We start from the raw sequence: 108,992 nt of genomic DNA, 5'->3' as shown, positions 1-108,992 counted from the left end.
GACCAGATCCTCGCATCGGTCAAGCGTTTCTGCCAGAAGACAATGAACCGAACTTCAGATTCAGGTGACTAGGGTCTGGACTCAATCAGCTTAACGGTGGGCACGGCGTCCGACCCAGTGCGGGCGCCGTAAGGGTGCAATTCCGGGCTATCGACGAGAGCGAATCTCCTTGGCGGCACTGCCGAATATTTCGTCCAGGAGTTCGATCATGGGCCGTGTGCCCTTCTCCTGGGTGAAGATGTCTGCTGCAACTCGTAGAGCGCCGACCGAGATCATCGCGACGGTGCGCAATGTTGTTGATCGTTCGGGCTCCGGCCACCGCTCTTTGAGTGCTGCGTAGATTTCACCTTCCTGCTGTACGTAGAATGCCTGCTTGCGCGCCTGCACGCTCGGGCTCGTCCGCATCAGTCGGTCCAGCTCAATCATGTCGTTGGCTGGAATAGCGTCACAAACGCTGACGACTGCATCCCATACTGCGTCTATTGGCGTGGAGCCCGCGGGAGCGCTTCGCACCGCATCTGTCAGTAGCTCACCAATCCCACTTAGGACGGACAGCAGAATCTCGTCCTTTGACGTGAAATAGTAGAAGAAGGTTCTGCGCGAGATTCCGGCTGCAGCGGCGATTTCGTCGAGTGTTGTCTGATCGATGCCACGCTTGAGGAAAAGAGCGATTGCCTTCTCCGTGATGCGCTTCTTCGTCTCGCGCTTTTTCCGCTCCCGCAGGCCACTGCCCTCTGTACGCCCGGATTTGTCCAACTCGGCCCTCTTGCAAAATTACACTCGGTGCGATATTGATCTTACACCAAGTGCGAAAATTATGAAAGGACGCAAGATGGCAAAGTGGAACGCCGGTGACATCCCCGACCAGCATGGACGAACCGCGATCGTAACTGGAACTGGTGGGTTAGGATTGGAGACGGCCCTCGCGCTCGCCCGAGCAGGATGTGACGTGACCATCGCGGGCCGCGACCCTCAAAAGGGCGCCGACGCGGTGTCCCACATCGAACGCGCGGTGCCGGGTGCGACTGTGCATTTCGGGAAGCTCGATCTGGCTGATCTGTCCTCGGTTGCCGCATTCGCAAAGCAGATGGAGAATGAGAAGCGGAGCCTGGACCTTCTGGTGAACAACGCCGGCGTCATGCTCCCGCCGCAACGGCAAGAGACCAGAGACGGTTTCGAACTGCAGTTCGGTACGAACTACCTCGGCCACTTCGCCTTGACGGCTCGTCTGAAGTCGCTCCTCTCGAAAGGCAAGGACGCCCGCGTCGTCGCGCTTTCAAGTCTCGCTGCAAATGGTGGACGGATCGGTTTTGACGACATCAATCTCCAAAAGAACTATCGCCCAATGGCTGGTTACAGCCAATCGAAGCTCGCATGCTTGATGTTCGCCCTTGAGCTTGATAGCCGCAGCCGCACTGCTGGATGGGGCTTTTCGGGCATGGCAGCCCATCCCGGCGTCTCGCGGACCGATCTCGTGCACAACACGCTTGGTCGGCGAAGCCTTGCGGGGTTGGCGCGGTCACTTTTGTGGTTCCTGCTCCAGCCCGCATCACAAGGCGCGCTGCCCTCTCTATACGCGGCTACGTCCGTCCAGGCGGAGGGAGGTGGCTACTACGGTCCCGACCGGTTTCGTGAAACTCGTGGGCATCCGCATCCTGCACGTATTCCCCCGCAGGCACTAGATCCGGTGGTCAGACGAAGATTGTGGGAAATTTCTGAAAGAATGACCGAGGTGGCGCTGAGATGACGTTCAGTCCGAGTGGTCGGAGGGCGCCTTCGACATCCTGTTCTCGCGTTTCGGGGTGATGTTCTTCGACGATCCGACGGGGGCGTTCGCCCATATGCCCTCCAGCCGGGCGGGCGGGTCGCTTTCGTCTGCTGGCGTGGCGTGGCCGGCTTCACCAATATCGCTATCGCGCCCTTCGATGTTTACGCACTCTACCCGATCAGCGCCAACATCCTCACCGATGTCTGCGAGGCCCTGGGCATGGCGCCGGGAACGCGCGACCAGGCCTTTTCGAGCAAGCAGAAATACGTTGCGACCAGGCTTTTGAAACTGTCGCGGGAAGACGTGCTCGTCATCGCCCAGCGTGTGCTCGAGGAGTATCCTACGGACGACCTGGCGCGGGCGGTGGGGCGGGCAACTCTGAGCCAGCCGGCCGACATGATAGTGTCTGACAGTCTTGCCGCGTTCGATCAGAGCGGCGTTCACGCCATCTGGCAACGCGCCATCGGCCGCAGAGAGACCGATCCGGAAGGAGCCATCACCTTGGCGCGCACCTTGCTCGAGGAAGTCTGCAAGCAAATCATCGACGGGTCGGGCGCGTCCTACAACGAGAAGGACGAGCTCCCGCGGCTTTACCGCACGGCGGCTGAAAGCCTGAATCTTGCGCCGGACCAGCACATCGAAGAAATCTTCAAACGCATTCTTGTCGGCTGTCAGACGATCGTCGAGGGATTAGGTGCCGTGCGTAACAAACTGAGCGATGCCCATGACAAGGGACCCAAGCCGGCCCGGCCGACCGGGCGACATGCCGCGCTGGCTGTCAACCTCGCGGGCGCCAAGGCATTGTTCCTAGTCGAGACGTGGCGCGAGCGCTCCGGCTAGCGAATCTTCGCCTGAAAAGCTGCGGGAAGGCACCCGGATGCGCTCGGATCATCGGCCCGGATCAGACGAAAAGATGCTATCGGCATTTCTCAGCGCTGACGATCGCTCGCCGTTTAATTGGCCACAATGTCAGTATGGATAACCCGCCGGGAGTACGCCGCCATGGACGCAAATCAGACACAGAGCAAGCGTGACCCAACTGGCAGCTTTGCGCCCTAACTGCGGTCGCTCTGTTTGAATTCGCCGTTACCCCAGAGCGGACGTTATCAGCGGGAAGCTGTTGGTCGCTGTAGCGCCAAATGCAGTCGACGCGAACGGCTTGGAAATGACTGCTATAGGATCCAATACGCGCCTTTGCGACTAACTCGTTGGCTACGGCATAGCCGGTTAGGTCACCAGCCACGGGCGTTTGGCGACATCAACTTGGACAATCGCTAACGTCGCCTTTGACGGGAAGGAAGAAGCGAAGCCGTTCGCACGCGGTCAGTTCGCGTGGAACAGTTTGCTTCGCGAAATCGATGAGATCTTGGGGTGTCTGAAAAACCCGGATGACGCGAACGTCTTCTTCATAGGACACGATCACGACCCTCGTTCCATCTGAATTGAAGGCCGCGCGTGTCGGTGCCGGCCGCTTGTTCTCCTCCTTCGGACTGGCAAGCACTGCCATCTCGCGCCCCGTCCGCGCGGCCCAGAGCCGGGCCGCTCCGTCCTGAGTTGAGGCTGTCAGGACATAGAGACCGTTAGGACTGAATTGCGCGCTGGTCACTGCGCCGGTGTGCCCCCTGAGAACGACCCTTTCCGTTCCGTCTGGGACGCTCCAGATTCGTACGGTGCCGTCGCGTGAGGCAGTCAGTAGTGACTGACCGTCCGGGCTGAACGCGACTTCGGTGAGCTGATCGCCATGACCTCTTAGGATCGCGACGGTGCTTCCGTCCTTGACCGACCAGATCCGCGCGGTGTGGTCGAGTGCGGCTGTAGCGACCAGTTTGCCGTCCGGACTGAATGCCGCCCCGGTGATTCGGCCCTCATGCCCGACCAGTTTCTTCAGTTCGGTCCCGTTCGTTTCCAACAGGTGCGCGGCGTTGTCGCTGGTCGCGGCGAGGACGAGATCGCCGTCCGGGTTGAAAACAATCTGCCTCCCACTTGTCTGGATAGTGGCGACTTCGATACCAGTTGCTGCGTTCCACAACCGGGCCGTGCCGTCAGTCGAACTCGACGCCAGGAGATCTCCTTTCGGACTGAACTGAACTTGAAGGAGCCCGAGAGGATATTGGAGGCGCGCGATCTCGCGTCTGCCCGCAACGTCCCAGATGAGAACTCGGCCCGAAAGGGATGCGGTTGCAACCCGACTTCCGTCAGGGCTGAACGTCGCATCGTTGACAATCTCGCCTGTGTCGAACTCGGCTATTTCACGGCCGGCTACATCCCACAGGTGCCCTTTGGCGTCCCCGCCTCCAGTCAGAAGATGCACATTGTCAGGACTGAACACCGCGAAGGTCGGCGGATACTTGTTCATCAGATCGGTCGTCAGAATCCCGTCGACGTCCCAAAGGCGGGCGGTGCCATCGTGTGAAGCCGTGAGAAGAATATTGCTGTCGACTGGATTGAACTCGAGGTGCTCGATCAAGGCACGATGGCCGGTGATCGTGCTGAACAGCGACGCTCGACCGACGTCCCAGATGCGTATTGGACCGTTCATGGAAGCGGTGGCCAAAAGGCGATCGTTGGGGCTGAACGCGCTGTTCATTTCGACATCACGGTCGTCCCGATCGATGTCTTTCAGTTTCAAGTTGGGGGACTCTTGACCGAGAACGTCAAGCAAGAATCCCGACTTTCCGTCCCAGATTCGTGCGCTGCCATCGAGCGAGACCGTTGCAATCCGGCGGCCGTCGTGACTGAACGTTGCGCCTTGTAATTGGGTGTCGCTCTTGTGGCCAAGGAGCCTTGCGATTTCGGTTCCGTTCGATGGGTCCCAAAGCGCAGGGAAGTTGCCGTATGAAATATCCCCCCACGAGCCTACCAACAGCCGACTTCCGTCCGGGCTGAATGTGAGTGTGGATGCGTAGGTGTAAACGCGGCATTCACGGATCAGCGCGCCATCCGCGGCATTCCAGACGAAGACCTTCCGTTCTTGTGAGGTCACAAAGCTGCGACCATCCGGATTGAAGCCAGCCAATCCGTCTCCAGTGCTGGCTACGCTCAGGAGTTTCGTTCCCGTCCGGGCATCCCAGAGTGACGCGTGACTGTTCTGCCCCGCAGTCAACACCCGGTCGCCGTTCGAATCGAACACAGCCGTTGGATAATCGCCGACCGGCGCAAGCACAGCACGCTGCGCTCCAGAGTCGGCATCCCAGATGCGCGCTGTGCCGTCCCTTGCGGCCGTAATGACCCGGCGTCCGTCCGGACTGAATCCGGCTCTCTCCACGGGTCCCTGATGGCCCTTCAAGATTGCAATCTCGCTACCCTTCGCGACGTCCCAAATGCGTGCGGTCTTATCGTAGGACGCGGTGACAATGCGATCACCCGTCTGATTGAAGGCTGCCTGCGTCACCCCGGCGTCGTGCTTGAAGACCGCTGTTTGGTGGTGCACCAACAGAGCGTTGAAAAGTGCGGCCTCGGCTTCAAAGAGATATGGCCGAGCGGGCCCCGATCCACTCTTCGGCAGCGCTTCCAGCGCCAACAGGATCGCGGCCTCCGTATCGCCGCTCGCCGCGGTCTGCTGCGAAAGAAACGAAAGCGAAAGAGACTGATTGCGGAGCGCCTGATCGCGCGCCTCGAGGGCCTCCTTTTCGGCCGACCTCGCCTTGTCTGCGCTCTGCTCCGCCAACTCCGCTTGCCGCGTTGCTTCCTGTTGGGCTCTGAACCCGAAGAACGCGCCCGCGCCGGCCATGAGAGCCAACGCCGTCGCAACGAGGGCCGCATAGCGCGTGCGCTGTGCGAGCCGGCTCGCCGCCGCGGCCGCAAGACTGCGGCGTTCGGCCTCACGCTCGAGGCGCTCGCGTCTTGCAGCTTCGGCCGCCTCAATCAATGCCCGCTCTGCTTGTCGGTCCTTCTCCTCCCTCTCTTTCTGGGCACGAGAAGACGCCTCGATGTATTCGATGACTTGATCGTCGACTTCTTCCCGTCTCGACTGCAGCAGTTCCTCGCCTTCGGCGAGACGCTTGCCGGATGGTAAGAGAAGTTCCTGGTTCCTGTTATCCGAATGCCAGCGATGGGCGTCAGCCATGAGCCGGGCCCGGGTCTCGAGGAAGCTTCTGTTTGAATTGACAATGTCGCTAGCGCGCGGCCAGCGGCCTAACAAAGCTTCGTGTGCCACGCGAACGAAGACGTGGCCTGCGGCATCCTCATCACTGACGAGGAGGCGAGCGGCGACCAACGCCTGAACGAGAGCCAATCGTTGAGGCGTGCCCGTGACTTCGGCGCGCAAGGCCGGACGTGCCGCAACTGTTTCATCGCCTGGGCGCACCGTGGTGAGGGCACGCAACACTATTGGCAGCTCCTCCTGGATGTCCGGCGGGAGAGCGTCTACGACTTCGTCGGCGCGGCGCGCGATCGCCCCATCGAGGCCGCCAAGTGCCTGATATGCAGCAAAGGTGAGGATCCGGCGCTCCCGCCCCGTCTCGTACAGAGCGTCGAGCACAAATTCGAGAAGCGGCAAAGATCTGGGATCAGCAGCTGCCGCATCCTGCAGCACATCGTCGAGCCGTCCTCGATCAGGACTCTCCTCGAAGCGGAGCCCCGCGGCGCGGGGCGGCTCGCGGATAATCTGGGCGATCTCAGGGCCGGATGGCGGCAAGAGCTCGTAGCTGGCGAGCCCATCCTTCAGCCCCGAGAAGCCCGGGACTTCGCCGCAACGGTGAAAGAAATCCGATCGGATCGTCGCGATCACCCAAGCCAGTCCACTGCCGGCGAGTGCCGCGAGGAGCCGCACCAGCACTTCGCGCGATGCCGGCTCCTCCTCCGTCGTGAACAACTCCTCCATCTGATCGACGGCAACTATCAGTCGCAGTTGCGTAGGGACCGAACCTGCGGACGCCGCGGCTTTGGCGTGGGCTTGTCGTATCAGCGCCAGAGCTCGATCAGGTGAACTCCAACAGAGTTGAGCCAGCGCTGCCGGTTCGCAAGCCAGCTCAGGGAGGGCGCCTTGGTGAAGCAGCCCCGCGGCCAGTGATGTGACCGGATCAGGACCCTCCGATGGGCGGACCAGACAGCGGCGCCAAAAATTGATGCCAGCCACTGCGCCAGGCCGAGTGATGGAAGGCAGCAGCCCTGCTCGCAGGAGAGAGGACTTGCCCGAGCCGCTCATACCATAGATGAGCAGGAATGCCTTGCCATTGGCAGCTTGCTGCTCCAGGCGTTCTATGCAGGCGGCAGTCGCCCGAGCTCGTCCGAAGAAGAGGTCAGCGTCTTCGAACTCGAAGGGGTTGAGACCTCGAAAAGGCGACGTGACCTGCTCCTCCGAAGGGAGAGGCACGCGGTAAGCGTGCACAGGCCGGGCGATGTTCTTCACCCTGTGCTCGCCAAGATCGACGAATTCGAGCGAGAGCCGATCGCGGGCCTGTGCGTAGACCGCTTCCGAAATGCACATTCCACCCGGATGTGACAGCGCTTCCAGACGGGCGGCGACGTTCACACCGTCGCCCATGAGATTGTCACCCTCGACGACAACATCGCCGAGATTGATGCCGATGCGAAAGCGTAGCCGGCTCGCCTCGGAGAGTTCGGCATTTTGTTTGTCGACTTCGAATTGGATTTCGGTGGCGCACCGAACCGCTTCGACTGGGCTCGCGAACTCGGCGACGACGCTGTCCCCAGCGCTCCCGAACACTCGTCCCTCATGTTGCTCGATCACCCGGTCAATGACCTGACGATGCGCCCGCAGTGTCGCAATCGCCCCTTCCTCGCCTCTGCCAGTCAGACGGCTGTAGCCAACTGCGTCGGCGGCGAGGACAGTGGCCAATCTGCGGTGAACGCGATCCAAGGCGCTACCCTCCCGCGATTGCGGAACATAGTAAAGGAAATGGCGCCTAGTGGGGAGAGGCACCGAATTGACCGCAAGGGGTCCGCTTCTGGCGTGCAACCTGACATTCCGCTTGTGTGGCGGCAATGACCGAGTTGGGTCAGGAGCGCTGGTTGCGCTCAAAGTCGGGTTTCGGGAAGGAGAAACGGCCCAGGAAGGCCCCTCGAGCCGCGCGTCGGCGCGGCAAGAGAAGTCTTTTCACGCGGCAGACGCGCGTGGCTGGATGGCCGGGGCAAGCCCGGCCATCAGGGGCGCCACTGATGCATTCCGATTGTGAAAATGCACCAGAACCGCGAACTATCGATTGCCAATGACCGCTGGCCCAAAGCGACGTCGTGGCATAGTTCTCGACAAGCCTGTTCTCTGCCGCCATAGCAGCAGGCGGGTCGATCTCGGTGGCGGTCGCTCACTCCTCACAACTGGCCAAGGCGCCGAACGATATGTCCCACGATCGTGCGGGATTCATCGATGCTCGACAGGATCGTCCCCGATTTGCGGGTAGAGGCGAAGTCGAGGCCTGCAAAATAGACCCCGCTCGCGGCTCCTATCCCGTCCACGTGCGACGGCTGTTGATCCGCCCCGAGGGCGAATGGAACTTTGACCCAGCTGAAATCGCCGTCGAAGCCAGTACACCAGACCATGGTGCTGATGCCACTCGTCTCGAGGTCGAGCGACGTGATCGGCGGGAACGGAATCTTCGGTGGCACCACTTCAGCCGGATCGTCGGTAGCGGGCGGCGCCACGATGCTATTTCGCGCGATGTAGTCGTCGATCTTGCGGCGCAACGTCGCCGAGTTCTCGTCGGCAAACCGGACGTTCTCGGCGACATCACCCGCGAAGGTCAGCACCTTGCCGTCGACGCTCGCTACCCTGCCGAGCAGTACCACGCCCTGGGCGCTAAGCGACTGCAGGCTGATGGTTTCGAGTGCGCCTTGCAGAGGGCGGCCGGGGATTGCACCGGATGGCAGGACGAATTCTTCCCGCCGGATGTCCATCAGGCCGCAGTCAACCAGCCACAGGACGACGTCCCGGCCCCGATAGCGCCGCTGGATACGCCCGATCTTGCTGGTGGCGAAGAAGACTTGGCGGCCGGCGTCGGAAAGGTCTTTGGCGATCTGGCCGCCAGACTGGCCGCTGCCCACCACCAGTATGGCCCCTGGCTCGAGGGCCGTGGCGGAACGGTAATCAGATGCATCTATCTGGCGGACAAATGCGGGTATCCGCTGCGATACCGCCGGCCGCCTTGGTCGGTTGAGGCTGCCGCTGGCGACAACCACGTTTCGAGCATTCAGCATCCGGCTCTGCGTCCGTACGTGGTAGCCGTTCGCGCCATCGGGCGTTACCTCGGTCACCGACTCTCCGATTTGCACAGGCAGGCTGTTTCGCGACACGTAGCCCTCCAGCATGCCGACAAACTCATCGCGGGTCATCGCCCCTTCTGGATCGCTGCCGTCATAGTGATCACCGGGCATTACCGTCAGTACGCGGGGAATGTTGAAGTGAAAGGAGTCCCAGCGCTGCGACCGCCAGGTTTCGCCTATTCGTCCACGTTCCAGAACGACATGGGAAACACCGGAGCGCCTGAGTCCGTGACTTATGCCGAGCCCGGCCCAGCCAGCCCCTATGACCACCACGTCGAGGACGCCGCTCATTCGCTCCCCCCAAGCCCGGAGCAGCATTTGTAGCAGCCCCGGGGCACCTGCGCGAGACGCGGTGTTCTACTCGACGGGCAACTCGCCGCAGCACCTCGATGCGGAATGGCTGCCAAAGTCTGGCGCGGTTCGGCGCCAGTAGCCGCCCGACTAAATCAACGATCTCGGCCGGAAGCGCACGCTCGCCAGGAAGAGCGCCTGGCTGCAGACAATAGTTGACACAACCTCAGTATGGATAACCCGCCGGGAGTACGCCGCCATGGACGCAAATCAGACACAGAGCAAGCGTGACCCAACTGGCAGCTTTGCGCCCAGTTGCGGTCATTCGAAGCTATTTCGCTCTTACCGAAAGCGGACATCGGCCGCGTGGAGACATTCGGCGAAGAAGGCCGTTAGTGGTCGTGATCCTGATCATTATGCGACGATAGAGCCGCTGCATCGAGGGTGACTGGCTGGCCATGTGGCGTGTTCAGGTAGGCACGCCGCCACGCTTCGACCCGGTCGAGGAGCAATCCTCTCGTGTCGGGCGACTTCTCCCCGACCAGCTGTTCCAGGGCACCTAGCACCGCTCGGTAGTAAGTCTCCTCATTGTCAGGTTCTCCCACATCCCCCAGCCGTCGGACTTCGGCGCCGAGAGTTTCCGCCCATTCAACGGCGGAGAACATTCCATTTTGCATCAGAGCATTGGCGATGCCTAGGACCTCCGCGTGCCATGGTACGCTGAATACCGGCGCGTCCGGCGACGGTTCACGCGGCATTAGCGCTGACTCAGGCGCCCTCAAGATAGCTCTCCCAGAGCTCGAGATAGACCCGGTCCTTGCGGCCCGCCGCTTCAGGCCAAAGTTCCGCGGTGAGAAATGACACCGTGTAGAGCGGCTCGGCAGGTCCGTCGCCAGCCATGTTGGTGTCGGGAAGAATATGACAGCCGTGGAACATCTCGATTGCCCCGTCGCGGCCGCGCGCATATTGCGGCAGCCGAGTGTGGCCCAGGGAGCCGGACGCGATAGTCCGCACCCGGTCGCCACGGGCGAACGCTGGACGCCTGTCCAACACTCGGTCGTAGCGGCTCATGGCCCTCTTGGCCGCCGCCACCTGTTCGGGCGGCATGGGAGCAGGCATCCCGGGAATGGGCCGTGCCGACTTGCCCGTCGCGAGTTCCTCGACGGTCGCGGCACCGGCGTCGACCAGCATCGTGGCGTGGGCCTCGAGCCACTGGTCATAGTAGCGACGGGTCAGATAGTCGGCGGGATCGATGCACTCTCGGGCATGGCGGAACAAGTCGATACTGAACGTCGCCGGCCGGGTGTAGGCGCGGACGATACCGAAGAGGCGCGCCTCCCAAGCAGAATGAAACGGGTGGGGCGGCTCGTTGACGTCGATAGGCCCATGGCCCTGCCTACCGCCAAGGTCGTGGATGCCGTCCATCATCCTGCCCCGAGGCGTCGCCCGAGGTCACGCTCGGTGCCAATCATGGAGTCACGAGTGACGAGGTCGGCGAGACGAGCGATGTCCCAGTCCTCGGTGCCAGCGGGCCGCTCGGGCAGTACGAGGTAGCGGACTTCGGCCGTCGAGTCCCAGACACGAACCTCCAGGTCGTCGGAAATGACCTCCCCGAACTCGGCGATCACACCGCGCGGGTCGCGCACCGCGCGCGAACGGTAGGCAGCAGTCTTATACCAGTTGGGCGGAATGCCGAGGACAGCGAGCGGATAACACGAGCACAGCGTGCAGACGACGAGGTTGTGAACTGCCGGAGTGTTTTCAACGACCCTGAGGTGGCCGCCGGCCAAGCCCTCGAAGCCGATCTCGGTAATCACTGCGGTTCCATCGGCGAGGAGCCTGTCGTGGAAGGCCGGATCGGTCCAGGCTCGTGCGACAAGCTCTGCGCCACGCTTGGGGCCGATCTCCTCGGTGTAGACCTCGATCCAGGCATCGACGGTCCCGGGATCAAGCAGTCCTTTCTCAACGAGGAGGCTTTCGAGCGCCTTCACCCGCAGCGCAGGCTCAGATGGGAGATGGCTGTGCAACTCTCGATGAATCGCACCGAGCCTGTTGGTATGATCCTCCGACATCACGACCTCCGTCGATGTTCGGTGACAGGTAGTGTTTGACCGAAAGTGAAATGGCGTCAATCCCCGCCGACCCGATGGCCCCTTCACACTGGGGATGCCCAGGCGGTGAGCGACCCAGGCTGGACATTGGGGAGAGGGATCTCGACCGTCCGCTTTGGGGCACTCACGGCATAGTACATTGGAAGTCGAATGTCCGCTATCGTTCTTCTTCCACCACAAGCGGTCCCACTGCTTCCGTGATGAGTTTCGGGCGCCTGCCGGCGCCCGAAACTCATCACGGAAACTGACTGTCCCCTCTCGAGATGATTGGGCTAGAAAGTAGACCTTTTCATCTAGCGGAGCGCGGACCGCTTCACGCCAATTATTGCCATTCGGTTGCTGCCGGCGGAATGACCGCTTTCCTCCCGCTGCGGCGCTTTCGAGATCGGTCGATGGCTGAGATGCTTTGTGCCGGATGTTCGACGGGTCGTATCGTCCGAAGTGACCAGAGTGCGCCCAACACTAGCTTGGCCGACCGAGCCACCGCACGATTTCATAGGCAGGCATCGGGCGGAGAAAGCCCTTCAGCGTCACTTCGCCGAGGGGAATCGCTTCGACCAATGGTTCGACGGCGCCAAGAACGCGCTGGCTAACGAGAATCTGGCGAGACTTGGCTCCCTCGCACAGTCGGGCCGCATGATTCGGCACGGTGCCGATAACCGCATAGTCTGACCGCTGGTCGAAGCCGATCCTTCCGATGGTCGCGTGCCCCCGGGCAATTCCGATTCCGAAGCCGAGCCGGTAGTCGCGCTTGCGCCATCGCTCCGAGTGCTCGTCGATCGTGTCGCGCATCGCTACGGCCATCGACACCGCTTTCTCGGTATGATCGGCGCAGGGCAGCGGGTCGTTGAAGACAATGACGATGCCGTCGCCGACGAACCGCTCCAAAGTTCCGCCGTGGCGAACGATCTGATCGCCGAGGCAAGCGTGATACTCGCTGAGAACCGACATCACTTCTTCGGGCTCGGCGGTCTCGGCGAAGGCCGTGAAGCCGCGCAGGTCGCAGAAGACGACGGTCACCTCGCGACGGTGACTCTGCAACAGCGTCTCGCCATTGCCCGCCGCAACGATGAGGTCGGCGACCTGCTCGGGTAGGAAGCGCCGGAGCCGGGCCATTCGCTCGATCTCCGTCACCTGCTCCGCCACTGTCCGCTCCAGCGAGCGGTTCCAATCGGCCAGCTGTGCTGCTTGTTCCTGAAGGCGTCGCGTCTGGCTTGCCACCGTATCGTTCAGAGCCTTCTGGCGAAGCATCGAGCGCACGCGTGCCAGCAGCGCCCGATGCTCGAACGGCTTGGTGAGGTAGTCATCGCCGCCGGCATCCAGTCCCTCGACGACATCGCGTGTGTCTGCCTTTGCCGTGACGAGAATAACCGGGGTCGATCGCAGCGCATCATCCTGCTTGACCATGCGCACCACGCTGATGCCGTCGAGCTTGGGCATCATGATGTCGAGCAGGATCAGGTCCGGTTCGAGCTGACGGGCCTTCGCCAGACCCTCTTCGCCGTCCGCCGCGGTCACCACCTCGTATCCATTCGCCTCGAGCCGCATACGCAGGATCTCAAGGTTTTCCGGCGTATCGTCGACCGCGAGAATGCGAGGCGGATTGTGCACGGCAAAATCCCCTCAGACAAGGAGCTCACGGATTTTCGCCAGCAGCTGGCGCGGGCTGAACGGCTTGGCGATGTAGCCGTCGCACCCCGCGGCGAGAGCCTTCGCCTCGTCGCCGGATAGTGCATAGGAGGTGACGGCGATGATCGGAATGTGCTGCAGCGCCGGGTCGGCCTTGATGCGGCGCGCGGCTTCGTAGCCGTCCATGACGGGAAGCTGAATATCCATGAGGATGAGGTCGGGCCTGTGCTCTGCGGCGGCAGTGACGCCGGCCGCGCCGTCCGCCGCCTCGATCAGCTCATAGTCCGTGGTCGCGATAAGATCGCGGATGATCTGGCGATTGTCTTCGGTGTCCTCCACCATCAAGATCCGTTTGCTCATGCGGCCATCACATCCTCTTCCACACGGATCGGTAGCTTCATGCGGAACGTCGAGCCCGACCCGAGCACGGACTCGACGTCGATGGTTCCGCCATGCATTTCCACGATGCGCTTGGAGATCGCCAGGCCAAGGCCCGTGCCGCCCTTCTGCCTCGTGCTGCTGCTGTCGACCTGCTGGAACTCCTCGAAGATGAGCCGCTGGTCTTTAGGGGCAATGCCCGGACCGGTGTCCCGTACCGCTATCTCGAAACGCCCGTCGATCGCATCGGCAAGAATGTCGACCGCACCCGTCTCCGTGAACTTGACCGCATTGCCTGCAAGGTTGAGCAGGACCTGCGTTAACCGGCGCTCATCTCCGCGGCCGATCGGAAGGTTATCGGCAACGATCGTTGAAAGCACGAGGCCTTTCGATTGCGCCAGCGGCTCGACGGCGGCGACGGTCGTTCGAACAATCTGTCCGACCGAGTAATCCTCGATCGCCAGCGTCAGCTGGCCAGCTTCGATCTTGGAAAGGTCGAGCACGTCGTTGATGAGCCCGAGAAGGTGGCGGCCATTGGCCTGCACGCGCGCAATGGTCGTCTTTGCCTTTTCCGGAAGCTCGCCGTAGATCCCGTCGACCAGGAGCTCGGTGAAGCCCAGCACCGAATTGAGCGGCGTCCTGAGCTCATGGCTCATGTTCGCCAGGAACTGCGACTTGTGGCGGCTGGCGGCCTCCAGCTCCTGGCCTTTCTCCTCTATCTCGCGGAACAGTTTTGCGTTCTGAATCGCGAGCACCGATTGGGCAGCGAACGTCTCCATGAGGTGGACGACCTGCTCATCAAACGCACCCGGCTCGTGGCGCCTGACGACAAGCGCGCCGACGATCTTGCTTGGCCTGAGCAGCGGAACGATCAGGATACCGCGATACCCGGCATCGACGATCGTCTTTCTCACCGGGTAGGAGGAAGTCTGCTCCCTCAGGTCGGGAAACTGCACTGGCGTGCAGCGCCCGGGCGCGTCGCCGATGCCCATGTCGGCCAGCCCGATCGTCTGGTGCGAGATTGCCGCGATCAGCTCGTCGTTCATGCCGTAGTTGGCACGCGGGCGGAATTGCTGCCGCGTGTTGCTGAAAACGTAGATCGTGCCCGCATCCGTTTCCGACAGCTGAACCGCCTTGGCCACGATCGTCTTTAGCACGGTGTCGAGATCGAGCGTCGAGTTGACCGCCTTGCTGACTTCGCCGAGCGCCTCCAGCTCGCCGACCGAGCGGGCGAGTTCGGCCGTGCGCGACTGGACCTCCCGATAGAGCCGTCCCAGCTGCTCCGACGTCTGGTTGACGTTGCCTGCAAGGGCACCGAGCTCATCGCGGTTGGCGACCTCGACCTTTTGCGCAAAATCGCCGGCTGCAATCTGGTTGAGGCGCGCCTCGATCTTCGTCACCGGCTCGATCAGCGACCAGGAGATAATGTAGCCGAGCCCCAGCGCCAGCAGGATGCTGCCGACGGCAAAGGACAGCACGATCAGCCGGGAGGTCGCATACGCCCCTTCGGTTGTCTCGATCGCGGTCACCATGTCGGCTTCGGCGATGTTGACCAGCTGATTGGTCAGCCGCTCGAGGCGATCGGCCGACGTCATGATCCCATCCTGCTGGACTTTGCGCGCCTCCTCCACTCGACCGGCGCGGACGAGCTCTGCGACGTGCGTGACCGCGGTCGTGAGCCGGCCGTATTCCTCTCGGACCTGGCCGAGCACCTCGGCCTCGCTCGCGGCCACAAACTCCATGCGGTCGAGGTCGTAGCCGAACTGGTTGAGTTGGCGCAGCGCCGCATCCAGCAGCCGGTCGTCCTGCAGCAACAGCGCGGTCGAGATGCCGTAGAGCTGGTTGGTCGTATCGTGCTGGACCTGACGATACGCTGCGATCTTGCGCTGCAATTTGATCAGCTCGTTCGTCTGATCATTGACGCCGCTCAGCACCTGCAACCCGACAGCGCCGAGCACGATCAGCAGGCCGACAATCGACAGGAAGGCGATCAAAAGCTTGGTCTGGACGCGCGCAGGAAACCTCGCCACCCAGCCCACCAATCGGCTGGTGACGTTACCTGGCCTCGTCCACGAGGCTGAGAAGGTCACCCCGGAACTCCTCTAGGTCGAACCCAGCACCAAGATATTGTACGCGCAAGTTGCCCGCCGGGTCTATGAGAGACGTCAGCAACGTATGGTCGACGTCGCCGTTGGCTTTCTTAATTGCAATGACACCGTATTGGCGACCGACCTCGTGTACGGCCGCAGGATCGCCGGTCAGGAACCACCACCCCTCCAAATCTGCGTCGAAGGCCTGAGCATACTCCTTCAACACTTTCGGCGTGTCGCGCTCCGGGTCGACCGTGATTGAAACGAAGGCGACCTTGGTTCCGAACGTACCGCCGAGCTTCTCGCGCACACGGGCCATGTTGTCGGTCAGCATCGGGCAGACATCGGTGCAGGCGGCAAAGATGAAGGCAACGGCGACCACCCTGCCGCGGAGGTCATGCAACGAGACGAGCGTGCGATCCTGCGACATCAGGGTAAAGTCCGGCGCAGTCCCTATCACCGGCAGGCGCTCGTCGTGCTCCGCGTCATGCGTGTGTGCCGGACCTGCGATCAACGCCGCCAGCAGCGACAGCCGGGCCAGCCACCTGCTCACGTTTTCAGCTCGCGCTTGATCTCGTTGAGAAACTGCCAGTTCGTGCCATGGGCTATGATATCGATTGGGTTGGCCTTGCTCATGCCGACTTCCCGCATCCGCAGCGTATAGAACCGGATCGCATCGTCTGTGTCGAAGTCCCGCCACCGGTCGTAGCCGATCCCGGTCAACGACTGGGCAAGCAGTTCGTAGTTGTCGGCGAGACCGCGATCGACCAGCTGCCGCGCCACCGCCTGCGGTGCTGAGCCGCACAGGTCGATCGATTTGAGGATGGCGCGAAGCACACGCTTGGTCGCGACCGGATACTTGCTGGCATAGTCGCCGCTGGCGGCCAGGGTGCAGCAGTAGAAGTGCGACCACGGACGGTCGATCTTGGTGTCGAGGATCGAGTGCCCAATCTTCCGGGCGCGGAGCATCTGCGGCTGCGGCGTAGTGCCAAGAAAAGCGTCGATCTTGCCGTTGGCGAAGAGCTTTAGCGATCCAGCCTCGAGGCCGAGTTCCTTGCTTTCCACCCATTCGAAGTCGCTGTTGGGATCCAATCCAACATAGGCGGTCATCAGGGACAGGAACACGCGCGCAGCCCAATGCCATGAATCCACCCCCACCCGCTTGCCCTTCAGGTCGGTGATTTTGCTGATGCCCTCGTGCGCCATCAGTTCGAGGCAACCCGAGTGCAAGCCGACCAGGATCTTGACCGGAATGCCGGCTTCGATCATCGCGATGGTTACCGGCACGAATTGCCAGTCGAAATCGATCTCGCCGCGCGTCATCCACACCGAGGTGTCCTGCAGCATATCCTTGTCCCAATCCGGTACCACGTACCGGACATCAGTGAAGCCTTCGGCCCGCAGTAGGTCCTGAGCAACGAATTGTGGCGCCCAACAAGAACCCGCCAATCCATTCGCCAGGCGGACCGTCGTCGTTTCCGGCGGCGGCTCGGCGCGGGATCCTGTCGTGCTGCCCAAGAACCCGGCCGCACCGGCGGCTGCGGCGCCGACCAGGAAATGACGGCGAGTCTGGATGATCTTCGTTGAAGATCCTCCTTCTCGGAAGATGCGTGGGCGGGTCCGCCTCATGTCCTCAACTCGCGCTTCAACTCGTCGAGGAAACGCCAGTCGGTGCCCTGGGCTAGGAGCTGCTGGGGGGTGCTCTTGAGCATCCCGACCTCGTGGAGGCGCAGGGCGTAGAAGCGCAGGGTGTCTTCAGCGCTATACTCACGCCAACCGTAGGGGATCGCCTTTATCGCCTGGAGGGCATGATCATAGCGCTTGGTGTAGCCCTGTTCCACCAAGAGCTGCGCGGACAGCTCGGGCTCGCTGGCGCAGAAATCCGCCGCTTTCAGGATGGCGCGCAGCGCGCGTTTGGTGGCCACCGGATACTTGCGGACGAACTCCCGGTTTGCAGCCAGCATGCAGCAGAAATATTGCGACCAGGGCCTGTCGACGGTGCTGCTGATCACCACATGGCCGATCCGCTGCTCCCGCATCTCCTGCGGTTCGGGGGGAAAGCCCAGGTAGGCATCGATCTTCCCCTCACTCAGGAGCCGGATGGACTCGGGTCCCGGATGCGTGACGAAATTTATGTCGTTGTGGAGGTCGAGGCCCACATACGCCGTCATAGCGGCGAGAAAGACGTATCGGCTGGAATCACGCGACGGCACGGCCACGGTCTTGCCCTTGAGGTCACGGATCGATTGGACGCGATCGTTCCCGAACAGCTCAAAGCAGCCGACGTGGAGTCCTCCCAGGATGACGATGGGATCCCCCGCCTCCAGGCGGAGAAGGAGCGGGGCGGCGAAATGATTGTTGACGTCGGCTTCACCGGACGCGAGGGCCGGCGCGATGTCCGCGGTCCCCTCCCTTTGGATGTACTGCACGTCGGTGAACCCTTCGCTGCGCAGCAGTTCCTCGGCTACGTACTGGGGGGCCTGACAGATGCTGGGAATCCGGACGAGCCGGATCCGCGTCGTCTCAGGCGGCGGCTCGGCAGCGGCCCGGCTGGGGTGGGGCCAGCCCAGGAGCCCGGCTGTCCCCGCCATCGTCATCCCATGCAAGAAGCTGCGTCGGCTGAACCGTCCAAGGTATAGGGTATGCATGGAGACCTCCCTTCCAAATGCTGGCCAGTGTGACACCGAGAACACCGACCAGTGGATGCTGTGTTGTGCACAAGCCCGAGCGTCGGCCATGCCAGCATTATGAGCTCCCGGGCCAAATACTTACCAGTTGCTCACGTCTTCAGCTCACGCTTCAATTCATTGAGGAAGCGCCAGTCCGTTCCATCTGCGATGATCTTCTGGGGACCCGACCTGATCATGCCAGCCTCCTGAAGCCGCAGCGCATAAAACCGTATCGTGTCTTCCGGATCGTATTCGCGCCATTTGTTGTAAGGCACGTCGGTCATCGTCTGCAGGGCATAGTCGTATCGGGCCGTGAACCCGACATCGACGATCTGTTGCGCGACGCGCTTCGGTTCAGTGACACACAGGTCCGCCGCCTTGAGAATAGCGCGCAAGATGCGCTTGGTCGCGATCGGATGCTTGTCGACGAACTCCCTCCTGCCAGCCAACAAGCAGCAGAAGTACTGCGACCATGGGCGGTCCACAGCGCTATTGACGATGACGTGACCGATTTTGCTGGAGGTTGCTCGGCCTGCGCCTCCGTGGTCGTACCAAGGAATCCTGCCGCGCCGACCGACCCAACGCCGGCCAAGAAGTGCCGGCGGCTCTGGATGATTTGCATGTCTACGTCCTCCATCGAGACAATAGGATCAGGTTTTCAACTCGCGCTTCAGTTCATTGAGGAAGCGCCAGTCCGTGCCGCTTGCGATGATCTCCTGCGGGCTCGACCTGATCATGCCCGTCTCCTGCATACGCAGGGCGTAGAACCGCAGCGAGTCTTCAGGATCGAAATCGCGCCAGCGGTCGTACCGGATATCCTTCAGCGTCTGGAGCGCGTAGTCATACGATGGCACGAAATCGCGATCGACCATTTGCCGCGCCACCCACTGCGCATCCGAGGTGCACAGGTCAGCAGCCTTGAGGATGGCTCGCAGGACCCGCTTGGTCGCCACCGGGTAGCTGTTCACGTAGTCGGTCGTCGCCGAGATCATGCAGCAGAAATACTGTGACCACGGCCGGTCCACCGCATTGTTGAGGATCGTGTGGCCGATCCCTTTGGCGCGCAGCTCCTGCGGCTGGGGCGGCGTCCCGAGAAATGCGTCGATCTTCCCCTGAACGAAGAGTTCCGTCGGCTTGGCGTCCTCGGTCAGAACCCAATGGATGTCATTTGCGGGATCGAGCCCGACATAGCTGGCCATGAGGGTGAGCCACACGTGTCGCGAGTTGTTGAAGCCGTCCACGCCCACCCGCTTGCCCCGCAGATCAGCGACGCTGTGGATACTCTCCTTGGCGATCAGTTCGAGGCACCCCGAATGCAACCCGGTCAGTACCTTTGTCGGCACTCCGGCGTCGATCGACGCGATCTGCTTTGGTGGGAAGTTGACCGAGAAATCCGTCTCGCCGCGTGCGATCCACTCCGATTGGTCCAGGCTCCTGTCGCCCTCTATGTAGCGAACGTCGGTGAAGCCGTCTGCGCGCATCAGTTCCCCGGCGATGTATGCGCCCGCCCAGCAATAGGAACCGCCGACCCAGCGGGGCAGCCGGACCGAAGTTGTTTCCAGCGGTGCCTCGGCCCTGGCCTCTGCGGTGCCGATCAGGCTTGCGGCGCCGGCTGCCGCAGCGCCGGCGATGAACGCGCGGCGGCTCTGGATGGTCTGCATTTTGGTCTCCTCCCGTGCAGCATCCCGCCACGCGTTATGTCTTCAGCTCCTGCTTGAGCTCATCGAGAAAGCGCCAGTCGGTGCCGTTGGCGATGATCGTCTGCGGATCGGAAGTGATCATCCCCGTCTCCTGCAGGCGTAGCGCATAGAAGCGGATTGAATCTTCGGGGTCGTATTCGCGCCATTTGTCGTAGAGCACCTCTGCGCCGAAAGCCTGGCGAATGTAGTCGTCGCGGCTGCCGAGGCCATTCGCGACAACAGCCTTGGCGGCCGCTGCCGGATCGGAAAGGCAGAAGTCGACGGCCTTGAGAAGCGCACGCAAGACACGTTTGGCCGCCACCGGATAGCGCTGCACGAACTCGTTGGTGCCAGCCAGCATGCAGCAATAGTAATGCGCCCAGGGTCGGTCTACGGATGTCTTGAGGATCACGTGACCGAGATTGCGCTCGCGCATGATCTGCGGAACAGGGGCTGTACCGAGAAAGGCATCGATCTTCCCCTCCGCGAAAGCCTCGACCGGGTCCGGTGTCGTAATCCACTCGATGTCGTTGGCCGGATCGAGCCCGACATAGGCTGCGATCATCATCAGGAGCAGATACGTATTGCCGTTCACGTCATCGACGCCGGCGCGCTTGCCCCTGAGGTCAGGGATGGTCCGTACGCGATCGTTTGCGATCAGCTCGAGGCAACCGACGTGCAGACCGGAGAGCACGGTGATCGGAACCCCTTTGGCGATAGACCTGATGTGTGCCGGAGGGTAGTTCCAGTCGAAGTCCACCTCGCCGTGTTCGATCCAGTCCGATGAGTCCGGACCTGTCCCTTTCGTCACTAGGGTGATGTCTGCAAACCCCTCGGCGCGCAGCAGGTCCTGAGAAATATATATAGGCGTCATGCAATCCGCGATCTTGGGAAACGCCGGAAGTCGGACCGCCGTCGTCTCGGGCGGCGCCTCGGCAAATGCCTGCTTCGGACTGCCGAAGAGGCTCGCCGCGCCGGCTGCGGCAGCGCCGGCCAGGAAGCCGCGGCGGTTCTGGATGATGTGCACGGCATCGCTCCCCTCTCGTGAACTGCAGGTGCAATTCCATTCGGGACCGATCAAAAGAGGTTCCGATAGAGGCAGATCGTCTCGTGAGCGCATGAGCGGTTGTCGATGGAGCGCGCCCAGTCCAATGCGGGAGTCTTGCGCTCCCAGTCGCGGAGCTAGTGTATTAGCCACCGACGATATACCACCATACGCCCGTTCTGCATCACTGGCGAGTGCGAAAACTCACACCGACGAAGGCGGGGCGGAGAGCACGGCCCTTCTTACGCTGCGCGCTCGCGGTACGGACGACGGAATGGACTACACCATCATCGGCGGTGCCGTGAATTTGGCATCTAAGCCGCTTCCAGTCAGACCTCCGTCGCCTCGGCTAGCTCGAGGGCGTCTTCTACGTCGACGCCGAGATACCGGACCGTGTTTTCGATTTTAGTATGGCCCAACAGAATCTGAACAGCGCGAAGGTTACCAGTTGCCTTGTAGATGATTGACGCTTTGGTACGCCTCAGCGAATGCGTTCCGTATTCCTGAGGTCGAAGTCCGATCGCCACAACCCATTCGTCCACGAGGCGGGCATACTGCCTCGTGCTCATGTGACGCTTTGGGTCGATCCTGCTCGGGAACGCATAATCGTCGACCGTGCCGCCGCGCCGTTCTAGCCATACGAGAAGACTGGAGCGTGCATCGCTCATCAACTCGAACTGAACCGGTTGGCCTGTCTTCTGTTGCACGACCATCGCGCGGGTGCGAATTTCCGGCCCGAGAACCAAGGTGCCGATCTTGATCCTCACTAGGTCGCAGCCGCGCAACTTGCTGTCGATTGCTAGATCGAAGAGGGCTCGATCGCGCAATCGCCGCTCTCGGTCGAGAAAGAACCGGATCGCCCATATCTGTCGAGGTTTCAACGGGCGTTTCGTTCCGACCTTCTTGCCCGCGTTCCACGCGCGGCGATCGGGAGCGGTGGGGTCATAGTGAGAATGTCCCATTTCGTTTCTCCTTCGGCCATGATTGGCCACGGGAGGAACGCCTAGCGCTGGGTCGGTTGGGGGGGCCGAAAGCAGATAGTTCGCTTGTGGTGCAGGGAAGAACGATAGCGGACGTTAAATCTCAGGATCCGATGTCTGAGTTGACCCAATCGAGCCATTCTCGCAGGCAAGCTCGACTGTCTCGAATGTGGCAAATACGGCATTGGTGACACCTCGCCGTATGAGCCGTCGATGAAACACGCGGAAAGAGGGGATTTGCTACCTAGTGCTGGTGGGGTCGGTTTCCTTTCAGAGCAACCGATAGTATGATCCGCCGGGGTCAGGCCAACGATGGACCGCAAGCTTTCCGCGATTCTTGCCGCAGATGTAGTGGGCTATTCGTCTCTGATGGAGCGCGACGAGGCCGGTACGTTCGAGCGCCTTCGTGCCGGACGCAAAGAACTGTTCGAACCCGAAATTGCTCGCCACCACGGCCATATCTTCAAGCTGATGGGCGATGGGATGCTGGCCGAATTCGGCAGTGTCGTCGATGCCGTCGAATGTGCAGTGTCGCTGCAGCGCGGCCTGTCCGAGCGCAACGCCTCGCTTCCCGAGGCGGAACAGATCCTGGTGCGGATCGGTATCAACCTCGGCGAGGTGATCGTTGACGGCAACGACCGGTATGGCGATGGGGTCAACATCGCGGCCAGACTTCAGCAGTTAGCGGAACCGGGCGGCATCTGCGTCTCGGGAAAAGTGGCCAAGGAGGTCGAGAGGAAGCTGGCGTTCACATTTGAGTCAATGGGCGAACAGAGGGTTAAGAACATCACCGAACCGGTTCGGGCGTATCGCGTACTGCTTGACCCAGCGGCAGCGGGCAAGACCCTCCATGCTCGTCGCCAGCCGCGCGCCTGGCGTTTTCCAGTCGCAGCGGGTGTTCTCATCCTGGCTCTCGGCCTTGCAGCAGCATGGTGGCAGCCGTGGGAGAGACCTGCACAGGCTGTCGTTCCGACCGTCAGCGTGGCAGCCGACATCCGGCCCTCGCTAGTCGTCCTGCCTTTCGACAATCTCAGCGACGACAAGGAACAAGAATATCTCGCCAACGGCTTCACCGAGGATCTGACGACCGCACTGGCGCGTGTGCCGGGTCTTTTCGTCTTCTCCCCCAACGCGGCCTCCGTTTACAAGGACAAGGACCCGAAGCCGGAGGAGATTGCGGCGGCATTGGGCGTCCGGTACCTGCTGAAAGGCTCGATTCGCCGCGTCGGCGACGACATGCGCATCAATGCGCAGTTGATCGATGGCTCGACATCCAGGCATCTCTGGGCGGAGCGTTTCGACGGCCAGTGGGCGGACGTATTCGCGCTGCAGGACAGGGTTGTCAGCAGCATCGCGGGCGCGCTCCAGCTCCGCCTGGTGGGCGGCGCGCCGTCCGCCCGGGCGGGAGGCACAAGTAATCCCGAGGCCTATGAGGCCTATCTCAAGGGGATGGACATCTACAACCGTATCAACACGCCCGAGGAGTTTGCGCAGGCTGTGAAGCATTTCCAGCAAGCGCTGCAACTCGACCCCGATTTCGGCGCGGCGTACGCCCAGCTCGCCTGGGCCTATTGGGATGCGGATGTCACTCGGGCCGTAGTAATGGGGCTTACGGAGGACGAGGCCCATGACAAGATCTATGAAACCCTGAAAGCGGCGGCCAGGTATCCTTCGCCGGGCTACTATCAGCTCGTCGCTGAGTTGATGGTCCGCGAGCACGACTCGGACGACGCAGTCACCGTTCTTCTGAAGTCGGTGGCGCTCGATCCCAGCGATACTTGGAACTATCTCTCGCTGGCCAATGCCCTGAATTTCAACGGCAGGCCGAAGGAAGTGCAGAGCTATCTCGATGCGGCTGCGCGCGTCGACCCAAACTCGTGGATGGACTACAGGCGCTACCAAGCCGGACTGGCCGAGTTCGGCCAGGAGAAGTTTGAGGACTCGGTTCGCTCTATCGAGAAGATGGACCTTAAATCACCCGATTCACGGGCGAATTTTTACGCCCTGCAGGTCCTCATTTCGGCTTATGGGCATCTTGGGCGCACAGACCAGGCCGCGGCCGCTTTGGAAACGCTTAGGAAGGTTGTTGCGCGGAGAATGGAATGGGAGCTGAGCCAGTTGATCACCCAGGATTACATGGTGTTCAAGAATACGGCCGATATCGAACGCCTTTTGGCCGGGCTGACCAAGGCAGGTGTGCCCGAGCTGCCGGCATTGGCAAAGGCAGGCATGAATCCGAAGAACCGGCTCACAGGGGCGGAAATAAGGTCTCTCATGTTCGGCCACGAAACGCGCGGAAAATTGGTAAACCCCACGTTCCTGCCGATGCAGCGCACAACCTCGGTCGACGGCGCCGTCAGCGAAACCGTTGGCCAGAGAACCCGCACAGGAACCTCGTGGGTGCAAGGCAATTTCTTGTGCAACGCCTTCCCCAGAGAACAGACAAGCTGTGGGGCGATTTTTCGCAATTCATTCAGAACGCCTAGGCGTCAGGACGAATACAAGAGCGTATACCGTTGGGAACAGTTTGAATTTTCGGTCGTCGAGTGAGCTCCCAAAATGCTGCAAGGGCTGAAAGTCGGCTTGCGCATATGCATGCGACCTTGTTCGCCATAACCGCAGACGACCGGAATTGGCCCAAAAGCTGCATGGGTCCAGTGCATTGGCGATGTCCGCTTTTGGTGAATCGACGGGACCGTAGGAATGACTGCCAAGAGGCGCGTTTCTGACTGGCAGGTTGGGGGCCGTCAGCAAGCGGTCCGCTTTCGGGAAGATGGGCAGAAAAAGCCGACCTTTTGCTCTAACTTAGACTAGCCCAGTGAGGACCGATTCGCGCTACAATCGGACGCCGCGTTATCAGGCAAGTTTGAGCAACTGTTGATACCGCGGATGATTGCGGACGGGATCGAGATCTGAATCATTTTCGACCCAGAGTTTCATATCACTTCCAAACTGCTGCAAGCAAATTTCCAGCAGCTCGATGGCCCGATCAATCTCGCCAAGCTGCGAATAGGTGCAGGCGGCATTGTAGCGGCAGAGGTTATCGTCCGGATCAATCGCCAAAGCACGCGCCAGCCATTCTTCTGCCCGATCACGTTCTCCCAGGACTGCCAGTGCGACGGCTCCTTGCTGCGCAGGCTTTGAGTTTTCCGGATGCTGCCTAAGCGCCTCTTCGGCTCGTCGCACTCCAAGGCGCGCATATTTTGCCGCTTCCTCCAGACGTCCGAGGGACCGAAGGACACCAACCAGGAAAAGCGGCGCCTGATAGTCATCAGGCTGAATCTCCATTGCACGAAGGTAGTGGTGCGCGGCCTGCTCGAAATCGCCCTTTGTAAAGAAAAATTCGGCATACAACTGATGGGCTTCGTAGCAATTAGGATCTAACGCCAGGGCCTTTTCGAAAGCGACAGCCGGCTCCTCGGCGTGGCTGTCGATCATCAAAGCGTATGCGCGTGCTGCATGGGCCTCCGCCAGACTGGGCTCGAGCGCCAAGGCCTTGCCGGTGGTTGCCAGAAGATCGTCGGCCGGAACCTTCTCCCCGTGCCTGGAAATGAGGCGCGAATCACAATTGGCGATACCCGCGTAAGCGCGCGCGAATCGTGGATCCAGGTCCGTGGCTCTCGCAAACATCCGCCGAGCCAATATCAGGGAGGATCTCGTCATCTCATGAAGTAGCTGGCGACCCCTTAGATAGTGCGTGTAGGCTTCGACATTGTCGGTAGGCGCTTGCTCGATCGCCTTCTTCTCGTCCGGCAAAAGCTTGACCCTGAGCTGGTCAACAATCGTTTTGGTGATCTCATCCTGAATCGCAAAAATATCGCTGAGTTCACGGTCGTAACGAGCGGCCCATACATGGCCGCTGGTGGCACCTTCGATCAATTGGGCATTGATCCTTACGCGATCCCCGGCGCGGCGAACGCTACCCTCGACCACATAGGCGACACCAAGCTCCTTCGCTGCCTGCTCCAAGTTCACCGCCTTACCTTTGTAGGTGAAGACCGTATTGCGCCCGAGCACGAATAACCCTGAAACATTCGAAAGGTCGGTGATGATGTCCTCGGTGATGCCGTCGCTGAAAAATTCCTGTTCGGGATCGTTGCTCATGTTCGCAAAGGGCAGAATCGCCACTGACGGCTTGTCGGAGCGGTCATTTACTCGGTCATTTACTTGACCACCCCCAGTTGCTGCCTGAGCGACCACGCTTTCGGGCGATCTCAGATTGATAAAGTAGACACGCAACGGCTGGATAATATTCTTGACGGTCTTCTCGCCTTGGTCGAGGAAGTCAAGTTCCAGTTTGTTGCCGACGTGGTCGCGCACAGCCGCTGAACACGCAATGCCACCTGGCCAAGCAAGGCCCTCGAGCCGCGCCGCTATGTTCACACCGTCACCGTAGAAGTCCTCGCCGTCGACGATGATGTCGCCGACATTGATGCCGATGCGGAACTTTATGTGCCGGTCCTCGGGAATTCCCGCGTTGCGCCCCGGCATGCCGCGCTGGATTTGAACGGCGCAGCGCGCCGCGTTGAGAACGCTGCCGAACTCGACCAAAAAGCCGTCCCCCATCACCTTGAAGATACGGCCACCATGCTTGGCTACGGTAGGATCGAAGAACTCGTGACGATGCTGGCGCAGTGCACTCAGCGTGCGCTCCTCATTGGCCTCCATGAGGCGGCTGTAGCCCACCACGTCCGCGGCCAAGATAGCCGCCAGACGTCGCTCAACCTGCTCCTCGGCCAATGCCTCGTCCCTTTCAATCGGCAACTATCCTATTCGATCCGCAAGCTAATGTGCAGCGCCCATCGCCGAAGGAGGTCGAAAGGTCTGGAACAGACACGACAGCAGTATGCTCAGCAGCGGCTGGATATGAAGCGCGCCCGGAGGGCAGCGCGTCGCGCCGAGGAGCGACTGCCGTGGGCGAGGCGCTTTCAATTGTTGGCCGAAGTATCGCAAGCGCCCTCCCCTTGGCCCTACAAGGCAATAGAAGTGTTGGCTATAGAGATATGATTTCGGAGGGCAGATGAAGGTACCGGTAGAGTTCGAGAACATTATCGCTGATGTCGAAAAACGACAGGAGCCGCTTCCGTCTCATTACTTTCAAACAGAGTTGATGAAAGCTCGCACGACGCTCGGGAGCGATCTCGACGCCGACCTAAACGCCGGTGCATTTGCCGAACTCGTCGCATGGACTCTGACGACCGAAGCGTGGGGCCTTGAGCCTTGGCATTCTTATTTCGGCCCATTCGGCTCATGGATCAGCATCGACGGGAAGAAGGCATTCGCGCCGGCCGTCGACCAGGTCGACGAAGCCATCTTCCGGCATTGGGCCAGCCGTGTCGGTCAGTTCAGGCACCCAGGACTGCAGGCTCGCTATGCGGACCTATGCTGGGAGCTTGCGAGGACGGTCGGCAATGCTAAGCCGGATTTTCGCCATGCCGTCGCTGCCGTTGATGCGTATCTCGGGGGCGTGTCTAGCGGCCTCGTAACCGAGTTTCATGAGCAGATCGCGTCAGTGAGCCGGGCACTCGATATCGCTCGCCAGATCCGGGACAACGACCGCTCCGAGGCAGCCATCGTCACGCTCATGCAGCTTCATGACAAAGCCGTGGCGGGAGAGGGGTGGTGGTGGAAGACCTACGACCGCCTCATCGCGGATAAAGCATTGACCGACTACAGGCGTGCCTATCTCGCCCAGAGCCTAGAGGGGCTGGCGGCTGACTACGCAGACACTGCGAGCGCTGAAAAGTTCGACCCCTTCCAGCTTGAGAGCGTCTCTGAACGGCTGCAGGCCTACTACAATCGCGTCGGCCGCCGCCCCGACGTGGTCCGGCTTCAGGAGACAGTGGGTAGGGCCTTCGAGCACACCGCCGGTCTTGGTGACAACCTACGCGCGTCTTCGATGCTACAGAGCGCCGAAAACGCCTATCTCGACGCCGGCAACCAAGAGGATGCGAAGCGAGCGAGGATCGCGCGAATAAAAGCGATCGAAGCGTCTCGAGAGGAAATGCAGTCGTTTGAGACCACTCAGACGATTACGAAGGAGGAAATGGAGGCGTTCGTCTCCACGGTGGTCACCGACCGCCCGCTGCACACCTTCGCCAGGATTGCGAACCAGTTCGTGCCTGAGGTCGCGCAGATAGAGGCGCGGATCAAAAAAGGCGGGGAGGATGGCGAGGGTTCGATCATGGACTTCATTCCGATCGCGATAATGGCGAAAGATCATCAAGCCGCGATGCTTGGAGGGGTAGAAGACGATCTCGACGGACGTGTCATCCATCGTGCCCAGCAGAATGTGCAGTGGACTTCACCATACCTGCACCGCACGCTGCAGGCAGCGATCGAGAAACACGAACTCAACCCGTATGCGGTTACCGGGTTTGCCGAGCGCTCGGGTCTATTCGAAGATTCCAGCTTCCTACTCGAAGGCGTGGGCGCGTGGTTTGCTCTCGATCACATGAAAGCAATCCATGTGCTGGTCCCCCAGGTAGAGCGTGCACTCCGTACCATCACCGGTAAACTGGGTGAACCCGTCGCTAGAAAGCACCCAACTATGCCGGACCGCGAGATCGCTATCGGCATGGGTGAAATATTCGGAAACAAGGTGGTTAAGGACACCCTCGGCGCTGATCTGACGCTCTATTTCAAGCTCATTTATTCCGATCCTCGGGGACTAAACCTGCGGAATTCGATTGCACATGGCACTCTTGAGCGCGGTATGATCAACGCAGTGATCAGTGATCTCCTGATCCATTCTCTGCTTGTACTTGGCCTGTGGGATCAACTAGCCGACCACCGGAAGAAGAAGGCGGCTGGGGGCTGAGGGAGGATGGAACCTACTCTAACTGTCGTGCGCGTTATCGTCGAAACTCGATTACCAGTGGAAGGCGACCTTCCCAGCGTGATTTCCCCGAACCCGCCAGTCCGCTTCCCACCCAATCCGCCGCTCGCGTCTTCAGGCCTACTGCAGCTAGAAAATGATTTCCCACAGCAGATAAAAGGCCGGAAGTGGCCCGACTGGTTTCGGGATGATGCTGCCGACAAGCCGCCGTTCGGTTGACGGGCCAACATGTTTCCCCGCCCGCTTCAGCCTGACGGTCGAAACTGGTCGTCGGCCAATGTAGAGCCCGCCCGCATAACGATTAGAGGCACAACACTGGTCGGCTGGCATAGAAGGGTGAAACCCCTAGCTCAACGACCAGTCATGGTACAGCCGCTCGTCGCTTCGGTTATTTCTTCCGCAGCTCTTTGACAACATCGAGAAAGGCCCGCAGTGCGGGCGGTACGGCTCGATGTCCAGAGTAGTAGACCGCAACTTCTTCTGGAGCCGGCACCCACGCGGTCAGAATTTTGCGCAAACTGCCCTCGGACAAGGCCGCCTCGACGGCCCAATCAGCCACGTAGGCGACACCTAGACCCTCTATTGCAGCTTCGACCATCAGCTCTTCGTCGTCGAGAACGATGGTGCCGTTTGCCTCGAGTGCGAGTTCCTGACCCGCGCGCTCGAACTCCCATCGATAGAGCTTGCCGCTGGGCATGCGGTGACCGATGCAATGGTGGCGCCGCAATTCGTCGGGGGTTCCCGGCTCGCCGAGGCGATCGAGATAGGCGGGCGAGGCGACACAGATGAACGTCAGCGGGCGCGCAAGCAACACGGTGATCATGTCCTTGGGGACTGATCCAAGGGGGCGCACGCCGGCATCGAAGCCGCTGGACACGATGTCTATGAGTCGCCCATCGACGACAATATCCACAGTCACGTCAGGATGCAGCTCCGCCATCCGGGGAAGAGCCGCGCGAACGAGAAGGCCAGCCACCAGCCGCGGTGCGTTAATGCGGACTGTTCCCGCAACTTTGCCCCGAAAACCCGCAACGCTGTCGAGCGCCTCGTCCAGTGAGGCAAGCGCCGGTTGAAGGCGCCCAAGCAATTGGTAACCTGCTTCCGTCGGCGAAACACTGCGTGTGGTGCGGTTCAGCAGGCGCACGCCCATACGTTCCTCGAGCGCTCGCATCGCATGGCTCAACGTCGAAGGCGCCGTGCCGATCTCGTCAGCTGCGCGTCGGAAGTTGCGGTGCGTGGCAACGGCCACGAAAGCCGTAAGGTCATTGAGCGAAGGGCGAGCCATTGATGGGGATTCTGCATCATCCCATGTCGAATTCAACGGCTAACACAGGCAATCCGATTGCCTTATCTCTCACTCGTATCAAAACCGAGGCGGCTCAGCTCCGACCCGCTGTCGCACCGCACCAGACTGAAAGGAACCCGAAATGCCTGCACGTAACGCCGTTTATCCGGCCAAACGCCACGCGTTATACGATATTCATAAATACTCCGCCGCCATTCGCTCGGGCGACCTTCTCTTCGTATCGGGTCAGGTCGGGAGCCGCAACGACGGCTCGCCCGAGCCCTTGTTCGAGGATCAGGTTAGGCAGGCCTTTGCCAATCTGCGCGAGGTCTTGGCCGCCGCCGGATGTAGCTTCGACGACGTCGTCGACGTCACCACCTTCCACACCAAACCGGACGAACAGATCGAAACGGTGCTGGCCGTCCGGGCCGAAGAGATCGGCCAACCTCCCTATCCGAACTGGACGGCAGTTGGCGTCAACTGGCTTGCCGGCTTTGATTTCGAGATCAAGGTTGTCGCCCGCATCCCGACGCCGGTCGGCTGACAAATGCTGATCGGTCGCAAGCAATGTACTGGTGCGAACGACCGTTTGGGAACGCGGTAGTAAGCTGGACTCGTGTGGGCGCGACCGACAACGTCGATGTCGGCGATTTCTTCTATTGGGCAGCGGGCACGCAAACCCCCGGCTTGCGTGGGCGCAAGCCGCCATGTCGTCATGGGGGCCGCAAGCGGACGGTCCGGCTTTTGGGGCGGTGCTAGAAAGCCGACCTTGCATTCAGGGAGCACTGCCCGCCCTTGCGCTTAGTAGTCACCTTGCCGGCTTGGCTGCCGGTGCCGAAACGGCTGTTAGGGAATTGTCAGGTTGAATTCGCGATGCCGCCTAGTGACCGTTGACTCGATCTTTTCATTCAGTGGGAGACGGCACCAGATCAAGCCGCGGAACGAATTCCTCCAACTCGTCGTCGAGTAGCGGCGGTTCTTCCTCAGCCTCCTGCTTGGGCTCGACCATCAGAAGACCAACGACGATCAGCGCCAGGGAAGCCCAAGTGAGGGCCGGTATCGCTTCTCCCAGCAACAGCATGCTCCAGCCTATGCCGGCTGCGGTCACCGCGTAGGCGTTCTGGCTTGCGAACACAGCGCCTGTGCTGGAGATCAGCGCGATGAAAAGGAGCATCGCCAAATTGCCGGCAACGGCCATCACAACGACGATCACGCCAAGCCGTCCGGTCAATAACCCGAAAGGCACGAAATCCCGATAGAAAGCCGCCAGCGGAATTAGCATCAAAACCGAAGCAATAAGGGTGATGCCGAATAGAGCGACGCTATCGATAGCAGCAGGCTTGAACTCCGAGAGGTAAATATCCTCGGTCGCGTAAGTCATCGGGATGACGAGCGCAATGACAAGCCACAACCAACTGGTAGCCATTTCCGCCGGCTCTCCATAGAGCAGTATGATGAAGATGCCGACGAGGCCCAGCCCAAGTCCCAAAAACCGCTTCAGGTTGGGCGCTTCTGTCCGCATCAAGGCGGCGAACAGGAATACGGCGAATCCCTCCAGGACGATGACAATGGAGACGATGAAGGCGGGAAGCTTGCTTGCCAGCCAATAGACCAGCACCTGATTGACCACCGCGCTGACGAACGCAAGGGTGATGATGAACTTCCAATCCGAGCGCGTAAGGTCAGCAAGGCGCGGCATTGTCCTGCGCTTCATGCTTATCCCGACGCAGAACACTGCCCCAATGACGTCAATAAGGAGCGCCAGCCCTATCGGATGGGCTTCAATGAGTGAAGCCATCTTCGAGAGCGGCACGACAAGGCCCCACAGTCCTCCGCAGGCCAACAGCAGCAATGCGCCACGGAATGTGCGGATATTCTGCCGCATCTTTCGCTCGCGCTCATAGACCTTCTGGGCCATCGTAGCGAAAACCGTGGCGAGCTTGCCCAGACCATCCGGGCGGCCTGCCACATCGCGGATGCCGAGCTTTGAAGGGTTGAACCTCCCGCTTTCCAAGGTCGCGGCCGCCTTAGTCAGCTTGGCCACCTGTCGCAGATATTCCTTCTCGATATCGCGCAGTCTCTTCTTCTCGATGCAGGTGGAAACCCGTGCTTTAAGAAGAGCGAGTTCAAAATCCTTGGGCAGGAAATCCTCGGCGCCCAATTCGATCGCCTTGACGACGCTGCTCATCTCATCATCGAGCGCGGAAATCACGATAACCGGCACATCCCGCGTTCTGGACGACGCCTTGAGACTCTTCAGCACCTCGAAGCCGTCCATCACCGGCATCATGATATCGAGAAGGATGAGATCGAAATTTTCGGTGGCGAGCAGATCGAGCGCCGCGCGGCCGCTCTCCACCGCCTCGGCTTCGTGCCCGAGAGCCTCGACCGATTTCTTGAGCTTGATCCTTATCGTCCGGGAGTCGTCAACGATGAGGATCCTGCCAGGGCTGCTCACGCTATTCTCCCAGATTGAAGATTTTTCGAAGCTCCGTGACGGCGGCGTCGAAGGCGCGCTGCGCGTTATCGATTTCCGCCAAATCCGCCGGCTCGCCAGCTGCGCATCGCGCCTCTACTCGAGCGCAGATTTGGCTAAGTTCGGCCGCCCCCATATCCCGCGCGTTGGATTTCAGGGAATGGGCAGCCCGCCGGGTGGCCGCTAGGTCGGAAGCCCGACCCGACGACCACATGTCCTGCATGACGGATGGCCCCTCTTCGAGAAAGGACGCCACGAGCTCTACAAGGTCAGCCTCTTCGCCACCGACAAGCTCGCGCAGCTTGTCCAGTGCCCTTCTGTCGATCGCCACGCCACCCCCCGATGTCCGTTTCTTCTAGTTATAACCACTGACCGCGAATTTCTCCCGGTGCTCGTGAAGTAAGACCGAAATCGAACCCCTCTTGGATTTGTCAGAGCTCTATCGCGCTCAAAATGCAGACTATCGCAGACATGCTAAATTAGATAGCGCGCAACTCCCAATCAATGCCGCCACCGCGCTGGTGGCAATTGCGCCAAGGCCCGCCATTTGCATTCAGAGCCTTGGCACGCTGGGTTCGTCGAAATCGCTCGCTGCGCCGGCAAATCTCTGCGCGCCAACCAGCACCGACTTGTTCAGCGACGCGATGAGGTCTTCTACGCGTAGCGGCTTGCTGAGATAGTCGTCCATGCCCGCATGCAGATACCTCTCGCGATCACCGGCCATGGCGTTGGCGGTGAGAGCCACGATGAACGGCTGACGCGCATGCTGGCGGCCGGACGCGCGGATCAATCTTGTCGCTTCGAGACCGTCCATATCAGGCATTTCGATATCCATCAGGATAACGTCGTGGCTGCCCCGGGTGTATGCAGCGACCGCCGACTGCCCGTCGACAGCCAGTTCCGGCTTGTAGCCCAGGCGCTCGAGCACCTTGCAGCCAAGCTTTCGGTTGGTGGCATTGTCATCGACCAGGAGGATGTGAAGCGGAAACTTCTGCGCCATCGTACTGTCGAGAGCCGGCCCCTTCGGCTGGTCGGATCGGATGGAACGGGTCGGAGATCCGACAAAGATCGACAGCAAGGTGTTGAGCAATGGCGATGGCTTGATCGGCTTGGAAAGCGTGGCCGCGAACTTGATGATTTCCATCTCCTTCTTCTTGTCTTCAGGCATGGGCACCATTGAACTGAGTAGCACCAGCGGAACGCTGCCCTTGCCGTCGAGCGCGCGTATCTGTCTCGCCAGTTCGATGCCATCCATGTCAGGCATGTTCAGGTCGAGAACGATGACATCGAAGACCTCGCCTCGCGCGAGCCTTAGAAGCGCTTCCGCGGGATGTTCGCTTTCAGCTGCAGCCATGTTCCAGGACTGGGCCTGCAGGGACATGATGCGCCGGTTTGTTGCGTTGTCGTCGACGACCAACATCCGCTTGCCCGCCAGTTCGTCCCTTGCTTGCAGTGAGTGAGCTGGTTTTCGGCTCGATGCGACAGGAGCGCGGATGGTGAAGAAGAACGTCGTACCTTTGCCTTCAACGCTCTCTACCCAGACCTCACCTCCCATCAATTCCACCAAACGCCTGCTTATCGCCAGACCAAGCCCGGTTCCGCCATAGCGTCTCGTCGTGGAGGCGTCGACTTGGCTGAATGATTTGAAGAGGCGATCCATCCGGTCCTTGGCTATGCCGATGCCGGTGTCACGCACCGAGAACTGCAGCGTACACATTTTCCGCCCGCCTTCCTGTTGGCTGCTGTCCGCGGCTTTGGACGGCACCTCCATCACGGAAAGTACGACCTCTCCTCGCTCAGTGAATTTGACGGCATTGTTGAGCAGGTTGATCAGAACCTGGCGTAGACGGTTGCTGTCGGCGACAATCGTTTCCGGCGTGCCGGGCTCGACGACGTAGCCGAGGTCCAGTCCCTTCTCTGCCGTCCTTGGCGCGATTAGGTCTATCGCGCTTTCGAGACATTCGCGCAGTTCGAACTGCCGAGGATCAAGGTCGAGCCTGCCCGCCTCCACCTTCGAGAAGTCGAGTATGTCGTTGATGATGGTCAGCAGCGCTTCTGCGCTGTTGTTGATCGTCTCGCCGATTTCCCGCTGCTCATCGTCAAGCTGCGTGGCGAGCATCAAATTGGCCATACCGATGACACCGTTCATCGGCGTGCGGATTTCATGGCTCATGGTGGCCAGGAACGTGCTTTTGGCTTCGTTGGCCGCCTCGGCCGCTTCCTTGGCATCCTTCAAGGCGCGCGATAGCTCCTTAAGCTCCGTGAACAGTTGTGCGTTGTGAAGTGCGGCTCCCGCATTGGCGGCAATGGTCGAGAGCAGTCGCAGCGAATTTTCGTTGAACATACCCTCCCGTGTCGTGCTCTGCACGCTGATCACGCCGACATTGCCTTGAGCCGTCTTGATTGGAACGCCAAGGTAGGACAACGCATCCTTGCCAACCGGAGTTGCTCCGATTTCCGCGCCGCGTTCCGCGACATCCTGATTGATGAGCAACGGCTCGCCGGTTTCTATGATCTTGCTTGTGAGGCCTTCGCCGAGCTTAAGTGTGGTGAAGGCTTCGCCGAACTGATAAGGAAAATGGATCAGCTTTGTCTCCGGATCGAGCAGAGCGACGTAGACTATGTCGGCGTTGAAAATCTCCTGCATCTGATCGCCGATCAGCTGGATAGTATTGCCAAGTTCAGCCTCGCCTATGAGTGCCTGACTGACCTTGCCGATCGCGCCCAGTTCAGCGGCACGGTGCTCCGTTTCCTTTAGAAGCCTTTGAGTCTCATCAAAGAAGCGGGCGTTGGCGATTGCGACTCCCATATTGGAGGCTATCGTCTGCAACAAACGTACGTGGTTCTCGTCGAATGCGTTCTGTTCGTAACTTTGAACACTCACCACGCCGAGCGTTCTCTCGCCCGAATTGATCGGCACGCCAATGTATGAAGAGGTCCTGTCATCTTCGTCCGGGAAATAGGCACCGCGCCTCTTTCCTTCCTCCATGGTGCTGAAAACCAACGGTTTTCCCGTGGAGATAATTTCCGATGTAAGCCCTATCCCTATCGGAAACGGCTCGATAGTCTTGTAACCCCTATAGTAAGCGTAAGGAACTCGAACTACGCCGGATTGGCGGTCGTGCAACAGAATCTCGCTGACCTCCGTGCCGAATGCGTCCCTGACCTTATCGCCCACGAGCCGAATAATTGTGTCGACATTCAGTGACTTCGTCATCGCTTCGCCGACGCTATTGAGAATGGCCAATTCCTTGGCCCGGTCTTGCGCCACTTTCAGCAGCCGCTGGGTTTCGTCGAAAAGGCGAGCGTTGGCGATGGCGACGCCCATGCTGGAGGAGAGCCCCTGCAAAAGGCGAATATCATCTTCATTGAAGGCGTTCTTCTCGTAACTCTGCACGCTGACAACGCCCAGAGTTCTGCCTCCGGCAATGATCGGCACGCCGATATAGGATTCGGCTCGCTCCGCTTCAGTGAGTGCAATGACACCGAACTCAAGGGACTTTTCGAAAGTCGCGAAAATTAACGGCTTTCCGGAGAGGATAACCTTGGAGGTCAATCCTTCGCCCAAAGCAAACGGTTCGACATCCTGATAGCCGCGATAAAATGAGTACGGGACTGTGATCAGGTCGGACGCCTCGTCGCGCAAGAGGATTTCCGTGATGTCGGCCCCGAATATCTCGCGCACCTTATCGCCGACGATGCGGGTCACTGTCTTCACATTCAGCGTCTTCGCCATCGCTTCGCCGACGCTATTAAGAATGGCGAGTTCCTTTGTGCGTACCTCGGCAAATTGGCTCAAACGCTTGTTTTCGACAGAAAGACGGTCAAGTTCGATTGCTGCAGTTGCCTCGGCGTTTTCCAGCTCGGCAATACGCCGGTTGGCGGATTCCAGGCGGCTGGCAAGGTCGCTTTCGACTGAGCCCTGCATATCGGCTTCTCCCAAAAGGAACATTCCGCCAAGGTCGAGAGGAATGCTTTCCCTCACCCATATATTAGCTAGTAGTGTTACACACTAGGCGGCCGATCGACAGTACCGGCGAGTCGTGGCCTGAAGGGGACAAGCTAGACTCTCCGCGCAGTCTCCAACCATGTCTGCTTCCAGGCCGTGTCAAGCTTGCCTCCAGCGGCCGAGATTGGGCGCTCAGCAGTCGTTCGACACGTGTGGCGGGAACGCCGGATTGGACGTAGGCCAACGGTCAATCAACGGGCCTACCTTGCCCTCTGACTACCTCCAAAACCAAACGCCAAGGCAGTTGGGCCGTACCTCGGGAAAACATTTCCTGAAACTGGCCAACCGCCGTCAGTGCTTGTCCGCTTTTCCGGCAGCCCCTACCCGTCCCCCACTCAGGAGCAATTCCTTTGCCTCAGGCGACCAGCGGCTTCTTGTCAGGGTCAGTTGGAAGCTGCGGTTGTGGTCGACGATCGTCTGCGGCCCAAGATTGGCGGCCGCATCGAGGAGTTCCGCGAACCTCTCCTGCGCATCGGCGACCGGCCAGGCGTTCGATTCGGTACTCGCAGGCTTTGAGCCTCTCTTTTTTTCGGGACTTTTGCCCAAGCTGAATCCTTTCTACGCACAGGGCGACTATGCTTAACGATTTGCCGGTGCCTCTCGCCTACGTTCGCGCCGCACAATCACACTGACACAATAACAGGATGCCAGCAGTGAGCCCACTCCCGAGAATTTATGTCCTTGACACGAACGTAGTAAGCGAACTCATCAAAAAAAGACCACATCCCAGCGTTGTCCGCTGGATAGCGGAAACGGACACCTCGCTCGCGATCCCGTTTGGCTGCGTGATCGAAATTCAGCGAGGCATTACGATGCTTCAAGCACGGAACGTTGCCAGATCCCTTGAACTGCAGTCCTGGCTCGACCGCCTTCTGGTGTCGGACATGGCGTTCCTCCCCATGGATGCCGACACCTCGAAGCTCTACGCCCGAATGACGCTCGTCCCCAGTCTAAAAGACCTGTGGACGAAATCGCCACAAGCCAAGGACGCAAGAATGCACCAAGACCTCGCGATCGCGGCATCCGCCATCGTGCATCGTGGCGTCGTCGCCACGATGAACACCAAGGACTTTTTGCGGATCGACCGTCATTTCCCGCTGCCAGGACTTTTCGATCCCGCATCACTCGAGTGGAGCATCCTTCCGAAAGGCGGGCACCGTCGGCCACAACCGGTGCATCGTTTTGCGGCAACTGCACGCCCCCGCCATAGGGCGAGCGCTTCGCTTTCACTCTGTCGAGATGCCTTTTGAGGGCTTTGCGCCGACGGCGAATTCGATCGCCGGCACGACGTCCTTGGCAAGCCAAGCGCCCAGGTCGTTGGCGTCGGGCCATTCCTCGCGCCCGCCAAGCTTGAAGAGAACCCGAGAAACCGCCTCCCACGGGCTTCCGTGCGGGAAGATCGCAGGATGCACTCTCCAGGTTTCGCTGCTTCGGGAGTTCGGCTCGACAAACAGCGCGAGGTTCTCCAGTTCGCTGCGCGCCCGGCGCGCCGGATGCTCCAATTTCGCGACCAGCGCGCCCTTGGCGACATTCTTCCCTTCGAAGTGCGGCTGGAGGGCAGCCTGGATATCGCCAAGCATCCCCTTGAGCCTCTCCACAAGGATCGGCACCCCGTTCTGGGCCTTCGCCCGCGCCAGCGCTCTCAGCCCATCGACTCCGGCAATGTCGGCGGGGTCTGTTTGCGCAGTCTGAGTATCACCGGAAACCAGACCCCTGATTTCGCGAACGGTCGGCCGCTTGCCCGCCTTGAGGTCTGCTACTACGGAAGCGACGGTTTCGGCCGCCGCTGCCGCCAGCGCGTACATAGCGGCCGCAGGCACGCTGCAGTCGACCAGGACCTTCCGATGGGCACGCAGGTTGTTGTGAACGGCGATGTAGTTGCCGGCGCCTCGCCTGGTGAGCCGGCATGCTTGCTTAGACCAACGCTCGAAGACATCCTGGCTTGGTGACTTGCCGCGCACTTTCGCGAGCATCTCCCCGCAAGCGAACACTTCTTCGGTCCGCTTCCGGCCGAGTGAAGCGAACATCTCCCGAGCCTCCTCGAACGAGGGCACGGCGGCTTCCGGAATTCCGAGGCTGCCGTAGTCGATCGACTGCTCGTTCGCTTTCGCCGAGCCGGACTGACGCCCATTGCGGCGCCCCTGCCCGGAAGCGGCGACGTGTCTTGCTGGCGCGACCTGGTCGATTTCCTGTGCAGTTTCTCTCAGAGCCTTCACACTATCCATCAATATGACCTCTCCCAACATGCTTGTTGAAACCGCGGCAGGTCAGACCAGAACTGCTAGCCGGGCTCGTGTACCAGATGCCGTCACTTACGACATATTCGTTTAAGGATGCAGGATAACGGCGGGAAATGTTTTCCCAGTTCCGCAACCATTTATAAGGCAATCCAACGACCGCTTATAACGTTTGCTCAAGGAACCACGATATGTTGGTGCGGCGCTTGACCGCCTGGGCTATGTTCACTATACGTTCCCGTCCATGACCACGCGCCAACACCTCGACCTCATACGCTGACCGCTCCCGCGGCCGCCCTTGCGGCGGCCGAGAACGCATGCGCATGAAACCGAGGACAATGTCGTGATCCACACCTCCAGGAAATCCGAGACGACTACGAGGCAGGTCCGGCGCGCGCCCATACGCTCGGCCATCGGCGCCTGAGCGCGCGCGTCTCTTCGTCAGTTTCCGATTTCCATCACCGTGCTGTGGCACGGTTGCGACCGAGGTGTCGACATGATCCGCTACAAGACCCTGAAGGGTGCCGGGAGCAGCAATGCCGGCACCTTCCGCAACAAGCTGCATCAATCCTTACCGCGCTTCCTCGCCTACTGCGCGATCATGCGGGCATGCCGCTCCATCCCGCAATTCCGGCAGCTGAAACCTGTGGTCGTCGGTTTGTTGCTCCCGGCGGGCGCGGATAAGGACATCTTTGAAGAGGCTGTCCACTATGCCGCGCATGGCCCTTCCTTCATCTATGGCGGCCTCGACGGCACCGAGATCCTGACGAAGGGCGACCGTTGGTCGAAGGCCAAGGAGGCGGAACTTTCCGCGGCGCTCTCGAAGCGGCGGCGCGTCGTCCTGGTGATGGAGAGCGGCACGGAGATGCCGGATTACTTCCGCCTCGCCACTGACGGGGTGGTCGAAGTGGGGCCGATCCTGCCGCGGCACGTCATCGCCGGGGCAAGGCTCTGCCTCAAGACGGAGATCACGCCCGAACAGGCCGAGTTCATCGCCACGATGCCCCTGTCCGTCATCGGTGCCACGCTGCGCCCGGGAAGGTCCGTCGCTCACGCGATCAAGCTAATGGTGCAGGCCAGTGCGCCGAGGGCGGCCAAAGACATTTCCGGCCCGACGCTTGACGACCTCCATGGCCTCGGCGAGGCGGGCGAATGGGGCCGCGAACTGGCGACTGACCTCGCCGACTGGCGGGCTGGAACGATCGGCTGGGCAGACGTGGATCGCGGCATTCTGCTCTCCGGGCCGCCCGGAACGGGCAAGACCACGTTCGCGGGCGCTCTCGCTCGCACCTGCAACGTCCACCTCGTCCTTGGCTCCCTCGGCCGCTGGCAGGCGAAGGGCCACCTCGGTGACCTTCTGAAGGCCATGCGGGCGGCGTTCGACGACGCAAGAAAGAATGCGCCGTCGATCATCTTCATCGACGAGATCGACGCCGTCGGCGACCGCGAGAAGTTCAACGATTACAACCGACAGTACTGCACGGAGGTGGTGGCCGCGCTGCTCGAGTGCATCGACGGCGCGGAGGGCCGCGAGGGCGTCGTCGTGGTCGGAGCCTGCAACCATCCCCACAGGCTCGATGCCGCGATCGTCCGCGCCGGCCGCCTCGACAGGCATGTCCGCATTCCCCTGCCGGACCAGAAGGGCCGCGAAGGAATCCTGCGCTGGCACCTGCAGGGATTGCTTGCCGATGCCGACCTGTCGGAAATCGCTGAGAGAACCGAAGGCTGGAATGGCGCCTCCCTCGAGCAACTGGTCCGGCAGGCGAGACGGCGGGCAAGGCGGGCGCGCCGCGACATGGCGCTCGACGACCTTGTGTCCGAGCTTCCCGCTTTGGTTCCCATTCCACCGGAAATGCGCCGCCGGGCGGCCGTCCATGAGACCGGACATGCCATCGTCGCGCTCGCGCTCGCGTGCGGCGAACTCGTCTCGGTTTCGGTCGAGAAAGCCATCCTCCCGAATCCCGAGCTGTTTCAGAACGGCGGCGGGACCCTCTTCAGGGATAAGGGGATCAAGGAACGCACCCACGCCCAGCTGCTCGACAGAATCGCCGTTGGGCTTGGAGGCATCGCGGCCGAGGAAGTGGTCTTCGGGGAGCGGTCGGCGGGCGGTGGCGGTGGCAGGGGTTCCGACCTCCACACGGCCACGCTTTCGGCGCTGGCGTTCGAGGCATCCTACGGCCTTGGCGAAGGCTTAGCGTACCTCGCACCTGACGACGAAGAGGAACTCTTCTCCGCATTGCGGCTCGACCGCCTCCTGCACGCACGTGTCGACAGGATGCTGCTGGAGCAGTTCCAGCGGGCGAAGCGGATCATCGAACGCGAGCGGCTGGAGGTAGATCGCGTCGCCGAGGCTTTGCTCATCAAGGGGACGCTCGATGCCAGCGAGGTGGTCGAGCTGATCGCCCAGCAGCCGCGGCTCAAGCTGGTCGACGGTGACGACAGGAAGACAGGATAGATGTCGCGCAATATGGTTCGGCCCTATGTCGGCAGCGAGCCATGGAGCGCGGCCTGTGCTGCGCGAGACTTCCTCGCGCTGCGGCGGTCGCTGGCCTGGACGGCACAAAGAGGGTGATGCCATGATTGTCGCGCTCCCGAGACTTCAAGGAAGGCAGCTCATCTGGGCGACCGCCGCCGTTCTGACGGTTGCTGTCGCGCTTATGTGGCCGCAACGGGCATATGGGACGCTCCATTTCGTCCTGCAGAGTTTCATGGACGTCGCGTTGATGGTTGCGATCGGGCTAATCATCTCGGCATGGGTCGCTGCCAGTGGAGCAGCGACCGTTACGGCGCGATGGTTCAAGGGCCGCCCTGTCGCGACTGTGTTGATCGCGTCGGGAATCGGCACCGTGACGCCCGTATGTGGCGTAACGGTGCTGCCGCTCACGACCGGATTCCTCGCTTCCGGCGTTCCGCTTGCGCCGATCATGGCATTTTGGCTTTCCTCGCCCATTACGGGACCCACAATGCTGACCGCGACCTGGGCGCTGCTCGGGCCTGGATTCGCAATCGGAAAGATGCTTGCGGCTTTTGCGCTGGGGGTCTTTTCAGGCGCGATGACAGCGCTCCTTGCGCATACACAGATGGTCCAAAACCCGCTACGGGCACAAGGAGTCGTGAAGGGCGGACCATGTGGCACGTGCATGCCAACGGACCTGTCTTTCCGGATCTGGCGAGATCCGGCGCGTATGCATGCGTTTGGAGCAAATCTTGTCTCCACAACAAGAACCGTCGTGCTCTGTCTGACGTTTGCCTTTTCGGCCGAGTTCCTGCTGCGAGACCTTCTGCCCGCACATGTCCTCACCGCCTATATCGGCAGTGGCTCCCCCTATGCGATCCCGCTTGCGGTGCTGGTCGGCGCGCCGATGTATCTCGACGGCCTTGCGGCACTGCCTTTGGTTCGAGGTTTGCTCGATCTCGGCATGTCGCCCGGCGCGGCAATGGCGCTCCTCGTTTCAGGCGGCGCGGTGAGCATTTGGGGTGTCATGGCCGTCGCTTTGGTACTCAGGCCGGCAACCATCGCCCTGTTCGTGGCGCTGGCGGTTTCGGGATCGCTGGTCATCGGCTATATCTTCCAGGCGCTCTGGATGCTCTTTTCATGAGTGGGAGAGCGGCGCTGGAGTGTCCCGCACCGCCGGCTCAAACCAGAGTGGGGGTGGGAAATGGAAGACATCGTCGCGCGGGTTCGCCGCACATCGAAACTTGGCATCCTGGGTGAAGTGCTGGCTGCGGAGGCTCTCGTCCGGAACGGATTTCGGGGCGTTCGCAACCTGAACGACGACGTGCACAACCAGCCGTTCGCAGACGTCCTCGCCGAGAAGGGCGGCATCCGCTATTTCATCGGCGTGAAAGCCCGAAACGAGGAACGCGACGTGGGCGGGCTGAACGAGTCCTACAACTGCATCCTCGTGCCCGATGCCATCAACAGGCGAATGAAGGAGCAGGGCGCGACCGTCGATGACATAACTGCCCTGGCGCTCCGCCAAGTTTATCAGCTCGCCGAGCGCTTCGCCGCCATCCCAGCCTGGGTCACGGTCCCGCTGCGCCCGATGCGAGGGACGTACGCTGCCTATTTCGGTCTCCTGAAGGAGCTTGGCAACAAGCGCTCCATCCCGATGACGGGAGCGGCGCGAGCCAGTTACACGTGCCTAGCCGACTGGGCGGTGGACGCGCGGATTACGCCCGACCTCTGCAATGCCGTTGGTCGGCGTCCGTCCCGATCTGTCCCGCGACCTACGCTGTTCTGATGCCTGGCGCAGCCGGATAGTTAAAGAAGGTGTCGTCAGGGTCGAAGGCTCCAGCGCCACACCCCGCCAGGTGCATCCTCCCGTTACCAAGCTGCGCTATGCTCCGAAACTCTCATGAGCCGCTCGGGCGGTGTCGAAGGACCTAGCCCCCTATCGAACGGAAGGCTTCCGAGGCGACGTCCTATCTCCCTCGCGCGCCGGCTGGGTCCTTCCGTCAGGAACCCGCAGCCCTTCCCCGCCGAGTGGTCGGCGCCGCTCGGGAACTGGCCCTCGGTCGGGTCGACGATCTCTCCGGTCGCCGCATTCCTCAGGAACCAGTGCATCTGGCCGGGCTTAAGCCCCAGCGCTCGTGGTTGATGACGTGCGGCACCCAGCCCGCGGCATAACCGCCGAGGAGGTGGAACGCCGCTTCCGAGGCGGCATAGCAATGTCCGGCCAGAGGATTGCCGCTCTTCGGTGCGTGAGTCCTCCATGCGGGAGACAGCAGGTCCTCCGTGAGGCAGTGGGCGATCGCCTCGCACAAGGCGGGCGTCGTCAAGGCTAAAGGCGGAAAAATGGCGTCCATCCATGCAGGGTGAACGGGCGTTCGCCGAACCACAAGGATTCGATTGGTGCGGCCCAGAGGACTCGAACCTTATCCCGAGTCAGAGTGTCCAGTGAGTGTGTAGATTGGCTAGCTCAGCTCGGCGGGAAAGGACATCCTGGCGGGCGCTTGTCGTGTTCACTCGGAACATCGCCGGCTACGATACCGGGCGCAATGCCGCGACGGGCAGCGTAGAGCAAAGAAAGAAGGGCCGCTCGTCGACTCCTCAAACAGTCTCATCAACGAGATTGTCGCCTTGGCAGCTAATGGCCTCGCGCGCCGCAACGGCTGTCTCGACGAACGAATCAATCTGCCCTTTCGTGTGGTTGTGCATCATCTGCACCCGCCAGCGGCATCCGTTTTTCGCGACGGCCGGATATTCGACCAAATTCACGATCGCTCCATTGCTCAGCATAGACGATGTCATCATGCGCGACAGGCCGTTGCGGCCGAGGACGACCGGTACGATCGCGCTCGGAGCTCCTAAAACGTTGAAACCCGCCGCCTGAAGGCGGCTTCGCATGTAGTTGATATTTTCCATCAGCCGTCTCCGCCTCCTTTCTCCTTCGGGACTGTCGACAATGGCAAGGCAGGCAAGCACCGCAGCCGCCTGCATCGGGGACATGGCGTTGGTGAAGGTCAGCGGCCCACACGAGGATCGGAGCGCCAGTTTCAGCTCGGTTCTGTCTGAGGCGACGAAGCCACCGTTCGAGGCGAAGGTCTTCGAGAAGCTTCCCATGATGATATCGACGTTCCTTAGGGCCCCCTGAATTTCAAGATATCCACGGCCGCCGTTGCCAATGGCCCCCAGGTCATGCGCTACGTCGACCATGAGCGTGGCTCCGTATTTCGAGCAAATTGTCTGCAACCCCACAAGATTCGGAACGTCGCTGTCCATCGAAAATACAGTCTCGGTGACCACGAGAATTCCGGCACGCGCGCCATCGGCGCGCAGCCGCGACAACCTCCGCTTTACGCCTTCGTTCGAGCAGTGCGGGAAACGGTGGACGTTGGGCGTAGCAGCCTCTGCTCCTTCCTGGAGGCAGGCATGGGCGAGGACGTCGATGACGACGTGGTCCTCGCGCCGGACAAGCGTCCTGACAAGGCCGTATCCGGCACCCCATCCGGTCGGGAAAACCGTCGCGTCGGCTACGCCGAGGAAGGCGGCGAGCTTCCGTTCCAGCTCGACCGTCACCTCCGTGAGGCCCATTAGCGCGGACGATCCGGCGCTGTGGACACCGTACCGTTCGGCGGCCTCCGTCGCCGCGTTGATCACGCGCTTCTCCGTCGAGAGGTTCAGGTAGTCCTGTGAAGCGAAGTTCACGCCGGAGACAGGTTCACCGTCCCTCGTGAACGCAGTTATCTCGCTGTCGATTCGCGAAGCTGTATACTTGCAATAGGGATCAAGGCGTGCTCCTAGCCGTGCGTCGAACCAACCTGTCAGAGCCCGCCACCTAGCGGAAAGGTCTGTATCCGACTTGTTGTAGTAGTCGGTCGTCACACCTTCCATCACATCGAAATCACGATGTTCGACTTTGGATAGCATAGTCGATCCCTCCAGAACATGCGCGATCCGGACAGAAACAGGGGCTCCTCAAGCGGTTAAGTAGCTCTCCCCACTGCCAATTGTCTCGGATATTGCCCCGGCGATTTCTGATCCGCGTGACCCGTTTGGGTCATGTGTCAGCACGAGCGTCTGGGCATTGCAGGACAGGTTCGGGATTGCGGCCACGGTTCAGTAACATTGGCCTTTCATCGGCAGAGCCGTTGCTGCGCAGGGTGGACTCCCGCCTTGCGGCTCGGTCAGTGCGAAACCGCCTCCATAGTGAGTTGGACGACACCTATTTTTGCCGCGATGGGAGAACATCTCGTGCTCCGGCGGCCCAACAGTTCCGCCGACCCAGCGCGGGTGCGCGGAGCAGAACAGGCGCCGGGTTCGGCGAGCGGACCCGCCTGAATTTCCAAGGAACTGCGAGCGGGATGGCGCAAACACGGCGGCTCTCCTCGTTCTCGCCACAGCTGGTCCTGCTCTGACGCGTATCTTGATACCAAATTGGGATACGAGCCCTCCTTTGTCCGACTTGAAATTCGATAGTCGCTGCGCTTAGCTGGCATCCGTTCGTCACCCAGCGGGGGAACGATGGGGGCAGCTTTCAATTTGTCGGGGATCACAGCTGCTTTGGTCGAGGCGGCGGTCGATCCAACGCGTTGGAACGCCGCAATGGAAGTGGCTGCGCAGGCGACCGGGAGCGCCGGGGCACTGCTCTTCGACATGAGGGGACACCTGCCAGCGGTACCGCGCAATGCGGCAATGGAACGCGCTTTCGAGGCGTATGTCCGCGATGGCTGGATAGCCAAGGACGAGAGATACCGCCTTGCGCCCTTTCTGAATCGGCGAGGCGTCACGACGGACTTCGACCTTTTGACTGCTGAAGAGATTGGCAGGCACCCATTCTATCAGGACTTTCTCCAGCCGTTGGGCCTTCATGGATATGTGGCCGTAAAAATCGCCGCCGGGGACTCCTTCTGGGCACTGACGCTCCAGAGAACTGCCGGACAGGGACAGTTTCTGCCTGACGAAATGCGCGAGCTTGCGCGGTTATCCGCTCATCTGGGATCGGTTGCCGCAATGGTCCGGGCTCTGGGCTTCGCGCGCGCCGAGGCCGCGTCGGATGCGTTCGACGCAAGCGGAACAGCCGTCGTCATGATTGACCAGGGTGGGAAAGTCATCCGAACAAATTCCGCCGCCGAACAACTGCTTGGTCCTGACCTCCAGATTTCCAATTCCCGGCTGGTGTCAGCCCACAGGGATGCCACCGTGTCCATCCAGAAGTCAATCTGGGAGCTCCTGCACGCCATGGAACCAGCATCGTCCATGCCGCCGGTGCCCCTGCCGCGCATCGGTCGGCATCCCCTGCTGGCATATCCGATGCGTCTGCCGGCCGTGTCGCCGAACGCTCTCGCGCCCTGCCAGGCGGCCGTCGTGCTGCTTGATCCGGATGTGCGCCCGCGGCCGCCTGAAGCTGTCCTGCGGTCCTGTTTTGGCCTGACCGCATCCGAAGCGAGGCTCGCCCGCCATGTCTCGTCAGGCGAAGCCTTGGAAGCGGCCGCGGATGAGCTGGCGATCTCCTACGAGACCGCGCGCAACCATCTCAAGGCGGTCTTCGCCAAGACCGACACCCATCGACAGGCGGAACTGATTGCCCTGCTCTCGAGGATCGCAAGCGGACCGCCGGGTGGCCGATGATCTTGGCGCGGGGTCGGGGCTGCGGCAGCCCTGACCCCGCTGAAGAATTCAGACGACGCGCCTGCGCTGCTGATGCATCCGAGCACGCGTACTCGCCGCCCATCGCGGCGAACTTCTTGGAGACGAGCCTGTCCCAGATTTCAAACCGTTGACAACCTCGCGGCGCGCCTGAGCAAGACCATCGCTGCGGCAAGGCCGAGAAATGCCGCCGCGTTGGCGGCGGCGCGCTCGTAGTTCCTGGTCCAGTCGCCGGTTGCGGCCTACCGCTTTTCAAAAAGCTGACTTTTGAGTTCCGAGCATCAACCGGGACAAACCACTTTCCCAGCCGGGTTGCTGAAACAGGCCTTCCCCGAACCTGCCTCTGCCGACGTAGTAAGTGCAATCGGGTACAACACGCCGGCAAGGATTGCCGCAAAGAACAGAGCCTTCATTTTCGCCATTTTGCCCTCCCGAATTTGTGCTGGCGAGCTTGATTACCATGTCCACTTTGGGGTCCACATGACCCAAATGGGTCATGTGGAAGAACGGACGAACAGGGGAGGTGACCCCCTTCCGAGTCGAAGGCCTTACCATGTCGTTCATCAGCGTCGAGAACCTCATTGCCTCTCTCTGCGTGAGGCCCTGAAAAGCGCAGCCGCCGAACTCGGCCACGTTCTCCCGCACAGCATCCCAAACCAGCCATTCTCCATTGGGGTCGCTAAGCGGCCTGTAAGGACCCCCGCCCATTAGGATAACTGTTCCGATCGTAACCTCCCCGAGGCACCCGCGTATGCGACCTCTGGAGCCCAACCCTACAAGGACCGATCGAGCGACATTGTCGCGATGCCTCGCCAAAAGCCTACTTCAGCTTCCTCTTGAGGGCTTCAATCTCCTTCGAGATCGAATCTCCAACCTTGAGAATTGGCTTGTAGGCGGTGTAGTCGCCACCTTTGCTTATCTCGGCACGATAAAGCTTCTTTGGGTTCTTGGTGTCTCGGGCCCAAAGCTGGCAGTCGCCGGACGTAGACTCGCCCCAGGAGCCCTTCCATTTGTTGGAAACACACAACTTGCCATCGCTTGCCGTCCAGGTGCCCACGGCATAGGAAGGACCATTCCCGGTGTAGCCCAGCATTTTGCCGTCGGCACCGAGGAACCACGATATGTTTACGGTTTTTCCGTTCGCCCCCTTCTCTTTGAATGTGTAAGTCCTCCCTCCAAACATCGAAGAGATATCGGTGCTCGTTACAGGCGCAGCGCCTTTTGGCATTGTCTCGGAAAGAGCAGGAGTGATGGTGAGGCCCACGATCAGAACGGATAAGGTCAAGGCTTTCATCGCAATTTCCTCCGTCGGGTGTAGGGACGACCTTGCGGTTGCGCACGCGGAACGCGTCGTTCCCAGAGCGCTGATTACCATGCCACTTGAGGAGCCACATGGCCCATTTGGGTCATGTGGACATGTCGAGGCTCTGGACTCACCAAGGATCAGGCCGCCCGAACCCGCTCCGCCTCCGACGCGCTCTGTCCCCAGCGGTGCTCGTCTGCAAGGGACGCTTCGCTCAAGCCCTTGCAGACTGCGTGCGCCAGCGCTTTACGGGACGCGCGACGGCGGCTCCGGGGATCAGGCTTGGGTTCCAGACCACCTCCGGCGGGAAGCTGGTTAAGGGGAGGATTTCGTAAAGGGCTAATTGGACAGAATGTCAGGATGACTTAGGCGGCACGTACAGGCAGATCGTACTGTCAGGGCCAAATGGTATTTCACGATGCCGTTCTACCGTTGCTTTTTGGTCATGGCACCAATGGTAACGCATGTCGTGTGACTGACGCACCCTGCCGTCCCCGTAAGGCAGCAACTCACCGGACGGCACCTTGAAGCCCTTGCTTGTTTCGCGAACGGCGCCATCTGCCATCGGCTCGCAATGCTCGTCCTCGCAGCACTGTTTTTCGTACCAGCTATGTGCCGATGCCACCGGCACTCCGAAGGCACACGCTGCGGCGATGATAGCGTCCAACCCGAGGGCGCCGCCGCGCCCGCCAAATGGCCAGATCATGATTTATCCCGGATCAGGTTGAGAAAGTCCGACTGATAGATACAGCGATGGCCGAGGGCATTTGATAGATAGGTCCAGGCCCGATCGGCGCTGTGCGCTAACGCAGAACCACTCTCCAGCGCCGCAGCCGTGGCCATCAAGCCCGCCAGCCCTGCCCGTCGTCGCGTGCTGACCACATGCATCGAAGGGCCTCCCCCCTTGCTGTGACCGAAGTCGTCACCAGCCACGGCACCCTTCGCGCGGACACGCCAGGTGGCCTTGGACTTCTCTGCTGGGCGATACGATTTCTTCCTAGATTAGCACATACTAATATGATAAGCAAATGCGAGGGCTAATTCATGGTGCAGTTCCAAATCACTACTGCATTGATGTGGCTTGTCTTAGCCGCCGAGGCGAACGCTCACGATTGGTACACCGGGAAGACTGATCCCGTTCTTCATTATGACTGCTGCGGCAACAAGGATTGCCGCCCAATCGATTCCAGCAACGTCAGGATGACCAAAGACGGTTATTTTGTGAGGATGCCGCGTCCCACCTACCTGAATGAGCCGCAAGAAGCTGAGTGGTTCATTCCTAGAGATCGCGTCCAGCCCGCGCCGGATGATCGGTATCATATTTGCGAGCGTCTGATGACGTTTTACCGAGCGATCACCCCCCACATGAAGTTCGAAGCCTATCAGAGATTCAGGTGGACGTGCTTTTTCGCACCGCCGGGCACAAGTTCAATCGCGGCAAGTCGTTAGGACAGACACGGTCGGCACACCACGAAGCGAGATGAGGCGGTGTCGTGGTCAACCGACCAAGATGACCAAGAGCTAACACGTGCTTGTGCTGGACCATTCTTCGAGGTCTGGCCACCTCGCTCAAGGGATCAAGATGAAATTGGGATTCGTCGGAACGGGTGCGATCACAGAGAGCGTCGTCAGAGGCTTGGTCAAGGCAGGGAACGACCTTGAGGGCATTGCGGTGTCGCCGCGCAACGCTGAGGTGGCTGCTCGCTTGGCAGCGCTTCATCAACTCATCCGAGTTGCTCGTGATAACCAAAGGGTTGTTGATTCCTCCGACATCGTGTTTCTCGCGGTTCGGCCGCAAGTCGCGAATGACATCGTTGCAAGGCTAGAATTTCACCCAGGTCAACGGGTTGTGAGCTTTGTGGCGGGCCTCCAATTGGAAGAGCTCTCGGAGTGGACCCGTGGCATACCAGGACTCTGCCGTGCAATCCCGGTTCCTCTTGTTGCCGACTTGCATGGTGTGACCGCTATATTTCCAGGCGATTCCGTCGTCACCGAACTGTTCTCCTCGCTCGGTTCGGTCGTTGAGGCGCGCGACGCTGCTGAGTTCGAGTTATTCGGGGCGGCATGTTGCCTCATGGGAACTTACTTTGGGTTTCTTGATGTTATCGCGCGCTGGATGATGGCGAAGGGTATGCTCAACGAGCACGCCCGCGATTTCCTCGCACATCTGTTTGCGGGCCTATCGGAAACGGCGCGCGCTTCGCCCGAAAGATCTTTCGAGGAACTGCGCACAGCTTACTCGACGAAGGGAAGTCTGAATGAGCAGGTATTTGATCTCTTCATAAGTTGTGGAGGTGGAGCGGCAGTTACGGGCGGGCTAGAAGCCGCGTTCTCGAGGCTTGCTCCTAGGCCGGAGCAAACTCGTCATCGCGGTCACGGCCCGGTGTCCTCCGGATAAGGCCTTCGCAGTCCGCCGACATGTCTTTGCTCGGCGTAGCACGGCTACGACCCTTCACGCGTAAGGTGGTCTCACTGTGAAGAAAGCGGGACAATTCCCTCGAACGCCGCATAGACCGAGATTCGCAGCCAGCGGTCCATGCTGTGGGCAAGACCGGCGTCGCCGCTCAGGAAAAGTCCGCCTCTTTCTATCTCGCGCTCGACGCTGGAACGGCCCTCGATGATGGCCCCAAGCGAAACAACTCCGGTCTCGACGTAAAGGTCGACGTCGCGGCCGGGATCGAGCGAGCATAACTCGGGCAATTCCGCGCCTGGCTCGACCACAAGCCAGTAATGCGGATACTTCGGTGGGGGATCGTCGCGGAAATGGAAGCGGATGACGGCGCGCCGCCGCGGCAGTTCAGCGAGGTCGATCTTTCGCCGCACGATCCACATGATGGTCGAAGCATCCGCACCGCTGAGCGCGATCTCCGCCTCGATGTTGCATTGCGCCCATTCCGCCAGCGCGTTCATCGCCGGCTCGAGGTTGATCGCCTTCTTGGTGCGGAAATAGTCGACCGTACCCTTCGCCTTGTCCTCGATGCGCTCGACCAGGCCCAACGCTTCCATCTCCTTGAGCCGCCTCGACAAGAGGGCGGACGAGATGTTGCCTAGTCCCTTGCGAATGTCGTTGAAACGGGTCGAGCCGTTCCAGAGCTCAGTCAGGATTTGGATCGTCCAGCGCGGTTCCAGGATCTCGCAGGCGCACGCGATAGGGCAGATCAGTCCGTAAGGCCGTCGCGTCATGACTGAACTCTCCTTTGCCGCAAGTTAGACCCTGCGGAGGTCCAGGGCGAGTTCACAATCTGAAGCGGAACGCTTCCGAATCTGCCCTAGCGCCTGCTCGCCTTCCACCGTCATGGTGATCGTCATTCGGCCATCCCCAACCAACGGAGATTACCATGACCAGGCGTAACATGACGCAAACGACGCTAGGCCGGACCGCACTGCGCGTGCCGGGTACTTTTCGTGGCCTGCCGCTCGAACGCCTGCTGGCCCTTGTCCATGAATGGCGGACCCGCCGCGACATAGAGCGCTCGCTCGGTAACCTGTCCAACTTCCATCTGCGCGACGTTTGCTTGACCAAGGCTGACGTCGATGCGGCTTGCGCCGACAGCTTCGATCGATCCGCTTCTCAGGCGCTCAATAGTGCGGCGCAGAACCGGATGGGAAATTGGTAAGAAGGGAAAAGCTGGCATGCGTGGCGCGCGCCTTAAAATCCCCTTTTCGCTCGCGCCACGATGACCGGAACGCCCGGTACCTGCCACATGTGCGGCCGCCTGCGGCTGCGTGGCAGTGGGTACCGAAACACTGATCGACGCGTTCGTACCGGCGCAATAAACGCGGCCCAGAAAGAGGCGTTGTTGTTTGTCGCCAATTACTAGCACTTTCCGGAAGACAGCCAGATCAAGGACACGCTCTTCCGCAACGGTAGGATTGCTCCCGATTAACGGGAAGGGATTAGGGGCAAGTCTTAGGCTTGAAAATGGTCGGAGTGGCCGGATAACGAACCTTGTCCGGAGTCCAAGTGTCCAGTGAGTGTGCAGATTGGACTTTTCGCAGGTCTTGGGACCGCTCTCAACAATATCGCGCTCCGGCCTGACTCGTCATCGGAGTGCTGTTGCGAAACGAGAAAGGAGACGGAGACAACGCTCTGGACCCACCAGGGATCAGCCAGCCAGAAGTCCCCGGGCTGCCGACGCTGCTCTGTCCCTAGCGCAGTCGTGCTCGTCCTCAAGGGACGCTCCGCTCAAGCCCTTGCGGACTGCGCGCGCCAGCGCCTACCGGGACGCGCGACGGCGGCTCCGGGGATCAGGCTTGAAATCCTAATAATTCGGGCATCGGACGTGCTCAGGGCTCCGGCTCCTATGTTGGGTCGCGTCCATCCGTGCTCGATTAGTTGGGACCTCACCTCGATGCTGATCGGCGGAACCACCAGTTCCACTTGTGTGGTTTGCTCAATCCATCTGGATGCGGATGCCTTTTGCTCCATTGAGCAACCGCTTCAGGTGAAAGCTCGCCAGCTGATCGCCGGGGCGCCTTCCAACTTCCGCGGCGAAGGCTCCGATCGCGCCCGGATCGTCGGCTTCCAGGCGCGCGAACGCCGATCCGTACCCATCGGCTGAATCGTCCTCGCCCCGATCGGGCGGCAGCGGCTCGTACGCCCTGAGCGGCTCGGTCCTGCCCCTGAGCACGAGGTCGCCGACCGGGCGGCCGCGGAAATTCGGCACCGCCCGCGCCACGCTCTCGCTGACGCAGATGCGCGTGCCGAGTTGCTTGTTTGCGGCTTCGAGCCGGGCCGCAATGTTGATGGTGTCGCCGTAGGCCGTGTAGTCGAAGAAGCGGACCCCGCCGAAATTGCCCACCATCGCCGGCCCGGCATTGACGCCGATGCGTGTCGGCCCGAGCACGATGCGCTTCGTGCGCCATTGCTCGCGGAAGGCCTCGGAAAAAGCGTCGAGCTCGAGCGCGCAGGCGACCGCGCGGACGGCGTGGTCGGGCTGTTCGCTGGGCGCGCCGAACAATACGTGCAAGGCGTCGCCCACCACCTTTGCCACCGTCCCCTCATGGCGGAAGACGATGTCGGTCATTCCCGCCAGATAGTCGTTGAGCAGGTCGCCGAGCGTGTCCGGCTCCATCGTCTCGACGAGCGTGGTGAAGCCGGCGATGTCGGTGAACAGCGCGGCTACCTCGCGTCTTTGCCCGGCGAGGCCGACCGCGTCACTGTCGCTCGCCAGCCGCGCGGCGAGATTCGGCGAGAAATAGCGAGACAGCGCCGCGTGAGCGCGTTCGGCCGCAGCCTGACGCCGCCGCGCCTCGCGCAACGTCTCCAGATGCCTGAGCGTCTTGGCGATCGTCGCCTCGAGGTCGACGAAATCGATCGGCTTCATCAGGAAATCGAATGCGCCGCGGTTCATGGCAGTGCGGATGTTGGCCATGTCGCCATAGGCCGAGACGATGATCGTCGACAGCTGCCGCTCGGCTTCCTGGAGCTTCTGCAGGAGGGATAGGCCATCCATGCGCGGCATGTTGATATCGCAGACGATCATGTCGACGTCGCCGTTCCGCTCGAGCAGCTCCAGCGCGTCCACCCCGTCGCGGGCAAACAGGAAGCTGACCGAGCCGTCGCGGACCTGATGCCGGAACTTCTGCAGCAGGAGGCTTTCGAGGTCCGGCTCGTCGTCGACCACGAGGATACGCGCGCTCACGCTGCCCTTCCGATCCGCGTCTCGATCTCCGCGCGCAGGGCGATGAAATCGATGGGCTTGGTCAACAGCGCCTCGGCGCCCGACTCGATCGCCCTGCGCTTGGTTTCGGCGTCGCCGTAGGCGGTGATCATGATGACGGGAACATCGGGACGCGCCGCGCGCGCCCTCGGCAGGAGATCGAGGCCGCTCATGCCGGGCATGTTGATGTCGGAAAGGATGAGGATCAGCGTGACGTTTGTGGCCTGCTCGATCAGCGCCAGCGCCTCCGAGCCCGACAGCGCAAACTCCATCGTGAACCGGCCGTCGCGGAGGTCGCGCCGGAACTGCTGCTTGAACAGTGTCTCCACGTCCGGCTCGTCGTCGACCACGAGAATGAGAAGCGTCACGGGTTTGCCTCCTGCTTGCCGAGCGAAGCGGCGCTTCGGGGCAGAACGATCCTGAACTCGGTGAACTCGCCCGGCTCGGTCGCCACCTCGATGGTGCCGGCGTGCTGTTTCACGACGATGTCGTGGCTGAGCGACAATCCTAGACCGGTCCCCTCTCCGGCGGGCTTGGTCGTGAAGAAGGGATTGAACATCTTCTCCCTCACCTCGGGTGGAATACCGGTGCCGTTGTCCCGGATCCTGATCTCGACGCGGTCGCCGAGGTCCTTGGTCGACGCGGCGAGGACCGGCTCGTAGGCGCCGTTCGCCTGTGCCTGCCGGCTGGTCGTGGCATGGAACCCGTTCGAGATGAGGTTGAGCAGCACCCGCGTGATTTCCTGCGGATAGAGATCGACCTCTCCGGCCGCTGGATCGAGATTCCGTTCGAGCGTGATGTTGAAGCCCTGCTTCTCCGCACGCGCGCCGTGATAGGCGAGGTTCAGGCTCTCCTCGACGACGGCGTTGATGCTGGTCGGCCGATGCTCGCCGGAACCCTGCCTGGAATGCAGGAGCATGTTCTTGACGATGGAGTCGGCGCGCCGGCCGTGCTGCTCGACCTTGGCAAGATTGCCGCGCAGCATCGTCATCAGCTCTTCGATCTCGGCGCGGGCCGACGCGTCGGCCGCGGTTCGGTCAATGGCCTCGTTCAATTCGGAGAGCAGGTCGCCCGACAAGGATGCGAAGTTGTTGACGAAGTTGAGCGGGTTCTTGATTTCGTGCGCGATGCCGGCCGTTAGCTGGCCGAGCGAGGCGAGCTTCTCCGTCTGGATCAGGCGATCCTGGGCCGTGCGCAGATCTTCCAGAGAGCGGGATAGCTCCTCGGAGCGGTTGCGGACCGCGTCGAAGAGACGGGCGTTCTCGATGGCGATGGCCGCCTGGTTGGCGAAGGTTTCGACGAGCTCGACCTGGCGCGGTGTATAAGGGCCGGGGGTGCGGCGTCCCAGCGCGAGCACGCCGACCGCTTCCCCCTCGCGCAGGATCGGGACCGCAAGAACCGCGCGGAAGCCCCCCATGGCCGAGGCCTCCTGTCTCGCATATTGCGGATCGAGCCGGACGTCCGAAACTTGGACCGTGCTGCGGTCCAGCGCTGCGCGTCCGTGCAACGTGCCACGCCCGAGCGCATGAGGATGTGCCGCCTCGTAGGCGCGATACTCCTTGGAGAAGCCGACCCAGGCTACGACCCTGTAGAGGTCGCCGTCCCTGCGCGAAAGCGATCCGCAATCCGCAGCGCACAGGCGTGCAGCCGACTCGAGCAACGTCTGGAACACGACCTCCAGATCAAACGCCGAGCGGCTGATCACCTTGAGGACGTCCGCGGTTGCGGTCTGCTGCTCCAGGGCCTCGCTCACCTCGGCCGTGCGTGCCTGCACCTCCTCGAATAGCCGCACGTTTTCGATGGCGATGACCGCCTGGTCGGCGAATGTCTCCACCAACTCGATCTGCCTGACCGCGAAGGGATTCACGGTCGTGCGCGTCAGGATGAAGACACCGACTGGATTGCCCTCGCGCAGCAAGGGCACACCGAGCACGGTCCGGAAGCCCGCCAGCTTCTGGCCTTCGCGGAGGGCATATTCGGGATCGGCAAGCACGTCCGCGACTTGAACGGTCCTCCTTTCGAGCAGGACGCGTCCGGCTATCGAGCCTCGCCCCGGCCCTTTGTCGGCCCTCTTCATGTACTCGTCGAACTCGGCCGAGTATCCCCAGCGCGATGCTTCGAGGATGTTGTCGCCGCTCTGACGCATGACGGTCGCGGTATCGGCTTCGCACAGCCGTGCCACCGACTGCGCCAGCGTATCCAGAACGGCCTGGAGATCGAACGTAGAGCGGCTGATGATCTTGAGCGCGTCGGCGGTTGCCGTCTGTTGTGCCAGAGCTTCGCTGAGTTCCGCGGTGCGAGCCTGCACCTCGTCGAACAGCCTGACGTTCTGGATGGCGATCACCGCCTGGTCCGCAAACGTTTTGAGTAGGTCGATCTGCTTGTCGCTGAACGGCCTGACCTCATCGCGCCTGACCGCAATCGCACCGATCGGCTCGCTCTCGCGCAGCAGCGGCGTGGAAGCGATCGTGTGGAAGCCGAACTGCCATGCCAGAGCCTGGCTGAGAGGATACTCCGCCTCTTCGGCCGTCATGTCGTGAACGTGCAAAGTCCGCCCGTCAACGACCGCGCGGCCGGTGATCCAGTCCCGGGTTATGGGCATCGGAGGGAGCTGGAACGGAATCGGACCGTAATGAGCTTTACCGACGAGTTTCCCGTCCTGAATCAGAAGGATGGCCGCGTCGCTGGTATCGCAAAACCGGGCGGCACTCTCTGCGACGACCTGGAGCACCGGCTGGATGTCGGTCGGCGAAGATGCAATCACCTTGAGGATCTCACCGGTCGCGGTCTGCTGCTCCAGCGCTTCCGAAATCTCTCTGTTGCGCGCCTGTACCTCGTCGAACAGCCGGGCGTTCTCGATCGCGATCACCGCCTGGTCCGCAAAGCTCTCCACGAGTTCGATCTGGCGCTGCGCAAACGGCCCGACAGCTCGTCTCGCCATTCCGAAGACCCCTATGACCTCATCGCCCCTCCTCAGAGGCACCGAAAGTGCCGCGCGGAAATTGCCGGTGGCGGCGGCCTCAGGCCTTTCGTATTCCGCATCCAGCGATACGTCGGGCACGTGGACCGTCGCCCCTTCAAGGACTGCACGCCCCTGGAAAGTGCCTCGCCCTATCGGATGCGGATGAGCCATCTCGTAGGCAAACAGCTCCGGCTCCTGACCCGAGCCTGCCATGAACCGCAGGGCATCGCCCTCGCGCAACGTGATCCCACCCATGTCGGCGCCACACAGACGCACTGCCGAGTCGGATAGCGTCTGCAAGACCGGCTGAAGATCGAAAGCCGACCGACTGATCACCTTGAGCACGTCCGCGGTAGCAGTCTGTTGGTTGAGCGCTTCGCTCAGTTCACGCGTCCGCGCCTGGACCTCCTCGAACAGCCTGACGTTCTCGATGGCGATCACGGCCTGATCGGCGAAAGTTTGAATGAGGTCGATCTGCTTGTCGGAGAAAGGGGCGACGTGCCGGCGCGCAAGGATAAGAACGCCGATCGGATCATCCTCCCGCATGAGCGGCACGCCCAGCACCGTGCGGAACCAGATGGTCTTCGCCGCATCCAGAAAGGTGTAATCCTGATCGGCAAGAACATCAGTCACGTGAACGATGTTGCGGTCGAGTTGTGCGCGCCCTAGGACGGTACCGCGTCCGGGCGTAAAATGCTTGTCCTTCACGAACTCCAGCCAGTCGTTGGGAAGGTTGTAGTTTGTGGCGTAGTAGTAGCCTTCCGCTTCTTGCCGCGCGATGCCGGCCATGTCGGCTTCGCACAGCTGCGCAGCCGAAGCGGTCAGAGTGTCGAGCACTGTCTGCAGGTCGAAGGTCGAGCGGCTGATCGATTTCAGGACGTCAGCCGTCGCCGTCTGCTGCTGCAATGCCTCGCCGAGCTCGCGCGTCCTCGCCTGGACTTCCTCGAACAGCCTGACGTTCTGGATCGCTATCGCGGCCTGGTTGGCGAAGGTCTTGAGCAGGTTGATCTGTTTGTCGCTGAACGGGCGAACCTCCATACGCCTGATGACGAGCGTCCCGATGGCCTGCTCCTCCCGTATCAGCGGCGTGGCTGCCATCGTCATGTGCCCGAACCGCTCGGCGAGTACCTTGCTGATCGGGAATTCCTCGCCTGCCGCTGCGACGTCCACGATATGCACCGTCTCCCGGTCGACGAAGGCGCGGCCGGTAACCCAGTCGCGGGTGGTCGGCATCGGCGGGAGATCGAAGGGAATTTGCCCGTGGTGCGCCTTGGGCACAAGCATGTTGTCCTGCTCGAGGAATATGATGGCATCGTGGGTGTCGCAGAACCGCGCTGCGCTCTCGGCCACCACTTGCAGCACCGGCTGGATGTCGGTCGGTGACGCCGCAATCACCCGCAGGATGTCGCCGGTCGCCGTCTGCTGTTCCAGAGCTTCCGATATCTCGCGATTGCGGGCCTGCACCTCATCGAACAGGCGCACGTTTTCGATGGCGATCACTGCCTGGTCGGCGAACGTTTCCACTAGGGAGATCTGCCTTGTGCTGAACGGCGCAACGGCCCTGCGAGCGAGGACCAGGACGCCGATGGCCTTGTTGTCCCGCGTTAGCGGAGCCCCTAGGAACGTACGGTAACCCGCCTTCCTAGCGGGCTCGAGAAACGTGTATTCAGGGTCCGCAAGGACATCGGCAACCTGGACGAGCGTGCCGTCGAGGAGCACCCGCCCAACAACGCTGCCGCGCCCCGTATCGAGGCGCCGGTCCTTGTTGTAGGCCAGCCAGTCATCGGCAAAACCAAGGCTGCTGGCGTAGTAGAACCCGTCGCTCTCGGTGCGAAGGCATATGCCAGCCATATCTGCTTTGCACAGGCGAGCAGCGGATACGGTTAATCTGTCGAGGACGATCTGCAGGTCGAAAGCCGAACGACCAATGATCCTCAGCACATCAGCAGTTGCGTCGAGCTGAGCATGTGCTTGCGCAAGTTCGCGACGTAGAACGGCCGTCGACGAAGGTTCTTTCCCGCCTGCCTTCTTGCCGATTCCGCGGCTTTTCTGGACTGAGCCAACTACAGGGTCGTCGAGGTGGACTTGACGCCCACGATTAGCCTTCGACACCTTTGGGCGCGACTCCATGGTTCCAACTCTTCAGACGCTGTCTCCGCAGCGGCAACCATATTAGCAGCGCCTCATACAGGCAACGGCTCGCGGGCGAGCGGGAGATTGATGCTCTCGAAGCAGGCATCAATGGCTCTTGATCGCTTCCGGCCGCCAAAGATCGACACTTGGCCGAGCAGTCCGACCGAACTTAGGCATTAACTGTCGCGCCGGGCCGACAGTTGCTTGTCGCCCCCGGCGCAGATCCCGGCGAGCAGCACTACCGCATCACCGGGCTCCCGCCTTCATCATGACGCTCAACCACACGTCGGGATTTGGGTGCGGAATGAGCGGGCGGAGGCCAATCGCTCGCTCGGGCCTGGCGCGCCCAGAGGCCGGAAATTCTGATCAGCACGATGAGGAAAGTTGTGGCTTGGGCGTCAGCCGCGTGGGGTGCTTGTCATGACAAGGTTCACCTTCTGTGCGGGATATTCGCATAACAGGTGCGCGGCATCGAGCGTCGGCTTCTGTAAAGCTTTGGCCGCATCGGCAGTCGGCATCAAGGCAGAGTTGGATGAGTTAAGCAACGATGCAGTGGGAGCGCTCAACAGGGACCGGTCGTTACCCTCCTTAAGGTTCACCTCAGCATCCTGATCGGACTGCGATCGAAATAGTTCGGATCCGAGCAAATTTGAATCTCGCTGTTTACCTTTTCGAAGGATCCGCGCCCTATATGCCGCCTTCCCTGGCGCAAGCTGGGCAATTGAGGAACAAACTGATGCTTGCAACACGCATATCGATAGCGACGCGGGACGGCCGCGAAGCACGAGGCTGAGGCCTCCGGTATGTTGTGCCGGAGAACCCTCGCTCCGGCTTCCTGACCCTCCCAGAAACTGTCGAACCGTCACGGTGTCCCGCCAGGGAACGCTGTCGGCGCGCGCACAAAAGGAGGGCTCAACATGCGCAAGAAAATTGCAACCAACCGATTCGTTCCGCGCGCTCCGCTGCGGGAGGAACTCCGGCCGGACTGGCTGTCCTCGGCAGCAGTGCTTCGCCCCAAGGAGGGTGACGGCGCTGCCGCCGTAAGGAGCTTGCACATAGCGGGCTGACGCAGGCTGCGCGGTCGTGGACTCCTCCGGAGCCCACCCGCGCGTCGCGGAAGCTGTCGCGCCCTGCTGCTCAGAAAGGGAAATCGGTGGAGGGCGGGATGTCCTTGCGCTCCACCGCCTCCTATCGGGGAACCGTGGTCGACCACGCCCGGAACCGGGAGTTCGTCTACGAGAGCAAGCTCGAGCGCGGCTTCATCTACATCTCGCTGGCCAGTAGCGTGGTCGAGGATTACCTCGATCAGCCGCCTCCGGTCGAATACTCGGATGAAAACGGGAGGCTCGCCATGCACACCTTTGACGCTTTCGTGGACCTCGTCGACGGCACCCGCGCAGCCGTTGACGTGAAGCCGAGGAGCAAGGTCGTCAAATCGGGAGTCCTTCAGGTCCAGCGGCTGATCGAGCAACAGCACGGGAAGTCGGTTGCTGACGTCTATCTGGTCCGGACCGAGGATCACATCCACCCGGATGACGTGGCGGATGCGAGGCTCCTGCTTCGCGCTCGTCGGCTCCTTTGTGAGAAGGCCGACGCGGTCGTCGCGGGACTTGCCGACAGCTTGCACGGCTGGTGTCGCCTTCGCGACCTGGTGGCTGCTTCCGGCATCGGCGGCGACGCCTTCAACGCCGTCGTCCGCATGATCGGCATCGGCGGACTGGAGGTCTGGGACAATGCCCGGATCTCCTACGAATGCTTCGTCAGGCGCGCCCGCGCCTGACCTTCATCAAACAAGGAGAATTACTATGAACGTCTTCAACGGCAATGCCTTCCGCTCGTCCGCTCCGACAACCTACGGTTTCGAGCCGGGTCACGTCTTCGCAATCAGAGATGGCTTCGACGAGATCCTCTACAAACACATCAGCCACGACAGGCACGTGCTGACGGCCAGTCCTTTGGCCAACCCCGAGCTCCGCCAGGTTTTCCCCCAGGATGAGATCAGGGAGTTGGTCGAAGCGGGCAAGCTCGACCCCCTCATGGAAAGGAACAGTGAATCCCGGCAGGTCCTTCTCGCCAGGTTGCCGGACGTCAAGTCGGCGCGCGACCTGGACGGCGAGGAACAGGATCAGCTGGCCTTCTACTGGAAGCTCTGCCGCCATGTTGTTCAGATGTACGACGACGGATTGACCAGCCTGACGGACAAGGCGCTCAAGAGGACGATCGCCAAAGTCATGGCGCGTCTGGTCTACGGCGTGGACGACGAGGGTGACGACGGCCGCCAGAGCAAGCGCGGCAAGAGGGATGCGGCCGGCATGCGGGAGATCTCGGCCCGCAAGGCCAAGGATGCCTACCGCGCGCCCTCGCCCGCCACCGTGCGGAAATGGATTCGCGACCTGGTCCAGCACGAATGGGACCTTCTCGCGCTGCGCGACCACCGCAAGGGCCGCGTGGGCAGCCGCACGCCGAAAATCACGGACCCGCATTCGGTCGCGTTGGTGGCCAAGTGGGTGCAAGCCTACCTTGACCGGAGCCGCCCGTCCGCGGCGACGCTGTACAAGCTGATGACGGGCTCGATCACGCTCGAAGAGGAGAACGCGAGACGCGACCGGGAAGGCGCCGCTCGAATCCGCAATCCGGAAGCGTTGTCCTTCGCCGCGACGAACGTGGCCCGCGCGGCCCAGGATCTGCCTGCGCTCCCGGTCCCATCGCTCAGCACCTTCGAGCGCGCGATCCGGAAATTGGACAGCTACCAGGTGGCCCTCGCCCGGTACGGAGCAAGCCACGCCCGCAGGACGCACAAGGTGAGCGGCAGGCCGGAATCGGTTCTGTACCCTGGCGAGCGTGTCGCGCTCGATTGCTGGCGCGTCCAGCTGATGTCAGTGAGGCTCCCGGAGCAATTCTGGGAAGGCATCCCCGAGGAACTCGTTGGGAAGATCGTCAAGCTCAGGCTCATGTTGTGCGTGGCGATCGACGAAGCCACCAAGGTCGTCATGGGTGCGACGCTGTCCTGGAGTGCGAACGCGGACACCTCGATTCGCACCTTGGAAATGGTCTGCCGCAACAAGGACGGAATCGCGCTCGCCGCCGGCTGCCGGTCCACGTGGCACCACGCTTGTTCGCCATTGATGGTACCCACGGACTCGGGATCCGAGTTCATCGACGCCGGGTTCCGTTGCAGGGTGACCGACATTGGCTCCGCGAACGAGATCGGGCCTGCCTCGCACCCTGACGCGCGAGGCGTCGTCGAGCGCTTCTTCGAGACCATCGACTCCCAGTTGCTGCCGTTCTTCCAGGGTCGCACGTTCTCCAGCGTCGGCGACAAGGGCGAAGCCAATCCCGAAGCGCTGGCTCACGTCGTCTCGGCTGTCCTGGGACCCGCACTGGTTCGCTATATCGTAGACGTCTACCACAACTCTCCCCACGCCGGCCTCGGCGGCCAGACGCCGAACGACGCTTGGGAAGAGCGGGCCGCTCTGTTCAAGGTCGTGCCTCCGCCTACGAAGGAGGTGATGACGATCGCGTTCGGCTTCTCGGACAACAGGCGCATCCAGAACCGCGGCGTCCGCTTTCTTGGACTCTACTATCGCTCGGAGGACCTCAGTCGCTTGCGCAGGGAGGTCGGCCAGGCCGACATCCGAATGCGAGCGGATTTGGAAAACCTTGGCACGATCTGGGTTTCGAAAAACATGCCCGGAGCGAAATGGTTTGACGTTCCTTGCGACATGCCCATGGAAGGCGTTTCCGCTGCCCTCTGGGAGGAGACGGCAGCGGCCCTGCGGCGCAAGCACGCCGATGTGGCCAAACTCAGCGATCACATCGTTCAAGCTGCTCTGCTCGATCTGCGCGAGACTGGCAGGCATTCAGCGTCGGTTGCCGGGATCGGCCCCTCTACGATCTCCAACCAGGAGGTCAAAAGGCGAGAGGCGGAGATCGAGCGGCACTTCAACTACACGACCGTAAGCGACCGAGGCCAGACGTTCGATGACCTGGAGGTTGACGATCTGCAGAGCGACAACCTGCCAACATCTGCTGACGACTCCCAGATTCAGGAAACCCACTCAGTAGACGACGACTCGCAAGCGCCGGTCGCGCGCCGCCGCGGCCGCCTCAGCTCGGATTTTCTCAGGAAGGATTGATAGATGAACATGATGAACACCTCGGGTCCAGGCGGCAAGTCTGCCGCCTTCCTCAACCGGATCGTATCGAACCAGACCGACAAGCGCCGCACGGTGAATGAGGCGGTGGGCCGAGTCCTCTCGGCCTACCTGCCCACGGTGTATGACGAGCAGCTCCGCGAGCAGATCGACTGGCTCCTGGACTCCATGCTTCTCGAACTTGGCGAGCAGCCTGGCGTGGCCGCGGCTGAAGGCATGGTGCGCGGCGGCCGCGCGCTCGTCGTCACCGGACAGGCGGGAGCGGGCAAGAGCCGCGCGCTCGCCCATGCCTTCGCCAGCCGTCCGGAGTTCGAGGGCTTCGGCAAGCCTGACGAGTGGTGCCCGCTGCTATCCGTCGTAGCCCCCTCCCCGTTCACGCTGGGCGCGCTCGGCAACGAGATCGCCCGCAAGCTCGGCTACCACGGCCGCCGGGAAATCCAGCACAGCAAGGTCTGGCCCGTCGTGCGCGAGCTGATGGCCGAGTGCGGGGTGCGAATCCTCCATATCGACGAGGCGCAGCACGGAGACGAGATCAAGAGCGACACCATGGCCCAGGAGGTGGAGAACACGCTCAAGCGGATGATGCAGGAAGCGGACTGGCCGATCTGGCTGATCCTGTCCGGCCTGCCTGAGCTGTCGCGCTTCTGCCAGAACGACGCTTCCATGAAGAGGCGCGTCCGCGTGCTGCCCTTCGAGGCGCTGGCATTTCCCGACCATGCGGAGTCGGTGCGGCAGACAGTCCGGGACCTGGTGGCGATTTGCCCGTCCATCGGCTGTGGCGAGCTTCAGGCGGACGCTTTCGCGCACCGCCTTCTCCACGCAGCCACCTACCAGTTCGGCATCGTCGTCGAATACGTACAGGATGCGATCGCGGAATGCCTGATGGTGGAAGGCGGCGGGGAACTCGGCCTCGGCCATTTCGCGGATGTCTACGCCATCCGCACGGGCGTGAGGGACGACGATCTCAACCCCTTCATTGCCGACAACTGGACCGCGATCCCAGTCGAGGCGGCGCTCTACGAGGACGTTGTCGACGAGGCCGGAAAGGTTACCGGCGCACGAAAGCCGAAGGGGCGCAGCACGAAAGGAGTCAGGCAATGAGGCTTTCACTTACCCTGGAGCTGGGGGACCGCGAGACCCCGCCGGATTTCGCCTCGCGGCTGTCGACGAGAGTCTGCCGGGACGACATGCGCGAGTTCTGTCGCGACTTCGGCATCGATCCGCGCGGGATCATCAACGGGGAGCCGGACCCCGTCCTCGCGCTCGCCGATCTGTCGGGAGTAGACGGAAAACGGCTCCTCGGCGAGGCGTTCACACGGTTCGGCGAAAAGCGGCAGTTCATGTACAAGGGCCAGCACCTGCTGCAGTCGAGCTTGGTCAGGAACCGCGTTCGCATGTGCCCGGCCTGCATGGGCGAAGACATCGAGCGGCTCGACTGCCGGCTTGCTGCCAGGCCGCACCGCCGCAGCATGTGGCTGATCCGGGGATTGCGCACCTGTGACAGGCACGGAATGGCTCTCGCCGAGGTCGGGAAGCTCGACGGACCGAATGTCATTCACGATGCCTCGCGGGTGATCGCGGACGCTATCCCCCGCCTGCAATTCCTGGCCGACGCAGCGGTGCTCCGCTCGCCCTCGAAGCTCGAGCTCTATGTGGCCAGGCGGCTGGAAGGCACGGCTTCCGGATCGTGGCTCGACGGATTGCCTCTCTATGCGGCCCTGCACCTCCCGCTCGTCACCGGCGCGGTAGCCCTGCACGGGCCAACGGTGGCGCTGGACGACCTCAGTGACGACGATGCCTGGGCATGCGAGGCGGCGGGCTTCGAGATCGTAGACAAGGGCGCTGCCGGCATCAGGTCGTTCCTGGACGATCTCCAGGCGCCATTTCGTTCCCGTCGCTCCAGCGCGGGTCCGAAAGTCATGTACGGGCGTCTCTACGACTGGCTGGCGCACGAGAGCCAGGACCGCGTCTACGATCCCGTTCGGGACATCATCCTGGAGCATGCCGTCGAGACGCTGCCCTTCGGTCCGGGCGACACGCTGTTCGGACGTGATGTGGGCGCTCGTCGGCTTCATTCGGTGCACACGGCCGCCCAGGAGTTCGCCATGCATCCGAAGCGCCTGCGGAAGGCGCTCAGGAAAGCGGGACTTGCCGGAAAGGACTCGGATTCAATGATCGACGACAGGGTGGTCGCCGATCCGGAACAGGTGGCGGCCCTCGCAAGAGAGCTGAAGGAGGCGATGAACATGACGGGGGCGCGAGCCTACCTGAATGTGCCGCGGCCTCACGACGAAGCCCTAGTCCGGGGCGGGTTGATCAAGCCGATGATCGAGAAGCCCCGCGGAAATTCGGGTATGCACTACACGTTCAGGAAGGCTGATCTTGACGAGTTCCTCGAGCGGTTGCTGCGCAAGGCCGACCCGGCCCTCGGTGACGATCCCGCCTTCGAGACTCTCCTGAAGGCTGCCAAGCGGTGCTGCTGCCCCGTCATGGACGTCGTGCGGCTGGTGCTAGACGGGAAGCTCACGCGTGTTGGCCGCGATCCTGCGGAGCGCGGGTTCCTTTCGGTGCTGGTCGATCTGGGGGAACTCCGAGAGAAAACAAAGCTCGCAGATCATGGCGGCTTATCCCTGCGGGAGGTCGAGCACAGGCTGAAAGCCTCGACCGATGTCGTTAAAGCCCTGATTGAGCACGGTCACCTTCCCGCCAGGACGGCAATCAACCCTGTCAACCGCTGCCCGCAGACCATCGTGATGCCGGAAGATTTGGCAGCGTTCAAGGAGACGTATGTGTCGCTCATGAACCTCGCCCAGGAACGCGGGGAGCATTTCGCCCGGGTCAAGAAAATGCTCGCCGCGGCGGGCGTCAAACCGATCACCGACCCGGACGAACTCGGAATCACGCTCTACCGCAGATCCGAGATTCCACCTCCGATCGAGCCGTCCTAGTTCACTTTGCGGCTCGAATCCTTCATTGGGCTACTCACGCAAAGGAGCACGCGTCATGAAGAAAGCACCCTCGATAAAGGATGACAGGGTCTTGCCGCTCGACGTGGATGGCCAGACGGTCTGGATCGTTAGGTTCAAGAACGACCTTTTCCTGAAGAAGGCATTCGACAACGAGGCGGAATTGTCCGAGGCCTTGGGAGCCGACGATAAGGCTCCTGTAGGAGATCGCGTCGAGCCACCGGCCCAAGGTAATGCGTGGGTCACCCTTGAGTTCGATCTTGGCGGGAAGCCAGTGTACGCGGTGTGCAATAGCGACGAAGCGAAAATCAGCGAGAAAGGCACATATAAACGGCCGCTTGCTGAGGCGTGGGCGAAGAGCCTCAATCGGCGATCGGATACCCACCGCCCGCAATCCCCACGTATCTGACGCTGCGGGCCATTTCTTCCGCCTCGAGGTAGATTGGGTGCTGGGTGTCCAGAAGGCTGTCCCGGCCATGTGTTCGTTCGTGCTCGGTGGCCCACTTGAACCAGACCTCATGATCGGCAATCTCGCCCGCCGCACGTTCTGCGTCGGGATGCCCCCTCGCCTCCTCGATGAGCCGACCTATCGCGTCGACCAGACCGATCTCCCGTATTGTCGCGATGTCCCTCATCATTTCATCGATCCCCATCTGGCAATTCACCCTACCCATCTTTTCATCTCCGACATCGCCTGAAGCTCTCCTTCAGGATGAGTGCCGGCGCGTCATGATCAAACCGGAAATTCGATTAGACCTGACCCGGCCCGTAAGCGGCCCATCAGATCACATACCCGCGGATTTCTGAGCAGCTTTCAAGCGTGGAAACGATGAGGCACGATGAAGTTGGCGCAGAAATTCATCATCGATTTCAGCGACTTAGGTGTTAAGGTGAGTGAGAATTAGTGACGCGTCAGGTCGACTGACAGTCCGCGAGGTTATTCGCATGCTGGAAGTCGACGGCTGGTATCTGGTTGCAACCAAAGGCAGCCATCGCCAATATAAGCACAAAATCAAAGCCGGCCGCGTCACCGTGGCCGGCAAGCCGTCTGAAGAGGTTGCACCAGGAACATTGAACAGCATCCTCAAGCAGTCCGGCCTGAAGGAGTGATGGCATGCGTTACGCCGTAGTCATTGAGAAAGCGGGGAACAACTACTCTGCCTATGTGCCGGATCTGCCTGGCTGCATCGCGACCGGCGCCACAGTCGCTGAAGTGGAAACCGAAATTCGCGATGCAATTCGTTTCCATATCGAGGGCTTGCGTGCCGATGGGCTGGATGTGCCGAAAGGCGTAAGTCTGGCGGAATACATAGAGGCCTAGCCACATCCGCCATCTCCGTTGTGGGTGGCCGCTGGTCGCGATTCTCCAAGACAATCCATGATCGACCACATCACCATCGAAGTGAGCAACCTCGAAATGAGCAAGCTCTTCTACGAAAAGGCGTTCGTGCCGTTGGGCTATCGCCTCTCCTTCGGCAAGGACGGCGTGTTCTGGGCCTTCGATGTCGGCAATGGCTGCCTGTTCGAAATCCAGCGCACGGGCGAGAAGCCACCACTCACCCATCTGCATGTCGCCTTCCGGGTGAAGAGCAAGGCGGAGGTCGATGCGTTCTATCGGGCGGCGCTCGAGGCCGGTGCTGCGGACAACGGCGCGCCCGGCCTGCGTCCCAACTATGCGGAGAATTACTACGCCTGCTTCGTGCTCGATCCCGATGGGTACAACATCGAGGCGATGCTCAACGAAGCGTAGCGCGCGCCCTCTCCTTCTCCCCTTGTGGGGTGAGCAGCCGGTTCGCGAAGCGAATTCATCGTGCCAGTGCACGATGAAAGGCCGGCGAACGCTGGGACGCTGCGAAGCAGCGGGGACCCAGCAGGGGTGGATCGGCCACCACCCGGCCCTTCGCAGGCTCAGGGCGTTCGAAGCTCGAAAAGCCAAGCAATTGGCTTTTCGTCCGCTAACGCAGACCGCTTCTCACCCCACAAGGGGAGAAGGGAAGCCGCGCTCAATCCTTGAACGTGATCGCATACTTCGCCGCCTGTTCCTTCGGCATGTCCGCCAGCGCCTGGCGCACCGTGTAGCCGCCATAGACATCGGCGCCGTTGCGGATCATCCAGTCCTCGACATCGGTCTCGGCCACCGTCATGCGGTCGCCCATCTTGTAGTACTGGTTGCCGTTGACCGGCTTGTCGGCGAGCAGGCCGACGAAATGGCCGTCGCTGAAGGCCACAAGCTGCATCCAGATATGCTCGGTTGCGCCGTTCTGGGTCAGCGGGAATTTGACCGTGTAGGTGCCGGGCGTGCGGGCGTCCATCAACTCATGGAAGCGCGGCAGCGTCGAATGGCCCTTGGCCTTGGCGCCCTGCATCGCCTTGTCCGCGGTGGAATAGGCGACGATGTTGTCCTTGGGCTCACTGCCGCGCACGTGAGCCATCGAGTTGAAGAATCCGTAGCCGACGGCGGCCACCACAGCGGCGGTAACGATCAGATTGCGCATTGCCCCCTCCAGGTTGCGATCACGCATACGTTACCGGAATGCGGTTGCCGCAGCGCTAAGGGACAAAGTGAGCGGGTGGTTAGCGGAATCCTGAAATTGCCGACGATATGCCGGTCGTCCAAACGGCAAATCGCTTGATCCAAATCAAGGCATCGCGACCCATCCCGCTGTCTCCTTGACCATCTTCTCAAGGAGACCGGATATGCCTGCCGAAACCCTGATCGTTCTCGCCGTCGTCCTGGCCTACTTCGCGGTCTTCATGGGCGTGCTTGCCTATGCGACCTTCGCGGAATCGCGCCCCAAGCCCCTCAGACAGCCGCGCAAATCCGAAAGCGGATCAATCCGCGTCGGCCACCATCTGGCCGCCGCCGAGCCAGGCGCGCCATTGCCGCTCGTCGCCGTGGAACACGTTGAGGTCGATGCGGCCGCTCACGCCGTGCGATAGGCCGGAGCCCGAATACTGCCAGAACAGCCAGTTGCGGCCCGGATAGACCTTTGACGGGTGCGCGGCGACCGCGCGCAGCCAGAACGGATAGTCCGGGAAGGCGCCGCGCAGGTTGTCGCGATAGAAATCGGGGCTGGTGTAGATGATGGGCCGCTGGCCGTAATACCGTTCCAGCTTGTCCATGAACACCTGCATCTTCTCCAGCACTTTTTCGCGCGAGGGCCGGCGCTTGCAGGAGGAGTCGCCATTCCACTCGACGTCGATCACTGGTGGCAGCGCGCCCGCGACCCGCGGCACGTTGCGGATGAACCAGTCGGCCTGCTCGCCGGCGGTGCGGCACCAGTAGAAGAAATGATAGGCGCCGCGCTTCAGCCCGGCGGCATCGGCGCCGCGCCAGTTCTTCATGAACATCGGATCGAGATGGTCGCCGCCGTCGGTCGCCTTTATATAGGCGAAGTTGGCGCCCTGGGCGCGCAGCTTCTGCCAGTTGATGTTGCCCTGCCAGCGCGAGACATCGACGCCGTGGACGGCAAGGTGCCGCGGCGAAGATCGGCCGAAGTTGATCGGCTTGGCATCGCGGAAAGCATAACGCGTGACAGGACTTGCCAGCATGGCGGGCGCGGCGCGCGACAGTCGCTTCGGCGGCGAGACGAGCGCTGTCTCCTGCACCGGCGGTTCGGCGCTGTCCGGCAGGTCGGGAGCAAGGAACGCCACCGTCTCTTCCTCGGCCAGGCCGAAGGGGCGTGCGTTCTCGTCATCAAGATTCGCATTCTCGTTGTCAGGACGCGGATTCCCATCGCCAGGCAGCGACGCCGGCGGCCTCATGCGGGCAGCGCCCGACATCGACGCGGTCTCGACAGTCGTCTCAGTATCGACCGCTCTCGCGGCCTTCGTCACCGGCGCGCTGGGCCTGACAACGGAGCTGGTCGTCTCGCTGGACGGCATCTGCAATGCATCGACGCCCGAGGTGGACGAGCAGCCGGCAAGGCAGAGCGCTGCGAGCACGAGACTGACGACGCCAAAAATCCGCATCTTGACCTGTACGCAAAACAAAACAGACCGAGGGCAGGAACAGCGCCGCCGGAAGCCCCATTCCTAACGAGAAATTACCAACAAAGTTTGAATCAAAATTTACCTTTGGCCCGGCCGGGCGATTCGCGACTGGCCCAGCCGCCGTGAATCCGGAAGCCGCAAGGCCGCGATTGAATAGCTGCAGGCCCGCTACAACCGACGTCTTGAAAGACAGGGTCTAACCCTGCCCCAATTCGTACCCATATAGGGGGCTCGCTAGATGCGTTTGAAACGCTCCGACCCAAGGATTGTCACCCCAAGGATTTGTCACCAATGTCAAAATCACGGACGATCAAATTCGCGTCGATCTTCCTGATCCTGCTGATGGCGCTCGGAAGCGCCACTATCGGCACTGCGGAGGCGCGCATGGGCGGCAGTTTCGGCAGCCGCGGCAGCCGGACTTTCCAGGCTCCGGCTCCGACGAAGACCGCGCCCTATACCGCGCCCGTGACGCGCTCGATGACGCCGAACACCACCCAGTCGATCCCGCCGGCGCAGTCTTTCCCCGGCCAGGCGCGCCCGGGCTTCTGGAACGGATTTGGCGGCGGCCTTGTCGGCGGGCTGGTCGGCGGACTGCTCTTCAACGGCCTGTTCGGCATGATGCTCGGCCATGGCTTCGGCGGCATTGGCGGCGGCTTCAGCTTCATCTTCCAATTGCTGCTGATCGGCGGCCTCATCATGCTGGCGATGCGGTTTTTCGGCCGCGACAATGCCGCGCCGGCGAATATGAGAAGCTCCGGCTTTCCCTTCGGCCAGCAAGGCTGGGGAGGCTCCCAACCTAGCTATCGGTCCAGCACGCAGAGCTTGGGCGCGACCGGCGCATCCGGCGCTGACGAAATCGGCATCACGGATGCGGATCGGGATACGTTCGAACGCATCCTCGGCGACGTGCAGGCCGCGTTCAGTCGCGAGGACCATCAGGGATTGCGGCGGCTGACGACGCCCGAAATGGTTTCCTACCTCTCGGAGGAACTGGCGGACAACGCCACACATGGCCTCAAGAACGATGTGACCAATCTTGAGCTGCTGGAAGCCGATATTGCGGAGGCGTGGCGAGAGGGCTCTCGCGACTATGCAACCGCCGCAATGCGCTGGTCGGCGATCGATGTCATGCGCAGCCGCCAGACCGGCGCCGTCGAAAAGGGCGATCCTAACAACCCGGTCGAGACGACCGAGCTGTGGACTTTCACTCGCGAGGCCGGTGGGCCGTGGCTGCTGTCTGCAATCCAGGACGCGCCCACTGAACCCAAGGCATCGTGGTGCAATCAGCGCCGCGGTGCGTTTTACCGACGCAGCTTTTCGACGGTCGTCGACGGGCAGCGTCTACCCGCCTCGCCTGAACACGCCGATCATCGGTCCGAGGTTCCAGAAATCGTCGTTGCGGCCGATCGCCGGCGCATAGAGGCTGGAGATGGAGCCGTCGAGGAAGAGCGCGTTGGGACAGCCGAGCTCGTCGCGGAACAGACGGGCGAATTCGTGGAAGGTCACGACATCGTTCGAGATCGCAAAGACCGCGACGCCGTCTGCCCGGACGCCGACGCCGTCACGGATTTTTCGCGATGGGCTGCCGGCCTGGAACTTCGGATGCAGCTTGCCGTCGATGACCAGCATCGGTCCGGACTGGGTCGCGTAGTCCACCTTTGGGGGACGCTTCAAAAAATCCTTCGTCGCACGAACCCCGGCCTTGCCGCCGCTGAGATAGAAGATGCCGTTGGGCTGCATGGAAAAATTGCCGGTGCCGGCCCCGATCTTCGCCGACGCGATCTGCTGCCCTCGCTCCACATAGAGCCCGACCGGCGCGAGATTGGGATGGTACATGCCGGCATTGATGCCGAAGAGCATGGTGCGCCCGGAAGCCTGTTGCGCGTTTCGAAGATTGTGCAGCGACTGGTAGAGCTTGCCGTCCGGATCCTTCCAGAACAGCTCGATCGAATAGTGCTTCGGATCGGCCTCGCAGACGAGGTAGGTCGCGCTGTCGAAGGTGTGGTCGCGGCAAGGCGGCAGCGCCGCCAGCCATTGGCCGAGACCCATGCCCGCGCCGACGGCGGCCGGCAGCGCCGATTTCACCAGCGTTGCCAGCAGTGGCACCGATTGCAGCAGCGTCACAAGGTCCATCAGGGCGCCCGAAGCGAAGGTTCAGGTACCCGTATAGCCGATTTTGCGGCAGCCTCTAGCTCAGCCAGCCGGCAGCGACGCTCATCAGCAGCACGATGCCGAGCAGGCCGCGATAGATGACGAAGGGCCAGGCGGAAAAGCGCTCCAGCACCCGCATCAGCCCCCATATGGCAAAGAAGGCCGAGATCGAGGCAACGACCAGGCCGACGGCAAGGACCGACCAGCCATAGGCGCCGAGATGCACCTTGTGCAACTCCCACAGCTCCTTGAGGCCGGCAAGCGCGATAGCCGGCAGGCCGAGCAGAAAGGAAAAGCGCGCGGCCTCTGGCCGGGCGAAACCCAAACCCAGCGCGGCTGTCAGCGTCGATCCCGAACGCGAAACGCCGGGGATCAACGCACCGACCTGGGCGACGCCGACAAGCACCGCGTCAAGTATCGAAGCCTGGTTGAGCGTGAGCCTGTGCTTGGCGTAGATCTCGGAAAGCGCCAGCAGGATTGCCATGACGATGCAGGCCCCGCCGATGACGCTCAGGCTCCGCAGCGGTGAATTGCAAGCGTTGAGAACGCCTGAAAGCGCCAGGCCGGCGACGATGATCGGAATGGTCGCCAGCACGATGCTGATCGCCAGGCGCAAATAGCGGTCACTGAAATCGCGGCGGGCGAGCGCCGACAGCGATCCTACGGTCACGTCCCTGACATCGCTCCAGAAGTAGCTGACCACCGCGGCCAATGCCGCTAGCTGCATGGCGGCCGAGAAGGCGGAGCCGGGATCCTGCCAGCCGAGCACGGCGGGCAGGATGCGCATATGCGCCGTCGAAGAGATCGGCAGCAATTCGGTGATGCCTTGCACGATGCCGAGAAATGCCACCTTGGCATAACCCAGGCCGACAAAGCCGGTATCCAACCCTTGTGTGCAGACGTCGGTCATCCCAGTCCTTTCCCAACAGCAAAGTAAATCGTCATTTCGCAAAGCCCCTCAGGGAAAAGGCTTAGCCTCACGATAGCGTGAATCCAACTCACGGATTTGTAAGGTGCCGCTAATCCTGCTTGACAACGTCCACCTCCATATTATCATCCACTAATCTTACGCTGTAAGGTAAATCGGAGGAGGATCACCATGTCGACCGCCGCCCTCTCGGAACTGCAGCCAGTCGTGCCGCCGGAACCGCACGCTCCAGAAATCGCGATCGACGAGGTCTCGCGCGATTTGAGCCGCGCCATCGAACGCGCAGAGGTCAATGCCTGGCTCGATCTCTATGATGCGGCGCCCGCGGATTTCACCGCCCGGCATGGCCTGTCGATCGCCCGCGACGGCGACCTCGTCTGGACCACCTGCACGACGATCCCGTTCATCCATTTCAACTGCGTGAAGAACATCGGCATCGACGGCCCGGCGACGGAGGATCAGGTCGACGCGCTGCTCGCGCAATATCGCGCCGCCGGCATTTTGCGGCCGTGGTTCTATACCAGCCCGCACACCGAGCCATCGCGGCTGAGATGCTGGCTGGAAGCGCGCGGGCTGCAGCATCAAAGCGGCTGGGACCGCATCTTTCGCGATGCGACACCATTGGCGGCCGAACCGGTCTTTTCCGCCGACGATCTATCGGTCGAGGAGGTCACGTCCGAAACAGCTCCCGAATGGGCTGCCTTCATCGACGGCAAATACAGGCTACCCACCTCGCCCTGGCTCATGGCGCTGGTCGGCCGCAAGGGCTGGCGTCACTACATGCTGAAACGGGATGGCGCGGTGGCAGCGGTACGCTCGTTGTTCATCTCAAATGGCGCCGCCTGGAGCGGCATCGACGCGCCGGTACCCGGCATCATGGCGCCAAGCTTCGATCTCGACGCCATGCTTGGTGAAAGGCTGGTCCGCGACGGCATCGCCGCCGGCGCAAAACTGTTCGTCGCCGATATCGAGGCGCCGCGCCCCGAACGTGACGGCCCGGCCTACCGCAACTACGCGCGGCTCGGCTTCAAAATTGCCTATTTCCGCAGCCATTACAGCTATTTACCGGCGAATTCGAGCTGACCCTAGCGGTACAGCCATTGCTTCAGGCAGCTTCTGGCCACGACATGCGCCGGCGGCACCACCGGCTGGTCGATGCGGGAATCGTCGGCAGCCCTGTCGCGAGCTTTTTCCAGGAGCAAGCGAAGCTCGGCCGGGCGCACGCGGTCACGCTCCATCACGAGTTGGATCATCGGGTCGTTCAAAAGCTCGTCCAGGGTGTTGATGCTCTCGCTCATCCGTCGCCTCCTCGATGCCTTCCCGCATGGCGTTAGATAATCAGCCAATGATGGCCCGCCAATGACGCTTTGCCGGCTATCTCGTGAATCGAAGATGAAATTTTTGTGCAGACCTTAACCTTCTCTTACGGGAGAAGGTTAAGCCGGAGGCGCGCCCTCATATTGCGGCAGGCCGTCGTCGAGCCGCACCCAGGGCTGCATGGAAGCGGTCCAGAAATGCATGTCGGGCTTGAACACGGACGGATCGTCGAGCGAGCCGGAGGTGATGCCGAGGATGCCCCTGGAATCGCGCCGCGAAAACAGCGTCGTGCCGCAGGCCGCGCAGAAGCCGCGTTTGAGGTCCGGCGAGGAATTGATCGTCGCCAAGGGCCCTTCGACGGTGACGTCGTCGATGCGGAACAGAAGCCGCGCGTTGAAGGCCGCGCCGATCGCCTTCTGGCAGATCCGGCAATGGCAGACGCGCTCGTTGATCGGTTCGGCCTCGGCGCGAAAGCGCACCGCTCCGCACAGGCACCCGCCCAGGTATTTGGTCATCGTAAGCACTCGGTTTGTCGGGATGCGGGCACGGTAGCGACCGGCATCTTATCGTCAATCAAAAAGCTTTGATGGGATGCGATCGCTTGCGGTGATGCGGGCGCCGGCATGGCAATAAAAACAGGACGGAGTCAGTGCCGCCGCGCCTGCACCAGATAGGCATCGATCTCGGTCTCGCCGAGCCATTTGGCGGCTTCCAGCCGATGCAGCCCTTCGACCAGCACATGGCGCTTGCCGTCGTGGCGCACCTGGATCGGCGTCTTCATGCCGTTCTCGAGGATGTCTTCGGCGAGATGGCGCACGGTCTCGGGATGCAGCGTCTTGCGGCGCGCCGTCGGCACGTAAATGTCGTCGACCTTGACCTTTTGCACGCGCAGCATGTCGGCTCCCGGCGTTGAAACATCTACCAAGGAGAAATAGTTCGTTTGCCGGATATCGCCAAGCGCAAGTGCTCGCTGGCCCGATCGTTTCCATTTGACGCTTGGCCGGGCCAATGGTCTCAATGGCGGCCTGTTGGTTTCAGGTGTTCTTTGCTGCAGTTGCCGACCGAATTCCCCGATTTCGGGCTGACGCCCGAGCAGCGCCGCGAAGCGGTGCGCGGTCACTATTACGAATGGCCCGGAATGGACGGCTCAAGCGGCGAGATCTGGTGTTACAGCGAGCGCTTTTCCTACCGGCCGGGCGAGATGGTGACGCTTTTCGTCAGCTCGACCGCGCCGCAATTCGGCATCGTCATTGTCCGCGACGGCGGCGTTGAAACCAAAGTCTGCGAGAAGACCGGCTTGTTGGCGCGCTGGCAGGAAACGCCCGATCAATGCTCGGTCGAAGGCTGCGGCTGGGACGCGACTTTCGAATTCCGCATCGGCGACGACTGGCCGTCAGGCGCCTATCGCGTGACGCTTGCCGCTGATGACCGAGGCGGTGGAACGATCGAGAGCCACCATCTCTTCATCGTCGCGCCCCTGCCCGGCCGCAAGCCCGGCCGGCTGCTTCAGGTCGCAGCAACCGGCACCTGGCTCGCCTACAACACCTGGGGCGGCTCGAACCACTATCAGGGCATCACCGGCCCGAAGCGCGACCAGTACGCCACGATGGTTTCGACGCAGCGCCCCTGGTGCCGCGGCTTCGTCGTGCTGCCGAAGGACGCGCCGCGCGTGCCGGTGGAAGTCGCGGTGCCGCCAAAGACCGTGCCTCGCTACCCGCACATGGAATGGGCCTTTGCCACCGGCCACTCGAAGAAATACGCCTCTTCCGGCTGGGCGAGCTACGACAGCCATTTCTTCCGCTTCGCCGAGCGCGCCGGCTATACGGTCGATCTCGCCAGCCAGCACGACCTGCATTTCTCGCCCGAAATCCTCGATGGCTACGACTGCGTCGTCTTCGTTGGCCACGACGAATACTGGACCTGGGAGATGCGCGACGCGGTCGACGCCTATGTCGAGCGCGGCGGCCATGCGGCGCGCTTTGCCGGCAATTTCATGTGGCAGACCAGGCTCGAGGACGAAGGACGTCGGCAGGTCTGCTACAAATACCGCGCCCGCGCCGAGGACCCTGCCTATCGCGGCGGCGATGTCACCCGTGCCACCAATTCCTGGGAAGCGCCTGAGATCGGCCGTCCGGGCAGCGCAACCTTCGGCCTCAACGCGACGCGCGGAGTCTATGCCGGCTGGGGCGGCTGCGCGCCGCGCGGCGTACGCGGCTTTCCGGTCTACCGGCCCGAGCACTGGGCCTTCGTCGGCACCGGCATCTATTATGGCGACCTGCTCGGCGCCGACAGCCATGTCTATGGCTATGAGGTCGACGGGCTCGATTTCGAGATCCGCGGCGGCCTGCCCTACCCGACTGCGGAGAGCGGCGCGCCGGAAGGTTTGCAGGTGCTGGCTGTCGGCATGGCTAGCCAGGTGGAGGAAAGCGCCGACATCCCGATCGAGGACCAGTTCCTCACCGATGAGGACGGACGCTTCACCGCCGAGACGCTGTTCGGCGAGGCGAGCGACGCCAACCTCGACAAGGTCAAGCGCGGCAACGGCATGATCGTCAATTTCCCGCGCGGCAAGGGCGAGGTCTTCCATGCCGGAAGCTGCGAATGGGTCGCCGGCCTGCTAAGGCAGGACGCGATGGTCGAACGCGTGACCAAGAATGTTCTCGACCGCTATCTCGGAAAGTCCTGACATGCCGAAATCGTCCGCCCAGTCCACTCCGCAAGCCGAAGAGCGGCCGCCGTCGCATCTGTTCTATCTCTCCAGCCTGCGCCGGCCGCTCGTCGATCGCGCCGAGGGCATTTATTTCTGGACCAAGGACGGCCGCCGCTTCATCGACGGCTCGAGCGGGCCGATGGTCGCCAATATCGGCCATTCCAATCGCAACGTGCTCGACGCCATGAAGCGGCAGATGGACAAGACCACCTTCGCCTACCGGCTGCATTTCGAGAACGAGCCCGCGGAAGAACTGGCGCGGGAACTGGCGGGAAAACTTCCCGAGGGCATGGACCGGATCTTCTTCGTCTCCGGCGGCTCGGAAGCGACCGAATCCTGCATCAAGCTCGCCCGGCAATGGGCGGTCGCCACCGGCCAATCCAAGCGCTGGAAGGTGATCACCCGCTTCCCCTCCTATCATGGCGGCACGCTCGGTTCCCTTGCCGTCACCGGCGACGATGCGCTCGCCGAAACCTTCACGCCGATGATGCGGGTGATGCCGGCGGTGCCGGCGCCGACCGCCTGGCGCGACCGCGACAACCTGTCGATGGAGCAGCGCGGCATCCGTTATGCCGACATGCTGGAGGAGAAGATCCAGGCCGAAGGCCCGGAAAGCGTTTTAGCCTTCATCATGGAGCCTATCGGGGGTGCCGCGACGGCAGCCCTTGTCGCGCCGGACAGCTATTATCCGCGCATTCGCGAGATCTGTGACCGCTACGGCATCCTGCTCATCCATGACGAGGTGATGAGCGGCGCCGGCCGCACCGGCAAATTCCTCGGCGGCGACCATTGGAACTGCAAGCCGGATATTGTCGCGCTGTCCAAGGGCTTGGGCTCGGGCTATGCGCCGCTCGGCGCTCTGGCGGCACCGATGCGACTGGTCGAGCCGCTGCTCGCCTCCGGTGGCTTCCAGCATGGCCACACCTATGCCGGCAATCCGCTGGCCTGCGCGGCGGGCCTTGCCGTGCTCGGCGAGATGGACCGGCTCGATCTCATCGCCAATGCCGCCGCCATGGGCGACGTGCTGATCGGCGAGTTGAAGGCGCTGCAAAGGCGCTTCCCCTTCATCGCCGACGTGCGCGGCAAGGGTCTGCTTCTGGGCGCCGAGATGGTCGCGGATCCGGAGACGCTGGCGCCGATCGCGCCGGCGAAAAAGGCGACGCAGCGCCTGCTCGACCATGCCTACGCGCGCGGCCTGATTATCTATGGCCGCAAGGTCAAAGGCGGCGTCGACGGCGACAATTTCATGGTGGCGCCGCCGATGATCGTCACGCGCGAGCAGATCGGCGAGATCATCGCCATCATCGGCGACTCGCTGGAGGCGCTGGCCGCGGAGCTCGACCTGCCGGTGGAGGGGTGAGCGTAGCAGGGTAACGTTTGAGATAAGCCAATCTGAGATGCTTGCACTCCGTCCCACCCCCCTCTGGCCTGCCGGCCATCTCCCCCGCAAGGGGGAAGATCGGATGTCATTTCCGCTTCCGCCAATCTCCAACGTTGCAGAAACAGCGCCGTCGGCGGAACTGCTGATCTCCCCCCTTGCGGGGGAGATGTCCGGCAGGACAGAGGGGGGTGCCTGGGCGCCATCCTCTCCATGAACAAACCCTCACAAGCAGTCACGCTCCGCCCCGGCCGGGCCGACGATGTCGAAACCATCCACGCCGCCCTGCTCCGCCTCGGCACCCACATCGGCGCGCATCAGGAGATCACCTCGACACCCGATGACCTGCGCCGCTACGGCTTCGGTCAAAATCCGGCCTTCTCGACCTTGATCGCCGAGGTCGGCGGCGAGTTCGCCGGGCTCTGCCTGCATTTCCCGATCTTCTCGACCTGGATGGGCAGGCCAGGTGTCTTTGTGCAAGACCTCTATGTCGAGGACCGGTTTCGCGGCCGCCGCATCGGCGAGAAACTGCTGCGGCGCGTGGCCAGGGAATGCCGCGCGGCAGGCGGCGTCTATCTCAGGCTTTCCGTCGATACCGACAACGAGACCGCCAAGGCCTTCTACGAGAGACTGGGCATCGGCTGGTCGAGCTACGAGCAAGTGCAAAAGATCGTCGGCGACGCCTTCTTCGCCTTTGCCGACGCGCCGGAGGAAGAACGATGAAAGCCTTCTATGCCGAGGAACAGAAGCGACACGACCCGAAGGCCTTCCTCTCCAGCGGCGCCCCCCAGCCCAATCCGGAAAAGCCGGAACGCGTCGAGAGACTGTTAGCCGGCGCAAGAGCGGCCGGCCTGACGATCGACAGGCCGAAGGACTATGGCCTCGGCTCGATTGCCGCCGTGCATACACCGGAATATCTCGACTTCCTCGAGCACATCTTCGCGCGCTGGCAGCGCATCGAAGGCGCCTCGGCCGAGGTCATCCCGAACATCCACCCGATCGCCCGCGACGGCTCCTATCCGGCCTCGGCCGTCGGCCAGGCCGGCTATCACATGGCCGACACCGCCTGCCCGATCTCGGCCGAGACCTGGAACAGCGCGCTGTGGAGCGCCTGGAGCGCAGTGGAAGCCGCCGAAGCGGTGGCCGGTGCGCCTTCGGCCTATGCGCTCTGCCGCCCGCCGGGCCATCACGCCTTCGCCGACGTCGCCGGCGGCTTCTGCTTCATCAACAATTCGGCGGTCGCCGCGCAGGTGCTGCGAAAGAATGCGGCCCGCGTAGCCATCCTCGATGTCGACCTGCATCACGGCAACGGCACGCAAGGGATCTTCTACGCCCGGCCGGATGTGCTGACCGTCTCGCTGCATGCCGATCCGGTGCGCTTCTATCCCTTCTTCTGGGGCCATGCCGACGAGCGCGGCGAAGGCCCCGGCCTCGGCTACAATCTCAACCTGCCGCTGCCGCGAAAGTCCGGCGACGAGGCGTTTCTCGAGGCGCTTGCGACCGCTTTCCAGCGCCTTCGCGCCTGAAGCGCTGGTGGTAGCGCTCGGCCTCGATGCCTTCGAAGGCGACCCTTTCGGTGGATTGTCGGTCACGACACCCGGCTTTGCGCGCATCGGCGAGGCGATTGCCGGGCTCGGCCTACCGACGGTGATCGTGCAGGAGGGCGGCTATCTCTGCGATGCGCTCGGCGACAACCTCACCGCTTTCCTAACCGGCTTCGGAGGCAAAAAGGGATAGCTCAGGAGCGCTGCTGCCTCAGCATCGCGATCACGCGGTGCACGCTTTCCAGCGTCTCGTCGATCTCGGCCGCCGTGTTGTAATGCGCGATACCGATGCGCACGACGCCCTGCTCCTGCGGGATGCCGAGCTGATGGACGATCTCCCATGCGTAATTGTGGCCGGACCACAGAAAGATGTTTTCGGCATTCATCTGCCGCACGATCGTCTCCGGCGCGATACCTTCGACCGTGAAGGAAACCGTCGGCACGCGTTCGCTGAGGCGCTCCGGATCGGTGATGCCACGGATGGCTAGCCCCTCGATATCCGACAGGCCTTCGATCAATCGCTGGGCGAGCGCGTTTTCATACGCGATCGACACGTCGAAGGCTCTTGCGACCCGCTGCCGTCGCGAACCGCCCTCGCCTGCGGCGGCACCGAGATCGGCGAAATACTCGACGGCGGCGGTCAGCCCGGCCATCAGCTCGATCTGCGGCGTGCCGAGCTCGAACCGCTCCGGCAGGCCGTTGGACGAGCAGCGGCATTTATAAGGTTTCAGCGCATCGATGACCTCGCGGCGCCCCCACAATATGCCCATATGCGGCCCGAAGAATTTATAGGCCGAGCAGACCAGGAAATCGCAGCCCAGCGCCTGAACGTCGATCAGGCCGTGCGGTGCGAACTGGACAGCATCGACATAGACCAATGCGCCGGCCTGCTTGGCGATCGCCGTCAGCGCCTTCACCCGGTTGATCGAGCCGGTGAGGTTCGAGGCATAGTTCAGCGCCACCAGCCGCGTCTTTTCCGAAAGCAGCGCCTGCAGGGCCGCCTCCTCGACCTGCCAGCTCTGTTCGTCGAACGGCAGGAAGCGCACGACGAGACCAAGATCCTCGGCAAGCTGCAGCCAGGGCGAGACATTGCCCTCATGGTCCATGCGGGTGACGATGATCTCGTCGCCCGGCTTCATCGTCCGGCCGAGCGTGCGCGACATGTGGTAGGTCAGCGTCGTCATGTTGGCGCCGATGATGATTTCCTCGACGCTTGCCGCACCGAGGAAATCGGCCATCGCGGCATGCGCATCGTCGACCACCTGCTGCGCCGCGACCGCCGTTTCGAAGAAGCCGCCGAGATTGGCGTTGGTCGCGAGCAGGCAGCGCGACACAGCATCGGCCACCGCCTGCGGCACCTGCGTGCCGGCCGGATTGTCGAGGTAGATGCGGCGGCGACCTTTGTCCGTCAGCGAAAGCGCCGGGAATTTGCCGCGCACGGCCTCGATCGGAAAGTTCGCCATCGTCTCCATCCCTTTGTCTTTTCTCAACGATTTCCGGTCACGGGCATGGATTTCCGACGCGCTGGTGGACGGCGTCGACCGCCTTCTGCATCTCCTCCGTCCACGTGACTTCAGCCGAGGACAGCGCCATGTCGAGCTGCGCGACGCTGGTGGCGCCGACGATATTCGAGGTCACGAACGGCCGGCTCGACACATAGGCGTTGGCGAAAAGCGCCGGTTCCATGCCGAAAGCACGCGCCAGTTCATTGTATTCGAGCAGAACTTCCGCGGCATTCGGCGTCTCGTAGCGCTGGCCGCGATTGAAAAGCTGCGAGCGCGAGCCTTGCGGCCGCGCGCCGTGATCGTATTTGCCGGTGAGGTAGCCCTGAGCCAGCGGCGAATAGGCGAGCAGCGACACCTCTTCGCGTTCGCAAACCTCGGCGAGATTCACCTCGAAGGTGCGGTTGACGAGATTGTATGCGTTCTGCAGCGAGGCGACACGCGGGCCGATGCCCTTGTCGGACTCGGCAAGGAAACGCATGACGCCCCACGAGCTCTCGTTCGACAGGCCGAAATGGCGGATTTTTCCTGCCTTCACCAGTTCGTCGAAGACGGCCAGCGTCTCGGCAACCGGCGTCTCGCCCGCCGGCGCGCCGGCAGCGTCGGCCCGCCGTGCAACCGCGCCGATGCGTGTCGGGTTCGAACCCCACGGAATGTCCCGATCCGGCCAGTGGATCTGGTAGAGGTCGATATAGTCGGTGCCGAGTTTCGCCAACGACTTCTCGATCGCGTCGAAGATGTCGGCACGCACCAGCTTCGACGGACGGTCGCCGCGGAACCAGGTGTTGGCCGTGCGGCCGACCACTTTCGAAGCGATGATGACCTTGTCGCGATTGCCCTTGGCCTTCATCCAGCTGCCGATGATCCTTTCGGTCCACCCTTGCGTCTCCGCCTTCGGCGGGATCGGGTAAAGCTCGGCGGTGTCTATGAAATTCACCCCGCGCGAGAAAGCCAGGTCCATCTGCGCATGGCCTTCGGCCTGGGTGTTCTGCTGGCCCCAGGTCATCGAGCCCAGGCAGATTTGCGAAACAAGGAGATCGGTCCGACCGAGGCGGCGTTTTTGCATGGAAATGTCTCCGGCGGGAGGTGTTGCGCGGCTGCGCGGGGAGGAAATTCAAGCATAAAGCATAGGCCGGAAGTTCTCCAAGCCCCGCCCACACCGACTTTTGCGTGATTGCTAGCGCCGGGTGGCAGCCAGTGCCCGCCGCTTGGCCTCGTCGATCAGCATATTGGCCACCTGCATTCGGATCATGGCGCGCTGGCGCAGATGTGGGGCGACACGGTCGGGATGGTTGGCAAAGGCGAAGTTGCGCCGGATGCGGCCGAAATCGGCATTCTTGCCGGGGCGGTCGAGGCCGAGTTCGCCGGCAATCGATTCGGGATCGATCGGCGGCAGCTTTTCCTCCGGCTGATGTTCCTCGCCGGCAAGCGTCAGCTTGGCCTGGTCGAGAAGCGCGGCGAACTCAGCGGCAAGGTCGGCGCCCGCCTCACGGTATTCGGCGGCAACGCTCTCGCCGGCAACCTTGATGCGGCCGGAGTGAAGCTCGTCCGCCACCGAAAGATAGTCGAACGGAATGGAGGGCCGGGCGCCCCCGTCCTCACCCTTCTCCGAGGCGATGATCAGGTCGTCGAGCAACGAAGCGAAATCGAGCTTGCCCCCGGTGCCGATCTCAGCCTCCCTCTGTCGTCACGGCATTCATTATCGCCGTCGACCATAGATCGCTCTCGTTAAAAATGAATGCCGGCGACGTTAACAATTGTGGGCTTTTGGTACCGAAAACCCGTGTCTGGACGTGCCGAAACAAAAAGCCGGACTGCATTTCGTGCAGCCCGGCAAGGTCGCCAGGAGTGGCGAGGAAAAAGCCGGCCATGTGCCAGCACCGTGGCGTACGATCGAGCTTCCGCAAAAGTTTCAGAAAGAATCGATTGTGGCGAAAAAAATTCCGCCAAGCATGGCTGCCATGCGATTGCTGCACTGCACAATTGTAACAAATCACCTATATTCTCGGCGTGTGGAGGACAAATTAGGGGCCTGGGATATGGGGTTCTTCACCGAAATGTTCGCGCGGCCGCGGCCGCAGGAACAGCAACGTTACCGCTCGGCGCTCGCGCTTCTGAATGCGATGAGCAACGCCGATCGCGCCGATATCGGGATTAAACCGGCGGATTTTCCGCGCATCGCCCGCGAGATGTCGATACGCTGATTCAACGATGAAAAGAGGTTTCCCGCCGCGCGGGAGGCTTCTTGCTCAGCGTCCCAGGAAAATCGACTTGCCCAGCGGAACGCCATTGTGCCGCAGGATGTCGTAGGCCGTGGTGATGTGGAAGTAGAAGTTCGGCATGGCGGCGTTGAGCAGATATTGCAGCCCGCCCATCGAAACTTCGCGTCCGGCGAGTCTCAATTCGATCGTTCGCTCCTCCGATCCGTCCAGGTCGGCGGCCGAGAACGTCGCCAGATGATCGAGCGTCTTGGCGATTCGGGCGTGAAGCTCTTCGAAGCTTGACTCGTTGTCCTCGTATTTGGGCACCTCGCGGCCGGCGAGCCGCGACGGCGCGCCCTTGGCATGGTCGGTGGCGATCTGCACCTGCCTCGTCAGCGCGAACATGTCGGGCGCGAGCCTGGCGGTCAGGAACACCTGCGGGTCGATCTTGCGGTCGGCCGCGTTCTGTTCGGCCAGCGACAGCACGCTGGCCAGCGCCTTCAACCGGGCTGAAAAGACGGCCACGGAAATGTCGTACATGGATATGGTCACGTGAGTAATCTCCCCAGGCGGCCTCAACGCCGCGGGTGGAGAGCTAGCGCCTCCCGGCTCGATTCTTCAAGCAGCCCGGCCCTCGCGTCACCGCGACGCCGCAATCGCCGTGGTAGTATTTTCGTTACCGAGCGGAGATTCCCGATGAGACGTATCCTTCTCGCAGCGACTGCCTTGTTCTCCCTTCCCGGCGTCGGCCAACCGGCGCTTGCGGCCGATGCCCCCTATATCGACGACAGATCCAGCGCCGAGGCCGTTGTCCGCTCGCTCTACAGCGCCATCAACCGGCATGAATTCGCCCGTGCCTGGGCCTATTTCGGCGATACCAAGCCGGCAAAAGATTTCAACGCCTTCGTCAAGGGCTACGACAATACCGACACGGTCGAGGTCAAGACCGGCGCGGTGTCGAACGAGGGGGCTGCCGGCAGCATCTACTACAGCGTCCCTGTCGCCATCCAGGCGACCGACAAGAAGGGCGAGGCCAAAGTCTTTGCCGGCTGCTACACGCTGCGGCAGGTCAATGCGCAGATCCAGGAACCGCCGTTCCAGCCGATTTTCATCGACAAGGGTGCGCTGAAGCCGTCGACTTCGGATTTCGAGGATGCCGTGCCGGCAAGCTGCGGCGACGGTCCGCCGCCACCGAAGAAGGACGAAGCGCTGGAACGGGCCAGGAAGGCCTTCCTCGCCACCTATGGCGAACAGTGCGACAAGGAGAATCCGGAAGGCAAACCGGTCGGCGAGCCGGACGCCTACGCCATCCGCTACAAGGACAAGGACGCCGCAGCCGACGAGCCGGAGCGCGAGACGCGGCTCTTCCGCTTCTTCTGCTCGATGGCCGCCTACAATGAGAGCGCCGTCTACTACATCTATGACGACGTCTCCGGCGTCAGGCAGCTGCAGTTCGCCTCGCCGGAGCTCGACATCCGCTACGAGAACAACAACAGCGAAGGCAAGGTTGAGGGCATCCACATCATCGGCTTCCAGACCGACGACCAGCTGGTCAATTCCGACTACGACGACAAGACCAAGACGATCACCTCGATGAACAAATGGCGCGGCGTCGGCGACGCTTCATCGACCGGTACCTATCTGTTCCGCAACGGCAATTTCTCGCTGGTGCAATACGACGTCGACGCGTCCTATGACGGCGAGATCAACCCCGAAACCGTTCTCGACTACAACACCGCGCCTTGAGCAAGGCGATCAGCGTGCCCCCCGCTCAAGGCGCTTTCGTGAGCATCCAGTTCAGCGTGCCGCGCCAGTCGACCATGCGGATCGGCGTTCCATGCGTGCCGGTCTCAAAGCGCACGAAGCGGGTCGGATAGGTTTTCGCCTTGGCGAGGATCGAGCGGAAGAAGGCTTCCTGCTTCTCCACCGCAAACACCACGTCATGGCTGCCCTGGCCGAAAAACACCGGCACGCGGCGCGTGAAGGCCGGGCTTGTCAAAAAACTTTCGTCCCAGAGCGAGCCGAGCAGCAGCAGCCCGTTGATGCGGGCACCGGTGTCCTTGCGATCGGCCAGCTTCCAGCAAAGGATGCCGCCCATCGAGCCACAGGCGACGAAGATTTTGGCGCCCGGTGATTTCCCGGCGTAGTGATCGATGAGCGCCGCCACTTGCGCGGCGCCCTTGTCGCCGAAGTCGGAAAAGTCCGGTGAAAGATAGAGGCCGCCATTTTCGGCCATCAGGTTCTTGAGGCGGTTGAAATTGCCGCCGAAAGTGAAGTCGTCGACGCCCTGCTTGCGGCTGCCGCCCTGCCCGTGCAGGTAAAGCACGATGATTGCGGCGCCTTCGGTCTTGCCGACCGCGACATGCCTGACATCGCCGGCATCGGTTTTCAGCATCAGATCCTGCTGCACCTTGCGCACACCGGGATCGGTATATTGGGCATGTACGCGCCTTTCCGGCACCTCGTCGCGCTGGTTGATGTCGCGCATCTCGCGATAGTCGAGGACCGTGTAGGCGCCGTTGTCGCCGATCGACAGCGTCGCCGGGTAGGCGAAGAGGTCGTCCTTGAAGGGTTTGAGTTCGAGAGCTTCGGCGTAGGCGGCGGAAAAAAGAAAAAACAGTGAAATCAGAAAGGCATGGAGCGTGAATGCCCCCCTCCGGCCTGCCGGCCATCTCCTCCTCAAGGGCGGAGATTGGCGGCTTCGACGGCGGCGTCCATCCTGCAGCCTCGGAGGTTGGCGAAAAGCGAGGTGACGTCCGATCTCCCCACTTGAGGGGAAGATGGCCGGCAGGCCAGAGGGGGGTAGAAGCGCAGACGTGGGCGGAAGGGAGCGGAAGGCCATTCCTCAGCCATGCGTTTTCCAGCTCTGCTTTGTCAATCCTGCAGGACGCCGCCCGCCCCTTCCAGCGCCTCGCGCGTGTCGACGTCGATTGAGGCGCCCTCTCCGATCTCGACGTCGATAACGTCGAGCCCTTCAGCCTCGACCAGATGGCGAGCGCCGGTGTCGCCCTGGAGATGCGCCACGGCGGCAAACAAGGATCGCGGAAGCAGCACCGGGTTGCCGCGTTTTCCCTGATGCGCGGCACGCACCACGGCGCGGCCGCTCGACCGTCGGAACGCATCGATCAGGCTATCGAGATCTTTCGAGGAAACGCCAGGCATGTCGCCGAGCACGATCATGGCGCCGGCCGCGTCGGGCGCGACCCGCGCGATGCCCGCCTTCAGGGACGAGGCGAGACCGTCAGCAAAGTCCGGATTGTCGGCGAGCCTCACATCGAGGCCGGAGAGCGCGGAGCGGACGCGCTCGCGCTGGTGTCCGGTGACCACGATGGTGCGGGCGGCTTTCGACCCCAGCGCCCGCTCGGCGGTTCGGCGCACCAGCGGCTTGCCCTCGAACAGCGCCAGCAGCTTGTTCGGCCCGCCCATCCGACTGGAACGGCCGGCGGCGAGAAGCACGATGTCGACTTTGGACTCGGCTCTCGCCGGTAGCGGCTCGCGCGGCTGCGGCCTGGAGGGGATTTCCATCAGCAGACCCCCGACGCCCATGCCGGCAATGTCGCCCGCCGTCACGTCGAGCCCGGCGATCAGCCGGTCCAGCACCCAGTCGAAACCATTTTCCTTCGGGCTGCGGGCACAGCCTGGCGCGCCGATGACGCGCTTGCCGTTGAGCGTTCCGAGCACCAGGAGATTGCCGGGATCGACCGGCATGCCGGCACGGATGACGGTGCCGCCCGCCTTCTCGATCGCTGCAGGGATGACATCGGCGAAGTCGGCCAGCGCCGAGGCGCCGAAGATCACCACCATATCGTTGTCGCGCGCCAGCGCGGCCGCGGCTTCCGCGACGGGCGCGATCTCATGCGGCGAGCGCCGCTCCGCCGTCAGCCGGCCGCCGGAGCGCGCCAGCCGCGCCTCGGTCACACGCAGCGTCTTGTCCAGCACGCTCTGCCCCACGCCGGGCAGCGTCGTCTGGATGATGCCGACTTTGACCGGGCGATAGGCGTTGACGGCAAAGATCTCGCCGCCGGCGCAGATTTTGGTCACCGCATCGACCAGGCTTGTTGCGACGGCAAACGGGATGATCTTGACCGTCGCCACCATCTGGCCCTTCTCGACCGGCGCGTGCTGCGCCAGCGTGGCGATGGTGATCGCTGGATCGACGGCATTGATGGCGTCGATCATCTTGGCGTCGACGGTGAAGACGCCCGCGGTTTCGGCATGCAGGTTGACCCGTCCGGTTGCTGCAGGCTTCGTCTCGACGTTGCGATGGGCCATGCTCGACGCGATCTTTTCGGCCGCGGCATCCTCGCCGAGGTCATCGGGAGCCAGAACGGCCACGACGACTTCGCTGAAACCAGCCGCCTTCAGTGACGCAACGTCCTCGCCGCTTAGCCGATGCGCCTTGCGGAACCGCCGCTCGCCGGCGGTGGTCGCATGCGCCAGCACCGCGCCTTCGGCCTTTTCGATCGGAACCGGACCGAACTTCACGCCGCGGCGCCTTTTGCTTCCAGGCCGCGCGAGCGGAAGGCGTGGATGGTTTGCGCGAGCACCGCGACGGCGATCTCGGCCGGGCTCGCCGCGCCGATGTCGAGACCGATCGGCGCATGGATGCGGGCGATCTGGTCGGCGCTCGCGCCCAGCGCCAGCAAGCGTTCGACCCGCTTGGCATGGGTCTTCCGGCTGCCGAGTGCCCCGACATAGAAGCACCTGGCATCGAGCGCCGCCTTCAGCGCGAAGTCGTCGATCTTCGGATCGTGGGTGACGGCGGCAAGTGCCGTATAACTGTCGAGCGGCTCGCGCTCCAACACGTCTTCCGGCCATTCGGCATGCAGCGCCACATCCGGAAAGCGCTCCGGCGTGGCAAAAGCCGTGCGGGGGTCGATGATCTCGACCGGATAACCGGCGATCCTCGCCATCGGCGCCAGCGCCTGGCTGATGTGGACCGCGCCGATCACCACCAGGCGCGGGCGCGGCAGATGCGCATTGAGGAAGAAGGTCCGCCCTTCCGCCTCCACCGACCTCGAATTGCCGGTGCGGAACGCACTGGCAATCGCTTCCCCGAGATCGCCCGCAACATGGTCGCCCTCGCGCACGATGCGGTCGCGACCGTCGCCGAGATCGGTGACCAGCACCACGGCGCGGCGAGCGCGGCGCGCCTCATTCAATGTTTTGAGAACATATGGATCCATCCGCAGTCAACCTAACCGCTCGACATAGACCTTGATGCGGCCGCCGCAGGACAGACCGACCTGCCAGGCGGTTTCGTCGGCGACGCCGAATTCCAGCATCCTGGCCTTGCCCGAGCCGATGACCTCGATCGCCTCGGTCACTACCGCGCCCTCGACACAGCCGCCGGAGACCGAGCCATGGAAATTCCCTTCGGCGTCGATGACCAGATGGCTGCCGACCGGGCGCGGCGCCGAACCCCAGGTCTCGACCACGGTCGCGATGGCGACATCCTTGCCGTCCTTCATCCAGCCTTCCGCGATGATCAGGGGATCGCGGGCCTCATCGAGATAAATGCTCTCGTCCATCGTCGCTTCTCACAAAGTCTGTTTTTCCCGGGACATCCCGGAGGAATATATGGCTGCGAAACATATGGCTACGCGGCGCGTCTCCCGCCAGTTTGCAGCCAGCGGCGCAGGTCGACCGCAGCCGCCGGCCGCTGGTCGAGCGAGGCGCAAAGATCGGCCAGCGCATCGAGATTGTGCACCGCGCGGAATTCGTCGACATGCGGCAGCATCGCCTTAACGCCGCGGGCGCGCGCCTCGAAGCCATCGAAGCGCAGAAGCGGATTGAGCCAGATCAGCCGCCGGCAGGACTTGTGCAGCCGCTCCATCTCCTCCGACAGGCCGGTGACGTCGTCGCGCTCCAGCCCGTCGGTGATCAAGAGTACCACGGCGCCCTGCCCGAGCACGCGGCGCGACCACAGCCGGTTGAATTCGGCGAGCGCGTCGCCAATGCGGGTGCCGCCGGACCAGTCCTTCACGGCTGTCGAGCATTCGGCCAGCGCCTCATCGGGGTCGCGATGGCGCATCTGCCGGGTCAGGTTCGTCAGCCTCGTGCCGAAGACGAAGGCGTGCACGCGCCGGCGCTTTTCCGTCAGCGCGTGCAGGAAGTGGAGGAAGATGCGGGTGTACTGGCTCATCGAGCCGGAAACGTCGGCAAGCACCACCAGCGGCGGATGCACTTCCCGGGCAGAGCGGAATTTCGGGAGGATCAGCGCGCCGCCGGTGCGCGACGCCGACCGCATCATGGCGCGCGGATCGATGCGTCGCCCTTGCGCATCCGGCTTGAAGCGCCGCGTGCGCACCAGATCGAAGGGCAGCCGCAAGGCCGCGATCGCCTTTTTTGCCTCGGCCAGTTCGGCCGCATCCATCTGCGCGAAATCCCTGCCGCGCAGCACCTCGTTGCCGGAGAAGGTGAAGCGTGCATCGACCTCGATCTCGGGCACTTCCCGCGCCGGCTGGTTCTTCTGATGGCCCTCGAACATCGCCTGGCTGACGCGGTTCTCGGCCGCCCGCGGCTTGTGCTTTTCACGATCGTCCGGCGCGACCGGCGAAAACATCGCCAGCAGCTTCTCGATCAGCTCGCGCGATTTCCAGAACAGGCGGAAGGCTTCGTCGAAGACGGGATGATCCTCGTGCCGCGAGACCAGCACCGCATGCAGCGTCCAGTAGAAATCGTCGCGCGAGCCGATGCCGGCCGCGAGCACCGCCTCGATGGCGTCCTTAACCGAAGCCGGACCGACACGCATGCCGGCCTTCCGCAGCGTGCGCGCGAAATAGACGATGTTGTCGGCGATGCGCCCTTCCGCCGTCGCCTCTTTGGGGTCCGGGCTTGGCGATGGCATGGCGCCTACTCCGCGGCCGAAAGCTCGGCCTTCACCGCATTGAGGATGCGCCGGCCTTCGCCCTCGCCGATGCGGGCAATGTCGTCCTGGTATTTCAGAAGCACGCCGATCGTGTCGGACACCGTCTCCGGGTCGAGCGCCACCTTGTCGAGCTCGGTGAGCGCGCCGGCCCAGTCGATGGTCTCGGCGACGCCCGGCGCCTTGAACAGCTCGACCTGGCGCAGCTTCTGGATGAAGGAGACCACCTCGGCCGAGAGCCGGCTGTTCGCCTGCGGCACCTTGCGGCGCACGATCTCCAGCTCGCGCTCGGCGTTAGGATAATCGACCCAGTGATAGAGGCAGCGCCGCTTCAGCGCGTCGTGGATCTCGCGCGTGCGGTTGGTGGTGATGATGACGATCGGCGGCTCCTCGGCCGTGATCGTGCCAAGTTCCGGAACCGTCACCTGGAAGTCCGACAGGATCTCCAGCAGGAAGGCCTCGAAGGCCTCGTCGGTACGGTCGAGCTCGTCGATGAGGAACACCGGCGCCGCCCCTGCCTTGCCGGTCAGCGCATCGAGCACCGGGCGGCGGATCAGGTATTTTTCGGAAAAGACGTTGCGCTCCATGTCGGAGCGCACGACCTTGCCGGCCGCCTCCTCCATGCGGATCTCGATCATCTGCGCGGCATAGTTCCACTCGTAGACGGCGGAGGAGACGTCGAGCCCTTCGTAACACTGCAGGCGGATCAGCCGGCGGCCGAGCGCGCCGGCGAGCACCTTGGCGATCTCGGTCTTGCCGACACCCGCCTCGCCTTCGAGGAACAGCGGTCGCTTCATGCGCAGCGACAAAAACAGCACCGTCGCCAGCGAGCGATCCGCGACATAGTCCGCACGGGTCAGGAGATCGAGCGTCTCGTCGATCGACTTCGGCGCGGGCCGCGGCGCGGTCATTGTGTCTCCGTGGATCCCGCGAACCCGTTTCACAGAACGTGGTAATCGCGGTTGTGATAGATCAGCGGCCGCAAATTATCGCCGATGCGCAGGCCTGTCACCTTGCCAAAAAGCACACGGTGGGTGGCCAAATCCTTAGTATCGATGATCTGACAATCGAAGACGGCGAGCGCGCCCTTCAGCGTCGGCGCGCCGGTGGAGATCACGTCCCATTCGCCGAGCGCGAAGCGCTCATCGGACGGCAGGCCGGTGATCCCGGAAAAGCCGACCGAAAGCGCCTCCTGGTCCGAAGCGAGCGTGTTCAGCGCAAAGCTGCCGTTCCTGATGAAGGCTTCGTTCTTCGGATTTTCGCGATTGAGGCAGACGAGGACAGTAGGCGGCGTATCCGAGACCGAGCAAGCGGCGATCACCGTGGCACCCCTTTTGCCCGCTGGGCCGTCGGTGGTCACCACATGCACATGGCCGGCAAAATGCGCCATCGCATCGCGATAGTGTTGCGGCCCGATATCGTTGATCTTCAGCACCTGATGATTCACCTGTCAGAAACCAGCCCGTTATATATGGCTACATATTGCATGCCACAAGTTGCCTGGCACGGGCGAAGTGCTTGACCACAGTCCTGAAATTCGCGTGTTGCGCCGGGATTAGCCAGCCTTTAGGTCTTTGCTGGAATAGTGCCGGACTGTAACTCCGGCATGGGGAACCTCTTCGCCCGAATGCGCCATCTCACGACGACATTAGCCGCGCTGTTCTCGCTGGCCGCGAGCGCCCATGCCGAGACGCTGGTTGGCGTCGCCGCACCGCTGTCCGGGCCGTCGGCGATCCTCGGCCAGCAGATCGAGGCCGGAACCGGGCTGGCCGCGGAGGCCCAAGGTGTCGCGGTCAAAACGGTTGACGATGCCTGCACAGCCGACGGCGGTGCGGCGGCCGCCAGGCAGTTCGTGGACGCCAAGGTCAACATCGTCGTTGGTTTTCTCTGCACAGAGGCGATCGAGGCAGCGCTGCCGATCCTGAAGGATGCCAGCATTCCAGTCATTACGGTCGGCGTCCGCACCGAAAGCCTGACCGACCGGCGCGCCAAGACCGGCTGGTCGGTCTTCCGGCTCGGCCCGCGCGGCGACGACGAGCGCAATGCGGTGGCCACGATCCTCACCCGGCTCTGGCAGAACGAATTGTTCGCCGTTGTCGATGACGGCACCATATATGGCCGCGAGATCGCCGAAACTTTTCGTGCGGCCGCGGAGCAGGCGGCGCTGAAACCGGTCTTCGTCGACACCTTCCGGCCGCAGCTCGACAACCAGATCGGATTGATCGGGCGGCTGAAGAAGGCCGGCGCCACAAAAGTGTTTGCCGGCGGCGACGGCGACGACGTCGCCGTCATGGGTCGCGACGCCGCGCAGCTCAACGCCGGCATCACCTTCGCCGGCGGCGAGACGTTGCGCACGCCGCCCGGTGACGTGCCCTATGCGGTCGGCACGCTGATGATCGCGCTGCCGGAATGGGCGGAAGTCGCCGATCCCAAGGTCGTGCAGGCGTTCAGCGAAAGGAACATCGTGACCGACGGCTACACCTTGCCGGCCTATGCGGCGGTCGAGGTTGCCAAGGCGGCAACGGCGGACGCCGAAAGCTCCGGCAAGCCGCTCGCGGAGGCTCTGACCGGACATGACTTCGCAACCGCTCTCGGCCCGATCCGTTTCGACGAAAAAGGCGATCTTAGCCGGAATCCGTTCCGCGCCTTCCGTTTCGACGGCACGCATTTCGTGCCGCTGGAGGAAAACTGATGTTCCGCACCGGGCCTCGTAACCTGATCACCGACGTCGCGGGCTTGAGTGTCGGCAATGCCGCCGACACCAAGCTGAAATCCGGCGTCACCGTGGTGCTGTGCGAGGAGCCGGCGGTGGCTGGCGTCCAGGTCCTGGGCGGTGCGCCGGGCACGCGTGAGACCGACCTGCTCGAGCCGCAAAACTCGATCGCCGCGATCCATGCCGTCGTGCTGTCGGGCGGCTCGGCCTTTGGCCTCGATGCGGCTTCCGGCGTGCAGGCGGCGCTGCGCGAGAAAAACATTGGTGTCGAGGTGGGTGGCTTCCGCGTGCCGATCGTGCCGGCGGCGATCCTGTTCGACCTGCGCAATGGCGGCGACAAGGACTGGGGGCTTTACCCGCCCTATCGCGAGTTGGGCTACGAGGCGGTGCAGACTGCGACGGCCGATTTCCCGATCGGCACGGTCGGAGCCGGCACCGGCGCACTGACCTCCGGCCTGAAGGGTGGGCTCGGCTCGGCCTCGACGGTGCTCGACAGCGGCGTCACCATCGGCGCGCTCGTCGCCGTCAATCCGACCGGCTCGGTGACGGTCGGGCGCAGCCGCCACTTCTGGGCCGCTCCCTTCGAAATCGGCGATGAATTCGGTGGCCTGGGCTATCCCGACCCAATGCCGGAAGACGCCAGAAAAATACTCCTCAAGTATCGCGACCGGCATGCCGGAACACAGGCCGCGGGCGGCAGCACCACCATTGCCGTTATCGCCACGGACGCGGTTCTGACCAAGGCCGCCGCCAAGCGGCTGGCGATTTCGGCGCATGACGGCTTCGCCCGCGCCATCTGGCCGACGCACACGCCGGCGGACGGCGATCTCGTCTTTGCGCTGGCGACCGGCAGGAGCGGCATCGAGCTCAGCGCCGACGCGGCGATCGACCTCTATGCTGCAGCGGGTGCTACGATGGCGCGCGCCATCAGCCGCGGCGTCTATGCCGCGACGCCCGCTGACGGCGATCTGTTTCCGGTTTGGTCATCGCGCTGAGTTGCCGGTTCAGGTCGGGTCGGACTTCTCTTCCTCGAAGGTCACCGCGACATCCGAATTCGCCGACAGCCAGACTTTTTTCTCGTCGATCTCCGCGACCAGGCTGAGCGGAATGTAATGGTGATGGCCCCTGTGCCTGCCCATGCCGCTATCGGCCTTGGTCAGCTTGATGCGCTGACCGTCGACCTTGTCGACGGTGCCGATATGGACGCCATCGGCGCCGATCACTTCCATATGCTCGCGTATCTTGCTGATGTCGGTCATGGTGGTTCTCCATTGGGACGGCCGACAATAACAAACGAAAGCCGAATTGGATGCATTGGCGCCGCATGGCACGACCTGTTCACCATGACGTGATACGGGAAAGCCCTGCCCTGTCAGCCGGAGTAACCAGCCAATGCGAATTCCTGTCCTGATCGGAGTATGGCTGCTCACGCAGCTAGCGAGCACAGCTGCGGCGTATGCCGGCGACGTCGCCGAACTGGAGATCCTCGGCTTCAGCAAGGATGGCGGCATCTTCGCTTTCGAGGAGTACGGCGTCCAGGACGGCTCGGGATTTCCCTATGCCAATCGCTACTACATCGACACCGCCACCGACACATTCCTCGAAGGCACGCCCGTCAGGGTCCGCCTCGACGACGAGGCCGCGACGATCGAAGCGGCGCGCCTCCAGTCCCGCCAGAAGGGCGAGGCGATCGTCAGCCAGGCCGAGCTCGCCGCCAATCGCGGCATCACCGCCGGCTTCAACGCGGTGACCGAACTCTCGGCCGATCCCTATCGCATGGCGGTCAACCCACGGCCCATCTTTTCCCCGGTCGACGATCTGCTCGAGTTCCGTCTCGACGAAGTCGCCGTGAACGACACCGAGGGTTGCCAGAGCCAGGGCGAGATCAACGGTTTCCGCCTTCTGCGCATCGAGGCCAAGGACGGCGGCAAGACCGAGCTTTTGCATGAGGACAAATCCATCCCTAAAAGTCGAGGCTGCCCGAACGGCTACCGTATCGGCGCGGTGCAGACCTTCTCGATGCAAGGTCTCAGCGCCTATGCGGTGCTGATCGCGGTGCGCCAATACGGCTTCGAAGGGCCGGATTTTCGTTGGATCGCCGTGACCGGCCGCCTGTGATACCGCGCGAGCAACTTTCACTGCGCCGTCGCCTGAGCCTGCGCGAGGCTCTGCCGGCAATGCGCACGTCGGTTCTGGGCACGTCGATGTGGAGCTTTGCGATGGCGGCCAGCGCTTTCCTCAATCTCTATTAATCTCTATTATTGGGAGACGCCGGGCAGGATCCCCTTCGTCGCGCTGCTCTATGCGCTTGGCGGCGCGCTTGCCTTTCCGGTCGGCCTGACGCTGGCCAGGCTCCTATCGCGCGGTCGACACTGGGAAACCGCGCTCGCCGCCGCTTTCGTATGCCTGCTCGGCGCCACACTCGCCTTCACCGCCGGGCTGTTTGCTCTGCAATATCGTTCCTACTACGCCGAGTGGCATGCGCCGGCCTTGACGCTGACCTGGGCGCTTGAATTCGTCTTCACGATCCTCACCGCGCTCTGCCAGTTCGTCGTCCTGGGCATCCGGCTCTATTTTCCGCTCGGCTTCGCGGCACTTATCGCCGCCAGTATCTGGTTTGCGCGCCAGCGGCGTTGAGCATTGGGCCAGCCTCTGTTAGGACGCGGCCGAAGCTTCTCCTGCAGGATTTGGAAACAGATGATCCCTCGCTATTCCCGGCCGGAAATGGTCGCCATCTGGTCGCCGGAAACCCGTTTCCGCATCTGGTTCGAGATCGAGGCGCATGCCTGCGACGCGCTGGCCGAACTCGGCGTCATTCCGAAAGAAGCCGCGAAAACCATTTGGGAAAAGGGCGGCGCGGCGAAATTCGACGTCGACAAGATCGATGAGATCGAGCGCGTCACCAAGCACGACGTGATTGCCTTCCTCACCCATCTCGCCGAGTTCGTTGGACCGGACGCCCGCTTCATTCACCAGGGCATGACCTCGTCGGACGTTCTCGACACCTGCCTTGCGGTGCAATTGACGCGTGCCAGCGACATCCTGCTTGCCGACATCGACGCCCTGCTCGCGGCCCTGAAGCGCCGCGCCTTCGAGCACAAGGACAGCATCACCATCGGCCGCAGCCACGGCATCCATGCCGAGCCGACCACCTTCGGCGTCAAGCTGGCGCAGGCCTATGCCGAGTTCTCGCGCTGCCGCGAACGGCTGGCGCACGCGCGCGAAGACATCGCCACCTGTGCCATCTCGGGCGCGGTCGGCACCTTCGCCAACATCGATCCCTATGTCGAGGAACATGTCGCCAAGGCGCTCGGATTGAGGCCTGAGCCGGTGTCGACGCAGGTCATCCCGCGCGACCGCCATGCGATGTTCTTCGCCACGCTCGGCGTGATCGCCTCCTCGGTCGAGCGCCTGGCCATCGAGATCCGCCATCTGCAGCGCACCGAGGTGCTGGAGGCGGAAGAGTACTTCTCGCCCGGACAAAAGGGCTCGTCGGCGATGCCGCACAAGCGCAACCCGGTGCTGACCGAGAACCTCACCGGCCTTGCCCGCATGGTGCGCTCCTACGCCATGCCGGCCATGGAGGACGTGGCGCTGTGGCACGAGCGCGACATTTCGCACTCCTCGGTCGAGCGCATGATCGGCCCCGACGCAACGGTGACGCTGGATTTCGCGCTGGCGCGGCTCACCGGCGTCGTCGACAAGCTGCTCGTTTACCCTGAGAACATGGAGAAGAACCTCAACAAGTTCCGCGGCCTTGTACATTCGCAGCGCGTGCTTCTGGCGCTGACGCAAGCCGGCGTATCACGCGAGGACGCCTACCGCCTGGTGCAGCGCAACGCCATGAAAGTATGGGAGCAAGGCGCTGATTTCCTTGAGGAACTGCTTGCCGACAAGGAAGTGACCGCGGCGCTCCCCGAGGCCGAGATCCGCGAGAAATTCGACCTCGGCTACCACACCAAGCATGTCGACACGATCTTCAAGCGGGTTTTTGGAAAGGCCTAAGCCTTTCCTTCTCCCCGTTTACGGGGAGAAGGTGCCCGAAGGACGGATGAGGGGCAGCGCTGACTTCGGCGATGACATCACCCATACGCCATGTGTCAGAAACGACAATTTCGCAAACTCGGCGCCGCCCCTCATTGCCCTGCCGGGCATTTCTCCCCGTAAACGGGGAGAAAGAAGCTGTCGCCAACGTCCAGTCAAGCCTTCCCAGGCACGGTCCTGATCACCGTGCCCCACGGATCCTCGCGGGTGATTTCGCTGGCCACATTGTCAGAGCGCATCTCGACCCAGGCGAGGCCCGAACGGGCTGGATCGCGTCGGCCGGCGCCGGCGCTGTGCCAGGCGTTGGCGCCGATATGGTGGTGGTAGTGGCCGGAGGACAGGAACACCGCCTGGCTGCCATATTTGGCGACCGTGTCGAAGCCGAACTCGTCATGCCACCAGGCTTCGGCGTCTTCGGGGCGGCCGACGCGCAGATGCACATGGCCAACAATGGTGTTTTCCGGCGCGCCCTGCCAACCGGCGTCGCCGGCCGGCACGCTGCCGACGACCGCAGGCAGGTTCAGCCGCTCGGTCGCCATCGCAATCTTGTCGCCGTTCCATTTCCAGTCCTGCGGGCGGCGGTCGGCATAGATCTCGATGCCGTTGCCCTCGGGGTCAGTAAGATAAAGCGCCTCGCTTACCAGATGATCCGACGCGCCCTCAATGCCGATACGGTTGGCGGCGGCATGGTTGATCCAGCGGCCGAGATCGGCGCGCGACGGCAGCAAGAAGGCGGTGTGGAACAAGCCGGCGCTGTGCGGATCGTCAGGCTTTGCGGATGCGTCCGGCTCCAGCACCAGCAGCGGGCGGTTCGCCGCGCCGAGCGTGATCGTACCGTCGGCGCGGCTCAGTTCCTGCAGGCCGACGACGGCGCGGTAATAAGCGGCAAGGTTTTCGGCGTCGCGCGCCTTCAACCCGACGCGCGAGACGCTGACCGGGGTGGTCGCGGCAAAAGGCAGTTCGCTCATCAAACTCTCCGTTCGGGCGCCGTTTATACCAGGAGTATCCGCGCCTGCTTCCATTAGATATTCCTGCTTCGCCCCTCAGATCGCCGATCGAGATCGTTCACACAAGACGGAAAGAATCGAACAGGTTGTTCACAATCGTGATGTGCCGCGTCCCACCGGCATGGTTGCATGACACAAGGCCGCTCGCTACATCGGCGCCATGAAAGTCAAGGACGCAGATATTCTCATCATACCGGGCTATACCAATTCCGGCCCCGAGCACTGGCAGACCCGCTGGGAGTCGAAGCTGTCGACAGCGCGTCGGGTCGAGCAGGCCGAATGGTCGAAGCCCGTGCGCGAGGACTGGACGGCAAGCGTCGCGAAAGCCGTCAACGAGGCCGAACGGCCGGTGGTGATCGTTGCGCATTCGCTTGGCGTGGCGGCGGCGGTGCAGGCCATCCCGCAATTCCAGAAGCCGATCGCGGGCGCCTTTTTCGTGGCGCCGCCCGACGTCGCCAATCCGGAGATCAGGCCGAGGCATCTGATGACCTTCGGCCCCTATTCGCGCGAACCCCTGCCCTTTCCATCGATCGTGATCGCCAGCCGCAACGATCCCTTCTGCGCCTTCGAAGTTGCCGAGGACATCGCCGCCGCCTGGGGATCGCTGTTCATCGACGCCGGCGAGGCAGGCCATCTCAATACCGATGCCGGGTTCGGCCCCTGGCCGGAAGGCTCGATGACCTTCGCCAAGTTCCTGACGGAGCTGAAGCAGCCGTAAGGTCTTCGGCTCAGGAACCGATCGAGTCCCGCATGCTCTTCAAAAGCGTCTTGGCGCCCAGCGAAATCAGCGTGTGGTCCGAGCCCATGGCGAGCAGCCGGTAGCCCATCGACACGACGCGGCCCGCAACGGCGGGCTCGATGACATAGATCGCGGCGTGCTTGCCGGCCTTGCGCGTCCGCTCGGCGATTGAGGCCACCGTCTCCATCATGCTTTCCAGCGTCGAATTGACGGTGGCGCCGTTCGACCAGGCGATCGAGAAATCCGACGGGCCGACGAAGATACCGTCGATGCCAGGCGTCTCGAGGATGCCGTCCAGCGCCTCGAACGCCGCCCGCGTCTCGACCATCGCGAAGGCCATGGTGCGCTGGTTCGAGTCGCGCAGCCAGTCGGCATGGTCGCCCTTGCCGTGGCGCGGAAAAGCGTAGGTCGGGCCCCAAGAACGCTCGCCCATCGGCGGATATTTCATCGCGGCGGCAAACTGCCGTGCATCCGCCACCGAATTCACCATTGGCGCGATCACCGCCTCGGCGCCGAAATCGAGCGCCCGGCTCGCCATATCGAAGCGGCCGACCGGAATGCGCACCAGCGCCGGCTTGTTGGCGGCCAGCACCGGCACCAGGCCGCGCAGCACGCTGTCCTCATGGTGGCCGCCATGCTGCATGTCGAGGGTGACGGCATCAAAACCCTGTTTAGCGATGATTTCGACCGTCAGCGCGTCCGGTACGCCCGACCAGGCGGTGAACAGCGTTTCGTCGGCAGCCAGGCGGGATTTCAGGGACATCAGAATTTTCCTTGTTAACGATCGGCAGTTTCGGCCGGAAACGGCGGCAAGGCAAAGAAAAGCCGCCCGGCTGAGCCGGGCGGTCGATTGGTCCAGTTAGAGCATGATGCCGAAAAGTGTGAAGCGGTTTTCGGACGACATCATGCTCATAAATGCTCAGCTGTTCTTGATCTGCTCGATCGCCTGCGCCATCAGTTCGTCCATGGTGCGGCGGATCTGATGGTCCGACTGGTTGACGCCTGCCGCGTCGAAATCCTTACGGATCTTGCGGAAGACATCGTGGTCGCCGGCTTCCTCGATGTCGGAGACAACCACCTCTTTGGCATAGGCCTCGGCATCGGCGCCTGTCTTGCCCAGCTTTTCGGCGGCCCACAGTCCGAGCGCCCTGTTGCGGCGCGCCGAGGCCTTGAAGCGGAGCTCCTCGTCGAAGACGAATTTGCGCTCGAAGCCCTCTTCGCGGTCTTTCATGCTGCTCATCACGTCCCTCCGGTCAAATCGATTCGCTGGCGATGAATATGTGTGCTTACCCAGCACAAACCAAAAGGCCGCGGGCCGGTCAATATGCTTGATCGCATGCTGCACTGCGGCATTTCGGTCCTGAAACCGGTTGATCGGCAGGATTTGCCGATTGAGCAAACATTACGATTGCTATAGACACCGGCATTGAACGCCACCGTCGCCACAACTAATTTAGGCGGACGGACAGGAACTGGTCGTAGCCGCCTGCCCGCCAATCCAGAGAAAAAATCAGATGAAAAATCGCCGCCGCATTTACGAAGGCAAGGCCAAGATCCTCTATGAAGGGCCTGAGCCTGGAACGCTGATCCAGTTCTTCAAGGATGACGCCACCGCCTTCAACAAGAAGAAACACGAGGTGGTCGACGGAAAAGGCGTGCTCAACAACCGTATTTCCGAGCACATCTTCAACCACCTCAACCGTATGGGCATCCCGACCCATTTCATCCGCCGGCTCAACATGCGCGAGCAGTTGATCAAGGAAGTCGAGATCATCCCGCTCGAGGTGGTGGTGCGCAACGTCGCCGCGGGCTCGCTGGCGAAGCGCCTCGGCATAGAGGAAGGCACCGTGCTGCCGCGCTCGATCATCGAGTTCTATTACAAGGCCGATGCGCTCGACGATCCGATGGTGTCGGAAGAACACATCACCGCTTTCGGCTGGGCAAGCCCGCAGGAGATCGACGACATCATGGCCTTGGCCATCCGCGTCAACGACTTCCTCTCCGGCCTCTTCCTCGGCGTCGGCATCCAGCTCGTCGACTTCAAGATCGAATGTGGCCGTCTGTTCGAGGGCGACATGATGCGCATCGTCGTCGCCGACGAGATCTCGCCCGATTCCTGCCGGCTGTGGGATGTCGCGACCCAAGACAAGCTCGACAAGGACCGTTTCCGCCGCGACATGGGCGGCCTGGTAGAGGCCTACCAGGAAGTCGCCCGCCGTCTCGGCATCATGAACGAGAACGAACCGCCGCGCCCGACGGGTCCGGTGCTCGTCGCCTCCTCCGAGCCGTCGAAGGGCACGAAGCACTGATTAGCGGCCTGCCGGCAACGGCAGGTTCGCCGCCTGCATACCCGATCACTCAGGAGTACCGATGAAAGCCCGCGTCACCGTCACCCTCAAGAACGGCGTTCTCGACCCGCAGGGCAAGGCGATCGAGCATGCGCTCTCGGGGCTGGGCTTCGACGGCATCGGCCAAGTGCGCCAGGGCAAGGTGTTCGACATCGAGCTCACCGGCACCGACAAGGCCAAGGCCGAAGCCGACCTCAAAGCCATGTGCGACAAGCTTCTGGCGAACACGGTGATTGAGAACTACGCGGTGGAGATCGCCTGACAATGAAATCAGCCGTCGTCCTCCTGCCTGGCCTCAACCGCGACCGCGACATGATCGCGGCGTTGACTAAGATTTCCGGTCAGGCGCCGGCGACCGTCTGGCAGACCGATACCGAAATCCCCGATGTCGACCTGATCGCCATTCCCGGCGGCTTTTCCTTCGGCGACTATCTGCGCTGTGGCGCGATCGCCGCGCGCATGCCGGTGATGCGGGCGGTGGCCGAAAAGGCGGCCAAGGGGGTCATGGTCGTCGGCGTCTGCAATGGCTTCCAGATCCTGGTCGAGGCGGGGCTGCTGCCGGGCGCGCTGATGCGCAATTCCTCGCTGAAGTTCGTCTGCCGGCAGGTCAAGCTCGAGATCGCCAACGCCAACACCATGTTCACCCGTCGCTATCAGCCCGGACAGATCATCCGCTCGCCTGTGGCGCATCACGACGGCAACTATTTCGCCGACGCCGGGACGCTCGCGCGCCTCGAAGGCGAAGGCCAAGTGGTGTTCCGCTATGCCGAGGGCACCAATCCCAACGGCTCGATCAACGACATCGCCGGCATCGTCAGCGCGAAGGGCAATGTGCTCGGCCTGATGCCGCACCCGGAGAACCTGATCGAGGCGGCACACGGCGGCAGCGACGGCCGGGCGCTGTTCGAAGGCGCGCTCGGCATCGCCGCCTGATCCTTTTCAGACAAATCCTTCAGCGCGCGGGGGCGGCCTGACCATGAGACTGACGATTGCTCGGCTTACTCTCCTGGCCGTCGCCGGCCTGGCGCTCGCCTCTTGCCAGTCCGGCTCGAAGACCGCGCCGGTGCCCTCGGGCAAGAGCGCATCGTTGCTTGCCATGGAGCAGGTGGCGATCGCCGCGCATAAATGCTGGATCGCCAGCAAGGATCCGGCCTTCAAGGCCTACCAGATGGCTAACGAGCTCAACTCCTACAGCGGCACCCCGCGCTTCCTTTTGGTGCCGGCCAAGCATTATGGCGGTAAGCCGCTGCTGGTCGTGCAGGCGCAGGGCAATTCCAGCAAGGTGGACGTATTCGGACCGCTGATGGCCGAGCCGCTCGGCGCGCGCATCAGCGCCGACATCGCCCGCTGGCAGGCCGGCAATCCGTCCTGCGCCACTGCCGCGTGAGCCAGCCATGGGCCGGTTCCTGCAGATAGCGGGATTGACCATCGGCCTCATCGGACTCGTCCTGCAATTCGCGATCACCATTCCGGCGTCGATGGCGGCGGGCCGTAGCCTGCTCGGCTCGATCGTCTTCTATTTCAGCTTCTTCACCATTCTGACCAACATCGCCGCGGTACTGGTGCATGCTTCGCTGGTCTCGCCCGCCGGCTATGCCTGGTTTCCGGCCTTTGCCGGCAGGCGCATGCGGACGGGCGTCGCGGTCGCCATAACGCTGGTCTTTGTTATCTATCATACCGTGCTGGCGCGGTTGTGGCAGCCGCAAGGCCTGTTCCTGTTCTGCGATATCCTGCTCCACGACATGACTCCGGCGATTTTCTTGCTTTGGTGGTTTATCGCAGGCGCCGATGGCACCACGCGCTGGAAGGACATCTCCTGGTGGATGATCTATCCGCTCGCTTATCTTGCCTATGCGCTGATACGCGCGCCATTCGCCGGCGAAGTGCCCTACCCGTTCCTCGACGTGGCGAAGAACGGCGCGGTCAGCGTCGCCATGTGGTCGCTGGGTCTCACCGCGCTGTTTGTCGTATTGGGCGTCGTCGCCGTGCTTGTCGATCACGGCGTCGCCCGGCTGCGGAAATGATCCGCATGCCAAAGCCTGCTTCACCGGAAGGGATTACTCCCAGAACGGCCTGATGCCTTCGCGATGGGCGTCGCAGCGCGAGATGCCGATATCCTTGAGCTGCTCGTCGGTCATCTCGAGCAATGCAAGGCGTCCGCGACGACGCTCCAGCATCCGGCCGATCTGACTTGCGAGAGAACCGAGCACAAACACGACGCGATCGATGAACCTGCGGCGGCCCGACGGGCGGCGCAATTCGGCACCATCGTAACGGAATGTATCAATTGTATTCATCTTTCGATCTGCCAAGCTTATCGATTGCACCCAACCGCTCGCGATCTCATATCGATTGACTCATCGAGCGGTGCAATATAGAAAATTGTCACCATGACAAATTGGCTCCCAGACCTGTCTTCCGGCTCCGGCCCTCTCTATCAGCGCCTTGCTGACAGCATTGAGTCAGATATCGACAGGGGCATCATCGATGCCGGTGCAAAACTGCCGCCGCAGCGCGACCTCGCCTACGACATCGGCACGACCGTCGGCACCATCGGCCGGGCCTATCAGCTGCTGCGCGAACGCGGCCTGGTGAGCGGCGAGGTCGGGCGCGGCACCTATGTGCTCGCGCAGCGCGTGGAAACCCCGAAAGCAGATGTCGAGTCCGCCGTTCACGGCACGCGCCCCATCGATGCGCCGGTGGGCAAGCTGCGCTTCGACAGCACCGCGGCACCCGATGTCGGCCAGGGCGCCGTCATCGCAGACTTGCTGGCACGCACTGCGCAGGAACATCCGCACGACATATCGAGCTACACCAGGGATTTTCCGGAGCGCTGGTACGAAGCCGGCAGCCGCTGGCTGTCACGCAACGCCTTCCATCCCTCGCCCGATTCGATCGTGCCGACGCTCGGTACCCATGCCGCCGTGATGGCGGCGATCGCCGCGCTCACCACACCTGGCGACTATGTCGTCTTCGAACACCTTACCTATTCGCAGATCTCGCGCAGCGCCGGACTGATCGGACGCCGCACGGCGCTCGTCTCGGCGGACGATGAAGGTCTCGACCCCGACGATTTCGAGCGCGTCTGCGCGCAGAAACACCCGAAGATGATGTTTGTGATGCCGACGGCGAAGAACCCGACGCTGGTGACGCTCTCGGCGGAGCGGCGCCAGGCGATCGCGTGCATCGCGCGTGAGTACAATGTCGCGCTGATCGAGGACGACCTCTATGGCGAGTTGACCGACGATCCGACGCCGCTGCTTGCCGAATATGCCCCGGAGCGCACGATCGTCGCCGGCGGCCTGTCGAAATCGGTCGCGGCCGGCGTGCGCGGCGGCTGGCTGTCCTGCCCGCCGGCCTACCGCCACCGCATCCGCGTCGCGCACAAGATGATGACCGGCGGCCTGCCCTTCCTGCTGGCGGAAGTCGGAACGAGACTGGTGATGTCCGGCCAGGCCAGCGATATCCGCAAGCGCTGCATTGCCGAGATCCAGACGCGTCTCAACGTCGTGCGCGAGACGCTGGCGGGCTTCGACTTCAAGGCGCGGGACAACGTGCCCTTCGTCTGGCTGACCTTGCCTGATCCCTGGCTGTCGGGCACGTTCAAGAATGCCTGCCTGGCGCAGGGCGTGCTCATCGACGACGAGGATGAGTTCAAGGCCGGTCGTTCCGAGCAGGTCTTCCACAGCGTCCGCTTCGGCGTGTCGCAGCCGCGGCAGAGCGAGGATGTCGCCCGCGGCGTCGCGGTCATCCGCCGCCTGCTCGACGAAGGCCGCGCCGGTTACGACAGTTTTTCCTGATCGACCGGCGTGCTGCCGTCAGGCAGGCGCCGGCGCGGCAGTTTTCCGGCGTTTTTCGTCATCCGGTGGGGTGTATCGCGCGAAAGCTTGCGATAAGAGGAGACTCAGAAAATCCCCCTCTCCCACGGATACAAATCGCCGCTCATGACTATTTCCAATTCCGTGCCGATCACCCCCGAGCTCGTCGCCGCGCACGGGCTGAAGCCCGACGAATACCAGCGCATCCTTGACCTGGTCGGCCGCGAGCCGAGCTTCACCGAGCTCGGCATCTTCTCGGCGATGTGGAACGAGCACTGCTCCTACAAGTCTTCCAAGAAATGGCTGCGCACGCTGCCCACAAGCGGCCCGCAGGTCATCCAGGGGCCCGGCGAGAATGCCGGCGTGGTCGACATCGGTGACGGCGATTGCGTCGTCTTCAAGATGGAGAGCCACAACCACCCTTCCTACATCGAACCCTATCAGGGGGCCGCGACCGGCGTCGGTGGCATCCTGCGCGACGTCTTCACCATGGGCGCGCGGCCGGTTGCGGCGATGAACGCGCTGCGCTTCGGCGCGCCTGACCATCCGAAAACTCGGCATCTGGTCGCCGGCGTGGTTTCGGGCGTCGGCGGCTACGGCAATTCCTTCGGCGTGCCGACGGTTGGCGGCGAGGTGAATTTCGACGCCCGCTACAACGGCAACATCCTGGTCAACGCCTTCGCGGCCGGCCTTGCCAAGACCAACGCCATTTTTCTGTCGCAGGCCAAGGGCGTCGGCCTGCCGGTCGTCTATCTCGGCGCCAAGACCGGGCGCGACGGCGTCGGCGGCGCCACCATGGCCTCGGCCGAGTTCGACGACAAGATCGAGGAGAAGCGGCCGACCGTGCAGGTCGGCGACCCCTTCACGGAAAAATGCCTGCTGGAGGCCTGCCTCGAGCTGATGGCCTCGGGCGCGGTCATCGCTATCCAGGACATGGGCGCGGCCGGCCTGACCTGCTCGGCGGTCGAGATGGGCGCCAAGGGCGATCTCGGCATCGAGCTCGATCTCGACAAGGTGCCGGTGCGCGAGGAGCGCATGAGCGCCTATGAGATGATGCTGTCGGAAAGCCAGGAGCGCATGCTGATGGTGCTGCGCCCCGAGAAGGAGGAGGAAGCCGAGGCGATCTTCCGCAAATGGGATCTCGACTTCGCCATCGTTGGCAAGACCACCGACGACCTGCGCTTCCGCGTGCTGCACCAGGGCGACGAGGTCGCCAACCTGCCGATCAAGGAACTGGGTGACCAGGCGCCGGAATATGACCGCCCGTGGGTCGAAGCGAAGAAGCAGGCACCGCTTGCGGCCAGCGATACGCCGAAAGCCGATGTCGCGGATGCGCTGCTGAAGATGCTCGGCGGCCCGGATCTCTCCTCGCGCCGCTGGGTCTGGGAGCAGTACGACACGCTGATCCAGGGCAATTCGCTGCAGCTTCCGGGCGGCGACGCCGGCGTGGTGCGCGTCGATGGCCATCCGACCAAGGCGCTCGCCTTCTCCTCCGACGTCACGCCGCGCTATTGCGAAGCCGACCCGTATGAGGGCGGCAAGCAAGCCGTCGCCGAATGCTGGCGCAACCTGACGGCGACGGGCGCCCTGCCGCTTGCCGCCACCGACAACCTCAATTTCGGCAATCCGGAACGGCCGGAGATCATGGGCCAGTTCGTCGGCGCGATTAAGGGCATCGGCGATGCCTGCCGCGCGCTCGGCTTCCCGATCGTCTCCGGCAATGTCTCGCTCTACAACGAGACCAATGGTCGCGGCATCCTGCCGACGCCGACCATCGGCGGCGTCGGGCTGATCGCCGACTGGTCGAAGATGGCGCGCATCGGCTTTGCCGCCGAGGGCCAGATGATCGTGCTGGTCGGCGCGCCGCCGACATGGGGCAGCCATCTCGGCCAGTCGATCTATATGCGCGACATCCACGGCCGCGCCGACGGCCCGCCGCCGCCCGTCGACCTCGCGCATGAAAAGCGCGTCGGCGACCACGTACGCTCGCTGATCGCCTCCGGCATCGTCACCGCCGCGCATGACATCTCGGACGGCGGCCTTGCCGTTGCGCTGGCCGAAATGGCGATGGCGTCCGGCATCGGCGCCACCATTCCAGGCCTTACCGGCACCGACCTGATCCCGGTCTGGTTCGGCGAGGACCAGGGCCGCTACCTGCTGACGTTGTCGATCGACCCGCAAAGCGGCGAGTGGGACAGGATCCGCGAGGAGCAGGGCAAGCTCGGCATCTTCGCGCCATGGATCGGCACGACCGGCGGCAATGCGCTGAAGCTCGGTGAGACGAGGGCCATACCGGTCAGTGAATTGACCGCCGCCCATGAGGGCTGGTTCCCGCGCTTCATGGATCAGGCCATTTGACCAGGCTGGCGGTCCGGGCGCTGCTAGCAGTCGTCTTCTGGCCGTCGCTGTTCTTTTTCTGGTTTCTCGGCCCGTTCGCCTTTCTGCTGTTGTCGACGACCTCGAGCGAGGTTTGTCCGCGGCTCGAAACGCGATCGGAATTCCTCGCCGCGGCCAACGGCGCTCTGCCGATGCTGGCCGTTCAGAGCCTCGTCTATGCGGTTCCGATTCTGTGCCTGGCTCTGTGGGAGCGCCTCTTGCCGGAGCCCGCTCGGGCACGGCATATCGTCACTTGCCTCAAGCTCTTTGCCGTCACGATCGTCATCGGAGCACTTTGGGCATATGGCTCCTCGCTTATGTGCGATGGCTACGGCCAGGCGTTCTTCTCGCCGCTCTGGCAGTGGACGAGTTATTTGCCCCTGGTCAATATCGCGATCAGCGTTCCGCTCTATGTGCTGACCTTCAGTCTCGGTCGCACGTACTCGACGCGCGAGCAGGTGTCCGCCGGCGATGCGGCTCAGCCGGATCAGACCGTTTCATGAATCTCGGTCCATGGATGGAACGACTTCAATCCGGAGCGGAAAGGCTCTAGGCTTGCCCGACTCTCATCGTGCGGGCCTGCACCGCTACCCCGCTCGAAAAACAGGATTTTTGTCATGGCAATGGACGCGCGCGAAATCGAACGGCTGATCAAGGAAGGCATTCCGGACGCCAAGGTGACGATTCGCGATCTCGCAGGCGACGGCGACCACTACGCGGCCGAAGTGGTGGCCGAGAGCTTCCGCGGCAAAAGCCGCGTGCAGCAGCACCAGATGGTTTATGACGCGCTGAAAGGCAATATGGGCGGCATGTTGCATGCACTGGCCTTGCAGACCAGCGTTCCCGACTGAGCCTGATCGCCACTCAAAGCTTGGCCCAAGTCGCGCCATCCTTTGCGCCATTTCGGATGCGTCGCGGCTAACGTCTTGTTTCAGCCAACCTATGGGTTTATTTGATGGACATGCTTCGAGCCTGACTCCCACAGGCGTGAAAGGATCCCCCATGAGTGGCATCAACGACTACATCGATAGCGAAGTGAAGAGCAACGACGTAGTGCTCTTCATGAAGGGCACGCCAGGCTTTCCGCAATGCGGATTTTCCGGCCAGGTAGTGCAGATCCTCGACTATGTCGGGGTCGACTACAAAGGCGTGAACGTGCTGACCTCCGCCGAACTGCGCCAGGGTATCAAGGATTACTCCAACTGGCCGACCATCCCGCAGCTCTACGTCAAGGGCGAGTTCGTCGGCGGTTGCGACATCGTGCGGGAGATGTTCCAGGCCGGCGAGTTGCAGGATTTCCTGGTCGAAAAGGGCGTCAGCGTCAAAGGCGCCGCCTGATTTGAGTTCGCGCAGGCCGGCCCCGCCGACTGCGCTGT

Annotated in this window: 99 protein-coding genes and 4 pseudogenes; 47 read left to right on the top strand and 56 right to left on the bottom strand. The window is 62.3% G+C overall.

Features of this window, described 5'->3' with window-relative positions:
- Positions 1-147: 147 nt before the first annotated feature.
- Positions 148-756 carry a TetR/AcrR family transcriptional regulator gene (locus RFN30_RS25160; RefSeq protein ID WP_320264767.1) on the bottom strand — a complete coding sequence of 203 codons (609 nt, stop codon included), beginning with the start codon at positions 754-756 and terminating at the stop codon, positions 148-150.
- 76 nt (positions 757-832) lie between these two features.
- On the opposite strand from RFN30_RS25160, the gene RFN30_RS25155 reads away from it, so the two are divergent.
- The 3 genes and pseudogenes from RFN30_RS25155 (at position 833) to RFN30_RS25145 (ending at position 2,608) form a co-directional block, all read left to right on the top strand.
- Positions 833-1,747, top strand: coding sequence for an SDR family oxidoreductase (locus RFN30_RS25155; RefSeq protein ID WP_320264766.1), 915 nt, complete (start codon positions 833-835; stop codon positions 1,745-1,747).
- A gap of 10 nt (positions 1,748-1,757) precedes the next feature.
- Positions 1,758-1,894: pseudogene (locus RFN30_RS25150) on the top strand (SAM-dependent methyltransferase); the annotation flags it as partial.
- A gap of 93 nt (positions 1,895-1,987) precedes the next feature.
- Positions 1,988-2,608 (top strand): abortive infection family protein, encoded by a 621-nt coding sequence (locus tag RFN30_RS25145; RefSeq protein ID WP_320264770.1) that lies wholly within the window; start codon positions 1,988-1,990, stop codon positions 2,606-2,608.
- Between the two features lie 418 nt (positions 2,609-3,026).
- On the opposite strand, the gene RFN30_RS25140 is transcribed toward RFN30_RS25145, so the two are convergent.
- The 16 genes and pseudogenes from RFN30_RS25140 to RFN30_RS25070 all read right to left on the bottom strand — a co-directional run bounded on the left by RFN30_RS25140 (position 3,027) and on the right by RFN30_RS25070 (position 21,843).
- On the bottom strand, positions 3,027-7,589 hold the full coding sequence (locus tag RFN30_RS25140) for an nSTAND1 domain-containing NTPase (RefSeq protein ID WP_320264765.1): 4,563 nt from the start codon (positions 7,587-7,589) through the stop codon (positions 3,027-3,029).
- Between the two features lie 452 nt (positions 7,590-8,041).
- Positions 8,042-9,280, bottom strand: coding sequence for an NAD(P)-binding domain-containing protein (locus RFN30_RS25135; protein WP_320264764.1), 1,239 nt, complete (start codon positions 9,278-9,280; stop codon positions 8,042-8,044).
- 392 nt (positions 9,281-9,672) lie between these two features.
- Positions 9,673-10,038: a nitrile hydratase accessory protein gene (locus tag RFN30_RS25130; RefSeq protein ID WP_320264763.1), complete on the bottom strand. Its 366-nt coding sequence runs from the start codon at positions 10,036-10,038 to the stop codon at positions 9,673-9,675.
- Between the two features lie 10 nt (positions 10,039-10,048).
- Positions 10,049-10,705, bottom strand: coding sequence for a nitrile hydratase subunit beta (nthB, locus tag RFN30_RS25125; protein WP_320264762.1), 657 nt, complete (start codon positions 10,703-10,705; stop codon positions 10,049-10,051).
- Positions 10,705-11,352, bottom strand: coding sequence for a nitrile hydratase subunit alpha (nthA, locus tag RFN30_RS25120; protein ID WP_320264761.1), 648 nt, complete (start codon positions 11,350-11,352; stop codon positions 10,705-10,707). Before nthA ends, nthB begins: the two co-directional genes overlap by 1 nt.
- 501 nt (positions 11,353-11,853) lie before the next feature.
- Positions 11,854-13,002, bottom strand: coding sequence for an adenylate/guanylate cyclase domain-containing protein (locus RFN30_RS25115; protein WP_320264760.1), 1,149 nt, complete (start codon positions 13,000-13,002; stop codon positions 11,854-11,856).
- A gap of 12 nt (positions 13,003-13,014) precedes the next feature.
- Positions 13,015-13,380, bottom strand: a complete 366-nt coding sequence (locus RFN30_RS25110; RefSeq protein ID WP_320264759.1) for a response regulator — start codon at positions 13,378-13,380, stop codon at positions 13,015-13,017.
- Positions 13,377-15,488 carry an ATP-binding protein gene (locus RFN30_RS25105; protein ID WP_320264758.1) on the bottom strand — a complete coding sequence of 704 codons (2,112 nt, stop codon included), beginning with the start codon at positions 15,486-15,488 and terminating at the stop codon, positions 13,377-13,379. Before RFN30_RS25105 ends, RFN30_RS25110 begins: the two co-directional genes overlap by 4 nt.
- Positions 15,454-16,041 (bottom strand): SCO family protein, encoded by a 588-nt coding sequence (locus RFN30_RS25100; RefSeq protein WP_320264757.1) that lies wholly within the window; start codon positions 16,039-16,041, stop codon positions 15,454-15,456. The genes RFN30_RS25105 and RFN30_RS25100 overlap by 35 nt, the downstream gene beginning before the upstream one ends.
- On the bottom strand, positions 16,038-17,117 hold the full coding sequence (locus RFN30_RS25095) for an ABC transporter substrate-binding protein (RefSeq protein ID WP_320264756.1): 1,080 nt from the start codon (positions 17,115-17,117) through the stop codon (positions 16,038-16,040). Before RFN30_RS25095 ends, RFN30_RS25100 begins: the two co-directional genes overlap by 4 nt.
- Positions 17,114-18,136 carry an ABC transporter substrate-binding protein gene (locus RFN30_RS25090; RefSeq protein WP_320264755.1) on the bottom strand — a complete coding sequence of 341 codons (1,023 nt, stop codon included), beginning with the start codon at positions 18,134-18,136 and terminating at the stop codon, positions 17,114-17,116. The genes RFN30_RS25095 and RFN30_RS25090 overlap by 4 nt, the downstream gene beginning before the upstream one ends.
- A gap of 131 nt (positions 18,137-18,267) precedes the next feature.
- A complete protein-coding gene (locus RFN30_RS25085; RefSeq protein ID WP_320264754.1) occupies positions 18,268-18,606 on the bottom strand; it encodes a substrate-binding domain-containing protein in 339 nt (112 codons plus the stop codon).
- A gap of 101 nt (positions 18,607-18,707) precedes the next feature.
- Positions 18,708-18,779 (bottom strand): annotated as a pseudogene (locus tag RFN30_RS32445) (twin-arginine translocation signal domain-containing protein); the annotation flags it as partial.
- A 28-nt stretch (positions 18,780-18,807) separates the two neighbouring features.
- A complete protein-coding gene (locus RFN30_RS25080; protein WP_292372692.1) occupies positions 18,808-19,818 on the bottom strand; it encodes an ABC transporter substrate-binding protein in 1,011 nt (336 codons plus the stop codon).
- A gap of 34 nt (positions 19,819-19,852) precedes the next feature.
- A complete protein-coding gene (locus RFN30_RS25075; protein ID WP_320264753.1) occupies positions 19,853-20,863 on the bottom strand; it encodes an ABC transporter substrate-binding protein in 1,011 nt (336 codons plus the stop codon).
- Positions 20,864-21,210: 347 nt separating this feature from the next.
- Positions 21,211-21,843 carry a tyrosine-type recombinase/integrase gene (locus RFN30_RS25070; protein ID WP_320264752.1) on the bottom strand — a complete coding sequence of 211 codons (633 nt, stop codon included), beginning with the start codon at positions 21,841-21,843 and terminating at the stop codon, positions 21,211-21,213.
- 330 nt (positions 21,844-22,173) lie between these two features.
- Between RFN30_RS25070 and RFN30_RS25065 the strand changes: the two genes are divergently transcribed.
- Complete coding sequence (locus RFN30_RS25065; protein WP_320264751.1) at positions 22,174-24,411, top strand: adenylate/guanylate cyclase domain-containing protein; 2,238 nt, start codon at positions 22,174-22,176, stop codon at positions 24,409-24,411.
- A gap of 306 nt (positions 24,412-24,717) precedes the next feature.
- Here the strand turns inward: RFN30_RS25065 and RFN30_RS25060 are convergent, their stop codons facing one another.
- Positions 24,718-26,601, bottom strand: a complete 1,884-nt coding sequence (locus RFN30_RS25060; RefSeq protein WP_320264750.1) for a TPR end-of-group domain-containing protein — start codon at positions 26,599-26,601, stop codon at positions 24,718-24,720.
- Between the two features lie 280 nt (positions 26,602-26,881).
- On the opposite strand from RFN30_RS25060, the gene RFN30_RS25055 reads away from it, so the two are divergent.
- Positions 26,882-28,681, top strand: coding sequence for a DUF7380 domain-containing protein (locus RFN30_RS25055; RefSeq protein WP_320264749.1), 1,800 nt, complete (start codon positions 26,882-26,884; stop codon positions 28,679-28,681).
- A gap of 406 nt (positions 28,682-29,087) precedes the next feature.
- On the opposite strand, the gene RFN30_RS25050 is transcribed toward RFN30_RS25055, so the two are convergent.
- A complete protein-coding gene (locus RFN30_RS25050) occupies positions 29,088-29,984 on the bottom strand; it encodes a LysR family transcriptional regulator (RefSeq protein ID WP_320264748.1) in 897 nt (298 codons plus the stop codon).
- Positions 29,985-30,126: 142 nt separating this feature from the next.
- Here RFN30_RS25050 and RFN30_RS25045 point away from each other — a divergent pair, with 142 nt between their 5' ends.
- Positions 30,127-30,528, top strand: coding sequence for a RidA family protein (locus tag RFN30_RS25045; protein ID WP_320264747.1), 402 nt, complete (start codon positions 30,127-30,129; stop codon positions 30,526-30,528).
- 360 nt (positions 30,529-30,888) lie between these two features.
- On the opposite strand, the gene RFN30_RS25040 is transcribed toward RFN30_RS25045, so the two are convergent.
- The 4 genes from RFN30_RS25040 to RFN30_RS25025 all read right to left on the bottom strand — a co-directional run bounded on the left by RFN30_RS25040 (position 30,889) and on the right by RFN30_RS25025 (position 37,015).
- A complete protein-coding gene (locus RFN30_RS25040; protein WP_320264746.1) occupies positions 30,889-32,442 on the bottom strand; it encodes a response regulator in 1,554 nt (517 codons plus the stop codon).
- A 1-nt stretch (position 32,443) separates the two neighbouring features.
- A complete protein-coding gene (locus RFN30_RS25035; RefSeq protein WP_320264745.1) occupies positions 32,444-32,791 on the bottom strand; it encodes an Hpt domain-containing protein in 348 nt (115 codons plus the stop codon).
- Positions 32,792-33,013: 222 nt separating this feature from the next.
- Complete coding sequence (locus tag RFN30_RS25030; RefSeq protein ID WP_320264744.1) at positions 33,014-36,388, bottom strand: GAF domain-containing protein; 3,375 nt, start codon at positions 36,386-36,388, stop codon at positions 33,014-33,016.
- A gap of 372 nt (positions 36,389-36,760) precedes the next feature.
- On the bottom strand, positions 36,761-37,015 hold the full coding sequence (locus RFN30_RS25025; protein ID WP_320264743.1) for a type II toxin-antitoxin system Phd/YefM family antitoxin: 255 nt from the start codon (positions 37,013-37,015) through the stop codon (positions 36,761-36,763).
- Between the two features lie 107 nt (positions 37,016-37,122).
- On the opposite strand from RFN30_RS25025, the gene RFN30_RS25020 reads away from it, so the two are divergent.
- Positions 37,123-37,719, top strand: coding sequence for a PIN domain-containing protein (locus tag RFN30_RS25020; protein ID WP_320264742.1), 597 nt, complete (start codon positions 37,123-37,125; stop codon positions 37,717-37,719).
- Here RFN30_RS25020 and RFN30_RS25015 read toward each other — a convergent pair.
- A complete protein-coding gene (locus RFN30_RS25015) occupies positions 37,696-38,694 on the bottom strand; it encodes a hypothetical protein (RefSeq protein WP_320264741.1) in 999 nt (332 codons plus the stop codon). The genes RFN30_RS25020 and RFN30_RS25015 overlap by 24 nt on opposite strands.
- A gap of 508 nt (positions 38,695-39,202) precedes the next feature.
- On the opposite strand from RFN30_RS25015, the gene RFN30_RS25010 reads away from it, so the two are divergent.
- The 3 genes from RFN30_RS25010 to RFN30_RS25000 all read left to right on the top strand — a co-directional run bounded on the left by RFN30_RS25010 (position 39,203) and on the right by RFN30_RS25000 (position 42,950).
- A complete protein-coding gene (locus RFN30_RS25010; RefSeq protein ID WP_320264740.1) occupies positions 39,203-41,161 on the top strand; it encodes an AAA family ATPase in 1,959 nt (652 codons plus the stop codon).
- Positions 41,162-41,282: 121 nt separating this feature from the next.
- Positions 41,283-42,305, top strand: coding sequence for a permease (locus RFN30_RS25005; protein WP_320264739.1), 1,023 nt, complete (start codon positions 41,283-41,285; stop codon positions 42,303-42,305).
- Between the two features lie 60 nt (positions 42,306-42,365).
- A complete protein-coding gene (locus tag RFN30_RS25000; RefSeq protein ID WP_320264738.1) occupies positions 42,366-42,950 on the top strand; it encodes a hypothetical protein in 585 nt (194 codons plus the stop codon).
- 809 nt (positions 42,951-43,759) lie between these two features.
- On the opposite strand, the gene RFN30_RS24995 is transcribed toward RFN30_RS25000, so the two are convergent.
- Positions 43,760-45,079, bottom strand: coding sequence for an aminotransferase class I/II-fold pyridoxal phosphate-dependent enzyme (locus RFN30_RS24995; RefSeq protein ID WP_320264737.1), 1,320 nt, complete (start codon positions 45,077-45,079; stop codon positions 43,760-43,762).
- Between the two features lie 675 nt (positions 45,080-45,754).
- On the opposite strand from RFN30_RS24995, the gene RFN30_RS24990 reads away from it, so the two are divergent.
- Positions 45,755-46,780: a helix-turn-helix transcriptional regulator gene (locus RFN30_RS24990; protein WP_320264736.1), complete on the top strand. Its 1,026-nt coding sequence runs from the start codon at positions 45,755-45,757 to the stop codon at positions 46,778-46,780.
- A gap of 838 nt (positions 46,781-47,618) precedes the next feature.
- Here RFN30_RS24990 and RFN30_RS24985 read toward each other — a convergent pair.
- The 3 genes from RFN30_RS24985 to RFN30_RS24975 form a co-directional block, all read right to left on the bottom strand.
- Positions 47,619-48,092 (bottom strand): DUF995 domain-containing protein, encoded by a 474-nt coding sequence (locus tag RFN30_RS24985; RefSeq protein ID WP_320264735.1) that lies wholly within the window; start codon positions 48,090-48,092, stop codon positions 47,619-47,621.
- A 364-nt stretch (positions 48,093-48,456) separates the two neighbouring features.
- Positions 48,457-48,807 (bottom strand): hypothetical protein, encoded by a 351-nt coding sequence (locus tag RFN30_RS24980; RefSeq protein ID WP_320264734.1) that lies wholly within the window; start codon positions 48,805-48,807, stop codon positions 48,457-48,459.
- Positions 48,804-48,989, bottom strand: a complete 186-nt coding sequence (locus RFN30_RS24975) for a hypothetical protein (protein WP_292452188.1) — start codon at positions 48,987-48,989, stop codon at positions 48,804-48,806. Before RFN30_RS24975 ends, RFN30_RS24980 begins: the two co-directional genes overlap by 4 nt.
- 156 nt (positions 48,990-49,145) lie before the next feature.
- Between RFN30_RS24975 and RFN30_RS24970 the strand changes: the two genes are divergently transcribed.
- Together RFN30_RS24970 and RFN30_RS24965 are read left to right on the top strand one after the other, a co-directional pair.
- Entirely contained in the window at positions 49,146-49,550 is a 405-nt protein-coding gene (locus tag RFN30_RS24970) for a hypothetical protein (RefSeq protein WP_320264733.1), read from the top strand.
- Positions 49,551-49,683: 133 nt separating this feature from the next.
- Positions 49,684-50,499 carry a pyrroline-5-carboxylate reductase gene (locus tag RFN30_RS24965; RefSeq protein WP_320264732.1) on the top strand — a complete coding sequence of 272 codons (816 nt, stop codon included), beginning with the start codon at positions 49,684-49,686 and terminating at the stop codon, positions 50,497-50,499.
- Between the two features lie 71 nt (positions 50,500-50,570).
- On the opposite strand, the gene RFN30_RS24960 is transcribed toward RFN30_RS24965, so the two are convergent.
- Entirely contained in the window at positions 50,571-51,284 is a 714-nt protein-coding gene (locus RFN30_RS24960; protein ID WP_292371899.1) for a winged helix-turn-helix transcriptional regulator, read from the bottom strand.
- Positions 51,285-51,439: 155 nt separating this feature from the next.
- Here RFN30_RS24960 and RFN30_RS24955 point away from each other — a divergent pair, with 155 nt between their 5' ends.
- Entirely contained in the window at positions 51,440-51,718 is a 279-nt protein-coding gene (locus tag RFN30_RS24955) for a hypothetical protein (RefSeq protein ID WP_320264731.1), read from the top strand.
- A gap of 777 nt (positions 51,719-52,495) precedes the next feature.
- Here RFN30_RS24955 and RFN30_RS24950 read toward each other — a convergent pair.
- From RFN30_RS24950 to RFN30_RS24940, 3 genes are read right to left on the bottom strand one after another with little or no spacing between them, the layout of a single operon-like run.
- The gene (locus RFN30_RS24950; RefSeq protein ID WP_320264730.1) at positions 52,496-53,746 is read right to left on the bottom strand and encodes an adenylate/guanylate cyclase domain-containing protein; all 1,251 of its coding nucleotides are present in this window, start codon (positions 53,744-53,746) and stop codon (positions 52,496-52,498) included.
- Complete coding sequence (locus tag RFN30_RS24945; protein WP_320264729.1) at positions 53,743-54,132, bottom strand: response regulator; 390 nt, start codon at positions 54,130-54,132, stop codon at positions 53,743-53,745. Before RFN30_RS24945 ends, RFN30_RS24950 begins: the two co-directional genes overlap by 4 nt.
- Positions 54,129-58,856 carry a GAF domain-containing protein gene (locus RFN30_RS24940; protein ID WP_320264728.1) on the bottom strand — a complete coding sequence of 1,576 codons (4,728 nt, stop codon included), beginning with the start codon at positions 58,854-58,856 and terminating at the stop codon, positions 54,129-54,131. The genes RFN30_RS24945 and RFN30_RS24940 overlap by 4 nt, the downstream gene beginning before the upstream one ends.
- Positions 58,857-60,030: 1,174 nt before the next feature.
- On the opposite strand from RFN30_RS24940, the gene RFN30_RS24935 reads away from it, so the two are divergent.
- From RFN30_RS24935 to RFN30_RS24895, 9 genes are all read left to right on the top strand, one after another.
- Positions 60,031-60,639, top strand: coding sequence for a hypothetical protein (locus tag RFN30_RS24935; protein ID WP_320264727.1), 609 nt, complete (start codon positions 60,031-60,033; stop codon positions 60,637-60,639).
- A gap of 25 nt (positions 60,640-60,664) precedes the next feature.
- Positions 60,665-62,995, top strand: coding sequence for a TnsB C-terminal domain-containing protein (locus RFN30_RS24930; protein WP_320264726.1), 2,331 nt, complete (start codon positions 60,665-60,667; stop codon positions 62,993-62,995).
- A gap of 3 nt (positions 62,996-62,998) precedes the next feature.
- The gene (locus RFN30_RS24925) at positions 62,999-64,114 is read left to right on the top strand and encodes an ATP-binding protein (protein WP_320264725.1); all 1,116 of its coding nucleotides are present in this window, start codon (positions 62,999-63,001) and stop codon (positions 64,112-64,114) included.
- Positions 64,111-65,961, top strand: coding sequence for a TniQ family protein (locus tag RFN30_RS24920; protein ID WP_320264724.1), 1,851 nt, complete (start codon positions 64,111-64,113; stop codon positions 65,959-65,961). The genes RFN30_RS24925 and RFN30_RS24920 overlap by 4 nt, the downstream gene beginning before the upstream one ends.
- A gap of 55 nt (positions 65,962-66,016) precedes the next feature.
- Entirely contained in the window at positions 66,017-66,388 is a 372-nt protein-coding gene (locus tag RFN30_RS24915) for a hypothetical protein (protein ID WP_320264723.1), read from the top strand.
- A gap of 109 nt (positions 66,389-66,497) precedes the next feature.
- On the top strand, positions 66,498-66,677 hold the full coding sequence (locus RFN30_RS24910) for a hypothetical protein (RefSeq protein ID WP_320264722.1): 180 nt from the start codon (positions 66,498-66,500) through the stop codon (positions 66,675-66,677).
- Positions 66,678-66,900: 223 nt separating this feature from the next.
- Positions 66,901-67,089 (top strand): type II toxin-antitoxin system HicA family toxin, encoded by a 189-nt coding sequence (locus RFN30_RS24905; protein WP_320264769.1) that lies wholly within the window; start codon positions 66,901-66,903, stop codon positions 67,087-67,089.
- Between the two features lie 4 nt (positions 67,090-67,093).
- Positions 67,094-67,300, top strand: a complete 207-nt coding sequence (locus RFN30_RS24900; protein ID WP_320264721.1) for a type II toxin-antitoxin system HicB family antitoxin — start codon at positions 67,094-67,096, stop codon at positions 67,298-67,300.
- A 57-nt stretch (positions 67,301-67,357) separates the two neighbouring features.
- Positions 67,358-67,729: a VOC family protein gene (locus RFN30_RS24895; protein WP_320264720.1), complete on the top strand. Its 372-nt coding sequence runs from the start codon at positions 67,358-67,360 to the stop codon at positions 67,727-67,729.
- Between the two features lie 253 nt (positions 67,730-67,982).
- On the opposite strand, the gene RFN30_RS24890 is transcribed toward RFN30_RS24895, so the two are convergent.
- From RFN30_RS24890 to RFN30_RS24880, 3 genes are all read right to left on the bottom strand, one after another.
- Positions 67,983-68,474 (bottom strand): DUF2314 domain-containing protein, encoded by a 492-nt coding sequence (locus RFN30_RS24890; protein ID WP_320264719.1) that lies wholly within the window; start codon positions 68,472-68,474, stop codon positions 67,983-67,985.
- A 337-nt stretch (positions 68,475-68,811) separates the two neighbouring features.
- The gene (locus tag RFN30_RS24885) at positions 68,812-69,951 is read right to left on the bottom strand and encodes a glycoside hydrolase family 25 protein (RefSeq protein WP_320264718.1); all 1,140 of its coding nucleotides are present in this window, start codon (positions 69,949-69,951) and stop codon (positions 68,812-68,814) included.
- 321 nt (positions 69,952-70,272) lie between these two features.
- On the bottom strand, positions 70,273-70,908 hold the full coding sequence (locus RFN30_RS24880) for a hypothetical protein (protein WP_320264717.1): 636 nt from the start codon (positions 70,906-70,908) through the stop codon (positions 70,273-70,275).
- Here RFN30_RS24880 and RFN30_RS24875 point away from each other — a divergent pair.
- Positions 70,879-71,160 (top strand): annotated as a pseudogene (locus RFN30_RS24875) (TIM44-like domain-containing protein); the annotation flags it as partial. The gene RFN30_RS24880 and the pseudogene RFN30_RS24875 overlap by 30 nt on opposite strands.
- A 153-nt stretch (positions 71,161-71,313) precedes the next feature.
- On the opposite strand, the gene RFN30_RS24870 reads toward RFN30_RS24875, so the two are convergent.
- Entirely contained in the window at positions 71,314-72,105 is a 792-nt protein-coding gene (locus tag RFN30_RS24870) for a phosphodiester glycosidase family protein (protein ID WP_320264716.1), read from the bottom strand.
- Between the two features lie 55 nt (positions 72,106-72,160).
- Positions 72,161-73,033: an undecaprenyl-diphosphate phosphatase gene (locus tag RFN30_RS24865; RefSeq protein ID WP_320264715.1), complete on the bottom strand. Its 873-nt coding sequence runs from the start codon at positions 73,031-73,033 to the stop codon at positions 72,161-72,163.
- Positions 73,034-73,222: 189 nt separating this feature from the next.
- Here RFN30_RS24865 and RFN30_RS24860 point away from each other — a divergent pair, with 189 nt between their 5' ends.
- On the top strand, positions 73,223-74,134 hold the full coding sequence (locus RFN30_RS24860) for a hypothetical protein (protein WP_320264714.1): 912 nt from the start codon (positions 73,223-73,225) through the stop codon (positions 74,132-74,134).
- Between the two features lie 2 nt (positions 74,135-74,136).
- On the opposite strand, the gene RFN30_RS24855 is transcribed toward RFN30_RS24860, so the two are convergent.
- The 3 genes from RFN30_RS24855 to RFN30_RS24845 form a co-directional block, all read right to left on the bottom strand.
- Positions 74,137-74,349 carry a hypothetical protein gene (locus RFN30_RS24855; protein ID WP_320264713.1) on the bottom strand — a complete coding sequence of 71 codons (213 nt, stop codon included), beginning with the start codon at positions 74,347-74,349 and terminating at the stop codon, positions 74,137-74,139.
- A 138-nt stretch (positions 74,350-74,487) separates the two neighbouring features.
- Positions 74,488-74,883 (bottom strand): GFA family protein, encoded by a 396-nt coding sequence (locus RFN30_RS24850; protein WP_320264712.1) that lies wholly within the window; start codon positions 74,881-74,883, stop codon positions 74,488-74,490.
- A 131-nt stretch (positions 74,884-75,014) separates the two neighbouring features.
- On the bottom strand, positions 75,015-75,263 hold the full coding sequence (locus RFN30_RS24845) for a ParB N-terminal domain-containing protein (protein WP_059189249.1): 249 nt from the start codon (positions 75,261-75,263) through the stop codon (positions 75,015-75,017).
- A gap of 150 nt (positions 75,264-75,413) precedes the next feature.
- On the opposite strand from RFN30_RS24845, the gene RFN30_RS24840 reads away from it, so the two are divergent.
- The 4 genes and pseudogenes from RFN30_RS24840 to RFN30_RS24825 all read left to right on the top strand — a co-directional run bounded on the left by RFN30_RS24840 (position 75,414) and on the right by RFN30_RS24825 (position 80,193).
- Positions 75,414-77,054 (top strand): N,N-dimethylformamidase beta subunit family domain-containing protein, encoded by a 1,641-nt coding sequence (locus tag RFN30_RS24840; RefSeq protein ID WP_320264711.1) that lies wholly within the window; start codon positions 75,414-75,416, stop codon positions 77,052-77,054.
- A gap of 1 nt (position 77,055) precedes the next feature.
- Positions 77,056-78,438, top strand: a complete 1,383-nt coding sequence (locus RFN30_RS24835; protein ID WP_320264710.1) for an aminotransferase family protein — start codon at positions 77,056-77,058, stop codon at positions 78,436-78,438.
- Between the two features lie 231 nt (positions 78,439-78,669).
- Entirely contained in the window at positions 78,670-79,179 is a 510-nt protein-coding gene (locus tag RFN30_RS24830; RefSeq protein WP_320264709.1) for a GNAT family N-acetyltransferase, read from the top strand.
- Positions 79,176-80,193 (top strand): annotated as a pseudogene (locus tag RFN30_RS24825) (histone deacetylase family protein). Before RFN30_RS24830 ends, RFN30_RS24825 begins: the two are co-directional and overlap by 4 nt.
- 1 nt (position 80,194) lies before the next feature.
- Here the strand turns inward: RFN30_RS24825 and RFN30_RS24820 are convergent.
- The 3 genes from RFN30_RS24820 to RFN30_RS24810 all read right to left on the bottom strand — a co-directional run bounded on the left by RFN30_RS24820 (position 80,195) and on the right by RFN30_RS24810 (position 83,138).
- Positions 80,195-81,463, bottom strand: coding sequence for a cysteine desulfurase-like protein (locus RFN30_RS24820; RefSeq protein WP_320264708.1), 1,269 nt, complete (start codon positions 81,461-81,463; stop codon positions 80,195-80,197).
- Positions 81,464-81,500: 37 nt separating this feature from the next.
- Complete coding sequence (locus tag RFN30_RS24815; RefSeq protein WP_320264707.1) at positions 81,501-82,568, bottom strand: aldo/keto reductase; 1,068 nt, start codon at positions 82,566-82,568, stop codon at positions 81,501-81,503.
- Positions 82,569-82,679: 111 nt separating this feature from the next.
- The gene (locus RFN30_RS24810) at positions 82,680-83,138 is read right to left on the bottom strand and encodes a hypothetical protein (RefSeq protein ID WP_320264706.1); all 459 of its coding nucleotides are present in this window, start codon (positions 83,136-83,138) and stop codon (positions 82,680-82,682) included.
- Between the two features lie 403 nt (positions 83,139-83,541).
- Between RFN30_RS24810 and RFN30_RS24805 the strand changes: the two genes are divergently transcribed.
- Positions 83,542-83,706 (top strand): DUF1127 domain-containing protein, encoded by a 165-nt coding sequence (locus RFN30_RS24805; RefSeq protein ID WP_082954041.1) that lies wholly within the window; start codon positions 83,542-83,544, stop codon positions 83,704-83,706.
- A gap of 45 nt (positions 83,707-83,751) precedes the next feature.
- On the opposite strand, the gene RFN30_RS24800 is transcribed toward RFN30_RS24805, so the two are convergent.
- Complete coding sequence (locus tag RFN30_RS24800; RefSeq protein ID WP_320264705.1) at positions 83,752-84,255, bottom strand: DUF1993 domain-containing protein; 504 nt, start codon at positions 84,253-84,255, stop codon at positions 83,752-83,754.
- A gap of 144 nt (positions 84,256-84,399) precedes the next feature.
- Here RFN30_RS24800 and RFN30_RS24795 point away from each other — a divergent pair, with 144 nt between their 5' ends.
- On the top strand, positions 84,400-85,449 hold the full coding sequence (locus RFN30_RS24795; RefSeq protein ID WP_320264704.1) for a DUF1176 domain-containing protein: 1,050 nt from the start codon (positions 84,400-84,402) through the stop codon (positions 85,447-85,449).
- 25 nt (positions 85,450-85,474) lie between these two features.
- On the opposite strand, the gene RFN30_RS24790 is transcribed toward RFN30_RS24795, so the two are convergent.
- The 7 genes from RFN30_RS24790 to RFN30_RS24760 form a co-directional block, all read right to left on the bottom strand.
- Entirely contained in the window at positions 85,475-86,386 is a 912-nt protein-coding gene (locus tag RFN30_RS24790; protein WP_320264703.1) for an alpha/beta hydrolase family protein, read from the bottom strand.
- A 191-nt stretch (positions 86,387-86,577) separates the two neighbouring features.
- On the bottom strand, positions 86,578-88,188 hold the full coding sequence (locus RFN30_RS24785) for an NTP transferase domain-containing protein (protein ID WP_320264702.1): 1,611 nt from the start codon (positions 88,186-88,188) through the stop codon (positions 86,578-86,580).
- A complete protein-coding gene (locus RFN30_RS24780) occupies positions 88,185-88,889 on the bottom strand; it encodes an XdhC family protein (RefSeq protein WP_320264701.1) in 705 nt (234 codons plus the stop codon). The genes RFN30_RS24785 and RFN30_RS24780 overlap by 4 nt, the downstream gene beginning before the upstream one ends.
- A 6-nt stretch (positions 88,890-88,895) precedes the next feature.
- A complete protein-coding gene (locus RFN30_RS24775) occupies positions 88,896-89,234 on the bottom strand; it encodes an XdhC family protein (RefSeq protein ID WP_320264700.1) in 339 nt (112 codons plus the stop codon).
- Positions 89,235-89,302: 68 nt separating this feature from the next.
- Positions 89,303-90,553, bottom strand: coding sequence for a vWA domain-containing protein (locus RFN30_RS24770; protein WP_320264699.1), 1,251 nt, complete (start codon positions 90,551-90,553; stop codon positions 89,303-89,305).
- A 5-nt stretch (positions 90,554-90,558) separates the two neighbouring features.
- Positions 90,559-91,482 carry an AAA family ATPase gene (locus RFN30_RS24765; protein WP_320264698.1) on the bottom strand — a complete coding sequence of 308 codons (924 nt, stop codon included), beginning with the start codon at positions 91,480-91,482 and terminating at the stop codon, positions 90,559-90,561.
- A 29-nt stretch (positions 91,483-91,511) separates the two neighbouring features.
- Positions 91,512-92,006, bottom strand: a complete 495-nt coding sequence (locus RFN30_RS24760) for a flavin reductase (RefSeq protein ID WP_320264697.1) — start codon at positions 92,004-92,006, stop codon at positions 91,512-91,514.
- A 192-nt stretch (positions 92,007-92,198) separates the two neighbouring features.
- Here RFN30_RS24760 and RFN30_RS24755 point away from each other — a divergent pair, with 192 nt between their 5' ends.
- Together RFN30_RS24755 and RFN30_RS24750 are read left to right on the top strand one after the other, a co-directional pair.
- Positions 92,199-93,263 (top strand): branched-chain amino acid ABC transporter substrate-binding protein, encoded by a 1,065-nt coding sequence (locus RFN30_RS24755; RefSeq protein ID WP_320264696.1) that lies wholly within the window; start codon positions 92,199-92,201, stop codon positions 93,261-93,263.
- Positions 93,263-94,279 carry a P1 family peptidase gene (locus tag RFN30_RS24750; RefSeq protein WP_320264695.1) on the top strand — a complete coding sequence of 339 codons (1,017 nt, stop codon included), beginning with the start codon at positions 93,263-93,265 and terminating at the stop codon, positions 94,277-94,279. Before RFN30_RS24755 ends, RFN30_RS24750 begins: the two co-directional genes overlap by 1 nt.
- A gap of 9 nt (positions 94,280-94,288) precedes the next feature.
- On the opposite strand, the gene RFN30_RS24745 is transcribed toward RFN30_RS24750, so the two are convergent.
- A complete protein-coding gene (locus RFN30_RS24745) occupies positions 94,289-94,543 on the bottom strand; it encodes a DUF2171 domain-containing protein (protein ID WP_320264694.1) in 255 nt (84 codons plus the stop codon).
- 133 nt (positions 94,544-94,676) lie between these two features.
- Here RFN30_RS24745 and RFN30_RS24740 point away from each other — a divergent pair, with 133 nt between their 5' ends.
- The 3 genes from RFN30_RS24740 to purB all read left to right on the top strand — a co-directional run bounded on the left by RFN30_RS24740 (position 94,677) and on the right by purB (position 97,289).
- Entirely contained in the window at positions 94,677-95,402 is a 726-nt protein-coding gene (locus tag RFN30_RS24740) for a DUF2259 domain-containing protein (protein ID WP_320264693.1), read from the top strand.
- Between the two features lie 96 nt (positions 95,403-95,498).
- The gene (locus tag RFN30_RS24735) at positions 95,499-95,921 is read left to right on the top strand and encodes a hypothetical protein (RefSeq protein WP_320264692.1); all 423 of its coding nucleotides are present in this window, start codon (positions 95,499-95,501) and stop codon (positions 95,919-95,921) included.
- A 60-nt stretch (positions 95,922-95,981) separates the two neighbouring features.
- Positions 95,982-97,289 carry an adenylosuccinate lyase gene (purB, locus tag RFN30_RS24730; RefSeq protein ID WP_320264691.1) on the top strand — a complete coding sequence of 436 codons (1,308 nt, stop codon included), beginning with the start codon at positions 95,982-95,984 and terminating at the stop codon, positions 97,287-97,289.
- Positions 97,290-97,483: 194 nt separating this feature from the next.
- On the opposite strand, the gene RFN30_RS24725 is transcribed toward purB, so the two are convergent.
- Positions 97,484-98,296, bottom strand: a complete 813-nt coding sequence (locus RFN30_RS24725) for a VOC family protein (RefSeq protein WP_320264690.1) — start codon at positions 98,294-98,296, stop codon at positions 97,484-97,486.
- A gap of 199 nt (positions 98,297-98,495) precedes the next feature.
- On the opposite strand from RFN30_RS24725, the gene RFN30_RS24720 reads away from it, so the two are divergent.
- Positions 98,496-99,053, top strand: coding sequence for an RBBP9/YdeN family alpha/beta hydrolase (locus RFN30_RS24720; protein ID WP_320264689.1), 558 nt, complete (start codon positions 98,496-98,498; stop codon positions 99,051-99,053).
- 10 nt (positions 99,054-99,063) lie between these two features.
- Here RFN30_RS24720 and RFN30_RS24715 read toward each other — a convergent pair whose 3' ends face one another.
- A complete protein-coding gene (locus tag RFN30_RS24715; RefSeq protein ID WP_320264688.1) occupies positions 99,064-99,837 on the bottom strand; it encodes an HpcH/HpaI aldolase family protein in 774 nt (257 codons plus the stop codon).
- 156 nt (positions 99,838-99,993) lie between these two features.
- Positions 99,994-100,314 carry a DUF1476 domain-containing protein gene (locus RFN30_RS24710; RefSeq protein ID WP_124997634.1) on the bottom strand — a complete coding sequence of 107 codons (321 nt, stop codon included), beginning with the start codon at positions 100,312-100,314 and terminating at the stop codon, positions 99,994-99,996.
- Between the two features lie 274 nt (positions 100,315-100,588).
- Between RFN30_RS24710 and purC the strand changes: the two genes are divergently transcribed.
- From purC to RFN30_RS24685, 5 genes are all read left to right on the top strand, one after another.
- The gene (gene purC / locus RFN30_RS24705) at positions 100,589-101,383 is read left to right on the top strand and encodes a phosphoribosylaminoimidazolesuccinocarboxamide synthase (RefSeq protein WP_059185109.1); all 795 of its coding nucleotides are present in this window, start codon (positions 100,589-100,591) and stop codon (positions 101,381-101,383) included.
- Between the two features lie 61 nt (positions 101,384-101,444).
- Positions 101,445-101,684, top strand: coding sequence for a phosphoribosylformylglycinamidine synthase subunit PurS (gene purS, locus RFN30_RS24700; RefSeq protein ID WP_320264687.1), 240 nt, complete (start codon positions 101,445-101,447; stop codon positions 101,682-101,684).
- A 2-nt stretch (positions 101,685-101,686) separates the two neighbouring features.
- Positions 101,687-102,355 (top strand): phosphoribosylformylglycinamidine synthase subunit PurQ, encoded by a 669-nt coding sequence (gene purQ / locus RFN30_RS24695; RefSeq protein WP_320264686.1) that lies wholly within the window; start codon positions 101,687-101,689, stop codon positions 102,353-102,355.
- Positions 102,356-102,398: 43 nt separating this feature from the next.
- A complete protein-coding gene (locus RFN30_RS24690; RefSeq protein ID WP_320264685.1) occupies positions 102,399-102,809 on the top strand; it encodes a hypothetical protein in 411 nt (136 codons plus the stop codon).
- A gap of 7 nt (positions 102,810-102,816) precedes the next feature.
- Positions 102,817-103,446, top strand: coding sequence for a Pr6Pr family membrane protein (locus RFN30_RS24685; RefSeq protein ID WP_320264684.1), 630 nt, complete (start codon positions 102,817-102,819; stop codon positions 103,444-103,446).
- Between the two features lie 33 nt (positions 103,447-103,479).
- Here RFN30_RS24685 and RFN30_RS24680 read toward each other — a convergent pair whose 3' ends face one another.
- Positions 103,480-103,719, bottom strand: a complete 240-nt coding sequence (locus tag RFN30_RS24680; protein WP_320264683.1) for a DUF1127 domain-containing protein — start codon at positions 103,717-103,719, stop codon at positions 103,480-103,482.
- 93 nt (positions 103,720-103,812) lie between these two features.
- Between RFN30_RS24680 and RFN30_RS24675 the strand changes: the two genes are divergently transcribed.
- The 5 genes from RFN30_RS24675 (at position 103,813) to grxD (ending at position 108,954) form a co-directional block, all read left to right on the top strand.
- Positions 103,813-105,222 carry an aminotransferase-like domain-containing protein gene (locus RFN30_RS24675; protein WP_320264682.1) on the top strand — a complete coding sequence of 470 codons (1,410 nt, stop codon included), beginning with the start codon at positions 103,813-103,815 and terminating at the stop codon, positions 105,220-105,222.
- A gap of 144 nt (positions 105,223-105,366) precedes the next feature.
- Positions 105,367-107,598 (top strand): phosphoribosylformylglycinamidine synthase subunit PurL, encoded by a 2,232-nt coding sequence (gene purL / locus RFN30_RS24670; protein ID WP_320264681.1) that lies wholly within the window; start codon positions 105,367-105,369, stop codon positions 107,596-107,598.
- Entirely contained in the window at positions 107,595-108,119 is a 525-nt protein-coding gene (locus RFN30_RS24665) for a hypothetical protein (RefSeq protein ID WP_320264680.1), read from the top strand. Before purL ends, RFN30_RS24665 begins: the two co-directional genes overlap by 4 nt.
- Positions 108,120-108,233: 114 nt before the next feature.
- Entirely contained in the window at positions 108,234-108,467 is a 234-nt protein-coding gene (locus tag RFN30_RS24660; RefSeq protein WP_320264679.1) for a BolA/IbaG family iron-sulfur metabolism protein, read from the top strand.
- Positions 108,468-108,618: 151 nt separating this feature from the next.
- The gene (gene grxD / locus RFN30_RS24655) at positions 108,619-108,954 is read left to right on the top strand and encodes a Grx4 family monothiol glutaredoxin (protein ID WP_066995148.1); all 336 of its coding nucleotides are present in this window, start codon (positions 108,619-108,621) and stop codon (positions 108,952-108,954) included.
- The last annotated feature ends 38 nt before the right edge of the window (positions 108,955-108,992 follow it).

It is taken from the genome of Mesorhizobium dulcispinae, assembly GCF_033977345.1.
Taxonomy (GTDB): Bacteria; Pseudomonadota; Alphaproteobacteria; order Rhizobiales; family Rhizobiaceae; genus Mesorhizobium; species Mesorhizobium dulcispinae.
This window is presented reverse-complemented; position numbering and strand designations above follow the sequence as displayed.

Bases quoted from the DNA above. Each gene is read 5' to 3' on its own strand.
- RFN30_RS25155 (WP_320264766.1), top strand. From the start codon at position 833: ATGGCAAAGTGGAACGCCGGTGACATCCCCGACCAGCATGGACGAACC.
- RFN30_RS25145 (WP_320264770.1), top strand. From the start codon at position 1,988: ATGGCGCCGGGAACGCGCGACCAGGCCTTTTCGAGCAAGCAGAAATAC.
- RFN30_RS25135 (WP_320264764.1), bottom strand. From the start codon at position 9,280: ATGAGCGGCGTCCTCGACGTGGTGGTCATAGGGGCTGGCTGGGCCGGG.
- RFN30_RS25130 (WP_320264763.1), bottom strand. From the start codon at position 10,038: ATGCCGCGTGAACCGTCGCCGGACGCGCCGGTATTCAGCGTACCATGG.
- nthB (WP_320264762.1), bottom strand. From the start codon at position 10,705: ATGGACGGCATCCACGACCTTGGCGGTAGGCAGGGCCATGGGCCTATC.
- nthA (WP_320264761.1), bottom strand. From the start codon at position 11,352: ATGTCGGAGGATCATACCAACAGGCTCGGTGCGATTCATCGAGAGTTG.
- RFN30_RS25110 (WP_320264759.1), bottom strand. From the start codon at position 13,380: ATGAGCAAACGGATCTTGATGGTGGAGGACACCGAAGACAATCGCCAG.
- RFN30_RS25095 (WP_320264756.1), bottom strand. From the start codon at position 17,117: ATGAGGCGGACCCGCCCACGCATCTTCCGAGAAGGAGGATCTTCAACG.
- RFN30_RS25090 (WP_320264755.1), bottom strand. From the start codon at position 18,136: ATGCATACCCTATACCTTGGACGGTTCAGCCGACGCAGCTTCTTGCAT.
- RFN30_RS25080 (WP_292372692.1), bottom strand. From the start codon at position 19,818: ATGCAGACCATCCAGAGCCGCCGCGCGTTCATCGCCGGCGCTGCGGCA.
- RFN30_RS25070 (WP_320264752.1), bottom strand. From the start codon at position 21,843: ATGGGACATTCTCACTATGACCCCACCGCTCCCGATCGCCGCGCGTGG.
- RFN30_RS25065 (WP_320264751.1), top strand. From the start codon at position 22,174: ATGGACCGCAAGCTTTCCGCGATTCTTGCCGCAGATGTAGTGGGCTAT.
- RFN30_RS25055 (WP_320264749.1), top strand. From the start codon at position 26,882: ATGAAGGTACCGGTAGAGTTCGAGAACATTATCGCTGATGTCGAAAAA.
- RFN30_RS25050 (WP_320264748.1), bottom strand. From the start codon at position 29,984: ATGGCTCGCCCTTCGCTCAATGACCTTACGGCTTTCGTGGCCGTTGCC.
- RFN30_RS25045 (WP_320264747.1), top strand. From the start codon at position 30,127: ATGCCTGCACGTAACGCCGTTTATCCGGCCAAACGCCACGCGTTATAC.
- RFN30_RS25030 (WP_320264744.1), bottom strand. From the start codon at position 36,388: ATGCAGGGCTCAGTCGAAAGCGACCTTGCCAGCCGCCTGGAATCCGCC.
- RFN30_RS25015 (WP_320264741.1), bottom strand. From the start codon at position 38,694: ATGGATAGTGTGAAGGCTCTGAGAGAAACTGCACAGGAAATCGACCAG.
- RFN30_RS25010 (WP_320264740.1), top strand. From the start codon at position 39,203: ATGATCCGCTACAAGACCCTGAAGGGTGCCGGGAGCAGCAATGCCGGC.
- RFN30_RS25005 (WP_320264739.1), top strand. From the start codon at position 41,283: ATGATTGTCGCGCTCCCGAGACTTCAAGGAAGGCAGCTCATCTGGGCG.
- RFN30_RS25000 (WP_320264738.1), top strand. From the start codon at position 42,366: ATGGAAGACATCGTCGCGCGGGTTCGCCGCACATCGAAACTTGGCATC.
- RFN30_RS24995 (WP_320264737.1), bottom strand. From the start codon at position 45,079: ATGCTATCCAAAGTCGAACATCGTGATTTCGATGTGATGGAAGGTGTG.
- RFN30_RS24990 (WP_320264736.1), top strand. From the start codon at position 45,755: ATGGAAGTGGCTGCGCAGGCGACCGGGAGCGCCGGGGCACTGCTCTTC.
- RFN30_RS24985 (WP_320264735.1), bottom strand. From the start codon at position 48,092: ATGAAAGCCTTGACCTTATCCGTTCTGATCGTGGGCCTCACCATCACT.
- RFN30_RS24980 (WP_320264734.1), bottom strand. From the start codon at position 48,807: ATGATCTGGCCATTTGGCGGGCGCGGCGGCGCCCTCGGGTTGGACGCT.
- RFN30_RS24975 (WP_292452188.1), bottom strand. From the start codon at position 48,989: ATGCATGTGGTCAGCACGCGACGACGGGCAGGGCTGGCGGGCTTGATG.
- RFN30_RS24970 (WP_320264733.1), top strand. From the start codon at position 49,146: ATGGTGCAGTTCCAAATCACTACTGCATTGATGTGGCTTGTCTTAGCC.
- RFN30_RS24965 (WP_320264732.1), top strand. From the start codon at position 49,684: ATGAAATTGGGATTCGTCGGAACGGGTGCGATCACAGAGAGCGTCGTC.
- RFN30_RS24960 (WP_292371899.1), bottom strand. From the start codon at position 51,284: ATGACGCGACGGCCTTACGGACTGATCTGCCCTATCGCGTGCGCCTGC.
- RFN30_RS24955 (WP_320264731.1), top strand. From the start codon at position 51,440: ATGACCAGGCGTAACATGACGCAAACGACGCTAGGCCGGACCGCACTG.
- RFN30_RS24940 (WP_320264728.1), bottom strand. From the start codon at position 58,856: ATGGAGTCGCGCCCAAAGGTGTCGAAGGCTAATCGTGGGCGTCAAGTC.
- RFN30_RS24930 (WP_320264726.1), top strand. From the start codon at position 60,665: ATGAACGTCTTCAACGGCAATGCCTTCCGCTCGTCCGCTCCGACAACC.
- RFN30_RS24925 (WP_320264725.1), top strand. From the start codon at position 62,999: ATGAACATGATGAACACCTCGGGTCCAGGCGGCAAGTCTGCCGCCTTC.
- RFN30_RS24920 (WP_320264724.1), top strand. From the start codon at position 64,111: ATGAGGCTTTCACTTACCCTGGAGCTGGGGGACCGCGAGACCCCGCCG.
- RFN30_RS24915 (WP_320264723.1), top strand. From the start codon at position 66,017: ATGAAGAAAGCACCCTCGATAAAGGATGACAGGGTCTTGCCGCTCGAC.
- RFN30_RS24910 (WP_320264722.1), top strand. From the start codon at position 66,498: ATGATCGGCAATCTCGCCCGCCGCACGTTCTGCGTCGGGATGCCCCCT.
- RFN30_RS24900 (WP_320264721.1), top strand. From the start codon at position 67,094: ATGCGTTACGCCGTAGTCATTGAGAAAGCGGGGAACAACTACTCTGCC.
- RFN30_RS24895 (WP_320264720.1), top strand. From the start codon at position 67,358: ATGATCGACCACATCACCATCGAAGTGAGCAACCTCGAAATGAGCAAG.
- RFN30_RS24890 (WP_320264719.1), bottom strand. From the start codon at position 68,474: ATGCGCAATCTGATCGTTACCGCCGCTGTGGTGGCCGCCGTCGGCTAC.
- RFN30_RS24885 (WP_320264718.1), bottom strand. From the start codon at position 69,951: ATGCGGATTTTTGGCGTCGTCAGTCTCGTGCTCGCAGCGCTCTGCCTT.
- RFN30_RS24880 (WP_320264717.1), bottom strand. From the start codon at position 70,908: ATGGTCCTCGCGACTGAACGCGGCCTGCACGTCGCCGAGGATGCGTTC.
- RFN30_RS24870 (WP_320264716.1), bottom strand. From the start codon at position 72,105: ATGGACCTTGTGACGCTGCTGCAATCGGTGCCACTGCTGGCAACGCTG.
- RFN30_RS24865 (WP_320264715.1), bottom strand. From the start codon at position 73,033: ATGACCGACGTCTGCACACAAGGGTTGGATACCGGCTTTGTCGGCCTG.
- RFN30_RS24860 (WP_320264714.1), top strand. From the start codon at position 73,223: ATGTCGACCGCCGCCCTCTCGGAACTGCAGCCAGTCGTGCCGCCGGAA.
- RFN30_RS24855 (WP_320264713.1), bottom strand. From the start codon at position 74,349: ATGAGCGAGAGCATCAACACCCTGGACGAGCTTTTGAACGACCCGATG.
- RFN30_RS24850 (WP_320264712.1), bottom strand. From the start codon at position 74,883: ATGACCAAATACCTGGGCGGGTGCCTGTGCGGAGCGGTGCGCTTTCGC.
- RFN30_RS24845 (WP_059189249.1), bottom strand. From the start codon at position 75,263: ATGCTGCGCGTGCAAAAGGTCAAGGTCGACGACATTTACGTGCCGACG.
- RFN30_RS24835 (WP_320264710.1), top strand. From the start codon at position 77,056: ATGCCGAAATCGTCCGCCCAGTCCACTCCGCAAGCCGAAGAGCGGCCG.
- RFN30_RS24830 (WP_320264709.1), top strand. From the start codon at position 78,670: ATGAACAAACCCTCACAAGCAGTCACGCTCCGCCCCGGCCGGGCCGAC.
- RFN30_RS24820 (WP_320264708.1), bottom strand. From the start codon at position 81,463: ATGGCGAACTTTCCGATCGAGGCCGTGCGCGGCAAATTCCCGGCGCTT.
- RFN30_RS24815 (WP_320264707.1), bottom strand. From the start codon at position 82,568: ATGCAAAAACGCCGCCTCGGTCGGACCGATCTCCTTGTTTCGCAAATC.
- RFN30_RS24805 (WP_082954041.1), top strand. From the start codon at position 83,542: ATGGGGTTCTTCACCGAAATGTTCGCGCGGCCGCGGCCGCAGGAACAG.
- RFN30_RS24795 (WP_320264704.1), top strand. From the start codon at position 84,400: ATGAGACGTATCCTTCTCGCAGCGACTGCCTTGTTCTCCCTTCCCGGC.
- RFN30_RS24780 (WP_320264701.1), bottom strand. From the start codon at position 88,889: ATGGATCCATATGTTCTCAAAACATTGAATGAGGCGCGCCGCGCTCGC.
- RFN30_RS24775 (WP_320264700.1), bottom strand. From the start codon at position 89,234: ATGGACGAGAGCATTTATCTCGATGAGGCCCGCGATCCCCTGATCATC.
- RFN30_RS24770 (WP_320264699.1), bottom strand. From the start codon at position 90,553: ATGCCATCGCCAAGCCCGGACCCCAAAGAGGCGACGGCGGAAGGGCGC.
- RFN30_RS24765 (WP_320264698.1), bottom strand. From the start codon at position 91,482: ATGACCGCGCCGCGGCCCGCGCCGAAGTCGATCGACGAGACGCTCGAT.
- RFN30_RS24755 (WP_320264696.1), top strand. From the start codon at position 92,199: ATGCGCCATCTCACGACGACATTAGCCGCGCTGTTCTCGCTGGCCGCG.
- RFN30_RS24750 (WP_320264695.1), top strand. From the start codon at position 93,263: ATGTTCCGCACCGGGCCTCGTAACCTGATCACCGACGTCGCGGGCTTG.
- RFN30_RS24745 (WP_320264694.1), bottom strand. From the start codon at position 94,543: ATGACCGACATCAGCAAGATACGCGAGCATATGGAAGTGATCGGCGCC.
- RFN30_RS24740 (WP_320264693.1), top strand. From the start codon at position 94,677: ATGCGAATTCCTGTCCTGATCGGAGTATGGCTGCTCACGCAGCTAGCG.
- purB (WP_320264691.1), top strand. From the start codon at position 95,982: ATGATCCCTCGCTATTCCCGGCCGGAAATGGTCGCCATCTGGTCGCCG.
- RFN30_RS24725 (WP_320264690.1), bottom strand. From the start codon at position 98,296: ATGAGCGAACTGCCTTTTGCCGCGACCACCCCGGTCAGCGTCTCGCGC.
- RFN30_RS24720 (WP_320264689.1), top strand. From the start codon at position 98,496: ATGAAAGTCAAGGACGCAGATATTCTCATCATACCGGGCTATACCAAT.
- RFN30_RS24715 (WP_320264688.1), bottom strand. From the start codon at position 99,837: ATGTCCCTGAAATCCCGCCTGGCTGCCGACGAAACGCTGTTCACCGCC.
- RFN30_RS24710 (WP_124997634.1), bottom strand. From the start codon at position 100,314: ATGAGCAGCATGAAAGACCGCGAAGAGGGCTTCGAGCGCAAATTCGTC.
- purC (WP_059185109.1), top strand. From the start codon at position 100,589: ATGAAAAATCGCCGCCGCATTTACGAAGGCAAGGCCAAGATCCTCTAT.
- purS (WP_320264687.1), top strand. From the start codon at position 101,445: ATGAAAGCCCGCGTCACCGTCACCCTCAAGAACGGCGTTCTCGACCCG.
- purQ (WP_320264686.1), top strand. From the start codon at position 101,687: ATGAAATCAGCCGTCGTCCTCCTGCCTGGCCTCAACCGCGACCGCGAC.
- RFN30_RS24690 (WP_320264685.1), top strand. From the start codon at position 102,399: ATGAGACTGACGATTGCTCGGCTTACTCTCCTGGCCGTCGCCGGCCTG.
- RFN30_RS24685 (WP_320264684.1), top strand. From the start codon at position 102,817: ATGGGCCGGTTCCTGCAGATAGCGGGATTGACCATCGGCCTCATCGGA.
- RFN30_RS24680 (WP_320264683.1), bottom strand. From the start codon at position 103,719: ATGAATACAATTGATACATTCCGTTACGATGGTGCCGAATTGCGCCGC.
- RFN30_RS24675 (WP_320264682.1), top strand. From the start codon at position 103,813: ATGACAAATTGGCTCCCAGACCTGTCTTCCGGCTCCGGCCCTCTCTAT.
- purL (WP_320264681.1), top strand. From the start codon at position 105,367: ATGACTATTTCCAATTCCGTGCCGATCACCCCCGAGCTCGTCGCCGCG.
- RFN30_RS24660 (WP_320264679.1), top strand. From the start codon at position 108,234: ATGGCAATGGACGCGCGCGAAATCGAACGGCTGATCAAGGAAGGCATT.
- grxD (WP_066995148.1), top strand. From the start codon at position 108,619: ATGAGTGGCATCAACGACTACATCGATAGCGAAGTGAAGAGCAACGAC.